Source organism: Burkholderia sp. Ax-1719, assembly GCF_011753055.1.
GTDB lineage: Bacteria > Pseudomonadota > Gammaproteobacteria > Burkholderiales > Burkholderiaceae > Paraburkholderia.
In genome coordinates this window covers 688,050-803,392 of sequence record NZ_VWWJ01000001.1, presented here as the reverse complement: position 1 = coordinate 803,392, position 115,343 = coordinate 688,050, and the positions used below count along the sequence as shown (strand labels likewise).

Annotated in this window: 95 protein-coding genes and 1 pseudogene (2 of these 96 cut by a window edge); 47 read left to right on the top strand and 49 right to left on the bottom strand. The window is 63.3% G+C overall.

Translation table 11 applies throughout. The annotated features are described in order from the left end of the window. Positions 1 to 134, top strand: the 3' portion of a protein-coding gene (locus F3J17_RS03470) for a LuxR C-terminal-related transcriptional regulator (RefSeq protein ID WP_167053772.1). 670 nt of this gene lie to the left of the window's left edge; the window shows 134 of its 804 coding nt (coding positions 671–804); its start codon lies beyond the left edge, outside the window; it ends in the stop codon at positions 132 to 134. Here F3J17_RS03470 and F3J17_RS03465 read toward each other — a convergent pair. From F3J17_RS03465 to F3J17_RS03450, 4 genes are all read right to left on the bottom strand, one after another. Continuing rightward, positions 131 to 712 (bottom strand): DUF3237 domain-containing protein, encoded by a 582-nt coding sequence (locus F3J17_RS03465; RefSeq protein WP_167053770.1) that lies wholly within the window; start codon positions 710 to 712, stop codon positions 131 to 133. The two genes, F3J17_RS03470 and F3J17_RS03465, sit on opposite strands and share 4 nt — an antisense overlap. Positions 713 to 724: 12 nt before the next feature. Then, a complete protein-coding gene (locus F3J17_RS03460) occupies positions 725 to 2,623 on the bottom strand; it encodes a feruloyl-CoA synthase (protein ID WP_167053769.1) in 1,899 nt (632 codons plus the stop codon). A 134-nt stretch (positions 2,624 to 2,757) separates the two neighbouring features. Continuing rightward, positions 2,758 to 3,585, bottom strand: a complete 828-nt coding sequence (locus F3J17_RS03455) for a p-hydroxycinnamoyl CoA hydratase/lyase (protein WP_167053767.1) — start codon at positions 3,583 to 3,585, stop codon at positions 2,758 to 2,760. A 196-nt stretch (positions 3,586 to 3,781) separates the two neighbouring features. Beyond that, a complete protein-coding gene (locus F3J17_RS03450; RefSeq protein WP_167053765.1) occupies positions 3,782 to 5,443 on the bottom strand; it encodes an ABC transporter substrate-binding protein in 1,662 nt (553 codons plus the stop codon). 296 nt (positions 5,444 to 5,739) lie between these two features. Between F3J17_RS03450 and F3J17_RS36430 the strand changes: the two genes are divergently transcribed. The 6 genes from F3J17_RS36430 to F3J17_RS03425 all read left to right on the top strand — a co-directional run bounded on the left by F3J17_RS36430 (position 5,740) and on the right by F3J17_RS03425 (position 9,234). Continuing rightward, positions 5,740 to 5,874 carry a hypothetical protein gene (locus F3J17_RS36430; RefSeq protein ID WP_275692885.1) on the top strand — a complete coding sequence of 45 codons (135 nt, stop codon included), beginning with the start codon at positions 5,740 to 5,742 and terminating at the stop codon, positions 5,872 to 5,874. Positions 5,875 to 6,109: 235 nt separating this feature from the next. Further along, positions 6,110 to 6,970, top strand: coding sequence for a mechanosensitive ion channel family protein (locus F3J17_RS03445; protein WP_167053763.1), 861 nt, complete (start codon positions 6,110 to 6,112; stop codon positions 6,968 to 6,970). Between the two features lie 125 nt (positions 6,971 to 7,095). After that, complete coding sequence (locus F3J17_RS03440; protein WP_167054493.1) at positions 7,096 to 7,470, top strand: phage holin family protein; 375 nt, start codon at positions 7,096 to 7,098, stop codon at positions 7,468 to 7,470. After that, positions 7,467 to 7,775 carry a hypothetical protein gene (locus F3J17_RS03435; RefSeq protein ID WP_167053761.1) on the top strand — a complete coding sequence of 103 codons (309 nt, stop codon included), beginning with the start codon at positions 7,467 to 7,469 and terminating at the stop codon, positions 7,773 to 7,775. The genes F3J17_RS03440 and F3J17_RS03435 overlap by 4 nt, the downstream gene beginning before the upstream one ends. A 464-nt stretch (positions 7,776 to 8,239) precedes the next feature. Beyond that, positions 8,240 to 8,626, top strand: coding sequence for a hypothetical protein (locus tag F3J17_RS03430; RefSeq protein ID WP_345891121.1), 387 nt, complete (start codon positions 8,240 to 8,242; stop codon positions 8,624 to 8,626). 212 nt (positions 8,627 to 8,838) lie between these two features. After that, positions 8,839 to 9,234, top strand: a complete 396-nt coding sequence (locus tag F3J17_RS03425; protein WP_167053757.1) for a hypothetical protein — start codon at positions 8,839 to 8,841, stop codon at positions 9,232 to 9,234. Here F3J17_RS03425 and F3J17_RS03420 read toward each other — a convergent pair. From F3J17_RS03420 to F3J17_RS03405, 4 genes are all read right to left on the bottom strand, one after another. Next, a complete protein-coding gene (locus F3J17_RS03420; RefSeq protein WP_167053755.1) occupies positions 9,231 to 10,229 on the bottom strand; it encodes a 2-hydroxyacid dehydrogenase in 999 nt (332 codons plus the stop codon). The two genes, F3J17_RS03425 and F3J17_RS03420, sit on opposite strands and share 4 nt — an antisense overlap. Positions 10,230 to 10,266: 37 nt before the next feature. Further along, a complete protein-coding gene (locus F3J17_RS03415) occupies positions 10,267 to 11,859 on the bottom strand; it encodes a TrkA C-terminal domain-containing protein (RefSeq protein WP_167053753.1) in 1,593 nt (530 codons plus the stop codon). 208 nt (positions 11,860 to 12,067) lie between these two features. After that, positions 12,068 to 12,724: a glutathione S-transferase family protein gene (locus tag F3J17_RS03410; RefSeq protein ID WP_167054491.1), complete on the bottom strand. Its 657-nt coding sequence runs from the start codon at positions 12,722 to 12,724 to the stop codon at positions 12,068 to 12,070. A gap of 75 nt (positions 12,725 to 12,799) precedes the next feature. Then, positions 12,800 to 13,834: an acyltransferase gene (locus tag F3J17_RS03405; RefSeq protein ID WP_167053751.1), complete on the bottom strand. Its 1,035-nt coding sequence runs from the start codon at positions 13,832 to 13,834 to the stop codon at positions 12,800 to 12,802. 283 nt (positions 13,835 to 14,117) lie between these two features. On the opposite strand from F3J17_RS03405, the gene F3J17_RS03400 reads away from it, so the two are divergent. Together F3J17_RS03400 and F3J17_RS03395 are read left to right on the top strand one after the other, a co-directional pair. Continuing rightward, on the top strand, positions 14,118 to 15,050 hold the full coding sequence (locus F3J17_RS03400) for a hypothetical protein (RefSeq protein ID WP_167053749.1): 933 nt from the start codon (positions 14,118 to 14,120) through the stop codon (positions 15,048 to 15,050). Between the two features lie 291 nt (positions 15,051 to 15,341). Further along, the gene (locus F3J17_RS03395) at positions 15,342 to 16,313 is read left to right on the top strand and encodes a LysR family transcriptional regulator (RefSeq protein ID WP_167053747.1); all 972 of its coding nucleotides are present in this window, start codon (positions 15,342 to 15,344) and stop codon (positions 16,311 to 16,313) included. Between the two features lie 87 nt (positions 16,314 to 16,400). On the opposite strand, the gene F3J17_RS03390 is transcribed toward F3J17_RS03395, so the two are convergent. After that, on the bottom strand, positions 16,401 to 17,693 hold the full coding sequence (locus tag F3J17_RS03390; protein WP_167053745.1) for an NAD(P)/FAD-dependent oxidoreductase: 1,293 nt from the start codon (positions 17,691 to 17,693) through the stop codon (positions 16,401 to 16,403). 168 nt (positions 17,694 to 17,861) lie between these two features. Between F3J17_RS03390 and F3J17_RS03385 the strand changes: the two genes are divergently transcribed. From F3J17_RS03385 to F3J17_RS03375, 3 genes are all read left to right on the top strand, one after another. After that, positions 17,862 to 18,521 (top strand): TetR/AcrR family transcriptional regulator, encoded by a 660-nt coding sequence (locus F3J17_RS03385; protein ID WP_167053743.1) that lies wholly within the window; start codon positions 17,862 to 17,864, stop codon positions 18,519 to 18,521. 360 nt (positions 18,522 to 18,881) lie between these two features. Next, positions 18,882 to 21,314, top strand: a complete 2,433-nt coding sequence (locus tag F3J17_RS03380) for a membrane-bound PQQ-dependent dehydrogenase, glucose/quinate/shikimate family (protein WP_167053741.1) — start codon at positions 18,882 to 18,884, stop codon at positions 21,312 to 21,314. 180 nt (positions 21,315 to 21,494) lie between these two features. Continuing rightward, entirely contained in the window at positions 21,495 to 22,673 is a 1,179-nt protein-coding gene (locus F3J17_RS03375) for a porin (protein WP_167053739.1), read from the top strand. A gap of 130 nt (positions 22,674 to 22,803) precedes the next feature. Here F3J17_RS03375 and F3J17_RS03370 read toward each other — a convergent pair whose 3' ends face one another. Beyond that, on the bottom strand, positions 22,804 to 23,094 hold the full coding sequence (locus F3J17_RS03370; RefSeq protein ID WP_240160742.1) for a DUF4148 domain-containing protein: 291 nt from the start codon (positions 23,092 to 23,094) through the stop codon (positions 22,804 to 22,806). Between the two features lie 192 nt (positions 23,095 to 23,286). Between F3J17_RS03370 and F3J17_RS03365 the strand changes: the two genes are divergently transcribed. The 9 genes from F3J17_RS03365 to F3J17_RS03325 all read left to right on the top strand — a co-directional run bounded on the left by F3J17_RS03365 (position 23,287) and on the right by F3J17_RS03325 (position 31,413). After that, positions 23,287 to 24,576 carry a citrate synthase family protein gene (locus F3J17_RS03365; RefSeq protein WP_167054489.1) on the top strand — a complete coding sequence of 430 codons (1,290 nt, stop codon included), beginning with the start codon at positions 23,287 to 23,289 and terminating at the stop codon, positions 24,574 to 24,576. A gap of 65 nt (positions 24,577 to 24,641) precedes the next feature. Further along, positions 24,642 to 24,887: a hypothetical protein gene (locus tag F3J17_RS03360; protein WP_167053735.1), complete on the top strand. Its 246-nt coding sequence runs from the start codon at positions 24,642 to 24,644 to the stop codon at positions 24,885 to 24,887. Between the two features lie 11 nt (positions 24,888 to 24,898). Then, on the top strand, positions 24,899 to 24,970 hold the full coding sequence (gene pqqA / locus F3J17_RS03355; protein WP_084162062.1) for a pyrroloquinoline quinone precursor peptide PqqA: 72 nt from the start codon (positions 24,899 to 24,901) through the stop codon (positions 24,968 to 24,970). Between the two features lie 94 nt (positions 24,971 to 25,064). Continuing rightward, positions 25,065 to 25,976, top strand: coding sequence for a pyrroloquinoline quinone biosynthesis protein PqqB (pqqB, locus tag F3J17_RS03350; protein ID WP_167053733.1), 912 nt, complete (start codon positions 25,065 to 25,067; stop codon positions 25,974 to 25,976). A gap of 94 nt (positions 25,977 to 26,070) precedes the next feature. Continuing rightward, positions 26,071 to 26,823, top strand: a complete 753-nt coding sequence (pqqC, locus tag F3J17_RS03345; RefSeq protein WP_167053731.1) for a pyrroloquinoline-quinone synthase PqqC — start codon at positions 26,071 to 26,073, stop codon at positions 26,821 to 26,823. A 23-nt stretch (positions 26,824 to 26,846) separates the two neighbouring features. Beyond that, complete coding sequence (pqqD, locus tag F3J17_RS03340; RefSeq protein WP_167054487.1) at positions 26,847 to 27,128, top strand: pyrroloquinoline quinone biosynthesis peptide chaperone PqqD; 282 nt, start codon at positions 26,847 to 26,849, stop codon at positions 27,126 to 27,128. Beyond that, positions 27,121 to 28,302 (top strand): pyrroloquinoline quinone biosynthesis protein PqqE, encoded by a 1,182-nt coding sequence (gene pqqE, locus F3J17_RS03335; protein WP_205194598.1) that lies wholly within the window; start codon positions 27,121 to 27,123, stop codon positions 28,300 to 28,302. Before pqqD ends, pqqE begins: the two co-directional genes overlap by 8 nt. Then, positions 28,268 to 30,112 (top strand): prolyl oligopeptidase family serine peptidase, encoded by a 1,845-nt coding sequence (locus F3J17_RS03330; RefSeq protein WP_167053729.1) that lies wholly within the window; start codon positions 28,268 to 28,270, stop codon positions 30,110 to 30,112. Before pqqE ends, F3J17_RS03330 begins: the two co-directional genes overlap by 35 nt. A 245-nt stretch (positions 30,113 to 30,357) precedes the next feature. Further along, positions 30,358 to 31,413 (top strand): methyl-accepting chemotaxis protein, encoded by a 1,056-nt coding sequence (locus F3J17_RS03325; protein ID WP_167053727.1) that lies wholly within the window; start codon positions 30,358 to 30,360, stop codon positions 31,411 to 31,413. A gap of 14 nt (positions 31,414 to 31,427) precedes the next feature. Here F3J17_RS03325 and F3J17_RS03320 read toward each other — a convergent pair whose 3' ends face one another. From F3J17_RS03320 to F3J17_RS03310, 3 genes are all read right to left on the bottom strand, one after another. After that, positions 31,428 to 31,853 carry a lysozyme inhibitor LprI family protein gene (locus tag F3J17_RS03320; RefSeq protein ID WP_167053725.1) on the bottom strand — a complete coding sequence of 142 codons (426 nt, stop codon included), beginning with the start codon at positions 31,851 to 31,853 and terminating at the stop codon, positions 31,428 to 31,430. Positions 31,854 to 31,987: 134 nt separating this feature from the next. Continuing rightward, positions 31,988 to 32,257: a hypothetical protein gene (locus F3J17_RS03315; RefSeq protein WP_167053722.1), complete on the bottom strand. Its 270-nt coding sequence runs from the start codon at positions 32,255 to 32,257 to the stop codon at positions 31,988 to 31,990. A 126-nt stretch (positions 32,258 to 32,383) separates the two neighbouring features. Further along, the gene (locus tag F3J17_RS03310; RefSeq protein WP_167053720.1) at positions 32,384 to 32,692 is read right to left on the bottom strand and encodes a chemotaxis protein; all 309 of its coding nucleotides are present in this window, start codon (positions 32,690 to 32,692) and stop codon (positions 32,384 to 32,386) included. 245 nt (positions 32,693 to 32,937) lie between these two features. On the opposite strand from F3J17_RS03310, the gene F3J17_RS03305 reads away from it, so the two are divergent. The 3 genes from F3J17_RS03305 to F3J17_RS03295 are packed head-to-tail and all read left to right on the top strand — an operon-like array spanning position 32,938 to position 37,287. After that, the gene (locus F3J17_RS03305; RefSeq protein WP_167053719.1) at positions 32,938 to 34,098 is read left to right on the top strand and encodes an HlyD family secretion protein; all 1,161 of its coding nucleotides are present in this window, start codon (positions 32,938 to 32,940) and stop codon (positions 34,096 to 34,098) included. Positions 34,099 to 34,100: 2 nt separating this feature from the next. Beyond that, positions 34,101 to 35,684, top strand: a complete 1,584-nt coding sequence (locus F3J17_RS03300) for a DHA2 family efflux MFS transporter permease subunit (RefSeq protein WP_240160741.1) — start codon at positions 34,101 to 34,103, stop codon at positions 35,682 to 35,684. Position 35,685: 1 nt separating this feature from the next. Further along, positions 35,686 to 37,287, top strand: coding sequence for an efflux transporter outer membrane subunit (locus F3J17_RS03295; protein WP_167053715.1), 1,602 nt, complete (start codon positions 35,686 to 35,688; stop codon positions 37,285 to 37,287). Positions 37,288 to 37,326: 39 nt separating this feature from the next. Here F3J17_RS03295 and F3J17_RS03290 read toward each other — a convergent pair whose 3' ends face one another. Together F3J17_RS03290 and F3J17_RS03285 are read right to left on the bottom strand one after the other, a co-directional pair. Next, a complete protein-coding gene (locus F3J17_RS03290) occupies positions 37,327 to 38,163 on the bottom strand; it encodes a CHAD domain-containing protein (RefSeq protein ID WP_167053713.1) in 837 nt (278 codons plus the stop codon). A 60-nt stretch (positions 38,164 to 38,223) separates the two neighbouring features. Further along, positions 38,224 to 40,200 carry a KUP/HAK/KT family potassium transporter gene (locus F3J17_RS03285; RefSeq protein WP_167053711.1) on the bottom strand — a complete coding sequence of 659 codons (1,977 nt, stop codon included), beginning with the start codon at positions 40,198 to 40,200 and terminating at the stop codon, positions 38,224 to 38,226. A 213-nt stretch (positions 40,201 to 40,413) separates the two neighbouring features. Between F3J17_RS03285 and F3J17_RS03280 the strand changes: the two genes are divergently transcribed. The 7 genes from F3J17_RS03280 (at position 40,414) to purU (ending at position 52,772) form a co-directional block, all read left to right on the top strand. After that, positions 40,414 to 43,989 carry a response regulator gene (locus F3J17_RS03280; protein ID WP_167053709.1) on the top strand — a complete coding sequence of 1,192 codons (3,576 nt, stop codon included), beginning with the start codon at positions 40,414 to 40,416 and terminating at the stop codon, positions 43,987 to 43,989. 14 nt (positions 43,990 to 44,003) lie between these two features. Then, positions 44,004 to 44,879, top strand: a complete 876-nt coding sequence (locus F3J17_RS03275) for a CheR family methyltransferase (RefSeq protein ID WP_167053707.1) — start codon at positions 44,004 to 44,006, stop codon at positions 44,877 to 44,879. A 4-nt stretch (positions 44,880 to 44,883) separates the two neighbouring features. Beyond that, positions 44,884 to 45,561, top strand: a complete 678-nt coding sequence (locus F3J17_RS03270; RefSeq protein ID WP_167053705.1) for a chemotaxis protein CheB — start codon at positions 44,884 to 44,886, stop codon at positions 45,559 to 45,561. Positions 45,562 to 45,575: 14 nt separating this feature from the next. Further along, the gene (locus F3J17_RS03265) at positions 45,576 to 46,718 is read left to right on the top strand and encodes a hybrid sensor histidine kinase/response regulator (RefSeq protein WP_167053703.1); all 1,143 of its coding nucleotides are present in this window, start codon (positions 45,576 to 45,578) and stop codon (positions 46,716 to 46,718) included. 529 nt (positions 46,719 to 47,247) lie between these two features. Then, the gene (locus tag F3J17_RS03260; RefSeq protein WP_240160740.1) at positions 47,248 to 47,748 is read left to right on the top strand and encodes a hypothetical protein; all 501 of its coding nucleotides are present in this window, start codon (positions 47,248 to 47,250) and stop codon (positions 47,746 to 47,748) included. A gap of 79 nt (positions 47,749 to 47,827) precedes the next feature. After that, positions 47,828 to 51,706, top strand: a complete 3,879-nt coding sequence (locus tag F3J17_RS03255; RefSeq protein ID WP_240160739.1) for an ATP-binding protein — start codon at positions 47,828 to 47,830, stop codon at positions 51,704 to 51,706. A 148-nt stretch (positions 51,707 to 51,854) separates the two neighbouring features. After that, on the top strand, positions 51,855 to 52,772 hold the full coding sequence (gene purU, locus F3J17_RS03250) for a formyltetrahydrofolate deformylase (RefSeq protein WP_167053698.1): 918 nt from the start codon (positions 51,855 to 51,857) through the stop codon (positions 52,770 to 52,772). 18 nt (positions 52,773 to 52,790) lie between these two features. Here purU and F3J17_RS03245 read toward each other — a convergent pair whose 3' ends face one another. Continuing rightward, positions 52,791 to 53,066, bottom strand: a complete 276-nt coding sequence (locus tag F3J17_RS03245) for a hypothetical protein (RefSeq protein WP_240160738.1) — start codon at positions 53,064 to 53,066, stop codon at positions 52,791 to 52,793. A 217-nt stretch (positions 53,067 to 53,283) separates the two neighbouring features. Here F3J17_RS03245 and F3J17_RS03240 point away from each other — a divergent pair, with 217 nt between their 5' ends. Further along, positions 53,284 to 54,393, top strand: a complete 1,110-nt coding sequence (locus F3J17_RS03240; protein ID WP_167053696.1) for a GlxA family transcriptional regulator — start codon at positions 53,284 to 53,286, stop codon at positions 54,391 to 54,393. 12 nt (positions 54,394 to 54,405) lie between these two features. Here the strand turns inward: F3J17_RS03240 and F3J17_RS03235 are convergent, their stop codons facing one another. The 13 genes and pseudogenes from F3J17_RS03235 to F3J17_RS03175 all read right to left on the bottom strand — a co-directional run bounded on the left by F3J17_RS03235 (position 54,406) and on the right by F3J17_RS03175 (position 70,179). Next, complete coding sequence (locus tag F3J17_RS03235; RefSeq protein WP_167054479.1) at positions 54,406 to 55,311, bottom strand: GlxA family transcriptional regulator; 906 nt, start codon at positions 55,309 to 55,311, stop codon at positions 54,406 to 54,408. A 231-nt stretch (positions 55,312 to 55,542) separates the two neighbouring features. Next, positions 55,543 to 56,439: a choline ABC transporter permease subunit gene (gene choW / locus F3J17_RS03230; RefSeq protein WP_167053694.1), complete on the bottom strand. Its 897-nt coding sequence runs from the start codon at positions 56,437 to 56,439 to the stop codon at positions 55,543 to 55,545. After that, positions 56,432 to 57,653 (bottom strand): annotated as a pseudogene (locus F3J17_RS03225) (glycine betaine/L-proline ABC transporter ATP-binding protein); the annotation flags it as partial. The pseudogene F3J17_RS03225 and the gene choW, both read right to left, overlap by 8 nt. Before the next feature lie 92 nt (positions 57,654 to 57,745). Then, positions 57,746 to 58,603, bottom strand: coding sequence for a glycine betaine ABC transporter substrate-binding protein (locus F3J17_RS03220; RefSeq protein ID WP_345891120.1), 858 nt, complete (start codon positions 58,601 to 58,603; stop codon positions 57,746 to 57,748). Positions 58,604 to 58,726: 123 nt separating this feature from the next. Then, positions 58,727 to 59,866 (bottom strand): hybrid-cluster NAD(P)-dependent oxidoreductase, encoded by a 1,140-nt coding sequence (locus tag F3J17_RS03215; RefSeq protein ID WP_167053690.1) that lies wholly within the window; start codon positions 59,864 to 59,866, stop codon positions 58,727 to 58,729. A 1-nt stretch (position 59,867) separates the two neighbouring features. Beyond that, entirely contained in the window at positions 59,868 to 61,157 is a 1,290-nt protein-coding gene (locus F3J17_RS03210) for an aromatic ring-hydroxylating dioxygenase subunit alpha (RefSeq protein WP_167053688.1), read from the bottom strand. Between the two features lie 93 nt (positions 61,158 to 61,250). Next, positions 61,251 to 62,045 carry an electron transfer flavoprotein subunit beta/FixA family protein gene (locus F3J17_RS03205; RefSeq protein WP_167053686.1) on the bottom strand — a complete coding sequence of 265 codons (795 nt, stop codon included), beginning with the start codon at positions 62,043 to 62,045 and terminating at the stop codon, positions 61,251 to 61,253. Next, positions 62,042 to 63,211, bottom strand: coding sequence for an electron transfer flavoprotein subunit alpha/FixB family protein (locus F3J17_RS03200; RefSeq protein ID WP_167053684.1), 1,170 nt, complete (start codon positions 63,209 to 63,211; stop codon positions 62,042 to 62,044). Before F3J17_RS03200 ends, F3J17_RS03205 begins: the two co-directional genes overlap by 4 nt. 4 nt (positions 63,212 to 63,215) lie before the next feature. After that, a complete protein-coding gene (locus tag F3J17_RS03195; RefSeq protein WP_167053682.1) occupies positions 63,216 to 65,150 on the bottom strand; it encodes a (Fe-S)-binding protein in 1,935 nt (644 codons plus the stop codon). 3 nt (positions 65,151 to 65,153) lie between these two features. Next, complete coding sequence (locus tag F3J17_RS03190; RefSeq protein WP_167053680.1) at positions 65,154 to 67,217, bottom strand: NADH:flavin oxidoreductase; 2,064 nt, start codon at positions 67,215 to 67,217, stop codon at positions 65,154 to 65,156. Positions 67,218 to 67,320: 103 nt separating this feature from the next. Further along, a complete protein-coding gene (locus F3J17_RS03185) occupies positions 67,321 to 67,863 on the bottom strand; it encodes a DUF5943 domain-containing protein (RefSeq protein WP_167053678.1) in 543 nt (180 codons plus the stop codon). 48 nt (positions 67,864 to 67,911) lie between these two features. After that, positions 67,912 to 68,883: a dipeptidase gene (locus tag F3J17_RS03180; protein WP_167053676.1), complete on the bottom strand. Its 972-nt coding sequence runs from the start codon at positions 68,881 to 68,883 to the stop codon at positions 67,912 to 67,914. Between the two features lie 21 nt (positions 68,884 to 68,904). Continuing rightward, positions 68,905 to 70,179, bottom strand: a complete 1,275-nt coding sequence (locus F3J17_RS03175) for a serine hydroxymethyltransferase (RefSeq protein WP_167053674.1) — start codon at positions 70,177 to 70,179, stop codon at positions 68,905 to 68,907. A 509-nt stretch (positions 70,180 to 70,688) separates the two neighbouring features. Between F3J17_RS03175 and F3J17_RS03170 the strand changes: the two genes are divergently transcribed. After that, on the top strand, positions 70,689 to 71,711 hold the full coding sequence (locus tag F3J17_RS03170) for a GlxA family transcriptional regulator (RefSeq protein ID WP_167053672.1): 1,023 nt from the start codon (positions 70,689 to 70,691) through the stop codon (positions 71,709 to 71,711). Between the two features lie 99 nt (positions 71,712 to 71,810). Here the strand turns inward: F3J17_RS03170 and fdhA are convergent, their stop codons facing one another. From fdhA to F3J17_RS03130, 8 genes are all read right to left on the bottom strand, one after another. Next, entirely contained in the window at positions 71,811 to 73,007 is a 1,197-nt protein-coding gene (fdhA, locus tag F3J17_RS03165) for a formaldehyde dehydrogenase, glutathione-independent (RefSeq protein ID WP_167053670.1), read from the bottom strand. A gap of 92 nt (positions 73,008 to 73,099) precedes the next feature. Continuing rightward, complete coding sequence (locus F3J17_RS03160; protein WP_167053668.1) at positions 73,100 to 73,543, bottom strand: dihydroneopterin aldolase; 444 nt, start codon at positions 73,541 to 73,543, stop codon at positions 73,100 to 73,102. Then, the gene (locus F3J17_RS03155; protein WP_167053666.1) at positions 73,540 to 74,184 is read right to left on the bottom strand and encodes a sarcosine oxidase subunit gamma; all 645 of its coding nucleotides are present in this window, start codon (positions 74,182 to 74,184) and stop codon (positions 73,540 to 73,542) included. The genes F3J17_RS03160 and F3J17_RS03155 overlap by 4 nt, the downstream gene beginning before the upstream one ends. Further along, positions 74,174 to 77,182 carry a sarcosine oxidase subunit alpha family protein gene (locus F3J17_RS03150; RefSeq protein WP_167053664.1) on the bottom strand — a complete coding sequence of 1,003 codons (3,009 nt, stop codon included), beginning with the start codon at positions 77,180 to 77,182 and terminating at the stop codon, positions 74,174 to 74,176. Before F3J17_RS03150 ends, F3J17_RS03155 begins: the two co-directional genes overlap by 11 nt. Then, on the bottom strand, positions 77,179 to 77,493 hold the full coding sequence (locus F3J17_RS03145; RefSeq protein WP_167053662.1) for a sarcosine oxidase subunit delta: 315 nt from the start codon (positions 77,491 to 77,493) through the stop codon (positions 77,179 to 77,181). The genes F3J17_RS03150 and F3J17_RS03145 overlap by 4 nt, the downstream gene beginning before the upstream one ends. A 30-nt stretch (positions 77,494 to 77,523) precedes the next feature. After that, entirely contained in the window at positions 77,524 to 78,768 is a 1,245-nt protein-coding gene (locus tag F3J17_RS03140) for a sarcosine oxidase subunit beta family protein (protein ID WP_167053660.1), read from the bottom strand. Positions 78,769 to 78,799: 31 nt separating this feature from the next. After that, a complete protein-coding gene (locus F3J17_RS03135; protein ID WP_167053658.1) occupies positions 78,800 to 80,185 on the bottom strand; it encodes an L-serine ammonia-lyase in 1,386 nt (461 codons plus the stop codon). A 678-nt stretch (positions 80,186 to 80,863) separates the two neighbouring features. Beyond that, positions 80,864 to 82,006 carry a porin gene (locus F3J17_RS03130; RefSeq protein WP_167053656.1) on the bottom strand — a complete coding sequence of 381 codons (1,143 nt, stop codon included), beginning with the start codon at positions 82,004 to 82,006 and terminating at the stop codon, positions 80,864 to 80,866. Positions 82,007 to 82,278: 272 nt separating this feature from the next. Between F3J17_RS03130 and betI the strand changes: the two genes are divergently transcribed. Genes betI through betA form a run of 3 tightly spaced genes read left to right on the top strand, consistent with a single transcriptional unit; the run spans position 82,279 to position 86,123 of the window. Continuing rightward, entirely contained in the window at positions 82,279 to 82,890 is a 612-nt protein-coding gene (betI, locus tag F3J17_RS03125; protein ID WP_167053654.1) for a transcriptional regulator BetI, read from the top strand. Positions 82,891 to 82,906: 16 nt separating this feature from the next. Beyond that, positions 82,907 to 84,376, top strand: coding sequence for a betaine-aldehyde dehydrogenase (gene betB, locus F3J17_RS03120; protein WP_167053652.1), 1,470 nt, complete (start codon positions 82,907 to 82,909; stop codon positions 84,374 to 84,376). 25 nt (positions 84,377 to 84,401) lie between these two features. Next, a complete protein-coding gene (betA, locus tag F3J17_RS03115; protein WP_167053650.1) occupies positions 84,402 to 86,123 on the top strand; it encodes a choline dehydrogenase in 1,722 nt (573 codons plus the stop codon). A 150-nt stretch (positions 86,124 to 86,273) separates the two neighbouring features. On the opposite strand, the gene F3J17_RS03110 is transcribed toward betA, so the two are convergent. The 9 genes from F3J17_RS03110 to F3J17_RS03070 all read right to left on the bottom strand — a co-directional run bounded on the left by F3J17_RS03110 (position 86,274) and on the right by F3J17_RS03070 (position 97,240). After that, entirely contained in the window at positions 86,274 to 87,920 is a 1,647-nt protein-coding gene (locus F3J17_RS03110) for an APC family permease (protein WP_167053648.1), read from the bottom strand. 208 nt (positions 87,921 to 88,128) lie between these two features. After that, positions 88,129 to 89,079: a choline ABC transporter substrate-binding protein gene (locus tag F3J17_RS03105; RefSeq protein ID WP_167053646.1), complete on the bottom strand. Its 951-nt coding sequence runs from the start codon at positions 89,077 to 89,079 to the stop codon at positions 88,129 to 88,131. A 351-nt stretch (positions 89,080 to 89,430) separates the two neighbouring features. Continuing rightward, positions 89,431 to 89,865, bottom strand: coding sequence for a phosphate-starvation-inducible PsiE family protein (locus F3J17_RS03100; RefSeq protein ID WP_027816232.1), 435 nt, complete (start codon positions 89,863 to 89,865; stop codon positions 89,431 to 89,433). Between the two features lie 122 nt (positions 89,866 to 89,987). Further along, positions 89,988 to 90,824: a helix-turn-helix domain-containing protein gene (locus F3J17_RS03095; RefSeq protein ID WP_167053644.1), complete on the bottom strand. Its 837-nt coding sequence runs from the start codon at positions 90,822 to 90,824 to the stop codon at positions 89,988 to 89,990. Between the two features lie 2 nt (positions 90,825 to 90,826). After that, complete coding sequence (locus F3J17_RS03090; protein WP_240160737.1) at positions 90,827 to 91,090, bottom strand: helix-turn-helix domain-containing protein; 264 nt, start codon at positions 91,088 to 91,090, stop codon at positions 90,827 to 90,829. 414 nt (positions 91,091 to 91,504) lie between these two features. Then, complete coding sequence (locus tag F3J17_RS03085; protein ID WP_240160736.1) at positions 91,505 to 92,800, bottom strand: cytochrome c; 1,296 nt, start codon at positions 92,798 to 92,800, stop codon at positions 91,505 to 91,507. Beyond that, positions 92,797 to 94,566 carry a GMC family oxidoreductase gene (locus tag F3J17_RS03080; RefSeq protein ID WP_167053640.1) on the bottom strand — a complete coding sequence of 590 codons (1,770 nt, stop codon included), beginning with the start codon at positions 94,564 to 94,566 and terminating at the stop codon, positions 92,797 to 92,799. The genes F3J17_RS03085 and F3J17_RS03080 overlap by 4 nt, the downstream gene beginning before the upstream one ends. A 43-nt stretch (positions 94,567 to 94,609) precedes the next feature. Next, positions 94,610 to 95,326: a gluconate 2-dehydrogenase subunit 3 family protein gene (locus tag F3J17_RS03075; RefSeq protein ID WP_167053638.1), complete on the bottom strand. Its 717-nt coding sequence runs from the start codon at positions 95,324 to 95,326 to the stop codon at positions 94,610 to 94,612. Between the two features lie 117 nt (positions 95,327 to 95,443). Continuing rightward, a complete protein-coding gene (locus F3J17_RS03070) occupies positions 95,444 to 97,240 on the bottom strand; it encodes a methyl-accepting chemotaxis protein (protein ID WP_167053636.1) in 1,797 nt (598 codons plus the stop codon). Positions 97,241 to 97,697: 457 nt separating this feature from the next. On the opposite strand from F3J17_RS03070, the gene F3J17_RS03065 reads away from it, so the two are divergent. After that, positions 97,698 to 98,459, top strand: a complete 762-nt coding sequence (locus F3J17_RS03065) for a YkgJ family cysteine cluster protein (RefSeq protein ID WP_167053634.1) — start codon at positions 97,698 to 97,700, stop codon at positions 98,457 to 98,459. Between the two features lie 14 nt (positions 98,460 to 98,473). Here F3J17_RS03065 and F3J17_RS03060 read toward each other — a convergent pair whose 3' ends face one another. Further along, positions 98,474 to 99,589, bottom strand: a complete 1,116-nt coding sequence (locus F3J17_RS03060) for a sensor domain-containing diguanylate cyclase (RefSeq protein WP_167053632.1) — start codon at positions 99,587 to 99,589, stop codon at positions 98,474 to 98,476. 115 nt (positions 99,590 to 99,704) lie between these two features. After that, positions 99,705 to 101,075 carry a polyhydroxyalkanoate depolymerase gene (gene phaZ / locus F3J17_RS03055; protein WP_167053630.1) on the bottom strand — a complete coding sequence of 457 codons (1,371 nt, stop codon included), beginning with the start codon at positions 101,073 to 101,075 and terminating at the stop codon, positions 99,705 to 99,707. Between the two features lie 213 nt (positions 101,076 to 101,288). On the opposite strand from phaZ, the gene F3J17_RS03050 reads away from it, so the two are divergent. Further along, the gene (locus F3J17_RS03050) at positions 101,289 to 101,948 is read left to right on the top strand and encodes a glutathione S-transferase family protein (protein ID WP_167053628.1); all 660 of its coding nucleotides are present in this window, start codon (positions 101,289 to 101,291) and stop codon (positions 101,946 to 101,948) included. Positions 101,949 to 101,977: 29 nt separating this feature from the next. On the opposite strand, the gene F3J17_RS03045 is transcribed toward F3J17_RS03050, so the two are convergent. After that, positions 101,978 to 102,847: a LysR substrate-binding domain-containing protein gene (locus F3J17_RS03045; protein ID WP_167053626.1), complete on the bottom strand. Its 870-nt coding sequence runs from the start codon at positions 102,845 to 102,847 to the stop codon at positions 101,978 to 101,980. A gap of 203 nt (positions 102,848 to 103,050) precedes the next feature. On the opposite strand from F3J17_RS03045, the gene phnX reads away from it, so the two are divergent. From phnX to F3J17_RS03000, 9 genes are all read left to right on the top strand, one after another. Next, complete coding sequence (gene phnX, locus F3J17_RS03040) at positions 103,051 to 103,941, top strand: phosphonoacetaldehyde hydrolase (RefSeq protein ID WP_167053624.1); 891 nt, start codon at positions 103,051 to 103,053, stop codon at positions 103,939 to 103,941. Next, positions 103,938 to 105,086 (top strand): iron-containing alcohol dehydrogenase PsrA, encoded by a 1,149-nt coding sequence (psrA, locus tag F3J17_RS03035; RefSeq protein ID WP_240160735.1) that lies wholly within the window; start codon positions 103,938 to 103,940, stop codon positions 105,084 to 105,086. Before phnX ends, psrA begins: the two co-directional genes overlap by 4 nt. Positions 105,087 to 105,207: 121 nt before the next feature. Continuing rightward, a complete protein-coding gene (locus tag F3J17_RS03030) occupies positions 105,208 to 106,602 on the top strand; it encodes an MFS transporter (RefSeq protein ID WP_167054474.1) in 1,395 nt (464 codons plus the stop codon). A gap of 191 nt (positions 106,603 to 106,793) precedes the next feature. Then, positions 106,794 to 107,147: a hypothetical protein gene (locus F3J17_RS03025; protein ID WP_167053622.1), complete on the top strand. Its 354-nt coding sequence runs from the start codon at positions 106,794 to 106,796 to the stop codon at positions 107,145 to 107,147. A 284-nt stretch (positions 107,148 to 107,431) separates the two neighbouring features. Continuing rightward, a complete protein-coding gene (locus F3J17_RS03020; RefSeq protein WP_240160734.1) occupies positions 107,432 to 109,762 on the top strand; it encodes a cellulose biosynthesis cyclic di-GMP-binding regulatory protein BcsB in 2,331 nt (776 codons plus the stop codon). Beyond that, positions 109,759 to 111,942: a glycosyl transferase family protein gene (locus F3J17_RS03015; RefSeq protein ID WP_167053618.1), complete on the top strand. Its 2,184-nt coding sequence runs from the start codon at positions 109,759 to 109,761 to the stop codon at positions 111,940 to 111,942. The genes F3J17_RS03020 and F3J17_RS03015 overlap by 4 nt, the downstream gene beginning before the upstream one ends. Further along, positions 111,939 to 114,422 carry a bacteriophage N4 adsorption protein A gene (locus F3J17_RS03010; RefSeq protein WP_167053616.1) on the top strand — a complete coding sequence of 828 codons (2,484 nt, stop codon included), beginning with the start codon at positions 111,939 to 111,941 and terminating at the stop codon, positions 114,420 to 114,422. The genes F3J17_RS03015 and F3J17_RS03010 overlap by 4 nt, the downstream gene beginning before the upstream one ends. A 93-nt stretch (positions 114,423 to 114,515) precedes the next feature. Beyond that, positions 114,516 to 115,073 (top strand): carboxymuconolactone decarboxylase family protein, encoded by a 558-nt coding sequence (locus tag F3J17_RS03005; protein WP_167053614.1) that lies wholly within the window; start codon positions 114,516 to 114,518, stop codon positions 115,071 to 115,073. Between the two features lie 37 nt (positions 115,074 to 115,110). Beyond that, positions 115,111 to 115,343, top strand: the beginning of a protein-coding gene (locus F3J17_RS03000; RefSeq protein WP_167054472.1) for a helix-turn-helix transcriptional regulator. 589 nt of this gene lie beyond the right edge of the window; the window shows 233 of its 822 coding nt (coding positions 1–233); its start codon is at positions 115,111 to 115,113; its stop codon lies beyond the right edge, outside the window.

Genomic DNA, 115,343 nt, shown 5'->3' with positions numbered 1-115,343 from the left:
CCGAACGGCTCGCCATTTCGCCGGAGACGGTCAAGGTACACCGCCGCCATCTCTACACCAAACTCGGGATTTCTACGCAGCCCGAGCTGTTTTCACGCTTTATCGAAGCGCTGGGCGACGATGCCGCGCCCTAGCGCTTAGGCGCGGCGTCCAGCAGATACGCGTCGTAGACCACCGCGTTGCCCAGCCGCATCGCATAGCCCACCGCCATCGCGCGATTGAGCCACGCGTACTTCTTCGACGAAGTTTCGAAGTTCATATACAGCCGGAAATAATACTTCGAAGGATCGACCGGCTTGCCCTGCGCGACGTCGGCCATCACCCCGGCGGGACCGTAGCGCATGCCGCGCGTCTGCAGATAGACATACTCGCCATCGTCCATCTTCAAGAGATAGCGCGTGTCGATCATCGCCACGCCGTCCTTCGTCACGACCTGCCAGTCCGCACCGTTGTTCAGGATCTCGCCGTTGACGAGCGGGCCGTCGACGCGCCCGCCCGTGATCGGAATGATGCGGCGTTTGCCCGCGTCGCTGCTCGCGCCGAGTTCCCAGATCGGCGCGGTCAGATCGACGCTGAAGCGGCCCATATACGTCAGTTGTGGCCTGGGCGGATCGAAGGCCGCAGGTGGACTGTCCGCTTCGGCGGCCATCGACTGCCCCACGCAGAACGTCATGAAGGCAGAGGCGAACAGGCATCGGAATATCATTGTCATTCGCTATCCTCTCTAATTTTTCACGGCAACGCTGCGTGCGCGGGAAAGCAGCACATCGGGATCTTCCGTATCCGGCGCGTGCATCGCTTCGACCAGCGCATCGCGATGCTGGAGCACCGCGCGCTGATTGATCGAGCCTTTATCGGTGATCTCGCCCAGGTCGAGCGACGGCGGCACCGCCAGCAGGCGCAGACGCGCAATATAGGTTGCGCTGCCCGTGGCGCTCGTATTCAGACGCGCCGCCAGATCCGCGAAGAAGCTACGCACGGGCGGCGCGGCGAGCACGTCGGCCGCGCTCGCGTGGCCTTCGAGCTTTGCCAGCGCGCGGCAGGCATCGAGACGCGGGAAGATCATCACGCCCACGTCGTCGCGATTCATGCCGGTGATCACGGCGTCCTGCACATACGGCGCGCCTTCGCTGATGATGCGCGCTCGCATCGGCCCGACGCTCACGAAGGTGCCCGACGCGAGCTTGAAATCCTCCGCAATGCGTCCGTCGAAGGCGAGACCGAGTTCGGGCCGCGCCGGGTCGACGAAGCGCACGGCGTCGCCGCTGCGGTAATAGCCTTCATCGTCGAACACATCCTGCCGGTTTTCCGGCGCTGCGCGCCAATAGCCTCCCATCACGTTCGGGCCGCGAAACCGCACTTCCAGCTTGCCGTCCACCGGCGCGACCTTGACGAGACAACCCGGCGCGGGCAGGCCGATATAACCGGCACGCGCCACTGGCCCAGTCGTGAACAGACACGAAGGCGCAGTCTCGGTCATGCCCAGGCCCGCCATGATGCGGATACGCTCGCCGCAGTGCGCAAGCGTCACGCGTTCGAGCCTTTCCCACGCGGCCTGCGAAAGCCCCGCGCCCGCGAAAAAGTACATTTTCACGCGCGAAAAGAAACGCTCGCGCAGCGCGGCATCGGATTCGAGCGCGGCGGTCAGTTCTTCCCAACCTTTCGGCACGTTGAAAAAGACGGTCGGCGCAATCTCGCGCAGATTGCGCAGCGTCTCCTCGAACTTGCCCGCCACCGGCTTGCCGTCGTCGATATACAGCGTGCCGCCGTTGTAGAGCGCGATGCCCACGTTATGACTACCGCCGAAGGTGTGATTCCAGGGCAGCCAGTCCACCAGCACCGGCGGCTCGATGCCGAACTGCGGAAACGTCTCCAGCAGCATCTGCTGATTGGCGCAGAGCATGCGGTGCGTGGTGGGCACGGCCTTGGGCAGGCGCGTCGAGCCCGAGGTGAAAAGAAACTTGGCGATGGTGTCGCCGTTCACGTTCGCATGAGCGGAATCGGCTTGATCGGGCGGCGTGTCGAGCAAGGCGGCGAAACGCGTGACATTGGCGCCGCTACGTTGCGAGGGCGCCGCGCTCACGCGCTCCACGCCGGCTGGCAGCACCGCATCGAGCGCATGCGCGTAGGCGTCGATATCGTCGGCGAAAACGAGGCCTGGCGTGAGCACGTCCAGCACGTGACGCAGTTTGCCGTAGTCGCCCGAGATCAGCGAATACGCGGGGGAAATGGGCGCATAGGGAATGCCCGCCCACATCGCGCCGAACGCCATCTGCATGTGCTCGATGCCATTGCCCGAAAGGATCGCCACCGGGCGTTGCGCGTTCAAACCGCGCTGCAACAGCGCTGCGCCGATGGCGCGCGCATCCTCCAGCATTTGCGCGTAGCTCACACCGCGCCATGCGCCGCTGGCATCGCGTCGCGCCACCAGCAGGCGCTCGGGATGCTCGCACGCGCCGCGTTCGAGGCGGTCCGTGAAACGCTCGGGATAAGCGCCCAGGGGCTCGCCTGCCTCCAGATACCAGCATTCGCCGCGCCGCTCGATGCGCGGCGAGACGGAACCGATTGCGACGCCCCGATATCGTGCGGGTGCGCCGTCTGCGTGGCTTTGGTCCGATTCCAAAACCTGTCTCCTGGTTGTGCCGCCCCTGGTGCGTTTTGAGCACCTTTCAGCCGGGGCGGCGTGGCGTGTTCTGTCGCGGCGCGTGCTTCGTTGCTCGCGTGCGCCGCGTCGACCGGACAGCGTAGCGCCGCGCTTTAGCGCTTGTAAGCCTGCAGACCGGGCTTGATGCTCTTGTCGTCGAGGAACTGCTTGAGGCCCTTCGCGCGCCCGCCTTCCGGATCGCGATAGTTGGCCTGATCGAGCTTGGCGTACAGATAGTCTTCGTTCTGCTCCCACGTCAGTTCGCGGCTGCGCTTGAAACCATGCTTGGCATTCCGAAGCACAACCGGATTCTTGTCGAGCAGCTTCGCCGCCAGCGCCAGCGTTTCCTCGCGCAGTTGCGCACGCGGCACGCTCTTGTTGACGAGCCCCATCTGCGCGGCCTTTTCGCCCGTGAACGTCTCACCCGTCATGATGTAGTACAGCGCTTCGCGGTGGCCCACCGTATCGGCCATGGCCTTGCTGACGAGATTGCCCGGCGGAATGCCCCAGTTGATTTCCGAAAGCCCGAACACGGCTTCATCGGCGGCGATGGCCAGATCGCAGGCCACCAGCGGCGAAAACCCTCCGCCAAAGCACCAGCCATTGACCATGGCGATGGTCGGCTTCGAATACATGCGCAGAAGTTGCCATTGCCAGCGGCTGGCGTCGCGGCGAATGCGTTCCTGCAGCACGTCCGGGCCCGTATCGACTTCGCGGAAATATTCCTTGAGGTCCATGCCCGCGGTCCAGGCGTCGCCCTCGCCGGTCAGCACCAGCACCTGCGCTTCAGGATCGAGCTCGACGGTTTCGAGCACGTCGATCATCTCCTTGTTGAGCGTCGGGCTCATCGCATTGCGCTTTTCGGGGCGATTGAACGCCACCCACGCAATCCCGCCCTGCACCGTGACATTGACCGTTTTCCAGCGACCTTCGTAACTCATTGTCTCTCTCCGTTAGACCGTGCCGCACTCGCGGCTTGAAGTCAATTTACTATCAGGCTACCTGATATGTAAAGCGGAAAATGAGCGGCTTGGTACAAACCCTGAACGCGCGGAGAGCGAGCGTTTTGCGTGGAGAAATGACCGACGACGCGGCAAGGCGCGTCGTCGGGGGAACAAAGAGGGGGCGTGCTGCGCGCTACTGCACCGACACACCATCGAAGCGGTGACTGCCCAGCGGCGAGAACACAAGCCCCTGGACGCGATTCGAAACGGGCAGCGACACGATCGAATGCGCGATCGGCGTGAACGGCACCTGCTGCTTGAAAATGACCTGCGCCTGCTCGTAGAGCGCGGTGCGCTGCTGCACGTCGGAGTCGGCGCGTGCTTTCTCGATCAGCTTGTTGAAGGCCGGATCGCACCACTTCGACACATTGCTGCCATGCACGGCGTCGCAACCGAGCAGCGCGCCGAGCCAGTTGTCCGGGTCGCCGTTGTCGCCCGACCAGCCGTAGAGCAGCGCGTCGTGCTCGCCGCCCTGCTTGGCGCGGCGGTTGTATTCGCCCCACTCGTAACTCACGATCTTCGCGCGCACGCCGATCTTCGCCCAGTCCTGCTGGATCAGTTGCGCCATCAACTGCGCGTTGGGGTTGTAGGGGCGCTGCACCGGCATCGCCCAGAGCGTGATCTCGAAGCCATCCGGAAACCCGGCCTGCGCGAGTAGCGCGCGGGCTTTGGCGGCATCGTAAGGCGCGTCCTTGAGGCTCGGGTTATACGACCATTGCGAGGGCGGCATCGGATTGGCTGCGATCTTCGCGTTGCCCGCGAACACGGCCTGAATGATCGCAGGCTTGTCGATCGCCATATCGAGCGCGCGGCGCACCTCCACGCGGTCGAGCGGCGGATGCTGCGTGTTGTAGGCGACAAAACCGACATTGAAACCCACGCCCGACACCAGCCGCAGCGACGGATTGCGCTTGACCACGTCGAGATCCGCGGGGCGCGGAAACACCGAGACCTGGCACTCGCCGCTCGCGAGCTTCTGGATACGCACGGCCGGATCGGGATTGATCGAGAAAATCAGATGCGCGAGTTTGACGTCCTGTGGGCGCCAGTAATCGGGATTCGCGTCGTAGCGGATCAGCGCATCCTTCTGGTAAGAGCGGAATACAAACGGGCCCGTGCCCACCGGCAACTGGTTGATATCGGCCTCGCGATGCGCCGCGCTCAGCTGCGCCGCGTATTCGGCGGACAGAATCGACGCGAAGCTCATCGCCAGATTGCGCACGAAGATCACATCGGGCGTCTTGAGCGTGAAGCGCACCGTGTAGTCGTCGAGTTTGTCGATCTGCGCGATGTTCTTGTCGAAGCCCAGATCGCTGAAGTACGGGAAGCTGGTGGGATACGCCTTGCGGAATGGCTGCTGGGCGTCGAGCATGCGGTTGAAGGTGAACAGCACGTCGTCGGCGTTGAAGTCGCGCGTGGGATGAAAGTACGCCGTGGTCTGGAATTTCACGCCATGCCGAAGATGGAACGTGTAAATGCGCTGGTCGGACGAACTGTCCCAACTGGTCGCGAGGCCCGGTTCAAGGTCGAGCGTGCCATTGCGAAACTGCACGAGTTCGTTGTAGATCGTGTCAGTGCTGGCGTCGAAGTCGGTACTGGTGGTGTGCTGGCCGGGGTCGAAACCCGCGGGGCTGCCCTCGCTGCAGAACACCAGGGTGCCGGTGGGTCCTTTAGGCGCGGCGTGGGCCGCAGGCGGCAACGTGACAAATGCCGCGGCGCCCGCGAGCGTACTGAATGCAATAAACGCTCGGCGCGCGCGGGCAAAACGCCGCAGGCCTGATAGTCGAAGTGGCATGGCGAGGTCCGGATAAGATGCGCAAGTTGTGGATTTTTCTGCGGAATCTCTACGATTTTGCGCATCCGCCATCGGCCGAACCACCAATTTATCCGCACAACATTAGCAGCGAAGGTGCTAAAGCAGCGGGCATGTTGCGCGAGCGTTCGCGGCGCACCGTCATTCTGGGGCCACATCTGCCGGCTAGATTGTTGCGCCGCCACAAGTCGTCCTTGCATTCCGCGAAAGGGAGCCTATAATACGAAAAACGCCTAGGGAAAACCCCTAGGTAACTACCCTGGACTCTCGAGGACATCATGGCTGCGCTCATCGCTGCACTTTCGTCTAACGTCAATCAAGCTGTTGAGGCGCTTGGCCGCCTTGGCGTTAAGGCACTCAATCGCCACCTGGAATACTGCGAACTGCTCGCAGAAGCCCAGCGCCGCTACTAAGCGGCACGCGGACCGAGGGCGTCCGCAGCATTGATTCGTAGCCCTCGAAGTCGATATACAGGCTGTATGGAGTTGCATCACCGCACGCCGGAAGCGTTCGCTTCTGGCGTTTGCGTTTGTGGTTGCGTCGATAAAACGCGCACCCATACCGCGCCTGGTCGTTCTGGCCCCGCTCACGGGCACGCCGTCTGCTGTGTCTTTGCCATCGCAACAAGTGGCACAGGTGGCCTGAACCATGGACGACTTCTTCAATCGGCTGTTCCATTTGCAGCCGTCGCTTCTAGCGACGGTGACGCACGACGTTCTCCATCTGATCGTCGCGATTTTGATCGTGGCGGTCGGCTGGTGGATCTCGAATCGCATTGCCCAGCTTTTCGCCAACATGCTCGTGCTCTCGCACGCCGACCCAACGCTTGCGCCGATGCTTGCCGGGATCGCCGCGTGGGCCGTGCGGGTCATCGCGATCGTGGCTTCGCTGAGCGAAGTCGGCATCGCCACGGCCAGTGTGCTGGCCGCACTGGGCGCCGCCGGTCTGGCCATCGGCCTCGCGCTGCAAGGCACGCTGCAGAACATCGCAGCCGGCATCATGTTGCTGCTGCTGCGGCCGTTCCGCGCCGGCGACGTGATCGAGGGCAGCGGCGCGGCGGCCGGTATCGTGCGCGAAGTGGGCCTCTTCACGACGCGCATCGAGCGCGGCGACGGCAACGACGTGTTCGTGCCGAACAGCCAGATCTGGAGCAATCCCGTCATCAATTACAGCAGCGGCGGCACTCAGCGTGTCGACGTGACGATCGACCTCGCCCGCCGCGATCAGGTCGATACCGCCATCGCCGAACTCAAGAAAATGGTCGCCGACGAGCCGCGCGTGCTGGCCGGGACCACGCTCGCGCCAACCGTTGCCGTAGAAAGTTATCCGTCGAAGGGCGGCGCGCGGCTGCGCATCGCCGCCTGGGTGCGCAACGCCGATGCGGCTTACGCCGCCGACGATCTGCGCGCCCACGCGCGCAATGCGCTGGCGAGCGCCGATCTGGCCGTTGCGGGTACGCCCACGCTGCGCGAAGACAGTGAGATGGACGCCGCGCTGTCACACTCGTGACGTGCCGGCGCCGTTGTAGGTAAGGCGGCAATGCCGCCCCGGGGGAAGTTGCGACCGTTTCAAGCGTCGCGTGTCGATGATGCGCGACCCCGCTGCCAGACAGCGCATTTCGCGGGAGGATGGCCATGTCGATGCAAACCAGGCTCGACCGCTGGCGCAATGTGTCGCGGTTTCTCATGACCCGTTTGGCGGATTACGGCGAACTGTTTGCGATCGAACTCGCCGAAACCCGCGCGCGCGTGATGCGGGAAATGCTCGCGCTGGTGGCGCTTGCGGTAACAGTGCTTTTCACGCTGTCGTTCTTCTGTTTCGCGTTGATCGCCTCCGCGTGGAATACGGCGTATTTCCTGACCGTAGTCTGGGGAATCGCCGCGGCCTGGCTGCTGCTCTCCCTGGTGGCTTTCATGATGCTGCGCTCGTATCGCCATGTTCAATCATTCGGCATCCTGAGGGATGAGATTCGCGCCGATGTCGAAACGGTCAAGGAGGCACTCAAATGAACCACCGCACCCGCCTGCGCCGCGAACATGAAGCTGCCGTGCTGACCCGCATGGAACTGGCGCGCACGCAACTGCTCATCGCCAATATTGGCCTGCGGCTGGGCCAGTATCCGGCCGGGCCGCGCAACAATACCCTCTCACTCACTAACCTTCGCCATGCGCTGGCCGCCGCGCCGCGCGTCACGCTGCTTGGTTCGGCGGTACTGGGGACCGTCGTCTTTGGACCCAGGCGCGTGGTGCCAATGCTGGCGCGCACGGGCTTGCTGGGATGGGTTGCGCGCAATTTGCGTCTGCAGGGGCGTTGAAAATCATCAATAGCTCACCGATCCCCAGCGTCTCGCACAAAGTCAATTTCGGGAAATTACGAAGAGCCCCATAATTAATCTCTTTCCGTCAGATTATTCTGACGGTATTAAATTACATTTCATCGATTATTCAATCAAAACTCGATTGAAAGTCGCACCACATCTCGATTCAATTCTTTCAATCAGAATTCTTCGAATATTTATTGCGCATTAGCGAATGTTTTTCGACACTCTCCACCTATCATTTCTGAGAGGTTCTTTTATCGAGATACCTCTCCTATATTCCGCTTGGCGTGACGGACAGCTTGACTACCGGCCACGCGCTTTCCCGCCGCACGCTTTAAAAAGCCTTTCTTGTTGTTTTGATCGGAAATATGCAATGACAACTCCGCCCGGACCGGATGCGGAGATTTGCGTCCATTCATTTTATTAAGAGAAAAACCATGTCAACGATTTATGTGAATGTGCTGGTCAACGTCGCTAAAGCAATTGCCGAAAACAATCTGGCGAAATACGTGTTCATGGTCGATTCGACCGGTTACAGCGGCGATGGGTCGGAGGGAACCAACGAATTGCGCACTCATTGCGAAAACGGCGACACGATCGTCTGGTCGGCCGTTTCGATTAACCCCGGCGAGTCGATTTCGATTCTCGGTTTCAACGGGCAAGCCATTCCCAATATGGTGAACCCGCAGAGCTATCCGCAATATGACGGCACGGTGTGGGGCGGGCGTGTCAACAGCGCGGGAACCAACGTCCAATATACGATCTCGATGCTGCTGGAAAACAACGTGCACATGTCGTTCGACCCGTTCATCACGGCGAGCAACCCGACTCGCAACACGCGCTAAGTAACCGCCAAGCCACATCAGGCAGTGCAGTCTGGTTGGACCGGCCAGGCTGGAATCAGGCGGGGAAGCCGTTCCGGCGTGTCACTCTCAGGCACGCCGGAACCGCAATCGGCAGACAAACCGGCCAATCGCCGCACATGCAATCGTTGTAGGATGCCTCCAGGAAGCTGGCGCATTCCCTCGCCGCCAGGCCCGCTCCCGGAGACCACCCGATGCCCACTGACTGGAAACGCAGGATCCGCCTGTTCGTTCAGCGTTTCTGGCAGCCCACCAGCGCCTGCATGACCTGCATGCCCGGCAGCTGGAGCAACATCATGAGCGCCGCGCACTGGACGCTGGCGTTCAAGACCGGACTCTTCACCGGCCTGCTGGCCGTGCTGCTCACCTTCACGCCACTGGCGAATCTCTATTCGAACCGCTACGGCAACGCGCTCGTCATGGGCGCGCTCACCGCCATCGGCGACGCCTATTCGCACCCCAGCCACTACGCCTTTCCCGAAGCGCTGCTCACGGGCACGGTTTCAGGGCTGATCACGCTGGCCGCCTCGTATCTGTTCGAAGACCGCGCACGACGGCTACGCGCGGTCTGGAAACGGCTGGCCGGTTAAGCATCCACGCTGATCTGGTTGGTCAGCGGCTGACCGGTTTCAAACTCGGTGATGCTGCGCAGCGTGGTTTCGCAGATCGTCGAAACGGCCTCGCGCGTCATGAAGGCCTGATGCCCCGTCACGATCACGTTGGGAAAGGTCATCAATCGTTGCAGCACATCATCGTCGACGATGGTGCCCGAGAGATCGCGGAAGAACACATCGGCCTCCTGCTCGTAGACATCGATGGCAAGACCACCCAGTTGCCCGCTCTTGAGCGCGCCGATCACCGCTTCCGTATCCACCAGGCCGCCGCGGCTGGTGTTGATGAGCAACGCCCCACGCTTGGCGCGCGCGAGCGTATCGGCGTTGATGATGTGGTAGGTCTGCGGCGTCAGCGGGCAATGCAGCGAGACGATATCCGCATTCATGCCGATCGCGCCATCGGTCGCATAGCGGCCGCCCAGCGCCTCGAATTCCGGCGTCGGATAGGCGTCGTAGCCAATCACCTCGCAGCCGAAACCCACCATGATGCGCGTAAAGGCCCGGCCGATCTTGCCCGTGCCGATCACAGCGACGGTCTTGCCGCACAGGTCGAACCCCATCAGCCCGTCGAGCGCGAAATTGAAATCGCGCGTGCGGTTATAGGCCCGATGAACCTTGCGGTTAATCGCCATCAGCAAGGCCACGGCGTGCTCGGCTACCGAGTTGGGCGAGTAATCGACCACCCGCACGACCTTGATTCCCAGCCGCGCGGCGGCCTTCAGATCGACGTTGTTAAAACCGGTGCAGCGCAAAGCGATCAGTTGCGTGCCGCCGCGCGCCAGCGTTTCGAGGATGCCGGCGTCGGCCTTGTCGTTCACGAAGATGCAGATACCGCGATAACCCGCCGCCAATCCTACGGTGTCCTCATCGAGCGGATCGTCCAGATACCGGAGGTGATGACCTTGCTGTGCATTGGCCGCGTCGAGAAACTGGCGATCGTAGGGCTTGGCGCTGAATACGGCTATTTCCATCGGCTTTCTCCGAATACGGGTTCATCGCGCCATAGCGTCAATGTGTCATCAACGCCACGGCGATTTCCACAAAGAGAATCTTCACGATCGTCATCGAAGGGAAAATCATCGCATAACCAACGTCCGGAAGATCCGTCGGCGCCACACGGTTTGCAAACGCCAGGATTGCCGGGTTGCCGGTCGCGCCGCTGATGACGCCCATGGTCGCGTCGAAGGGCAGCCGGAAGATCCAGAGGCAACATACCGCCGTAATGACCAGCAACGCCAGCACGATGACGAGGCCATAGAGCAGGAAGGACACGCCCGTCGCCCCGACCGTGGCGAAGAATTTGGGCCCGGACGCCATGCCCACCTGGGCAAGAAAGATCGTCAGGCCGAAATTGCGCAGCACCAGATTTGCGGTCAGCGGCATGGTCCACACGAACGGCCCGAAGCGCCGCACGCGGCCCAGGCACAGCGCCACCAGCAGCACCGCTGCAAGGCCGAGCGTCAGCCTGCCCACCCCGGGAATCGGCACGGGAATCGCGCCTGCGATCAAACCCAGCGCCGCGCCCACGCCGATCGAAATGAAGCCCAGTTCCGCGGTTCCTTTGATCGAATCGCCAAAGAACGCCCGCATGGTTTTCTGATGGACCTGATTGACCAGCAAGCCCACCCGGTCGCCGGATTCGAGTATCAGTTCCTGGCCCGGCATCATATCCACGTCGCCGCGCCGTACATGCGCAATCGAACAGGCCACGCCATCGGGAAAGCGCAAGTCGCGCAGCGCGTGACCCACCACCAAGCGGCTGGACGCGAATACGCGCATATAGGCCAGATCCTCGCGGTGGTTCGTCATGCGGCCCGGCTGCAATTCTCCGCATAAGGCCGTGGCGTCGCGCAGCAAGGCCGGATCGGTGGCGGTTGCCAGCAGCACGTCGTCGGGTTGCAGAACGAGATCGGCCGACGGCGTGTGATTGTGATGGGCCCGGCGCACGGCGGCGATGAACACGCCTTGCGGCAAACGCTTGATGAGATCGGTGAGGGTGAGTCCAACCAGATCGGGATTTCTCAGGGCGATCTCGGCGGTTTCGATCAGCTTTGGCGCGGGGCGTTCGATTGTGGGCTTCAGCACCGCGCCCAGCGCGTACAGAAAGAGAATCGGCCCCGCTACGCCAAACGGATAAGAAACGCTATAACCCACCGCCGCGCCATCGCTTTTCAATGCGGCCACGGCGGCCTGCAGGCTCGCGGTGCTGGTGCCGGAACCGGCGAACATCCCCAGCGCCTGGTCCAGTTTCACGCCGAACACGGGAATCAACGCGATCGACACGAAGCCCGCGCCGATCACGCCCAGAATAGCGGCCGCGTTGGCCTTGAGTCCATCGGCGCTGGTCAGCCCCTTGAAGAACTGCTCGCCGTACTGGATGCCGATGCCGTACAGAAACAGCAGCAGGCCGAGCGTGCCGAGCAGCGCGGGCGGCGCGGACTTCGGCGCCCAGCCGCCTATCGCCAGTCCAACGAACAGTACCGCGCCGGAGCCAAGCGACACACCCTTGATATTCACTTCGCCCACCACATAACCGAGCGCCACCGTCACGAAGAGCGTCAGCAGAGGCTGAGCTTCGAGCAGCGTCTTGATCGCATCCATGCAGACCACCCTTGTTGCAGAGTTGGAGGGCTACTGCTGCGTTTGCATACTTCGGGCATCGGCGCTCGTACAATTTGCGGCGCTCAGGCCAATCGCGCAATCCGCAGCCTTAAATTGTCTGCCATTATTCCGCGCCCTGCGTTTGGGCCGCGCCAACCTGCCCAGTGGCGATCAAGATACGTCGAAGGTTATCTAACCCCGCAGCGCGTCAATCGCGATCCGGCGCGCCCAGCGGAAAGAGCGGCCGGTAAGGCCGCGCCTCCTCCACCGCACGCGCAAACGACGGCCGCACCAGCAGCCGCGCGCGATATGCATGCAGTGCGGCAAGTTCCGCCGGGATGCGATGCGTCCAGTCCGCATAGAACAACGACGGAGCCGCCGCGCAATCCGCCAGGGTGAAAGCGTCTCCCGCAGCCCAGGTGCGCCCCGCCAGCTGCGCATCGAGCCACGCGTAAGCCAGATCGAGCTTCTGGGCCGCGTGCGCCATACCCTCAGCACGCTTCGCGGCGTCGCCCGATAACGCACCATCGACAGCGCGCTGGACCGGCGTCATCACATGCTGATCGAAGAAGCGATCGAGAAAGCGCACATCGAGCGCTGCCATCGGATCGGCGGGCAAGAGGCGCACGGGCCCCGGATGCATGAGCTGGAGATATTCGATGATGATGCTGGTCTCGGCCACATTGCGCGCGCCGTCCACCAGCAGCGGGAATTTGCGCAGTGGCCAGCGTTGCAGCCAGTCCGCCGCGTGCGGCGAATCCGGTCCGATGACGCGGAATTCGAACGGCGTGTCGTTTTCGTACAGCGCGACGAGCACCTTCTGCGTGTACGAGGAGAAAGGATGACCGTAGAGCGCAAGCGACATCTCGATACCTCCCATGCCGCCTCGGCGGCAAAGCGAATGACGCGGTGACTGGCGATGCCCGCCAGCCTACCGCATTCACGCCGCGACGGGACGGCCTTCAGGCGCGCGGGCACGTTTGAGACGCAGTGCTGGCGATTCCAGCCCGCGCCAGCTCACGAAAGCGATGGGCACGCAGATCGCCGTTACGCACGCGAACAAGGCAAGCGGCGCAATCGACGGCAGCCACAGCGCGAGTAGCTGAGTGACCGGCCAGCCGTACAGGTAAAGACCGTACGAAAGGTCGTCGCGCATGCGCAGCTTCGTGAGCAAGGGCGCTTGACACTGGCCGATGTAGAAGAGGCCGTACGCGCCCAGCGTCACCGTCGCCGCGCGCATGACCGGCGCAGCCGCGAACAGCGCCGCGCCAAAGCCCAACAGCGCGAACACGGCAAAACGCCCGCGCAATGGCAGGCGCTCGCGGAACAGATAAAAGCCCACACCCGCCAGATAAAGCGCGGCAAACCAGAGCATGAAACCCGAGACGCCGAACAGCGCATCGCCCTGCTCGCCGCGCTGCATCGGCGCGCCGGCAATCGCGGCGGCATTGACCGCCAGCGCGAGCAGGAGCATCGCCCAGCGGCGCTTCATCGCGCCGCACAAACCCAGCACGGTCATGAGCAGATAGCAGCGCAGCTCGAAGGTGATCGTCCACATCGAACCGTTCACCGACGGCACGGGCGAATTTGCAAACACGTCGGGCGTGCGCGGCTGACGCAGTCCGATCAGATCGGCCAAAAACTTATGCGCTGACCAGTCGCTGAAGTACTGGGCGGTGCTCGCGCCCAATGGCCCCACCACGAATACCGATAGCACCGACGCCACGATAAAGGCCGGATACAAGCGCAATGCCCGTTTTTTCAGAAACGCGAGCGCGCGTGGCTCATGCGTCCAGCTTTGCGCGGTCAGATAGCCGCTGAGCAGGAAAAAACCGCATACGCCAAGTGTGCCCACCGACATCCCCGCCGACCCGGCTTCAAGCGGGTCCTGATGGCGCAGCAACTCGAACGAATGAGAAAAGATCACCCCGACGGCGAATAGCAGCCGCAATAGATTGAAGTTATTTTTATGCACGCGTTTCGTCTTATGTTTGTCAACGTCCCCGACGTCCGCGCGGACTTTAACAGCGAATTGTTTCAATCAAATCCGCTTGTCGCAGGAAAAGAACAGGCGATAAACAGGTATTGCATCGTTCCGGAATATCGCCTTTAAAGCGCGCCTCAAAACCCTTTTAACGTATCTGCCGCGCAGGCGCGCCCGGCCTCGCGGCACGGTTTCTGCTCAAACGCTCCGCATCGGCCCGGCGCATTTCACACGACACAGCGCACGGCGCCCTCACCACAAGGAGGAGATGTCCATGAATCAGACAGAACTGGGCGTGGGCGTGGCGACACCGCTCGCGGCAACACAGCACGTCATGCCGCGCGAGGCGGTTTCGTGGGGTGCGATACTCGCGGGCGCGGTCGGCATGGCCGCTTTCTCGCTGATCCTGCTGACGCTGGGCACGGGTCTCGGGCTCTCATCGCTTTCCCCGTGGCCGGGCAGCGGCGCTCACGCCAAAACCTTCGGCGCGGCGGTCGTCATCTGGATCTTCGTGTCGCAGATCATGGCTTCGGGGTTGGGCGGCTATCTGGCCGGACGTCTGCGCCGTCATTGGCCGAGCATCAGCGGCGACGAAACCCACTTCCGCGATACCGCGCACGGCTTTCTCGCGTGGGCGCTGGCGACGCTGCTGATGGCCGGCCTGCTCGCCTCCACGGCGGCGGGCATCGGGCGCACCGCCGCGGTGGCCGCCGCCGAAACCGGCATGCACACGGCGGCGGGCCTGGGCGGCGTCGATCGCGGCAACGCCCAGACGGCGTGGCAGACCTGGCCGGTCGGCTATCTGATCGACGGCATGCTGCGCCCCGTCGCCGGCGCGACTGCCCAGACCGAAACGCGCCCCGAACAGGCGCTCGCGAACGTCACGCAGAAGCAGGAAATCGCCCGCATCTTCCTCAACACCCTGCCGTCGGGCGGCGCGCTCTCGCAAGAGGACACGCAGTACGTTTCGCAGGTCGTGGCTCAACAGACCGGGCTCTCGCCCGCCGATGCGCAAGCGCGCGTGACCACGACCTATACGCGCCTGCAGAACAAGATGAATGCGCTCGACACGGCCGCGCGCGCCGCCGCCGACGCAGCGCGCAAGGCCACCATCCACGCCACGCTCTGGCTGTTCGTGTCGTTGCTGATGGGCGCGTTCGCCGCCAGCTATATGGCGACCGTGGGCGGCCGCCTGCGCGAATTCTGACCACCACAGCCCCGACAACTCCAGGAGACTGACATGCGCTCGATCCTTCTCTACATGCTTGGCGTGCCGATTCCGATCATCATCCTGATCGCGCTTTTCTGGCACTGACGGCATCGAAGACGGCGCGCATGACGCGCCGTCGCTTTGACATCGCCCCCTCGTCCGCAGTAGAATTATTTCATCACGCGTTGAATATATAGGGCGCGGCGGCCTGGACCACCCGCGCCACGCCCTTTTCATCGCTGCGCCACCCGCGCCAATCCCGATGGAAACTCATAGAAGCACAATCCAATGGACAAGCTGGGCAGCATGAAGATGTTCGTGGGCGTCGCAGAGGCCGGCGGTTTCGCCAAGGCCGCCGTGCGGGCCTCACTCAGTACCGCCGCCGTCTCGCGCGCGATCATGGATCTCGAAGCCAGTCTGCAGACGCGCCTGTTCAACCGCACCACACGCCAGATCTCGCTGACCGAAGCGGGCCGTCGCTATCTGGAGCATTGCGAACGCATCCTCAATCAGGTCGATCTCGCCGATGCCGAGGCCATGGGCGCAGCCGCCCAGCCCAACGGCCGCCTGCGCGTGCATGCGCCAGCGGGTTTCGGCCAGCACTATCTGACGCCGCTACTCGCGCGCTACACGCAGCAATTCGAAGGCGTCTCCGTCGATCTGGTGCTGTCGCAACGCACGCCCGATCTGCTTGAAGAGCGTTTCGACGTGGGCATCGTGGTGGCGCAGAGCCTGAAGGATTCGTCGCTGGTCTCGCAGCGTCTGGGTATGACGCGCGCGGTGCTGTGCGCGTCGCCGGCATATCTGTCGCGACGCGGCACGCCCACCTCGCTCGACGAACTGGAAACGCACACCAGTGTGCAGTTATCGCTGCAGGATCAGCCCTCGCTGCCGTGGCTTTTCGAAGACGCAGAAGGCAACGAACACGCCATGCGTCCGATGCGCGAAGCGCCCTTCACCGTGAATATCGCCGAAGCGCTGGGCGAAGCGATCCGCGCGGGCATGGGCATCGGCATGTTGCCGATACCAACCGCGCTGCAAGGTCTGCGCGATGGCACGCTGGTGCAGGTGCTCCCGCATGCGCGCCTCAAACCGATCAACGTCCATGCGCTGTACGCCTCACGCCAATATCTGGACGCCAAAATCAGAACGCTGGTGGAATTCCTGCGCGATGCCGTGCCGCAACGCGTGGCCGAACACGAACAGGAACTGGGCCTATGGCATGCACGCTATGGCCGCACGGCGATGTGCACGGCGTAATTCACAATCATTAGTCACGCTAACGATTTCAAATAAAACGCCGCGCGCCATGACCTGACATGGCGCGCGGCGTTTTTTACAGGCCGGTCAGGCGAGACGGATCTTCGGCTGCACCCAGCCGTTGATGCGCTCGGCGGTCCAGAGCAGCGTCGCCTTGCGCAAACCGTGCAATGCCTGCTGATGGCGGCGGTACAGCATCGCATGGCTCAACTGCGCGAGCCTGCCGCGAATGAAGCCGCCCCGGAAGAAGCCAAAGCGCCCGAGCGTGCCGAACGCATCGTAATCGCTCAGCGAGACCAGCGAACCAAAATCATGAAACGCAAACGCGGGCAGCGACTGGCCCGCGAGCCAGCCCGGCAGGTGGCGCGCGAGAAATTCGGCCTGCTGCGTGGCAACCTGCGCAGTCGGCGCCAGCGCCCTTTCGGCCCCCGCGGGCGTGAAGCTGGCACAGTCGCCGAGCGCAAAGACATGGTCGTCCTCCGTGGATTGCAAAGTCGGGCCCACCACGATCTGATTCGCGCGGTTGGTCGTCAGACCGCCCAACCCGCTCAGAAAATCGGCCGCCTTCACGCCTGCGGCCCAGACCATCAGATCGGCCTGCGCCACCGCGCCGCCGTCGTAGACAAAGCCTTGCGCAGTCGCCTCGGTCACGCGCGTGCCGGTCTTGACGCTAAAGCCGATCTTTTCGAGCTGATGCTGGCTGGACGCAGAGATATTGGGCGGGAACGCGCCCAGAATGCGCGGACCGCTTTCCAGCAGCGTCAATTGCAGACGCTCGCGCACCGTGGCGTCGCCATAGGCGCTCGCCACTTCCAGCAGACGGCTCAATTCCGCGGCCAGTTCCACGCCGGTCGCGCCGCCGCCGACAATCGCCACACGCAACGCCTCGTCGCGCGCCACGCTGCGGAATGCGCGCGCCCGCAGCGCTTCGTTGAAGGTTTCGGCCTGCTTCTGACTGTCGATGAAGTAGCTGTGCTGCGCCACGCCTGGCACGCCGAAATCGTTCGCATGACTGCCCAAAGCCAGCACCAGCACGTCGTAACTCACTTCGCGCGGCTCCAGCACCACGCCGCCATCGGTCGTGGTGAGCGCACCCAGTTGCACGCAACGGCGCGCGCGATCGAGCCCCAGCATCTCGCCGGGCTCATAGGTGTAACCGTGCTCCGCCGCGTGCGCAAGGAAGATAACCTGCTGTTGCTGGACATCGCGCGTGCCGGCCGCGATCGTGTGCAACATCGGTTTCCAGATGTGCGTAGGGCTTTTATCGATCAGCCTGATACGGGCCTTGCCCGCGCGGCCGAGCGTATCGCCCAGCTTCGTTGCCAACAGGATGCCGGCGATGCCGCCGCCCACGATTACGATGCGTACCGGATTCGTCATCTTTAATTCAACACGCAATGAATAAAAGCCGATGGTAAACCCTTGGCGCGGCCTGTGTCAAACGACCTCGTCCCTGCGCTGCTGCAAACCTCATGCAGACCCCAGGCGGCAACGCCTGGGCGCTCGGTTACACTCACGTCCATCGAAAAAACGGGAACGTATAAGCGCATGAAAGAGAAGGCCACTGCATCTCCAACGCCCACGCCGGTCAGGCGCGGCCGCGGGCGACCGGCGCAGCAAGCCTCGGTGGGCCGGGATGTGCTGTTGCGCAATGCGCGCAAGACCTTCGGCACGCGTGGCTACGACGCCACCAGCGTGCGCGAGATCGCGCGCGATTCGGGCGTCGATCCGGCCTTGCTCGCGCATCATTTCGGCTCGAAGGATTCGCTGTGGGAAGCGGTCGTCGAGCAGATCGTCGAGCACGCGCGGCCGATGATTGCGGCCACGGCGGCGCTGCGCCAATCGGAACTGGATGCCAAGGCGCGCGTGGACCGCGCGATCGAGATCTATATCGACAAGGTGTTCGAGGAACCCGACGTGGGCCTGTTTTTCTCGACGGCGACAACCGAAGAAGGCGCGCGGCTCGATCTGCTGGTCGAACGGCTCATGCGGCCCTACTACGACGTGATGGTGCCGCTACTGGAAGACGCCGCTCAACAAGGCGTGCTGAAGGTGAAGGATGCTGACGTGCTGTTTTTCGTGCTGCTCAACGGTGTGAGCAAGACCGTGGGCTACGGCCACGTGATGTTGACGGTTTCCTCGCTGCCCCGTAATCCGAAGAAGTTCAAACGCGCCGTCCTGGAAACCACGCTCGCGCTGCTTTCCTGAGCGCATTCGCGCCTCTGCCCCGCGCGGGCGTCTCGCGTCCGCCGCCCCACGCCTTACCCCGTCTTCCTCTGTCTTCCCCCGCATAGCGCAGGCCGCCAGGTGCGCTAACACCCGTGCGCACACGGCATTCGCAGCGCTCAGGCTGCCCTCGCGCTTACCTCAAAACCCGCATTCTGCCCACCCGCGCACGCCTTTCTGAACCACAGGCTTGCGATTTTGCAGGCAGGATTTCAATTTTCTTAATAAAATGTACCAACTGGTTAATCTAGCACAAGGCTTGACGTTGGCGCCCTATTACAAAAGGTCGCACGTCGGGCCGACTGCGAGGCGAGCCTTTAGCCTCCATTCGAGAACAAAACGATGTCGAAGCAACCAACAGATTCAGATAAACAGATTCCTAAGGCCGTCCGTATCGGCCTACCCCTGATTGGGGTCGTCGGCCTGCTGCTCGGGCTGTATTTCCTTATTGGCGGCGGCATGCTGATCGCCCGCGGCGGTAGCTGGTACTACCTGCTCGCCGGCCTCGCACTGTGCGCCACCGGCGTGCAACTCGCGCGCCGCCGCTCGGCCAGCGTCGCGATCTACCTCGTGTTCCTGATCGCCACCGCGCTGTGGGCCATCTGGGAAGTCGGCTTCGACTTCTGGCAGCTCAATACGCGCATTTTCATGTTCTCGATGATCGGCATGCTGCTCGCGCTGGTCATCCCCGTGCTGCGTAAGGGCGAAGGCAAGACGCCCGCGTGCGGCAAGGCCTTCGGCATCGCGGCCGTGCTGGCCGTCGTCAACGCGGGTTTCGTGTATGGCATGTTCGTGCCGCACGGCAAGTTCGGCGCCGAATCCACGCCGCCGATCGCCGGTACGGCGGGCATGGGCGACTGGACGGCCTACGGCCACTCGGCCGGTGGCGACCGCTTCGCAGGCGCTGCGCAGATCAACCGCGATAACGTGAAGAACCTCCAGGTTGCCTGGACGTTCCACACCGGCGACACGCCGCTCAGCCCGGACGGCGGCGGCTCGGAAGACCAGGAAACGCCGCTCCAGGTGGGCAAGACGCTGTTCCTGTGCTCGCCGCACAACACCGTGATTGCCGTCGACGCCGCCAGCGGCGCCGAAAAATGGCGTCACGCGTTCCCGACCAAAACCACGGTCTGGGTGCGTTGCCGCGGCCTCGCCTATTTCGACGCCACGCAGCCGCTCGTCCAGCCCACCGTGGCCGGATCGACGCCGGTGTCGGCGATCGCAGCGTCGGGTGACCCCGCCGCCTGCCGCCGCCGCATCTACATGAACACGATCGATGCCAAGCTGGTCGCGCTCGACGCCGACAACGGCAAGCTCTGCGACGACTTCGGCGATCACGGCATCATCGACCTGAAGGCAGGCCTCGGCAAAGCCAAGAGCCCGCTGTACCAGCTGACTTCGGCGCCGACCGTCGCGGGCACGACCGTGGTGGTGGGCGGCCGCGTCGCCGACAACGTCTCGCTCGACATGCCTGGCGGCGTGATCCGCGGCTTCGACGTGATGACCGGCAAGATGAAGTGGGCGTTCGATCCGGGCCAGCCGGAAGACCACGCCGCACCGGCCACCGGCAAGACCTTCACGCGTTCGACCCCGAACGTGTGGGCGCCGATGACCTATGACGCGACCTCGAACACCGTCTACATGCCGGTCGGCAACGCCGCGATCGACCTGTGGGGCGTCAAGCGCACCGCGCTCGACGAGAAGTACGGCGGCTCGATCCTCGCGCTCGACGCCACCACCGGCGCCGAAAAGTGGCACTTCCAGACCGTCCACCACGACCTCTGGGACTACGACGTGCCGATGCAGCCGACGCTGATCGACTTCCCGATGGACGATGGCAAGAAGGTGCCGGCGCTCATCATCGGTACGAAGATGGGCCAGCTGTTCGTGCTCGACCGCCTGACCGGCAAGCCGCTCACCAAGGTGATCGAGCAGCCCGTCAAGCCCGCGACGATTCCGAACGAGCCGTACGCGAAGACGCAGCCGCTGTCCGTGGGCATGCCGCAGATCGGCGCTGAAGTGCTCAAGGACGCCGACATGTGGGGCGTCACGCCGATCGACCAGCTGATGTGCCGCATCTCGTTCCGCGGCATGCGCTACGACGGCCTGTTCACCGCACCGGACACGGATTACGCACTGAGCTTCCCGGGTTCGCTCGGCGGCATGAACTGGGGCGGTCTGTCGTACGACCCGAACGCCGGCATGATCTATGTGAACGACATGCGCCTGGGACTGTGGGTCCATCTGGTGAAGGAAAAGCAGCGCGGCGGCCCCTCGGACGGTAACGAAGCCGTCAACGCCGGTATGGGCGCGGTGCCGCTCGGCGGCACGCCGTACTCGGTCACCAAGGACCGCTTCTTCTCGCCGCTGGGTATTCCGTGCCAGAAGCCGCCGTTCGGCAGCCTCACGGCCATCGACCTGAAGACGCGCAGCATCGCCTGGCAAGTGCCGCTCGGCACCGTCAAGGACACGCGTCTGTATGGCGTGCAGATGCACATGCCCACGCCGATCGGCATGCCGACCATCGGCGGCTCGCTGACCACGGGCGGCGGTCTGGTGTTCTTCGCGGCTACGCAGGATTACTACCTGCGCGCGTTCGACAGCTCGACCGGCAAGGAAGTCTGGAAGGCTCGCCTGCCGGTGGGTAGCCAGGGCACGCCGATGAGCTATACCATCGACGGCAAGCAGTACATCGTGATCTCGGCCGGTGGCGCACGCCAGTCGCCGGATCGCGGCGACTACGTGATCGCGTACGCATTGCCGCAGACGCACTAAGCAGCAACGCCGGAAGCGATTGATTTCCGGCCCGCAGGGGCGCGTTCGGGGCACAGTCCCTCCGCGCCCCTGCTGCCTTATCGGCAGCTGTTTTTTAACTACTCAGTTCAAATAATTCTTCAGAATCCGGAATCGCCAGTCGCGCGGCCGGCATCATCCGGATCGATATCAGGGTTGACGATGAAATCAGAACACTTTTTCTGGGGCGGTTCGCTGCTCCTGTGCGCCGCCGCCATCTCGCAGCCGGCCATGGCTCAGAACAGCCTGACGCTTTACGGCAACGTGGACGAAGCCATTTCGTACGCGAACAACCAGGGCGGCCATTCGAACGTGTACATGCGCAACGGCAATCTGCTGGCATCGAAGTTCGGCTTCAAGGGCACCGAGCAACTGAGCTCCACCACCAGCGCGATTTTCGATCTGCAGGAAGGTTTCGATCCGGGCACGGGCGCGCAGCAGTCGGCCGGTCTCGCGTTCAATCGCTACGCCTTCGTCGGCTTGCAGGACAGCCGCCTGGGCACGCTGACGATGGGCCGCCAGTACACGCCGTACTATCTGCTCGCGGGCACGCTGGGCCCGGTCACTTACCTGACCGGCGCAACGGGCGCGCACCCGGGCGACATCGACGGTTTCGATACGGACATCCGCGCGAATAGTTCGGTTACCTACACATCGCCTTCGATCCACGGCGTGCGCGGCAGCGTGCAATATGGCTTTGGCGGCGTGGCGGGCAGCATGAAGAGCGGCAGCATGTTCAGCGCGGCGCTACGCTACGACGGCGGCCCGCTCTCCGTAGGTCTGGGCTATCTGCGCATGAACAATACGGAATACACGGGCGGCTTCGATCCCAGCGCCAGCGCCACGTTTCCGCATTCGACCATCAATACCGGCTATCTGTCGGCGAGCAACGTGCAGCACGCAGCGGCGCTGGCAACGTATACGTTCGGCAATCTGCTGTTTGGCGTGAACTATTCCAACGTGGTCTATCGTCCGGGCAGCCACTCGCTGTTCACCGATACCGCCGTGTTCAACACCTACGGCGCGCTGGTGAGCTACCGCGTGAGCACGCCGATCGAAGTCTCCGGCGGCTACAGCTATACGCGTGCTTCGAGCGCGAACGGCATTCACGACGCGGCGCGCTACCAGCAGGTTTCGCTGCGCGAGATGTATCACCTCTCGAAGCGCACGACGCTGTACACGATTCAGGCCTATCAGCACGCTTCGGGTCACACGCTGGGCGCGAACGGCAGCGGCGATATCGTCGATGCCGTGGCGCTGGTGGGCGACTCGCAGAACACCTCGGCATCGTCGACGGGCAATCAGTTCGTCGCCATGTTTGGCATCGCGATTGCGTTCTAACGGGCGTTTCAGCTTGCGAATTTAACGGTTTTAAGCAACGCGCAACCTACCGCGCAATTTCAGGCAGCGACATGGGGCATCACCCCGTCTCGCTGCTTTTTTTATGGCCGCGCGGCCAGGCGTGCGATGTTCAGGTCTTGTGATGCAGCTTGAGGCAATCCGCGCTGTAATCGGCGGTCAAGGCTTTTTGCGCGGCTTGCAGATCGGCGGGATAGGTGCTGTCGTCGTCGCCGGGGTGATAGCCGCGCGCTTCGAGTTCGCCCAGTTCGTTCATCAGTTGCGCATGCGTTACCTTGCCGGCCGCCACGTGCTTGAACGGATAGCCGAGGCATTGCGCCGGCGTTAGAGGAGGCCCGGCGTGAGCAGCCAGGCTAACGGTCGCTGCGGCAAGCGCAGCAAGATATCGCAGGTTTGCTCCCATATGGGCCATCCGTAAAGGTTTGTCGGTAATGAATCGAGAGCTTAGGCGAGCGCGGGTATGGGAACGTCATCGGTCAGATGTAAGTTTTTTTAAGTGGCGTCATGCTGGACGAAGACGCGCCATAGCGGCAATTCAGGCAGCGGGCGAGCGCGCAATGGGCACAAATCGTCAATGTTGATTATTCTGATCGCTATGCCCACCTACCTGAGTTCCGCCGAAGCCGCCGCGCGCCTGAGCGTGTCGCGCCAGACGCTCTACGCCTACGTGAGCCGTGGCCTGCTGCGCGCGGAAACCGACCCGGTTTCGCGCGAGAGCCGCTACCTGGCCGCCGAAGTCGAACGCCTGGCGGCCAATCGTGCGCGTGGACGCAAGCCGAAGGAAGTGGCGCGCGCGGCGCTCGACTGGGGTGCACCGGTGCTCGAATCGGCCATTACGCTGATCGAAGACGGCCGGCTCTCGTATCGCGGGATGGATGCGCTCGATCTGGCGGCCAGCGCGAGCCTCGAAGAAGTGGCCGCGCTGCTCTGGCAATGCGAAGAAAGCGCTGCGTTCACCGCGCATCCGCTGCAAACGCCCGAGGTCTTTCAAGCACTGCTCCATCACTACCGCAACCAGCGCGCGGAAGCCGCCATGCTGCCGCTTTTCTCGGTGGCAAGCGAAGACGCACCCACGGCAATCTGGCAGCGCAACGCCGAACGCCAGGCGCAAGGTTGCGGCGATCTCGTGCGCCTGCTGGCGGCGTCCTTGCTGGGCACCGTACCCGGCACTGCGCCCATCCACGAGCAATGCGCCCGCGCCTGGGGTGTGGGTAAAACGGGCGCGGATCTGATCCGCATGGCGCTGGTGCTGTGCGCCGATCACGAACTCAACGCGTCGAGTTTCACCGCGCGCTGCATCGCATCAACCGACGCGAGCCTTCGCTCAGTCGTCATTGGCGGTCTGGCGGGCCTTTCAGGAGGCCGTCATGGCGCAACCACGGCGCGCGGCGAAGCGCTTCTGGACGAACTCGGCGATATCGATCCTGAACGCAAGCTGCGCGAGCGACTTGCGCGCGGTGACGATCTGCCGGGCTTTGGCCACCCGCTCTATCCCGATGGCGACGTGCGCGCCGCGTGGCTGCTCGCGCGCGTGCTGCCGCGTCATCCGAAGTGGAAAAAACTGATCGATCTGGCCTGCGAACTGATCGGCCAGCGGCCCTCGCTCGACCTCGCACTGGTGGCGCTCCGGCGTCATCTGAATCTGCCGATGGGTGCCGCGTTCGGACTATTCGCGCTGGGACGCTCGGTGGGCTGGATCGCACATGGGCTGGAGCAACGTCAGAATCCACATCTGATCCGCCCGCGCGCCGTGTACACAGGCGCCAGACCGCCCGCAAGCGCTGCTGAAGCCACCAGCAGAAACGCGCGCAAACGCACGTCCCATGCGCCACGCGAATCTCCACCCGGCCCGGACATGTTCACGACCTTGTTCAAGATTACGTAGCTTTCGCCCGCTTATGACTGATTCTTATGGCGGTCCCGCGCGAATATTGCCGCATACGAAATAAAGTGTTTCGCGCAGTCGGTTTCAGCGCATTTTCGCAGTTTGATCCGGTATTTCAGGGCTTTCCGCTGCGCGCGAGCCGTCGCAATATGCACAAATTTGATACGATACGCGTGAGGAGAATTGCGGCGCATCAGGTGTCAGGCGTGCAGTTCATTCCGCCTGTCGCACCAACCATGCATCAGCCGCGCTTTCCCACATTGTCCGGTGTGTCCGCTTTGCCGGACGTCCGCCTGCCCATCCATTTTTAAGGAGTTCCGCCATGTGGACCAAGCCCGCTTACACCGACCTGCGTTTCGGTTTTGAAATCACGATGTACATTTCGAACCGTTAATTCGCAGCGTCAGTATCCTCTCGCAGGATCCTCATAGCCCCGGCCCGCCGGGGCTATTTATCTGGCGCGTTCTACCCGCAGCCTTTTAGCAAGCATGCACATTCACATTCTCGGCTCCGCAGCCGGCGGCGGCTTTCCTCAGTGGAACTGCAACTGCGCGAACTGCGCGGGCTTTCGTAACGGCCGCCTCAACGCAAAGGCGCGCACGCAATCGTCGATTGCCGTTTCCGACGACGGCGAATCCTGGATTCTCTGCAACGCCTCACCCGATATCCGCGCCCAGTTGCAGGCCTTCGCGCCCATGCAGCCGGGCCGCGCGCTGCGCGACACGGGCATCGCCGCAATCGTGCTGATGGACAGCCAGATCGACCACACCACCGGCCTGCTGATGTTGCGCGAAGGCTGCCCGCACGAAGTCTGGTGCACCGACATGGTCCACGAAGACCTGAGCACCGGCTTTCCGATCTTCCCGATGCTCACGCACTGGAACGGCGGCCTGCGCTGGAACCCCATTGTTTCGGGCGAACCGTTCACGATTGCCGCGTGCCCGAATCTGCGCTTCACGCCGTTTGCGCTGCGCAGCGCCGCGCCGCCCTATTCGCCGCATCGGCACGATCCGCATCCGGGCGACAACATCGGCCTCGTGATCGAGGACACGCGCACCGGCGGCAAGCTGTTTTACGCACCGGGCCTGGGTGAGGTGGACGAAGCGCTGCTCGCGCGCATGCACGAAGCCGATTGCCTGCTGGTGGACGGCACGCTCTGGCACGACGACGAAATGCAACGTCGCGGCGTGGGCACGCGCACGGGTCGCCAGATGGGCCACCTGGCGCAGAGCGGCCCTGGCGGCATGCTCGAAGTGCTTGAGCAGTTCCCGAACGCGCGCAAGATTCTCACGCACATCAACAACACGAATCCGATCCTCGACGAAGACTCGGCCGAACGCGCCGAACTCGCCCTGCGTCACGTCGAAGTCGCCTTCGACGGCATGAGCATCGACCTGTAACACGCTTTCGGCGCGCGTGCGAATACGCCGCGCCACCCTGCATCAGGCTGCTGCCGTTTTCGCGCAGCAGCCCTCATTGGAATTGGACCGAATCATGAGCCAGGCCGCCCTCACTCCCGAGCAATTCGAACAGGCCCTGCGCGCCAAAGGCGCGTTCTATCACATTCACCACCCGTATCACGTGGCGATGTACGAAGGCCGCGCGACCCGCGAACAGATACAGGGCTGGGTGGCGAACCGCTTCTACTACCAGGTCAATATCCCGATGAAGGACGCGGCGATTCTCGCCAATTGTCCGGATCGCGAAGTGCGCCGCCAGTGGATCCAGCGTTTGCTCGATCACGACGGCGCGCCGGGCGAAGATGGCGGCATCGAGGCCTGGTTGCGCCTGGGCGAATCAGTCGGCCTCGATCCCGAGCAACTGCGCTCGCAGGAACTGGTGCTGCCGGGCGTGCGCTTCGCCGTGGATGCGTATGTGAATTTCGCACGTCGCGCGAGCTGGCAGGAAGCCGCCAGCAGTTCGCTCACCGAATTATTCGCACCGCAGATTCACCAGTCGCGCCTCGACACGTGGCCGACGCATTATCCGTGGATCGATCCGCGCGGCTACGAGTATTTCCGCTCGCGTCTGGGCCAGGCGCGCCGCGATGTGGAACACGGACTGCAGATCACGCTGCAGCACTACACGACTTTTGAAAGCCAGCAGCGTATGCTGGAAATCCTGCAATTCAAGCTCGACATTCTCTGGACCATGCTCGACGCGATGTCGATGGCGTATGAACTGGGGCGACCGCCCTACCATACGGTCACGAACGAACGCGTCTGGCACAAGGGAATCGCACTGTGAACACCGGGACCACGATGAATACGATGAACACGCCCTTCGACCGCAATCTCAAGCCCGTCTGGCGACGCGGTTATCGCTTCCAGTTCGAGCCGGCGCAGAACGCGCACGTCCTGCTCTATCCTGAAGGCATGATCAAGCTGAACGAGAGCGCCGCCGCCATTGGCGGCCTGATCGACGGCGAGCGCAACGTCGCGGCCATCGTCGCGCATCTGGACACGCAGTTTCCGGGCGTGCCCGAACTGGGCGAAGACGTCGAGCAGTTCATGCTGGTCGCCCGCGAAAAGCACTGGATCGATCTTGTCTGACGAACACCTCACGCCCGCTGCTACCGCCGTTGCAGCAGCGCCGGCCAGCACCCAGCCCGCCGTGGGCCTGCCCTTGTGGCTGCTCGCGGAGGTGACGTACCGTTGCCCGCTGCAATGCCCCTACTGCTCGAACCCGCTCGATTTCGCGCGACAGGGCGAGGAATTGACCACGGAGCAATGGATTCGCGTGATGACCGAAGCGCGTCAGATGGGCGCCGCGCAAATCGGCTTTTCCGGCGGCGAGCCGCTGGTGCGCAAGGATCTCGCGGACTTGATCGCCGAGGCCCGCAAGCTCGGTTATTACACCAATCTCATCACCTCGGGCATCGGACTGAACGAGCAGAAACTCGCCGATTTCCAGCGCGCCGGGCTCGATCATATCCAGATCAGCTTCCAGTCGAGCGACGAGGAAGTGAACAACATGCTGGCCGGCTCGCACAAGGCGTTCGCGCAGAAGCTTGCGATGGCGCGCGCGGTAAAGGCGCATGGCTATCCGATGGTGCTGAACTTCGTCACGCACCGCTACAACATCGACGATATCGACCGCATTATCGAGCTGTGCATCGCCCTCGAAGCGGATTTCGTCGAACTGGCCACCTGCCAGTTCTACGGCTGGGCCAAACTCAACCGCGCGATGCTGCTGCCCACGCGCGAGCAGCTCGAACGCGCGGAGCGCATCACCAACGAATATCGCGAGAAACTGGAAGCGAGCGGCAACCCCTGCAAGCTGATCTTCGTGACTCCTGATTATTACGAGGAACGTCCGAAGGCCTGCATGGGCGGCTGGGGCAGCATCTTCCTGACGGTCACGCCGGACGGCACTGCGCTGCCCTGCCACGGCGCGCGCATGCTGCCGATCGATTTTCCCAACGTGCGCGATCACGATCTGCGCCATATCTGGTACGAATCGTCCGGTTTCAACCGGTTCCGCGGCAATGGGTGGATGCCCGAGCCGTGCCGCTCGTGCGACGAGAAAGAAAAGGACTTTGGCGGCTGCCGCTGCCAGGCCTTCATGCTGACCGGCGACGCCGCGAATACCGACCCCGTGTGCGGAAAATCGGCGGAACATCCCATCATTCTGCAAGCCCGTCGAGAAGCCGAACAACCCGTTCAACCGATTCAGCAACTCATCTTCCGCAATGACAGGAATTCCCGCGAACTCGGCAAACCCTGAGCGCGTCAGCGCCGAACAGGCGGTCGCCGCCGGCAAGGATTTTGGCGAACTGGCCGCGTCGGTCCGCGGCGTGTTCTGGACCACTTACGATCCGGCCGATGCCGCCACGCGCATCTGGCGATGGCGCAATGGCGCGGCGCGCTGTCTCACGCCCGAAGGCTTCAGCGTACGCGGGCGCGTCTACGAATACGGCGGCGGTTCGTTCTGCATCACTGACGATGCCGTCGTATTTGCCAACGAAAAAGATCAACGGCTCTATCGCCAAGCGATCGATGACGATACTGTGCCCGTTGCGCTCACCGAGCCAGGTTGCCGTTATGGCGATCTGCGCTTTAGCCAGGGCGCAGTGCTCGCGGTGGAAGAAGATGGCGGCACTCATCGCATCGTGTCGATTGCGCTGGGCGATGGTGCGCGAACCGTGCTCACCGAAGGCGCGGATTTTTACGCAGCGCCCTGCCTGCGCGCCGATGGCAAGCGGCTCGCGTGGATCGAATGGTCGCGCCCGCATCAGCCGTGGACCGCTACGCGGCTGCGCAGCAGCGAGCGCGACGCGAATGGCACATGGCTGCCGCCGCGCACACTCGCAGGGGACGATATCGAAGATGCGCTGCAACAGCCGCAATTCGATGCACACGGCGCGCTCTATGTCTTGAGCGATCGCGGCGGCTTCTGGCAGCCGTGGCGGGAGCATGGCGACGCACTGCACGCGCTGCCCGCTGCGCAGGCGGACCACGCAGCGGCGCCCTGGCAACTGGGTGGCCGTAGCTGGATCGCACTCGACGATGGAGCGAGCCTGGGCGCATGGACGGACGAAGGCTGGGGCGTGCTCGGCTATCGCGCGGCCGACGGCGCGCTGCACACGCTCGCGGCGCAATACAGCCGCTTTCGCAATCTGGCAGCGGATGACACGCATTTCTACTGCCTCGCCGCATCGCCGGTCTGCCCCGCCGCTGTACTTGCCATCCGCCGCGACGACTTCAGCGTGCAAGTGCTCGCCGAAGTCTCGCCGATGATGCCCGTCGAGCGCATTCCCCAGCCCGAACGCCTGCGTTTCGCAAGCGGCGGCAGCGAATCGCACGCCTATTTCTACGCGCCGGAAAGTGCGCAACATGCCGACGCCCCGCCCGTCGTGATCTTCATCCACGGCGGCCCGACCTCGGCCTGTTACCCGGTTTTCGATCCGCGCATCCCCTACTGGACGCAACGCGGCTTCGCCGTGGTCAACCTCAACTATCGCGGCAGCACCGGCTATGGGCGCGCCTATCGTCAGGCGCTGCACGAAAGCTGGGGCGTGGTGGATGTGGACGACGCCTGCAATGTCGTCGCGCATCTGGCCGCGCAACGGCGCATCGACCGCGCCCGCGCCTTTATTCGCGGCAGCAGCGCAGGCGGCTATACAACGCTCTGCGCGCTCGCGTTTCGCGACGTATTCCGCGGCGGCGCGAGCCTCTATGGCGTGAGCGATCCGCTGACGTTGGGTCAGCACACGCACAAGTTCGAAGCCGACTATCTGGACTGGCTGATCGGCGACGCCGTGGCCGATGCCGCGCGTTACTGCGAGCGCACGCCGCTCCTGCACGCCGACAAGATTCGCGTGCCCGTCGCCTTCTTCCAGGGCGAACTGGACGCCGTGGTCACTCCCGACCAGACGCGCAGCATGGTGAGCGCGCTACAGGCCAACGGCATCGCCACCGAGGCTCATTATTACGACGACGAGCGCCACGGCTTTCGCAAGGCCGTCAACCAGGCGCACGCGCTTCAGGCCGAATACGCGTTCTATTGCGGCATTCTCGGGCAGACAGCGCGCTAGATGCGCCCGCAAACGTGCATGCCGATGAGCCAATCTGGTGCGCATCGGCATGCGCTTTGACACATTGCTTCGCGTCGCGACATACATCGAGCGCGCAAAACGTTTGCTATCTTTTCAGATAGCTTGCGCACGCAACAATCCAGCGACAATCCAGCGATAATCCAGCGACAAGCGGCCTGCTACCAACAGGCCCGAACCTTGCATGCAAGCACCGTGATATTCACACCCCTGTCACGGAACCCTGCATGTCGAATCCGCAAGCCATCGTCGATCTCACGCATGAAGTCAAACGCCTTGCCACCAGCAAGATCAGCGACATCAACGACATCAATCGCGAAACCACCTTTCTCGCCCTGAATGCGCTTATCGAAGCGGCGCGCGCCGGCGATGCGGGAAAAGGCTTTGCCGTCGTCGCGAATCAGGTCAAGCATGTGTCGCGCCGTATCTCCGAGATCACGACAGCCCTGAACAAGGATCTCGCGGGTTCGCTATCGACGCTCACGCAACTGGGCGACAGCATGATCGACCGGTTGCGCTCGCACGACGGCCAGCGTTGCGCGGACCTCGCCCTCAATATGATCGATGTGATCGACCGCAATCTCTACGAGCGATCCTGCGACGTGCGCTGGTGGGCCACCGATTCGGCCGTGGTCGAATGCCTCGCGGCGCGCGACGATGCCGACGCATCGGCGAGGGCCGCCCACGCGGCAGATCGCCTCGCCGTGATCCTCGACAGTTACACGGTCTATCGCGACCTCTGGGTGGTCGACGAACACGGCGTCGTGGTCGCCACTGGTCGTCATGCGCAATATCCGGTGCGTGGCCAGAACGTCGGCGAAACCGAATGGTTCAAGTCGGCGATGAAAACGAAGTCCGGTGCGGACTACGTGGCCGCCGACATCGAAACGCTCGCGCCGCTGCGCCAGGCGCAGGTGGCAACCTATGCGACGGCGATCCGTGAAGGCGGCCGCGCGAACGGCCGCGTGCTGGGCGTGCTGGCCATCTTCTTCGACTGGGCCCCGCAGGCGGGCGCGGTCGTGAAGGGCGTGCGCCTGAGCGAGGAAGAATGGACCCGCACGCGCTGCATGATTGTCGATTCGTCGTTTCGCGTGATTGCCGCGTCGGACGACAAAGGCATTCTCAACGAGCGCTTCCGGCTACAGGCCGAAGGCCGCCAGACGGGTTACTATCGCGCGCACGACGGCACCGTTGTTTCGTTCGCCGCCACGCCGGGATACGAGACATATCGCGGCCTGGGCTGGTATGGCGTGATCTGCCAGAAGCCTGCACAACAGGACTAGGTCTGCTGCCAGATCTATTGCGCGCCGCAGGACAGGTCGCCTTCCTTGCAGCGAATCTGCGCGTCCAGACGGCGGGTCTGCTCCTGCGTCAGTTCGTCGATACACAGGCCGTACATCGACGAATTGATGCTGCCGCCACGCGTACCCATCGTATTGAACTCACACTGCGCGTCGCGCCAGGCCAGCCATGCGCGCTGCGCCTTTCGCAGTTGATCCGCGCCGCTCTTGCTCACCTTCGCAAGCAGCGCGTGATAAGTCTCGTTGAGCTTCTGGTCCGAGGCCTTCATGCTGCGCCCGACGCATTCATCCATCGCCAGTTGCGTGGGCGCACTGTTCAGGCATTCGGGCTGGGCGGCGAAGCAGGACGAAGCGCTGACGAGCGCGCCTGCTAGCACGCCGGATACCAACAAGGCGCGCACATAAAGGCGGGAAAATCGCATGACACGGCACTCCGGATCGGTGAAGGTGCCAGACTATGCCATAGATGCGGTAAAAATCGATGCAGGACGAGCGGCCCGATGCTCACCGCTTCGCCCTGCGTTTTCCCCGTGTTTTCCTGCGGAGCGATCGTCCGTTACTGCCCCTTCGTATCGCTGCTGGCGTCCGCACCCGGCGTGTTGGTCGTATCGTTCATCGGCTTTTTCGCCGTGTGCTTCTTCGTATGCGACTTGTGGGTGGACTTGTGCGCGGTGCTGCTCGCACCCATCGCAGCAGTTGCCGCATTCTGGTCCCCGCCTTGGGCCGGCGTCGTGGTATCGGTGCCGGAGGCCTGAGCGAATGCCGCGCCGGAAACGGCCAGCATGGCGCTCAGAATGGTCGGGGCGATCAATTGACGTGATTTCATGATGGACTTTCCTCGTCGAAGGTGAAGGTGAAGGTGGGCATCGTGCGAGCCGAACGCCTGCTCGCGTCCTTGTTCACGCACTTCGCGTGCCGCGCTTCGCTTCGACGAAGGCCTTCGGAAATACAGTTAGTAGTCCGGTTCATGCTTGATGGTGTCGGGCAGGATATCGCCGTCCGGGCGCAATGTTTCGTCGCCATCGGCCGAGGCGCGCTCGCCGGTGCCGTGACTGTCGCTATCGCTTTGCGCCTCATCCTCCCCTGCCTCCAGCGCGTGATTGTCAAGCTCCGAATCGCGGTCGAAGTCGTGGCGTTTCGCGCCCACCGTATCGCTGCCCGAATCGGATGAATCGCCGGGACCAAGCGATTCGGTGTCGTGCCCCGGCGGCAGCGGTTGGGCCATCTCGTCGTCGTTGTCGGGATCGAGCGTACTGGTCATGATCTGAACTCCTGCAAAGGTGCTGCGATGCAAAACCGCGCGCTTGCGGCGCGCAGCGCCACCTTCCACTGCGCAGTCCCCGTGCCCTGCTCCCCGGCTCAGAGAAAGCCGCACGGCCACCTTCGGGGCACGGCGTTTGCTACAGCGGTTGAGCTTTTGCTCATCGTCGAGATCCGTCCTCCATCGAGCGCCCATGAAACCCCTGACTTTTACGACTGCCTTGCAGCACGCTGCCGGAGCCGCGCATGGCTGAGCGCGACGCGACGGGCGGCATCCGCGCATGGACGCGCGCGCACCGGGGCAAACCGCGTCGTGGTGCGGGCGCGCAGGACGGCAAAGACGCAAAAGACGACAAAGCGCGCCGCAAGCGCCCCGGCAAGAAGCCACTCATCATCCTCGGCCTGATCGTGCTGGTGATTGCGCTGGGCGCATTCGTCTGGTGGTTTGCGACGCGCAACGAAGTCAGCACCGACGATGCCTACACCGACGGCAACGCCATCACCATCGCGCCCAAGGTCTCAGGCTACGTCACGCAGCTCAACATCAACGACAACGTATTCGTCCACAAAGGCGACCTGATGGTCGAGATCGACCGCCGCGACTATCAGGCTCAGGTCGACCAGGCCAATGCGCAACTGGGCCTCGCCAAGGCGCAATTGCTGGCCGCGCAGGCGCAACTGGATATCGCGCGCGTGCAATATCCGGCGCAATACGAACAGGCCCGCGCGCAGATCGAAACGGCCAATGCCAATTTCGCGCGCGCGCAGGCCGACTACGCGCGCCAACATGGCGTCGATCCACGCGCCACCACGCAACAGAATATCGACACCGCGACGGCCCAGCAGCGCAGCTCCCACGCCGATGTCATGAGCGCGCAGGCGCAACTGAAAACGGCGAGCCTCGTGCCGCAGCAGATCCGCCAGGCCGTGGCCGCCGTCGAGCAGCGCCGCCAGCAGGTCGCGCAGGCCCAGGCACAACTCGACTCCGCGCAGCTGAACCTCGCGTGGTGCGATCTGCGCGCGCCCTCCGACGGCTATATCACCCGGCGCAATGTGCAGTTCGGCAGCTTCCTGCAGGCAGGCACGTCGCTGTTTTCGATCGTCACGCCGCAAGTGTGGATCACGGCGAATTTCAAGGAATCGCAGCTCACTCACATGCGCCCCGGCGACAAGGTGAAGATCAGCATCGACGCCTACCCGAGCCTCGATCTGCGCGGCCACGTGGACAGCATCCAGCTCGGCAGCGGTTCGCGCTTCTCCGCCTTTCCCGCCGAAAACGCCACCGGCAACTTCGTGAAAATCGTTCAGCGCGTGCCCGTGAAGATCGTGATCGATGACGGCTTGCCAGCCAACCGGCCCTTGCCGCTGGGCATTTCGGTGGTGCCAACCGTCTATCTGAGCCATTGATGATGAGCGACGCGCACCCCACCTGGCGTCCGGCCGGCAACCCGTGGCTGATCGCGATTGCGGTCACGCTCGCGGCGTTTATGGAGGTGCTCGACACCACCATCGTCAACGTCGCGCTGCCGCATATCGCGGGCACCATGTCGGCGAGCTACGACGAAGCCACCTGGGTGCTCACGTCCTATCTCGTCGCCAATGGCATCGTGCTGCCGATTTCGGCGTTCTTCGGCCGCGTACTCGGACGCAAGCGCTATTTCCTTGTGTGCATCGTGGCGTTCACGATCTGCTCGTTTCTCTGCGGCGTGGCCACGAGCCTCGGGCAACTGGTGATTTTCCGCCTGTTGCAAGGCTTCTTTGGCGGCGGCCTGCAGCCCAACCAGCAATCGATCATCCTGGACACCTTCGATCCCAGCCAGCGTGGCCGCGCGTTTTCGATTTCCGCCATCGCCATCGTGGTCGCGCCGATCATGGGCCCAACGCTAGGCGGCTGGATTACCGATCATTTCTCGTGGCGCTGGGTGTTCCTGCTCAATGTCCCCGTAGGCGTGCTGACGACCTTCTCCGTCATGCAACTCGTGGAAGATCCGCCCTGGATCGTGCGCGAAACGAAGCAGCGCATGAACTGGCGCAACGTCGATTTTCCGGGCATTGCGCTCATCGCCATCGGACTGGGCTGTCTTCAGGTGATGCTCGATCGCGGCGAGGACGACGACTGGTTCTCCTCGCCCTTCATCGTCACTTTTGCCGTTTTGGCGGTGCTGGGCATGGTTGGCGCGGTGGTTCGCCTGCTCTATGCGAAGCATCCTGTGGTGGATCTGCGCTGTCTGCGCGACCGCAATTTCGCACTGGGCTGCGTGATGATCGGTGCATTCGCCACCGTGCTCTATGGCAGCGCCGTGATCGTGCCGCAACTCGCGCAACAACAGCTTGGCTACACCGCCACGCTCGCGGGTCTGGTGCTCTCGCCGGGTGCGCTGCTCGTCACGATGGAAATTCCCATCATCAGCAAATTGATGCCCTATGTGCAGACTCGCCTGATCATCATGACCGGCTTTATTCTGCTGAGCATCGCGCTGATCTACGCGCGTATCCTCACGCCGAATGTCGATTACATGACGCTGGTGAAGCTGCGCAGCGCGCAGTCGATGGCGATCGGCTTCCTGTTCGTGCCCGTTACGACGCTGGCCTATCTCACCGTGCCGCGCGCGCTCAATAACGACGCCTCCGCGCTCTTCACCATGTTTCGCAACGTGGCCGGATCGATTGGTATTTCCGTCTCCACGGCGCTGATCCGCGAACGCTCGCAGGCGTGGATGGCCCATCTTTCCGGGCACATGTCGCCGTTCTCGCAGAACTATCAGGACACACTCGCGCGCAACGCGCGCAGCGTCATGGACAGCACGGGCGCGCCGCTCGTGGACGCCCTGCAGACTGCAACCGGTCATCTCTACGAGACCTTCGTCTCGCAGGCCACGATCCTCGCTTACATCGACGTGTTCGGCATCCTGGCAGTGTATTGCGCGATCTTCGCGCCGCTCGCGCTGCTCTTCTCGCCCGTGAAAGCCGCAGGCGGAGCGGGAGGACACTGACATGCGCCACGCCACTTTCCTGGCAGTCCGTATCGCTCCGATGATTACGCTGGCAGCAGCCATCACCGCCTGTACCGTTGGCCCCAACTTCAAGCCGCCGGAGGCGAATATGCCGGCGGACTGGAACGCGATGCAAGCGCCCGCTTCATCGGCGCAGGTGGGCTCGAATCCCACCGTCGAATCGGACCCCGACCCGCACTGGTGGCAGAGTTTTCACGACCCGGTGCTCGACGCGCTGATCGCGCGCGCCGTGCAGGGCAATCCCGATCTGCACATCGCCGTCGTACGCATCGCCGAAGCGCGCGAGCAGACCCAGCAGGCCGCCTCGCAAGGCCTGCCCAACGTGCGCGCAAGCGCGAGTTACGAGCGCGAGCAACTGGGTGCGAAGGGGTTTCTCGAATCCGCGGGCATCTACAACAAGGTCGATTCGCTGGGCGCACCGAACTCGCCGATCAACACGATTGCACCAGGCGCGGGCGCCGCCGTCGAGCGCGGCGCGCAAAACGCACTCGATCAGCTCACTGCGCCCATCAATCTGTGGCAGGCGGGCTTCGACGCCTCGTGGGAACTCGATCTGTTCGGTCGCGTGCGCCGCTCGGTCGAAGCCGCGAACGCGCAGACCGACGAAGCAATCGAATCGCAACACGATGCACAAGTCTCGCTGGAAGCCGAAATCGCCGAAACCTACCTGCAATTGCGCGGCGCACAGATGCTGCGCGCGACCGCCGTGGCGCTGATCGACCAGCAGCGCGAGGTCGCCGAACTCACGCAAAACGCCGCAAAACACGGGCTCGAAAGCCAGCTCGACGTCGAACGCGCACAGGCCCAGCGCGCACAAACCGAAGCGCTGCTGCCGCAATACGATCAGCAGATTGCCCAGGCGCTCAACGCGCTCGCGGTGCTCACGGGTGAAGCGACCGGCGCGCTGGATGCGCAGCTTGCGCCCGCTGCCGCGCTGCCCGATACGCCACCCGGCGTGCCCGTTGGGCTGCCCGCCACACTGGCGCGCCGCCGCCCCGATATCCGTCGCGCGGAGGCGTCCCTGCATGCGGCAACGGCCAATGTTGGCGTGGCCGTCGCGCAGTTTTACCCGGACATCTCACTGTCCGCGCAAGCCGGCACGCGCGCAACCACGCCGCGCGATCTCTCGCACTGGGCGAGCCTGTTCTGGTCGTGGGGGCCCAGCGTGTCGTTGCCGATATTCCAGGGCGGCGCGCTGGTGTCGAATCTGCGCCTCTCCAGACTCCAGCAACAGGAAGCCGCACTCGACTATCGCAAGACCGTGCTGACCGCGCTGCGTGACGTCAACAACGCGCTCGTGGTCTATCGCACCGATCAAGCGCGCCTGAGCTCGCTCGACGAAAGCGTCGCGGACCAGCAGCGCGCCTATCTGCTCGCACGCGACAGCTATCGAAAGGGGATCGTTTCGTTCATCAATGTGCTGGACGCCGAGCGCCAACTGAGCACCGCCCAGCAGGGCGCCCAGCAGCAGAAGCTTCAGGTATGCACCGATCTGGTTTCGCTCTACAAGGCGCTAGGCGGCGGTTGGGGCGACGCGGGCGCGCTGGCTTCAGCGCCTCAACCGGCGCAGGCCTCGCACTGATATGCGACTGGTATGCGACTAATTGCGCGCCAACCGCCCTCAAGCGCCGATCAGTTTCGCTGCGCGCCGCTGCAGACGCTTGCGATCTTGCCGCAACGCCGCGAGCGTGCTATCAGCGCTTGCGTCGTCCGCGAATATCTCGCGATGTTCGTTCAGCAAGCGCTCGCTGGCAACGGCATCGTTCAGATATCCGAATCGTTTCTGGAGCCTTTTCAAAGGCTTCAAACGCTTTGCGTCCCGGCGCGGCAAGATCGGTGCAAAGAACTCCAGCGTATAGCGCAGTTTCTTCGCGGCCTTGCGCACGTCGTGCCACGCGGCGTAATCGCTTTTTGCGGCCTTGCCCGCACGACGCACGCACTTTTTCAGATCACGCCTTGCGGCGCGCACGCTGTTCTGCGCGAGATCTTCGATGGACGCACGGCGCGGAGCCGTATTGAGCGCCTGATTGACCTTGTGCAGCATTTCGCGCAGCGCGTGGCGCAGATCGGCGGCGGTCAAGGTCGCGCAGGCGCTATCGCGCGCGGCGAGGCGAGCCGCGTTCAGCCGCTCGGCCGCCACGGTGGCTCCGTCACTATCGAGTTCATCCAGCATTTGCGCCGCGATATCCCAATCGCGCGCCGAACCGGCCGCCGCGCCCACGCGCTTGAGATAGCCGCGTTCGAGTTCCGCCATGTCGCGCTTGAGCAGTGGCCGCCAGACCCACAGCAATGTGCGCAGCCTGCGCAAGGCCACGCGCAGTTTGTGGAAATCGTCGGCGCTCGGGTCGAGATGCGCGCTATGCCGCAACGCCTCGTCCACGAGCGGCTTCGCGTAGCCGGAAAAGCGCGCCTGGGCGTCGTGGCGCGGTTTCACGGGCTTGCGCTTGCCTGGCTTCATGATCGTCTCCGAGCGGGCTACCTTGTCGCATTCCGCAGCATGCCGCGTGCCCTGCCGCGCTCACAGGGCAACCTGAACACCCAGTTCGACCACATGGCCCGACTGCAAGCCGTAGTACTCCGCACTCGACGAAGCGTGCAGCGACATAAACGCAAACAGACGCGCGCGCCACGCGCTGATGCCGTGCACCGCATGGCCATGCAGCACCTCGTCGCGCGGCAGATAGAAGGTGGTGCGCTCGGGGTCGAATCGCCAGTTGCCCAGCCGACCGCCCAGCGCCGCCAGCAAATCCGGCAGATTGGGACGCTCGACAAAGCCATGATGCGCGATCACCTCATAGCATCCGCCGCCCAGATCGCGCACTTCGATACGCGTCTTTTCGTCGGCTTGCGGCGCGGATTCGGAGACGTTCGCGAACACGATCGTCGTCGCGTGCAGCACGTGGTTGTGGCGCACGTTGCTCGACAACGCGGCGGGCACGCGCCCCGGCACGTTGCCGGGATAGACCGCCGTGCCAGGCACGCGCGCGGGCGCGACTTCACCATGCGCGTCATGCGGGCCATTGCAGACGTCGTGCAGGAACGCGTCGAGCGATTCGCCTTGCTGCGCGTGGCGCGCGGCCAGTTCCCGGCCACGGTTCCAGGTCGTCATCGTCACGCACAACAGCACGCCGATCAGCACCGGGAACCAGCCGCCTGTCGGAATCTTGGGAAGATTCGCCGCCAGCAGCAGGCCGTCGATCAACAGCAGCGGCACGCAAACGAGCGCCGTCACTGCGCGCGGCCAGCCCCACACCTTGCGGCACACTGCCAGCATCTGCATGGACGTGGTCATCATCGTGAGCGCGACGGCCAGACCATACGCGGAAGTCAGCTTTTCGGAGCTGCGGAAGAACAGCACGAGAAACAGCACCGCGATCAGCAGTGCGATATTCACGGCAGGCACATACACCTGGCCGCGCCGCGCGCGCGAGGTCTCGATGGTGCGCATGCGCGGCAGGAAGCCCAGTTCGATGGCCTGGCTCGTCATCGAGAATGCGCCGGAAATCACGGCCTGGGATGCGATCACCGTGGCGAGCATGGCGATGCCCACGGCAGGCACGAGCGCCCAGTGCGGCACCGAGCGGAAGAACGGCTGATCCGCGCCTTGCGGATCGCTGAGGATGGTCGCGGCCTGGCCGAAGTAGCCCAGCACGATGGCGGGCAGCACGACCGCGAAAAACGCCACGCGAATCGCGCGCGTGCCGAAATGGCCAATATCGGCGTAAAGCGCTTCCGCGCCCGTCAAAGCGAGGATCACGGCTGCCAGCACCGCGAAGGCAAGGCCCGGATGCGCCACGGCCAGTTGCAGCGCCCACAGCGGCGACACGGCGGCAAGCACATGCGGATACAGCGTGATGCGATACGCGCCCACTGCCGCGAGGCTCAAAAACCAGAGCAGCATCACCGGGCCGAAAGTCCGCCCGACCACATCGGTGCCGCGGCGCTGGAACAGAAACAACGCCACGAGTATCACCAGCGAAACGGGCAGCACGGCTTCGCCAAAGCGCGGATCGATTTCATGCAGCCCTTCTACAGCGGACAGCACGGATATCGCTGGCGTTATCATCGAATCGCCGTAGAACATCGCCGCGCCCACGAGCCCCGCCAGCAGCAAGGCGCGCGGCGCAGGCTGGCCCGCACGCGCAAAACCGGCGCGCACCAGCGCAGTGAGCGCGACGATGCCGCCCTCGCCTTCGTTATCGGCGCGCATCACGAAGCAGGCGTATTTGAGCACGACGACGATCGCCACGGCCCACAGGATCATCGACAGCACGCCCATCACCACGGGCTCGGCACGCGTGTGAGCGGTCAGCACCGCCTCGCGCAGCGCGTAGATCGGGCTTGTGCCGATATCGCCGAACACCACGCCAAGCGCGCCGAGCGCACCCAGCGCCAGACCATCGCGGCTCGAACCGGCGGGGGATCGTCGCGGTTGCTGCGGTTGCCGCGTTTCCTGAGTAGTCGCAGCACGTTCTACATCGCGTTCGCGAAGCATGGTGACGGGTCGCTCATCGGTGGGCCAGGCCTCTTTGACCAGCAAGTCGCGTGCGCGCGATGCGCGGGCTTTTTGTATGATTGCATCTGCATCGATTTCACCCTTTTTGCCCCGTAGAGGGCCCGCCATTTTGCGCAAATGGCGTGAAAAACCGGTCGATATTCCCGCCTGACCTGCATCGACCCACGAACCATCGGAAAGAATCGGAAAATAATGCCTGCACTGAATGCGATCGACCCGCTGCGTTTCAAACGCATCATTCAAAGAAACGTCGCGCTGCCGCTTATCGCGGGTATTGCGACCGCCGTCGCCTTCGTTGCGCTGATCGCCTATCTCGTCTCGACGATGAACTGGGCCGAGCACTCCGAACGCGTGATCGGCGACACCTACGAACTGCTGCGCGTGCAGGCCGACCGCGAATCGAGCCTGCGCGGTTTTCTGCTCAACGGCGACGAGCGCGTGCTCGCGCCCTTTGAAGTGGGCCGCCCGCGCTTCGCGGCGCAGGTTGGCAGCCTGTCCGATCTGGTGGCCGATAATCCGCCGCAGGTCGAGCGCCTCAAGCGCATCCTCGCGCTCGCGCAGCAATGGGACAAATCGGCCAGCGAAGCCGTGCAGTTGCGTCGCGGCCACGACACGGTGCTCGCCGCCGTGCAGAGCGACAACGGCCAGGCCAACGCCGACTCCATGCGCCGCGAGTTCGCCGATTTTCTGTCCGAGGAATTCCGCCTGCGCCAGGAGCGCACCTCGGCGGCACGCAACCTGACCTTCATCACGGTCGCGGTATTTCTGGCGCTGACCGTGCTGCTCAACAGTCTGCTCGCCTTCCTGGGCCGCCGCGAACTGACCGCGCTTTCCGCCACCTACGACGGCGCGCTGCGCGGCCAGGCCGAGCAGGCCGAAGCGCTCGCCGAACAGGTCTGGCTGCGCTCCGGCCAGCGTCTGCTGGCCGAAAGCGGCATGGGCAAGGAGGCGCTCGCGGACGTGGGCGGCGCCATGCTCGACTGCCTCGCGGGTTATCTGAGCGCGAGCGTCGCCACGCTCTACGTGCGCGACGGCCACGACGCCTCGTTGCGCCGCGTGGCCACCTTCGGCTTTGGCGAGGAAAGCGGCTACAACGTGCCGATGCTGCAAAGCGGCCAGACGCTGGTGGGCCAGGCGGCCGCTTCGCGCCGCGTGATCGAACTGCGCGAAGCGCCTGCCGGTTATCTGAAGGTCGAATCGGGGCTGGGATCGGCCGCGCCCACTTCGCTGCTGATTGCGCCGATCGACGCCAGCGGCCAGATCAACGGCGTGGTGGAACTGGCCTTCATGCGCGCGCTGCTGCCGCGCGACACCGAATTCCTCACGCGCGTGGCGGGCACCATGGGCGATCTGGTGGAAGCCGCGATTTCGCGCGAGCGTCTTCAGGTGGCGTACGCGGACGCGCAGCAACTCAATCACGAACTCCAGGTCCAGCAGGAAGAACTGCGCGTGGCCAACGAAGGCCTGGAAGAACGCGGCCGCGCGTTGATGGATTCGCAGTCGCGTCTGGAAGCCCAGCAGGTCGAGCTTGAACAGACCAATGTGCAGTTGGAGGAGTACGCGCGCCGTCTGGAGACGCAGAAGAGCGAACTCGAACGCGCCCAGGGCGAACTCACGCGCAACGCGGAACGCCTCGCGCAATCGAGCCGCTACAAGTCCGAATTCCTCGCCAACATGTCGCACGAGCTGCGCACGCCGCTCAATAGCTCGCTGATTCTCGCCAAGCTGCTGCAGCAGAACCGCACCGGCAATCTCAGCGAGGAACAGGTGCGTTACGCGGCCACGATTCACGCCTCGAACACCGACCTGCTCGCGCTCATCAACGACATTCTCGATCTCTCCAAGGTCGAAGCGGGTCAGGTCCAGCTGATGCTGGAAGCCGTCAAGCTCGACGATGTGACCTCGTCGCTGCGCGAAACTTTTGCGCCGCTCGCGCGCGAGAAAGGCGTGACGCTCGCCATCGACCGTCTGCCCGGTGTCGCCGATACGCTCACCACCGACGGCCAGCGCGTGCTGCAAATCCTGCGCAACCTGCTCTCGAATGCGCTCAAGTTCACGGCGCAGGGCGAGGTCTCGCTCACGGTCTCGCCGGTCGATGCGAACGTGCTGCGCTTCGACGTGCGCGACACCGGCATCGGCATTCCCGAAGACAAGCTGGAGATGATCTTCGAGGCCTTCCAGCAGGCCGATGGCTCGACGAGCCGCGAGTACGGCGGCAGCGGTCTCGGCCTGTCGATTTCGCGCGAACTGTCGCGTCTGCTCGGCGGGCGCATCGGCGTGGCGAGCGAGCCGGGCGTGGGCAGCGTGTTTACGCTGTGGCTGCCGCTCGACAGCACGGCAGCCGCAAAGCTCGCGCAGGCAGAAGACGCCGCGCAGGCGGTGGTGGCAAGACCGCGCGCCGCCTCGGCCAATGCACACAATACGGCGACCGTTTCCGCCGAAATCATCTCCGATGCCGCCATCGCGGAGGCCACGACGACGCTCAACGCCGCCGCGCGCGCGGGCCAGGCCATCGTGGCCGCCAGCGCGCCCACTGCCCACGCGGTCGTGCCGCTCGCCGACGACCGCGCGCGCCGCAGCCACGGCAACCGCGCGATCCTCGTGATCGAAGACGATCTGACCTTCGCCGAGATCCTGCGCGACCTCGTGCACGAGCTGCAATTCGATTTCCTGCACGCCGCCGACGCCGCCACCGGCTTCGCGATGGTGAAGGACGAAGCGCCCGTGGCCGTGCTGCTCGACGTGGGCCTGCCCGACCGCTCGGGTCTTTCGGTGCTCGAATGGCTCAAGAGCGACCCGCTCACGCGTCATATTCCGGTGCACATCGTCTCCGCCACCGACCATGCCGACAAGGCGCTGCATCTGGGCGCAATCGGCTACACGCTCAAACCGACCGCGCGCAGTACGCTGGAAGCGGCGATCCGGCGGCTCGAATCGCGCCTTGAGCAGCGCGTCAAACGCGTGCTGGTGATCGAGGACGACTACGCGATGCGCGAAAGCATCCGCGCGCTGCTGGTGGGCGACGGCGTGGAGATCGTCGCCGTGGGCACGCTCGCTGACGCCCACGCGCAGATCGCGCAAGGCGCGTTCGACTGCGTCGTCACCGACCTCACGCTACCCGACGGCACCGGCTACGACCTGCTGGAAACGCTCGCGGGCGATGCGGGCGTCGCCCCGCTGCCAGTGATCGTCTACACCGGCCGCATGCTTTCCGACGACGACGAACAACGCCTGCGCCGCTATTCGAAGTCGATCATCATCAAGGGCGCGCGCTCTCCCGAACGTCTGCTCGACGAAGTCACGCTGTTCCTGCACAGCGTGGAATCGCAGCTTGCGCCCGAGCAGCAGCGCATGTTGCGCGCAGTGCGTCAGCGCGACGATACCTTCGAAGGCAAGACCATCCTGCTGGCCGAAGACGACGTGCGCAATATCTTCGCGCTCTCGCACGTGATCGAGCCGCTGGGCGCGAAGCTGCTGATCGCGCGCAACGGCCGCGAGGCGCTCGACATCCTGGGCGGCCAGGAGCCGGTGGACCTCGTGCTGATGGACGTGATGATGCCGGAGATGGACGGCCTTGCCGCCATGCGCGCGCTGCGCAGCGACGCGCGCTACACGCACGCCGCGCGTCTGCCCGTGATCGCGCTCACCGCCAAGGCGATGGCCGACGACCGCCAGCGCTGCCTGGAAGCGGGCGCGGACGATTACGTTTCCAAACCCATCGACGTGGACAAGCTGGTGTCGCTGTGCCGCGTCTGGCTGCGCAAGTAAGACCCTGTCAGACCATGACCGAACCAACCAACACCACCCCAACGCACGACAGCCCGCAGCAGGCAGGCAGGCCCGCGCTCAGTGTCTTCGACATCGAATTGCGCCTGCTGCTCGAAGCGATCTACCTGCGCTATCAGCACGACTTCCGGCACTACTCGCTGCCCTCGCTGCGCCGACGCCTGGAAGAAGCGCGACGCGACTTCGGCGTGGCGTCGCTGAGCCAGTTGCAGGACCGCGTGTTGCGCAGCCCCGAGGACTTCTCGCGCCTGTTCGGCTACATGACGATCCAGGTGAGCGACATGTTCCGCGACCCGGAATATTTTCTCGCGCTGCGCCAGCATGTGCTGCCGGTACTGCAGACCTATCCGTCGCTCAAGGTGTGGGTGGCGGGTTGCAGTTCGGGCGAGGAACTGTGGTCGCTGAAAATCCTGTTCGAAGAAGAAGGACTAGCCGATCGCACCATCTTCTACGCCACCGATATCAGCCCGCAGGCGCTTGAGCGCGCGGAATCGGGCATCTATCCCGTCGACCGCTTCGCGGGCTTCAGCCAGAACTACCTGGCGGCGGGCGGCCGGCGCACGCTCTCCGACTACTATCACGCGGCCTATGGCGGCGCACGGCTGTCGAGCACGCTCAAGGAGCGCGTGGTGTTCGCCGACCACAGCCTCGCCACCGACGAAGTGTTCCTGGAAGCGCATCTGGTGTCGTGCCGCAATGTGCTGATCTATTTCGACCGCCCGTTGCAGGATCGCGCCATCGGCCTGTTCGAACGCGCGCTGGTGCGGCGGGGTTTTCTGGGCCTGGGCAGCAAGGAGAATCTGCGGTTCTCCCGGCGCCATGAAGCCTTCGACGAGTTCCGCGCTGCCGAACGCATTTATCAAAAGCGCTGAAGCCATGTCCGCCGATCCACCCAAACGCGAACCCAAACGCGAACCCCAACGCGCCACCGCCAGCAACGATGCGCCCGCACCAACGCGCGCCGTCGCGGGTCCGTTCGACGCCGTCGTGATCGGCGCGTCGGCGGGCGGCGTGGACGTGCTGGGCCAGATCCTGCCGATGCTGCCCGCGAACTTCGGCGCGGCCGTGCTGATCGTGCTGCATCTGCCGCCCGCCTCGCCCAGCTTCATGGTGAGCGCGCTGTCCGCGCGCTGCGCGCTGCCGGTGGCCGAACCCGACGCGGGCGAACCAATCCGCGGCGGGCGCGTGTACGTTGCGCCGCCCGACTATCACATGCTCGTGGAGCGCGCGGAGAAGGACGCCTGCGTGGCGCTGTCGATCGGCGGCCCGGTGCGTTATTCGCGCCCCTCGATCGACGTGCTGATGGAGTCGGCCGCCGACGTCTTCGGCCCGCGCCTGCTGGGCGTGCTGCTCTCGGGCGCCAACGACGACGGCGCGCGCGGACTCGCCGCGATTCGCGCCGCGGGCGGCACCACCTGGGCGCAGACGCCCGCCACGGCCGCCGCGCCGCAGATGCCGGAAGCGGCGATCGCGCTCGGCGCCGTCACTGCAACCCTGACACCCGCCATACTCGGCGCGCGGCTTGCCGCGTGGCCGGAGATGAAACTGGATTGACCCGGATAAACCGCATGAACCTGCCCACCGTCAATGTGCTGATCGTCGACGACATCGAGCACAATCTCACCGCGCTGTCGGCGCTGCTCGCGCGGCCAGAAGTGCGGCTGCTCGTGGCCCGCTCGGGTGTCGAAGCGCTTGAGCATCTGCTCGAACACGATGTCGCCGTTGCGATCCTCGACGTCAACATGCCAGGCATGAGCGGCTTCGAGCTGGCCTCGCTGATCCGCGGCAGCCCGCGTACCGCGCACGTGCCGATCATCTTTCTCACCGCCACCTCGCAGGACGCGCTGCGGACCTTCCAGGGCTACGAGGCGGGCGCGGTCGACTTCCTCTACAAGCCGATCGAGCCGCGCATCGTACAGTCGAAGGTGGGCATTTTCGTGCAGCTCGAACTGCAGAAGCGCCAGCTCGCCGAACAGCTCGCGGCCACACGCCAGATGCTCGAAGCCAACGAGATGCTCATGGCGGTGCTCAGCCACGATCTGCGCACGCCGCTCTCGGCGGTGATGAGTTCGGCGGAATATCTGATGCGCGCATCCACCGACGAAAAGACCATCGCCGTGGGACGACGCATCGAACATTGCGGACGGCGCATGTCGCGCATGGTCGAGCAATTGCTCAATCTGGCGCGTCTGCAGGGCGGTCGCTTGCCGCTGCGGCGCTCGGACGTGCAACTCGATGCACTGTGTCAGGCCGTGATCGAGGAATTCGCGCCGAACACGGCCGCTGTTGCCGATGGCCGCGTGAGGTTCGAAGCGCAAGGCGATCTGGCGGGGCAGTGGGATTCGGACCTGATCGCCCAGGCAGTGTCCAATCTCGTCTTCAACGCGCTCACGCATGGCGAAGCCGATGCGCCCGTGCGCGTGCTGGCGAGCGGCGAATCGCCCGCCGAAGTGCTCGTGACGGTTGCCAATCGCGGCGCGATTCCCGCCGATGTCATGCCGCTGCTGTTCGGCGCATTCAGCACGGCGACGCGCGCCGAACGCCAGGGCTCGGGCCTTGGCCTCGGGCTGCATATCGTGCGGCTGATCGCGCGCACGCATGGCGGCGATGTGAACGTGCTGTCGAGCGAGGCAGAAGGCACCGTATTCACTATCCGGTTACCCCGCACGCCGCAACAAGGCACGCAGCCGGGTGAGCTTGCGGTGATCTGATTGGCGGAGGAAAGGAAAAGTAAGGGCGCGCAAGGCGCGTGCCCTCTTTCTCGTATCAAAACCTTATCTGTGGGCCAGGCCACATTGACTGATTCAAACCCATCGAAACAAGCAGGGATTTAATTTCGAGTCCGTAGTGTTTTCCCTGTGATCTTTCCTGGCGCCCGGCAACGCCTGCTACTTGTTTGTGAATGGATCGCAGAATGCATCGCGTCTGCATCCGTCAGGTTGCTTCGTCATCGATTTCATCTGGCCTTCGCGCAGCTTAACCACACCGCCCCCATCATCGCCTGGCATCCTTCGTCATCCCGATCATGCCGGGCAGCGCACACATTCCGGTAGCGCGATGCAAATCACTGACTACAATGTGTGGGTGCATCCAACGCGCGCATCGCAGCCATCACTAGAACGCCTTGCACGGTAGGTCTGTTCAGACGTAATCATCGGTCGTGTGACGTTTCGATTCCTTCTTCATGGAGGCATGCCAATGACGTGCCTGAACGAAAGGATGGTCGGCGCCGTCTTGCTCATGCTAGGCGGTTCTGCGTTTGCGGGCAGTCCCGCGACCGATGTGCCAGGGGCGCCTGAGGCGATCACCGTCGCCAACATCGCGCCGTTGCCGGTGGAAATCGTGGCGCCGCCGCCCGAACCGCAGGCGTATCTGTTCCACTACGAGATGGAACAGCAGGCCAGCCAGCCCAAAACCTTCTTCGCGCAGATGGACCAGTTCTATAGCGCCCAGCTTGGTCACACTTACACCTTCGTCAAACAGCCTGCACCAGGCTCGGGCACGCGCGCGGCGGCAGCCGCGGGCGCGTCCCCTTCCGCGCAATTCCTCGATACCGGCCCGTCAACCGCGCCGCAAATCTCTATCGTCCAGTTGCCCTCGTCGAACACGGCGTTGGGCGCTGCGCCGCAGCGCCGGCTCTCTTTGACCGTCGACGACTGGGTCTTCTCCGGCACCGCGCGCGTGGCCGTGCTGCACTCGCACGATTCCGGCGCGACGCTGACGGTGCGACACGGCTTCTGATGCAGCCCGCAAGGCTGATCCGTCATATCTAGCGGGAGCGTGCTTTGCTTGAGGGTTCCTGAAAAAGCGAGAACCCTCGATGGAAGAAGTCAAGACAACGCTCACCGCAGAGCCGGACAACCCGTTCGGCTTTCTGCCGGTCCACGGCGAGATGGCCCGGCGGGTACGCTCGTTCGACTGGGCGGGGACTTCGCTGGGCGGCCCCGCCGACTGGTCGCCGAGTCTGCGCGCGGCCTTGAGCCTGTGCCTCAGTTCGCGCTTTCCCATCGTGATCTGGTGGGGCAGCGACTACAGCATTCTTTACAACGACGCTTACATTCCCTTCCTCGGCGCCGCCAAGCATCCGCTCGCCCTCGGTCAGCCCGGCCGCGATTGCTGGAGCGAGATCTGGCCCACTATCGGTCCGATGCTCGAAGGCGTCACGCGCAAAGGCAAAGCGGTCTGGTCCGATGACGGCCAGTACTTCTTCGATCGCGACCTGCCGCGCGAAGAGGTGTACGTCACGTTCACCTACGGGCCGATTCTGGCGGCGGACGGGCGAACCGTCGAAGGCGTGTTCTGTCCGTGCACCGAGACCACCGAGCGCGTGGTGAGCGCGCGGCGGCTGGAGACGCTGCGCATGCTCGGCGTGCGCGCGCCCGAAACGACGGGCGTCGTCGCGGCCTGCGAGCATGTGACCGGCGTGCTGGCGCAGAACCGCCACGACGTGCCGTTTGCCATCGTTTATCGCTGCCATACCGGCTCGGACGCGGGCGAGACGCGTTTCGAACGGCTCGCCTACACCGGGCTCGATAAAGCCCGATCCGCCCACGATCCCGCCGCGTGGCCACTCGACGAAGTGTTACGCACGGGCCGCGCCGTCGATGTCGATCTGGCCGCGCGCGGGCTTGAAACACCGGGAGGAGCGTGGCCCGAAGTCTGCGCCGCCGCGCGCGTGCTGCCGCTGCGTTGGGGCGGCGACGCCAGCATCTGCGGGCTGATCGTGCTGGGCGTGAGCCCGCGCCGCCCGCTCGAACGCGCCTACGGCACCTTCCTCGATCTGGTCGCCGGGCAGACCGGCTCGGCCGTCGCCAACGCGCTCGCCTACGAGCAGGAGCGCCACCGCGCCGAAGCGCTCGCGGAAATCGACCTCGCCAAGACCGCCTTTTTCTCCAACGTCAGCCACGAATTCCGCACGCCGCTCACGTTGCTGCTCGGCCCGCTCGAAGACGCGCTGGCGCAACCCGAAGCGCCCTGGCCGCGTGAGCGCGTCGAGATGCTTCACCGCAACACGCTGCGCCTGCAAAAACTCGTCAACTCGCTGCTCGATTTTTCGCGCATCGAGGCGGGCCGCGAACGCGCGAGCTATGCGCCGACCGACCTCGCGCGGCTCACCACCGACCTCGCGAGCGTATTCCGCTCGGCGATCGAGCGCGCCGACATGCGCCTGAGCGTCGATTGCCCGGCACTGACCGAGCCGATCTACGTCGACCGCGACATGTACGAGAAGATCGTGCTCAATCTCGTCTCGAACGCCTTCAAGTTCACGCTCGACGGCGAGATCGAGGTGAAGCTGCGGGATGCGGGCCAGACCGTCGAGCTTTCGGTGCGCGATACGGGCACCGGCATCGTCGAGGAACAATTGCCGCATATTTTTGAGCGTTTTCATCGGATCGAAGGGGCGCGCGCTCGCACCCACGAGGGCACCGGGATTGGTCTCGCGCTGGTGCTGGAACTGGTCAAACTGCACGCCGGCACCGTGAGCGTGGAGAGCACGCCCGGTCAGGGCAGCACCTTTACGGTGGCAATTCCGAAAGGCCACGATCATCTCGCGGCCGAGCACATCGAAACGGCCTGCGACGAAGACGCGCCGCTGTTGCCCGCTTCGCCGCCCGCCGCGCGCCACTATGTCGAGGAAGCGATTAGCTGGCTGCCCGTTGAAGAGCGCGCCGATGGGAGAGATGGGGCGCTCCCCACGCCGCCCTTGCTGCCGGGCGCGGCGGACGCCATCGAGCTGCGCGCCGCGGCACCTCCGGCAGCCTCGCGTACGGCCCAGCGTCCGCGCATCGTCTGGGTCGACGACAACGCCGATATGAGCCGCTACGTTGCGCGCCTGCTCGCCCCGCTGTACGACGTGGAAACGGTCAACGACGGCGAGAGCGCGCTGGCGAGCGTGCGCCGCGCGCCGCCCGCGCTGCTGCTCGCCGACGTGATGATGCCGGGCCTCGACGGCTTTGCGCTGCTGCGGGCGCTGCGCCACGACGCCAGCACGCGGGCGATTCCCGTGATCCTGCTGTCGGCGCGCGCCGGTGAGGAAGCGCAGATCGAAGGCATGCAGGCAGGCGCCGACGATTACCTGGTCAAGCCGTTTTCGGCGCGCGAACTGCTCGCGCGTGTCGACGCACATGTCAGGCTTGCCCGCCAGCGGGAGCAGACCAACGCCACCCTGCGCGCCAGCGAAAAACGTCTGCTGACCATCATCGAACAATTGCCGGCAGGCGTCGGCGTGATGGATCTGTCTGGCAAATGGACCCTGAGCAACGCCGTGATGAAGCGCTGGCTGCCGGGCGGCATCCCCTCGATGCACCCTGACCAGATTCCGAGCTGGCGCGCCTGGGACCCGCAGGGCAACCCGGTTGCGCCCGAAGACTGGCCCGGCAAGCGCGCGTTGCGCGGCGAAACGGTGATGCCCGGCCTGGAAATGCGCTACACCGACGATCACGCCGAACCGCACTGGATGCGCTCAAGCGCCGCGCCGCTGCGCGACGGCGCGGGGCGCGTGATCGGCGCATGCGTGGTGGTGCAGGACGTCACGCAGCTCAAGTCGGCGGAACAGGCGCTGCAGGAAGCCGACCGCCGCAAGGACGAATTCCTCGCCACGCTCGCCCACGAACTGCGCAACCCGCTCGCACCGATCCGCAACGGCCTGCACATCCTGCGCCTCGCGGGCACGGGCAGCGCCGCCGCCCAGCGCACTCACGACATGCTGGAGCGCCAGCTCGACCACATGGTCCGCCTGGTGGACGACCTCATGGAAGTGTCGCGAATCACGGGAGGCAAGATCGGGCTGCGCAAAGAAGCCGTCGAACTGGGCTCCGTGCTGCGCCAGGCGGTGGAAACCACTCGCGCGCTGATCGACGCCGCCGGGCATCGTCTCACCGTGAGCCTGCCGCCCGAGCCGCTCATGCTCGACGCCGATCCGGTGCGGTTATCGCAGGTGGTAGCCAACCTGCTCAACAACGCCGCCAAATACACCGATCCGGGCGGCCAGATCTGGCTCACGGCTCATGTCGAACGCGATGGCGACGACAACCGCGCGGTGGTGTCGATCCGCGACAACGGCATGGGCATTTCCGCGGCGATGCTGCCCAAGGTGTTCGATCTGTTCATCCAGGGCGAGCGCACTTACAGCCGCGCCCAGGGCGGGCTGGGCATCGGCCTCACGCTGGTGCGCAGCCTGGTGGAACTGCACGGCGGCAGCGTCGAGGCGATCAGCGAAGGCCTGGGACGGGGCAGCGAATTCGTTCTGCGCCTGCCGATGGCGGCCGCCGCCCGCGCCGATGAAACCGACGAGCGCCCCGCCCTGCCTGCTCACACGCTGATCGGCCGCAATATTCTGATCGTCGACGACAACCGCGACGCCGCGGATAGTCTGGGCGTGCTGCTGGAACTGCTCGGCGCCCAGGTTCGCATCGTACGCGACGGCCCGGCAGCGCTTGCCATGTTCGATAGCTGGCAGCCCGATGTGGTGCTGCTCGATATCGGCATGCCGGGCATGGACGGCTATGAAGTCGCACGGCGCGCCCGCGCGCATCCGGCCAGCGCCGGCGTGGTGCTGATCGCGCTGACCGGATGGGGCCAGGATGAAGACCGTCGGCGCTCGAAGGAAGCGGGCATCGACTTCCATCTGGTCAAACCGGTGGATATGCGCGCGCTGCATCAATTGCTGCTTACGCAGGTGGGCAAGCGGCGGGGCTAACCCTGCGACGTGGCGCACCCATACCGGCAAGTTAGCGCGATCGTTCTATGCGCCGCCACGGCGTGTGCCGTACCGTGCAAGTCATCCCCGCGCGCGCAGTCAGGGTTCCCCCAGCGCCGCGCGGCCCCGATGACACTTGGAGACTTGCATGTCCGCGTCTGCGTCTGTTTCTGCGTCCGCTTCTGCTGCTACGCCCGTTCGTCCGCACGGCTATGCACTCACCCTCTCCTGCCCGAGCGCGGCCGGTCAGGTGGCCGCGGTGGCGGCCTTCCTCGACCGTCACCACTGCTATATCGACGAACTGACCGTGTTCGACGACGCCGAAGGCACGCGCTTCTTCCTGCGCTGCGTCTTTCACGAAGTCACGCAGGACGGCGCTCAAGCCTCCTTGAATCTCGCCGCGCTGCGCGACGACTTCGCGCCCACTGGCCGCGCTCACGGCATGGATTGGGCGATCCACGATCTGCGTCGTCGGCCCAAGGTGCTGATCCTCGTTTCGAAGCTCGAACATTGCCTGAACGATCTGTTGTTCCGGTGGCGCGTGGGTGAGCTGAAGATGGAGATTGCGGGTATCGCCTCGAATCATCCGGACTTCGAATCAATTGCGCAGCAGCACCGGCTGCCGTTTCATCATTTGCCCGTGAATGCGCAGACGCGCGAGCACCAGGAAGCGCAGTTGCTCGATCTCGTCGAAAGCAGCGGCGCGGAACTGGTCGTGCTTGCCCGCTATATGCAGATTTTGTCGGACGCCACCAGCGCGAAGCTCTCGGGCCGTGCGATCAATATTCACCACTCGTTCCTGCCCGGCTTCAAGGGCGCGCGGCCTTATCACCAGGCGCATGCTCGTGGCGTCAAGCTGATTGGCGCTACGGCGCATTTCGTCACCGCCGATCTCGACGAAGGCCCGATCATCGAGCAGGAAGTGCAGCGCGTCGATCACTCGTATGGACCGGAGCGGCTGCTCGCAGTCGGGCGCGATCTGGAATGCGTAACGCTCGCGCGGGCGCTCAAGGCCGTGCTGGAGCATCGCGTGTTCATCAACGGAGCGAGAACGGTGGTGCTGTGAGGCGAGGTCGGGCGGGTTTCAAACCCCTCGCCGCCGCCGGGCCTCGGCGGCGAGGCCGGCAAGCGCGTCCGCGCTCAGGCGCTGCGCGATGCGTTGCACATAGTCGTGATGGTGCGCCTGCAAGGGCGCGCTTAAATATTCGGCCTGCAGATAGCGCAGCAACGCGATACGCCGATGCCCGCGCGCCATGCTGAGTTCCAGCAAGTCCAGCGCGGCCTGCGCGTCGCCTGCGGTGGCGCGCTCTGAGAGTTCGACGGTCTGTGGGCGCATACTGGCGGTCGTGACAGTGTCCATGCCCCCAGCATCGCCCACCCGCCCCGCCGCCGATAGAACGCGTGCGGCATGGCAATGGAATCGTGCCGCCGCAGCGCGCATTCGCGATGATAGATGGCGCAAAATGACAAGTGCGCGCGCGCCGGATCGGCGACGCTAGCCTGGCGGGCTTTGTCCCTTTGTTCCAGAACGTTCATTTCGATCGCCCCGTTGCCCCATTACGCCGCACCGACACGCCATGCACGCCGAACCCGTCGCCTCGCCCGCAGGAACACCATTGCCCCACACCGAGGGCCGCATCCGCTTCGGCATTGTGCTGCTGCCCAACTTCACGCTCACCGCCTTCTCGGGCTTCGTCGATATGCTGCGCCTGTCCGCCGACGACGGCGACTACAGCAAGCCGGTGCGCTGCTCGTGGCGCATCGTCGGTGAAACGCTCACGCCCGTGCGCGCGAGTTGCGGCATCCAGATCGCGCCGTGGGAGACGTTCCCGGACGCCAGTGAGTTCGACTATGTGGTGGTGGTGGGCGGCCTGCTGCACTCCGGCCCGCAGGCGAGCGAAGAAACGCTGCGCTTCATCCGCGCGGCGGCCCAGGGCGGCGCGACGCTGGTGGGCATCTGCACGGGCGCCTTCACGCTGATGCGCGCGGGCGTGCTGGACGGCCATCGCGTGTGCGTGAGCTGGTTTCACTACTGGGATTTCATCGAGCGCTTTCCCGCCGTCAATGCCGACGCGCTGGTAGCCGACCGCCTGTTCGTGATCGACCGCCGCCGCATTACCTGTTCGGGCGGGCGCGCTTCGATCGACGTCGCCGCCGCGATCCTGCTGCGCCACTTCGATCACGCGACGGTACAAAAGGCGCTGCGCATCCTGCTGGTCGGCGAACTGCAGAAAGGCAACGCGCCGCAACCGCATCCGCCCGGGCTCGATCCCGCCACGCATCCCAAGGTCAAGCGCGCGATCCTGCTGATGGAACAACACGTGGGGCGCAACGTTCCGCTGGAAGAACTGGCGGGCAAGCTCAATCTTTCACCGCGTCAACTGGAGCGGCTATTCAAGGCCGAAACCGGCAAGAGCCCGCGCACCTTCGCCAATGGCCTGCGTCTGCGCACGGCCGCGTGGCTGCTAACGAGTTCCGACCGCACGGTGGCCGATATCGCGTCGAGCTGCGGCTTTTCCGATGCCTCGCACCTTGGCCGCGAATTCCGCAAACAGTTTGGCGTGCCGCCGATGATGTTCCGCGAGCAGCGCAGCGGCCAGGAGGACACGCGCATCGAAAGTTTCGACGACTTCATGCGCAACGGCGTTCCCGCCGGGGAAACGCCGCTCGAAGTCGATCCGGACTAATCAATCGATTGTTCAGCCGCGTCCCGCGCGCCGCTCGAAGCTCGGCGCGTGCCCGAACTGCACGCGATACGCCTTGCTGAAATGGCAAGGCGAATTGAAACCACAATTCGACGTGATATGCGCCACCGACATATCGGTCGTGCGCAGCAGTTCGCGCGCGCGTTTCAATCGCAGCGTGAGGTAATAATGTGCGGGCGAGATGTTCAGATAAGCCTTGAACATGCGCTGCAGATGGCGCTGCGATAGCCGCACGAGGCGCGCGAGTTCTTCTAGCGAGAGCGGTTCACGCAGGTTCGCTTCCATCAGGCGCACGACTTCCACCAGTTCGGCGCGGGAAAAACCTACGCGCGCATCGACGGGGATCGGCTGCAGATCGCTCGCGCTGCGAATCCGTTCGAGGATGAATTGTTCTGAGACCTTCGCCGCCAGCGCCTGACCAAAGCGCGCGCTGACGATATCGAGCATCAGATCGAGCGGCGCGGTGCCGCCCGTGCAGGTCAATCGATCGCGATCGACCACGAACAGTTCGTCGGCGAAACGCACGCGCGGAAACTCTTCGTGCAGCGCCGAAAGACTCTCCCAGTGCACCGCACAGCGATAGCCGTCGAGCAGACCGCTCGACATCAGCGCATAGGCGCCCGTGCAGATGCCGCCCAGCGGTTTGCCGCTCTGCGCGATCCGTTCGAGCGCCGCGCGCACGCCATCGTCGACCACGTCACGAATGCGGATGCCACCGCACACGATCATCACATCGGGAAGATTGTCGGGATCGAGCGCCTGAGTCGGTCGCACGGTAATGCCGTTACTCGCGCGCGCGGGTTGCCCATCCAGCGAATAAATTGACCAGCAATAATGCTCGCCGTTGCCGACGTAATTGGCCATGCGCAGCACTTCGACCGCGCTGGAAAACGCGATCATCGAAAAGTGCGGCAAAGTCAGGAAGCCGAAATGTTTGAACGTCGACGCCTGCGAGCTTGCCTGCGAAGTTGCCTGAGACGATGCCGGGCCCGCCTGTGGGGCGGCTTCGGCGATGTCCGCGTCGATATCCGTACTGATGTCCGCAATCACATGACGCCCCTTCTGTGGAGACGATTCAGGCGAGCCACCCTTGGCTCGCCGCTTTACGCGTGGACGAACAACAACTGACGATCAGGCTTCGGCGGGCACGGCGCGCACGCGGAACACCTGCTTGAGGCCGGCAAACAGCGGGGCTTTCGCGGCGCCAGGCGCACGCCCGAAGCTTTCGGTGATGCGGTCGAGAATGATCGCCAGCAGCACCACGGAAAGACCGCTTTCGAAGCCCAGGCCGATATCCAGCCGCTGGATACTCGCCAGCACATCGTTGCCCAGACCGCCCGCGCCCACCATCGACGCGATAATGACCATCGACAGCGCCATCATGATGGTCTGGTTCACCCCTTGCATGATCGAAGGCAGCGCGTTGGGAAACTGCACCTTGTAGAGCAGTTGCCACGGCGTGCAGCCAAAAGCCTGCCCTGCTTCGACGATCTCGCGATTGACGTGACGAATGCCCAGACTCGTGAGACGCACGGCGGGCGGCATCGCGAAGATCACGGTCGAGAGAATGCCCGGCACGCGGCCCAGACCGAACAGCATGGCGGCCGGAATCAGATAGACGAAGGCGGGCATCGTCTGCATCAGGTCGAGAATGGGCCGCACGATGGTCTGCACCAGCTTGCTTTTGGCGGTCCAGATGCCCAGCGGCACGCCCAGCACCAGGCTGATAAGCGTGGATGAAAGCGTGAGCGCGAGCGTCACGACGGTCTGATCCCAGAAGCCGGTGGCGTAGATCAGCAACAGCGACGCCAGCGCGAACACCGCGAAGCGCCAGCCCACGCGCCACAAACCACCCACCACGAAAATCGCCATCAACAGCGGCATGGGAATGCCTTGCAAGCCTTGCTCGATCAGCTTCGCGAAGCTCTCGATCGCGCGGCCGATGGTGTCGAAGGTATTGGCATCGTGATCGAGCAGATAGTGAACCGACTGATCCACCCAGTGGCCAAGCGGAATGATCTCAGACATGGCGCTGACTCCCGTTGATACTGCCGTTATGACTTCCGCTGCGCATCATGACCTTGAGCACCGCCGCCTGATCGATCGACCCACAGAAACGGCCTTCTTCATCGACCACGGGCAGCGCCACCGGGTTCGCGCACACGCGCGACACCACCTGTTCGAGCGGCGCGCCGCGCGAAATGCATTCGATTTTCTTGACCTGCGGTTTGGCCACGCCAATCGCGTCGCGCGTGACGAATCCGCTGATGCGGCGTTCGGCGTCCAGCACGAAGGCGTAATCGGCGCTGCCATTGAGCGAGGCGGCCACGCTGGTGGCGTCGAGCGAGCGCACCAGCGGCACGCGCTCAGACTGCATCAGATCGCCTGCGGTAAGGTAACGGCTCGTATCCACGCCATCGAAGAAGGCACGCACGTATTCATCCGCAGGATTGCTGATGATTTCGCGCGGCGTGCCGATCTGCACGATGCGCCCGCCTTCCATGATGGCGATGCGGCTGCCGATACGCAGCGCCTCTTCCAGATCGTGCGAAACGAACATGATGGTGCGGCGCTGCTCCTTCTGCAGTTGCAGCAGCACGTTCTGCATTTCCTTGCGCTTGAGCGGATCGAGCGCGGAAAACGCCTCGTCCATGATCATCAGCGAGGGGTTGACCGCCAGCGCGCGCGCCAGACCCACGCGCTGCTGCATGCCGCCCGAAAGCTCGGCGGGCAGTTTGTGCGCGAAAGCGGCCAGCCCCACCTGCTCCAGCACGTCCAGTGCGCGCTGCTCGCGGGCCTTGCGGCCCATGCCCGCCACTTCCAGGCCGAACGCCGCGTTGGACAGCACGGTACGCTGTGGCATCAGCGCGAAGGACTGGAACACCATGCTCATGTCGGTGCGGCGCAGCGAGACGAGTTCCGATTTACGCACCGCCGCGATATCGCGGCCATCGATCACCACGCGGCCCGCCGTCGGCTCCACCAGCCGGTTGATGAGGCGGATCAGCGTGGATTTGCCGGAGCCGGACAGCCCCATCAGCACGAAGATCTCGCCTTCCTGGACTTCGAAGCTCGCGTTGTTGACGCCCAGCACGTAGCCGGTCTGCTTGAAGAGTTCGTCCTTGGTGGCGCCGCGCGCCAACATCTCGCGCGCCAACTTGGGGTTGGGTCCGAACACCTTGCAGAGTCCGTCGACCACGATCTTGGGGGATTTCATCGAGTCCATCTCCTCGTGATGCAGGCGCCGGCCCGCACTGTGTCTGAACACGCATGCCGGCGCGGCGCGCGGCGACACGTTTCGGATGCCTAAATTGATTGCGCGGCTAATGCGCGATTACTGCGCGGACGCCACCCAGTCCTGCACGCGTTCGCCATGCGCGGCGATCCAGCTGTCGGCGGCGGCGTCGGGCTTGGTGCCGTTCTGGATCGCCAGCATCACGCTGTCGATTTCGCCCGGCTTCCACTGGAACTTCTTGAGGAACGCGACCACGGGCGGAGCCTTGTTTTCCAGCCCCGGATTCACGACGCTATCCACATGTTCAGCCGCGCCGAACACATTCTTCGGATCTTCAAGGAAGCGCAATTTGTATTTGGCGAACATCCAATGCGGCGTCCAGCCCGTGACGATCACCGGCTTGTTCGCGTTGACCGAGCGCGCCAGTTCCGCCGTCATGCCGCTGCCCGAACTAGGCATGACCGTATAGTTCAGACCATATTGCTTGATCGCCTGATCGGTCTTGCTCATCACGCCCGCACCCGCATCGATGCCGACGATGCGCCCTGCAAAGGCCGACTTCTGCGCATTGAGATCGTCGATACTTTTAGCCGTCACGTATTGCGGCACCACCAGACCAATCTTCGCGCCGGGGAAATTGGTGCCCAGATCGACCACCTTGCCCTTGAACTGGTCCCAGTAAGCGCCCTGGGTAACCGGCAGCCAGGCGGACAGCGTGGCGTCGAGATCGCCGCGCGCCACGCCCTGCCACATGATGCCAGCCGCCACCGGCACGAGTTCGACCTGATAACCCAGACGCTTTTCGATGATACGCGCCGCCACGTTCGAGGTCGCCACGCTGTCGTCCCACCCTTCCACGTAGCCGATTTTCAGCGTCGGCTTGCTGTCCGCGAGCGCGCTCGCGCCCAGCGCCACCGACATCACACCCATGCCCAACCATTTTGCAAGCAGCTTCACGGCAATCTCCTGTGATTCGGGCACAAGCGCCCTACACCTCCAGATTCCCCCGTCACAAATGGCCGATACCGTTGTTTTCCGACGCGATATTGTTCAACCGCGACGCGGTACGCATTGGCGGATTTATTTATCGACGACGAGATCCGAGCGCGGCGTGCTGCAGCACAGCAGCACCATGCCCTGATCGATTTCGCGCTGGCGAATGCCGCCGTTGTGCTTCATTTCCACCTGCCCCGAGACGAGCTTCACCTTGCAGGTGCCGCACATACCCTGGGCGCACGACGAAGGCAGACGCACGCCCGCCTCGCGCGCCGCCGCCAGCACGTGCTGATGCTCGCCGCAAACGATCTCGCGGTGGCTCTTTGCAAACGTCACCTTGAAGGTGGTGGCTTCCGTCGAAACTGGCGCTGAGTCTGGAGCGGCGGTTAATGGCGCGTCGTCGGCCGCCAGCGTCTCGAACGAGAAACTCTCTTCGTGATAACGCTCGCGTGCGAAACCCGCTTCATCGAGCAGATCGCGCACGGCCTTCATATACGGTGCGGGGCCGCAGGTGAAAATCTCGCGCTCCATAAAATCCGGCGCAATCAGTTTCAGCAGCGGCAGTGTGAGAAAACCCGTGACGCCCGACCAATGCGTACGCGCACCCACACGCTCGCACACAAACGAGGTACGAAAACTCGAATGGCTCGCGGCAATCAATTCGAGTTCGCGCGCGAAGATGACGTCATCGGGCGTGCGCGCGCTGTGCACGAATACGATGTCGCGATCTTCAGCCAGGTCGTGATACGCGCGGCTCATCGACATCAGCGGCGTAATGCCCGATCCCGCCGAAAGAAACAGATACTTTGGCGCGGCGTGACGCGCGCAGGTGAATTCGCCCGCAGGCCCCAGCACGCGTATCATCGCGCCCGGCATGAGGTTGTCGTGCAGCCAGTTCGACACCTTGCCGCCCGGCACGCGTTTGACCGTGATGGACAGCGTGTGGGGCCGCGCAGGCGAAGACGATATCGTGTAGCAACGGTTGATCGTTTCGCCGTCGATCTCCAGTTCGAGCGTGACGAACTGGCCCGGCTCGAACGAGAACGTGCGGCCTTGCGGCGAGCGCAGGAAAAAGCTCTTTACGTCATGCGTTTCCTGACGCACATGACAGCATTCCAGCGTTTCCTCGGCGTCGCTCGTCCACTTCTCCGGCAGCGCGCCCCAGAACGCTGGGCGCGTTACGCGGCTGTGGGCCGGATCGAATTGGGCCGCATCTCGCATCATGTCAGACTCCGCTTTCCACGCGCATGGGAATGGTCCGCTTGCGCCCAAGCGCAGCGGCGATACGACCCACATACCAGGCCGAGAATTTTTCCACCAGCCCTTCGGTATAGGGCGAATATGGACCCGGCTCGTAGGCGCTGCTCGCCGCGCCACGCTGCGAATACTCCACCAGCGTGCGGTCCTGATTGTTGGTGGCGTTCCAGACCGCCGTGAGATTCGCCACGTCGTAATCGATGCCTTCGCGCGCGTCCTTGTGCACCAGCCAGCGCGTGCGCACCAGCGTCTCGCCCGCCGAAAGCGGAATCACCGAGAACGTCACGATGTGATCGCTCATGAAGTGATGCCAGGAATTCGGCTGCGTCCAGAACGAGAGGCCACCCAGATCGGCACTGCGGAATTCGCCGAGCAGTTTCTTGCAGGCCACCTTGGCGTCGAGCGTCTGCGATTCGCCGCTGCGATCGAGCGGCAGACGCTGCGTGCGAAAGCCCGTCACATCCAGCAGCTTTTCGATTTCGACCGATGGCAGATCCAGTTGCTCCCACTGGCGCGCACGCTCCACGCAGGTGCGCTCGAAGGCATCCATGCCCTCCGCGTTGGCGTCCGAACGCTGATAGCCGAAGCCATACTCATAAAGCGAAATCGTCAGCTCGGGATGGTTCGCGACACAGTGATAGCACTCGCGATTGTTCTCCATCACCAGCTTCCAGTTGCCCTTTTCGATGATGTCGACCTGCGCCGCCACCTTGCAGTTGGCCAGATCGTGCGGCAGCAGATACGGCTCCATCGCCGCGCGCATGAGGTCGAAATCGGCGGGCGGCTCATCAGCCAGGCACACGAAGATCAGGCCTGCCAGGTTTTGTACATGGACGCTCTTCAGGCTGTGCTTGCAACGGTCGAACTGCTCGCCCATGTGCTCGGCGAACATCAGATCGCCGTTCAGGTTATACGTCCAGCTGTGGTACGGGCAGACGATATTGCCAACCGTGCCCTTTTCCTCATTACACAGGCGCGCGCCGCGATGGCGACACACGTTATGAAACGCGCGCACCTGCATGTCGTCGTCGCGCACGATCAGGATCGAATCGCTGCCGAGTTCGACCGTCACATAGTCGCCGGGCTCCGGAAGTTCCGGCTCCACGGCGACCTGAATCCAGTGCTCCCTGAAAATCGCCTGCATATCGAGCGCGAAAATCTCCTCGCTCAGATAGAAAGGCGCTTCGAGGCTGTAACCTGCTTTGCGCCGCTCCACCAGCGCGCGCATGCGTGCATATTCGTCTGCCGATACGTTCATCGTGTGCTCCGGATTCTGCGTCCTTGATGCGTCTGTTTAGTGCATGCGTCGTGACCGACCTTATTCGCCGTGGCCTTTCGCCCCACCGCGAAATCAGTCGTCGATGAGTTGATGCTCGCGTAAATACGCCAGAATCACTTGTGCTTTTTCGACCGAAGTCCCCGCATTTACGACGTTGCCGCCCCGGCTTTCGGTCGTGGTCGCGCCCAGCATCCGGGCGTGGCCCGAGCGGCGCTCGGCGGCGACGAGCTTGACCGGCTTGCGTTCGACGGGGCCGGATTGCCAGGCGGCGGCTTCGGTATTGGGCACACGCGCAATGGCAGCCGACGGCCAGACCGTTCCGGCGCGCAGCCGCGCATAGGCATAAGCGGGCTTCGCCTCGGCAAGCGGATGCACCGCCACCACGGCGGGCAACGCCGCTTCCACGCGGCGGCGCAAACCTTTCGGCAGGAACTGGCGCACGCGCGCCTGTCCGCCCTCCATGTCGAGATCGACCGCCGCGCCCACCAGCGCATAGCCCAGCAGCGCCGCCACGCGATATGGCAGCATGCCGCTGTCGTGCGCGCCCTCGGCGCGCGTGCCGGTGAGCACGAGATCGTGTTCGCGTACACGCGTGGCGAGCGCCTGAGCGGCGTCGTCTTCCGGCGTGCAATTGAGCACTTCCACCTGTTGCGCGCCTAGCGCGAGGTATTCGGGCAGCGCCAGATCGGTGGGATCGCCTGCGTGGATCACGTCGAGTTGCGCGCCGTGTTGCTGCGCGAGCTTGCGGCCCAGTTCCAGCGCTGCCGCGTCGTTGCGGCTGTAGCGCGGCGCACCGCTCACGGGATGCCGTCCCGTCGAAACCAGCACGGCGATACGTTGCAGTTTGACTTTTGCGTTGGTGTTCATGCGGCGACTCCTGCAGGCTTGCGCTCTTCGATTTCCGGCGCGCCGCGTTGACGTGCCGCGCGCGCGGCCTGAACCTGCGCGATCAGCGCGGCAATGGTCGCCTGCGCGTCGCCCACCACGGTCAGATTCGCGCGCTTCGCAATGGGTGCGCTGGCATCCGTATTCACCGCGATCACGTGGCGGCAGTCCTTGATACCCTGCAAATGCTGCACCGCGCCCGAGATGCCGAACGCGATATACACGCTCGCCTCCACGGTCTTGCCGGTCGCACCCACCTGCTTGTCGCGCGTGAAATGGCCGTTGTCGACGGCCACGCGACTCGCACCGATAGCCGCGCCAAACACGCCCGCCAACCGCTCGAACGACGCCACATCGCTCACGCCATTACCTGCCGCGACGATGAAATCGGCCTCTTCCAGCGCGACCTGCGCCGCGTCGATGTCCTCCAGACCCAGATCGCGATACGGCTGCGCCAGCGCACTGGCCGGGCGAATGAAATCGCCCGCGAGCTTTTCGCCCGCGCCCACAAACGGCAGCTTCGTATCGACCGCATTGGGAGCGAGCAGAATCACATCGGGGAGCGTGCGCGTAGCAAAAGCCCGCTTCGCCTGCTCATAAACGCCCACATGGTTCGCGTCGATTTCGACCACTTGCGTGGCCACGCTCGCGCCGGCGGCAGCCGCAAAGCGACGGCCCAGATCGCCGTCGCCATAGGCGTTATCGGACAGAAAAATATGCTTCGGCGCGAGCGCCGCGGCGCACGCTTGCAAGGCCCGCAGTTCGCTTTCTGGCGCAAACGCGCGACGCTCGAAACCCGGCAATTCGATCAGCTTGTCCACACCGCGCGCGGCGACATCTTCTTTCAATTCGCCGAACACCAGCAGCGCCACTTCGGTGTGCGCATCCGCAAGCAAGGCGGCGGCGGCAATCGTCTGGCAGGCGTGATCGTCGAGCGCGCCGCGTTCGCTATGCGCGACCGCCAGCAGCACATGCCTGCGCTCGCGCACTTCGCGGCGCGGCTTCGCCGCCGTCGTGCCGTGACCGTGCGCCGCGCGTTGCACGGCAGCGAGATCGGCGCTGCCTTGTTCGCCCAGCGTGATGCGCCTCAGCCCGTCAGCGGTGATGACGAAAGGCCGGCGCGGGTCGATTCGTTTGATGACGTTCATCGGCTCACTCCAGCGCGGCGGCGACGAGTTCGGCCACGTCGAGGACTTCGGGGCGCGGGCCCACGACGCCTTCGAGCATCGCCGTACAGTTAGGACACCCGACCGCTACGACGTCGGCGCCCACGGCGCGCGCATCGGCGATGCGGATATCGGGAATGCGCTGCTTGCCGGGGATATCGGTCAGCGGCGCGCCGCCTCCGCCGCCGCAGCAGCGGCCGCGCATGCCGCTGCGCTCCATCTCCACTACGCGAATGCCGATGGTCTTGAGCAGTTTTCGCGGCGCCTCGGTTTCGCCGTTGTAGCGGCCCAGATAGCAGGGATCGTGATAAGTGGTGCGCTTGTCGCGCAGCGCTTCGAGCGCCTTCGGTTCAATGCGGCGCTTATCAGCCAGTTCGGCGAGCAGTGTGGTGTGATGCAGCACCTCGTAGCGCGCGCCCAGTGCGCGATATTCGTTGCGCAAGCTGTGCATGACGTGCGGATCGGCGGTGACGATACGGCCAAATTGCAGCGTGCCGAGCGTGACCATCATCTGCCGCGCCATCTGGCGGAAAGTGGCTTCATCGCCCAGACGGCGCGCCACGTCGCCAGTATCGGATTCGCTCGCGCCCAGCACCGCATAATCGACGCCCGCTTTGTTGAGCACCTTCACCAGCGCGCGCAGCGTGCGCTGATAGCGCATGTCGAAAGCGCCTTCACCGGCCACCAGCAGGATATCGACGCGCTTGCCGGGCTGCGCCACCGGCGCATCCAGATCGACAGACCAGTCGTAGCGCGCGGCCTTGTCGTAGCCGCCCATCGTGCCGGTTTCGCGCAGATTGGCCAGCACTTCCGGGCCTTTGCCCGGCACCGTGCCATGCACGAGCGTCTGGTTGCGCCGCATATCGACGATGGCATCCACATGCTCGATCAGCATCGGGCACTCCTGCACGCAGGCGCGGCAGGTGGTGCAGGACCAGAGCGTCTGCGTCTCGATCAGGCCCGAGACAATCGGGCCATTGGGCTGACCGCCATGCTTGCCAATTTCGATCCCCGGCGTGGGGCTGCCGGCGTAGGCCGCGTCCGTGCCACCCGCCATGCCGGTCACGAGATCCTGAATCAGCTTCTTGGGATTGAGCGGCTGGCCTGCTGCGAAAGCGGGGCAAGCCGCCTCGCATTTACCGCACTGCACGCAGGCGTCGAAACTCAGCAGCTGGTTCCAGCGGAATTCGACCGGTTTGGCAACGCCATATTCCTTCTGCTCGATATCGGGCAGCTTGAGCGCGGTGGGCGGCGTGGCCTCGCCTTCGCCGGTCCACGCCGTGCGATCGGCCGCAAAGCGCTCCTGGCGCGGGTGAAACGCCAGATGCAGCAGCCCCGCCACCGCGTGCTTCATCGGGCCGCCCTGCGCCGCGCCGAACGTCATCGTATAAGCGCCGATCACGATCAGCAGCGCGCAGATCAGCGCAAACGCGCCCGACATCGCGCCCGCAGGCACCGCCGTGTACAGCGCGATACCCAGCGCAAACGCCCCCAGCATCCACGGCAGCGTATTCCACGGCCCGCGCGAAAGACGCGCAGGCACCTGCTTCGCATGACGGCGACGCCACACGAACACCGCGCCCACCAGCATCGCCAGCGCAGCCAGCAGGATCAGCTTGTCGAGCCACGGCGAGTAGATTGCCAGCCCGTAGTTGATGAACACCAGCACCAGCGCGCCAATCGCGCCGCCCGCCGTGGCAACGTGAGTCTTCGCGATATACGGGTCGCGCGCCACTACATGATGCAAATCGACGAAATATCGCTTCGGGATACTGAACAGATTGCCAACGCCGAATTTGCCGTAAGCTCCCGGCACGGCTGCGCGCCCGAGCCGCCAATAGGCGGCCCGCTTCGCGACCGCGAACGCGAGCCCCGCCATCGAAAGCCACAGCAGCGCGGTGATGAGGTAGGCAGGCTTCATGGCTCAGAAGTCCTTGACGAGACGCAGCGCGTCGTAGATTGCGCCGTGGATGTTGTGCAGCGAGATGCAGTCGCCCACGCGGAACAGCAGGAAGCGGCCGTTGCCCAGCTCTTCGGAAAGACACGGCTGCGGTTCCGCCGCAAAGAGCTTGTGCACATCTACCTGGCCGCGATTGAGCGACTCAGGCTTGAGCTTCCAGTAGAGTAAGTCGTTGGGCGTGCTGCCGTTTTCAATCACCACCTGATCGACGGCCCGCTCTTCCTGCTCCTCGGTGTACTCGTTGCGCAGCACGGCGATCTTCTTGCCGTTTTCCTCGTAGACGCGGTCGAGCCAGTAGTTCGGCGTATGAATCACGCCCTGCGCATAGAGGCGGCGATAGAAGATCGGGAAAGTGGTGCCGCCCACGTCGTCGGCCACTTTCACGTCGGGCGTGACGATTTCCACGTTCGAGCCGCGGCTGGAGATGAAATCGGCCACGCCCGCGCCTGCATGCGTGCTCACGCCGTCATAGATCAGCACGTTCTGCTTCGGCTCCACGCGGCCCGAGAGGATGTCCCACGAACTCACGGCCAGCCCTTGTTCGACGCCCCACGCCGGCACCTGCTGCGTGAAGCTCGAACCGCCCGTTGCTAGCACAACGATATCGGGATGCTCCGCGAAGATGGTGGCCTCGTCGGCCTCTACGCCCATGCGGCGATCCACGCCCAGACGCTTCGTTTCCATATCGAACCAGCGCACGATGCCGGCCATCTGCTCGCGCTGCGGTGCTTTCGCGGCCAGCAGGATCTGGCCGCCCACGGCGTCGCCCTTTTCGAACAGCACCACGTCATGACCACGCAGACGCGCCACGCGCGCCGCTTCCAGCCCGGCCGGACCCGCGCCCACCACCACGACCTTGCGCTTCGGCCCCTTCGTGCGCGCAATCACGTGCGGCATGGTGGCTTCACGCGACGTCGCGGCATTCTGCACGCAAAGCACGTCAAGGCCGTTGTACTGGCGGTCGATGCAGTAATTCGCGCCTACACACTGCTTGATTTCGTCTTCGCGGCCATCGCGGATCTTGATGACCATATGCGGATCGGCAATCTGCGCGCGTGTCATGCCGACCAGATCGACCATGCCGCTGGCCAGCAGGCGTTCGGCCTGGCCTGCGTCGCGAATGCTTTGCGCGTGCATGACCGGCAGCTTGACCACCGACTTGATGCCTGCAGCCAGATGCACGAACGGCTCGGGCGGCAGCGCCATCGGCGGCATGCAGTTGGCGAGCGTGTTGTGCGTATCCGCACCCGAACCGATCACGCCCAGGTAATCGATCAGGCCGGTTTCCGCCATCGCCTGGGCGATTTCCTTCAATTGCTCGTGGTCGAGACCATCTTCATGGAACTCGTCGCCGCACATGCGCAGGCCCACGCAGAAGTCCTTGCCGACCGCTTCGCGCACGGCCTGCAAAACTTCGACGCCAAAGCGCAGACGGTTTTCCAGCGAGCCGCCCCATTCGTCGGTGCGGAAGTTGGTGCGCGGACTCCAGAACTGGTCGATCAAATGCTGGTGCGCCGCAGAAATCTCGATCCCGTCCATCCCCGCGTCCTGCACGCGCTTCGCGGCGGTGGCGAAGTCGCCGATAATGCGGCGGATTTCTTCGACTTCGATGATCTTGGCGTTGCCGCGATGCACCGGTTCGCGGATACCCGAAGGCGACATCAGATGCGGCCAGTGTTCGCCATGAAACGCCGAACGGCGGCCCATGTGGGTGGCCTGAATCATGATCTTCGCGCCATGGCGATGCATGGCTTCCGCCAGGCGCGCGAGCGGATCGATGATGCGATCGGTCGAAAGATTCACCGATTTCCACCAGCCTTGCGGGCTGTCCACCGACACGGGGCTGGAACCACCGCAGACGGCCAGACCCACGCCGCCCTTGGCCTTTTCCTCGTAATAGCGGATATAGCGGTCGCCCGGCAGGCCGCCCGGTTCCGCGTAGACCTCGGCATGGGCGGTGCTGACGATGCGGTTGCGCAGCGTAAGCTGGTTGAGCGTGAGAGGCTTGAAGAGATTGGGATAACGCATCGCGGACGACCTCAGGCGTTCAGGGTGTATTGCGGTCTGACTGTTTTGTTCGGCATCCTGATTGATATCGATGCCGCGTCATTCTCAGGTTCTACGTGGCGCCTCAGTGCGTGAGCGGCGATACCTCGAACACGCAATGTGCGTGGCCTTCGGCGGCGCAGCGCACTTCGCGCGATTGGGCGCGCGGCGCTTTCTTGCCGTCGGGCGTAGTGTCGTTGACCCAGTCCATCGCGCCCGCGAACCAGCCCGCGAACATGTAGCAGAGTTTTTCGTCCGTGCCGTGCTTGTCCGGTTGGGCGAGCACGAAAGACGAGTTGTGCAGTTCGATACGCGCGCGGGCGCTGGCCGGATCGGCTTCGACGATCGTGAAGAGACCCCAGCCGCGTTGCGACAGACGCTTCAGATAGTGCTCGAATACAGCCATGCCTTCGATGCCGTGTTTTTCGGCTTCTTTCGCGCACCAGTGGTACGCGGATTTATAGCCGGCCTTGTAGAGAATCTCCGCGTAGGCGTCGCGGCCCAGCGCTTCTTCCACGGCAGTGTGGTTGTTGGTGAAGAAGTGGCGCGGCACGTAAAGCATCGGCAGCGCGTCGGTGGTCCAGACGCCGGTTTCCGGGTTCACGTCGATGGGCAGTTGCGGTTGCATCGTTTTTTCCTGATCGTGGGGTTTTTAAGGGCGAAAATGCAATGCGCTTCAACCGTTCCAGACTTCGCCGAACACGCGCAGCCAGTTCTCGCCCATCACCTTCTTGATGCGCGTTTCGCTCCAGCCCGCGCGCTCCATCGCGGCAGTCAGATTCGGAAACTCGCCGATAGTGCGAATGCCTTCCGGATTCACCACCTTGCCGAAATTCGTCAGACGGCGATAACGGCCTTTGTCGTGCGTGATCCAGTCGAAGAACTCCGTGGTATAGCCCTGGGTGAAGTCCGTGCCGATCCCCACGCGATCCTCGCCGATCAGATCGACCACATATTCGATCGCTTCCAGATAATCCTCGACGGTGGCGTCCGGGCCACGCTTGAGGAACGGCGCGAACATCGTCACGCCCACGAAACCGTTCGCATCGGCAATTTCCTTCAACTGCTCGTCGCTCTTGTTGCGCGGATGCTCCTTCAAACCCGACGGGCAGCAGTGCGAATACGTCACCGGCTTCTTCGATACCGCAATCGCATCGGACGAAGTCTTGCCGCCCACATGCGAGAGATCCACCATGATGCCCACGCGGTTCATTTCCTGAATGACTTCGCGCCCATAGCCGGACAGCCCGCCATCGGCCTCATAACAACCGGTGCCCACCAGATTCTGCGTGTTGTAGCAAAGCTGCACTACATTCACGCCCAGTTCCTTGAACACCTCGATATAGCCAAGGTTGTCCTCGAACGCATACGAATTCTGGAAGCCGAAAATAATCCCCGTTTTGTTTTCCTTCTTGGCGCGCACAATGTCGTCGGTGGTGCGCACGAGCGTGAGAATCTCGCTGTATTCGCGGATCTGCTGCTTCATTTCCGCGATGTTATCGACCGTCTTCTGGAAATCTTCCCAGACCGAAACCGTGCAATTGACGGCGGTGACGCCGCCCTTGCGCATGTCCTCGAACACGGAGCGCTCGAACTTCGAAATGTTCAGGCCGTCGATGATGATGCTGTTGTCGTGCAGGGTGCTCATCGTGATGGTGCTCCGTGGGTTTCAATAGATGGGAAAGCGTTCGCACAGCGCGAAGATTTCGCGGCGCACGCGTTGTTCGGTAGCGGCGTCGCCTTCCGGATGCGCGCGCAGAGCATCGAAAACCTGCAGGATCAACGCGCCGATCTGGCGAAATTCCGCCACGCCGAAGCCGCGGGTCGTCCCTGCGGGCGTGCCCAGCCGAATGCCGGAAGTCACAGTGGGCTTTTCCGTATCGAAGGGAATGCCGTTCTTGTTGCAGGTAATGCCGGCGCGTTCGAGCGCCTGCTCGACCTGGGTGCCCTTGAGACCCTTGGGGCGCAGATCGACCAGCAGCAGATGGTTGTCGGTGCCGCCCGTGACGAGATCGACCCCGCCGTCCTTGAGCACTTCGCCCAACGCTTGTGCATTGGCCAGCACGTTGTCGATATAGGTTTTGAAACTTGCGTCGAGCGCTTCGCCGAAGGCGACCGCCTTGCCCGCAATCACGTGCATCAGCGGGCCGCCTTGCAGGCCAGGGAAAACCGCCGAATTGATCTTCTTCGCGATGTCTTCGTCGTTGGTCAGTACTACGCCGCCGCGCGGGCCGCGCAGCGTCTTGTGCGTAGTCGAGGTCACCACGTGCGCATGCTCGACCGGGTTGGCGTGGCGACCCGCCGCGATGATCCCGGCGATATGCGCCATATCCACCATCAGCTTTGCGCCCACGCTATCGGCGATGGCGCGAAAACGTGCGAAGTCCAGTTCGCGCGGGTAAGCGGAAAAGCCCGCGATCAGCAAACTCGGCTTGTGCTGCTGCGCCAGTTCTTCGACCTGGTCGTAATCGATGCGCATCGTGTCGCGATTCACGCCGTACTGCACCGCGTTGAACCACTTGCCCGACAACGCCGGCTTCGCGCCGTGCGTAAGGTGACCGCCCGCATCCAGCGACATGCCCAGCACCGTGTCGCCGGGTTTGGCGAGCGCCAGCATGACCGCGCCGTTGGCCTGAGCGCCGGAATGGGGCTGCACATTGGCGAAGCCTGCACCAAAAAGCTGCTTGAGTCGTTCGATCGCCAGCGTTTCAATTTCGTCGGCGAATTCGCAGCCGCCGTAATAGCGCTTGCCGGGATAGCCTTCCGCATACTTATTGGTCAACACCGAACCCTGCGCTTCCAGCACGGCACGCGAGACGATGTTTTCCGAGGCGATCATTTCCACCTGCGACTGCTGCCGCTCCAGTTCTTTGAGGAGGCTGTTGCGCACCGCGGCATCGCGCTGAGCGAGCGGTTGCGAGAAGAAAGCTTGCGAGTTCGACATAGGGCATCCATGACGAGAGATGGGGGTGGCAGCCTTGCTTCGGCGGGCTTTGCGCCTGAGTGGCTACCGACGGCTCTATTCTTGTCGTTCGGCTTTTTGATCGATATCCGATTTCAGACGCGTTCTTTTCCTTTTCCGCCATCGGCGTCCGTTTTTCACAAGTCGTGTTGAATCGCCCCCCTCCCGGACGCCCCTACCCGCATGGCTTCAAATTCTTTCTGATCCGAATAAATTTCTCGTACACTCAAAACGGCCATTCCCCGATACGTCGAGTCGCCGTTAAGGCTGCTGAGCCACGCGCTTGATGCGCCGCGAATAGCACGCCCGTTTCCTCTGGGGAAAAGAACCAAAGCAGACCAGTACAAGATCAGCAGCAGATTCGAAGCTCGTTGTAAGGAGTCAGGCGCATCAGGGTTTTGCCGCATGGCACAGCCATAGCGCCCGACTCCAGAATGCCGTAGCCTGGTCGCGCCCCGAGCGCCGCCATCGAATAAAAGGAATGGTTCCCCATGTCACCCGAGCGCACCGCGTCGCTAGCGCATTTCGCGTTCATGCCGCTGCCGAACTTCACGATGATCGCCTTCACCAACGCGATCGAAGTGCTTCGCATGGCTAATTACCTGAGCGGGCAACCGCTCTATCGCTGGTCCATCATCAGCCCCGACGGCGGCACCGTTACTTCCAGCAGCGGCATCGGTTTCGACACAGGCCCGGCGGAATGTGCCGGACAACCCGATATCGTGTTCGTATGCGGCGGTATCGACGTGCAGCACGTCACCAGCGCGGCGCATCTGAATACGCTGCGCCGTTTCGCGCGCATGGGCGTGGCGTTGGGGAGTCTGTGTACCGGCACGTATGCGCTGGCGAAATCGGGCCTATTGGCGGGCTATGCCTGCGCGATCCATTGGGAAAATATGTCGGCGCTGAAGGAAGAATTTCCTTCCACGCGCTTTCTCAAAGAGCTGTTTGTGATCGACCGCGATCGCGTGACCTGCACGGGTGGCGTCGCGCCGCTCGACATGATGCTGCACCTCATCACGCCGCGTGTGGGCACGGCGCGCGTCACACAGATCGCCGAGCAATTCGTGGTCGAGCATATCCGCGATACCAGCGCGCAGCAGCGCATGCCGTTGGTCGCGCGGCTGGGTTCGGCCAACAAGTCGCTTTTCGAAGTCATTTCGCTCATGGAGAGTAATATCGAAGAGCCGCTTTCGCGCGAGGAGCTGGCGCGTCTTGCGAATATGTCGCAACGGCAATTGCAGCGGCTTTTCCATGAGCACCTGGGCATGACGCCCACGCACTATTACCTCACGCTGCGTTTGCGCCGCGCGCGCGAACTGCTGCTGCAAACCGATATGTCGATCATGCAGATCACCATGGCGTGCGGCTTCCAGTCGGCCTGCCATTTCAGCAAGAGTTATCGCGATGCTTTCGGCATTGCGCCCACAGGCGAACGGCGCAAGCGCGTCGCGCCAATGGCGGGCGTGGATGCGCCGCTGCGGCATTTACCGGCTTTGCCCGTGCACGCCTGAGAGCCACAAAAAATAGAAACACCTTTTTAGAAACACCGAAAGGCAGCCCAAAACTCCGGGCTGCCTTTTTTATTCACGCAAATTAAGGCGAAATAACCCTTAGGCGGCCAGCATCCGATGCGGGTCGATCACGAATTTGCGTGGCGCACCGCCGTCGAACTTCTTATAGCCCTCCGGCGCTTCCTCCAGCGAAATCACCGTCACATTGACGATCTTCGCAATGGGCAAACGGTCGAACAGAATCGCCTGCATCAGATTGCGGTTGTACTTGAGCACGGGCGTCTGGCCGGTATGGAACGTATGCGATTTCGCCCAACCCAGGCCAAAGCGGATGCTCAGGCTACCGTGCTTTGCGGCGACGTCGGTGGCGCCCGGATCGTCGGTGACATAAAGCCCCGGAATGCCGATCATGCCCGCAGGCCGCGTGATTTCCATCAGCGAATTGAGCACGGTGGCCGGCGCTTCTTCAGAGTGGCCTGAAGCGCCATGACCATGCGCCTCGAAACCCACGCAATCCACCGCACAATCGATTTCCGGCTTGCCCAGAATCTGCTCGATCTGCTCGCCGAGCGAGGCGTCTTTCGAAAGATCGACGACTTCGAAGCCCATCGCCTTGGCGTGCGCTAGTCGCTCCGCATTCATATCGCCGACGATCGTGCAGGCCGCGCCCAGCAGACGCGCGGAGGCCGCGGCCGCCATGCCCACCGGCCCCGCGCCCGCGATATAAACGGTCGAACCGGGCTTCACGCCGGCCGTGACCGCGCCGTGATAGCCCGTCGGCAGAATGTCCGAAAGGCAGGTGAGATCGCGGATCTTCGACATCGCCTGATCGCGATCGGGGAATTTCAGCAGGTTGAAATCGGCGTAAGGCACGAGCACATATTCTGCCTGCCCGCCGATCCAGCCGCCCATATCGACATAGCCGTACGCGCCGCCCGCGCGCGAAGGATTCACGTTGAGGCACACGCCCGTGTGCTGCTCACGGCACATCGCGCAGCGGCCGCACGCCACGTTGAACGGCACCGACACCAGATCGCCGATCTTGAGCGTCTCCACGTCGCGGCCCACTTCCACCACTTCGCCCGTGATCTCGTGACCGAGCACGAGACCCACGGGCGCAGTCGTGCGACCACGGACCATATGCTGATCCGAGCCGCAGATATTCGTGCTAACCACCTTGAGCACCACGCCATGGCCGATCGAACGCCCGGACGGATCGACCATTTTCGGGTAGTCGATATTCTGCACTTCGACTTTGCCCGCTCCCAGATACACCACGCCTCGATTGCTGCTCATCGTTGCTGTCTCCTTTGTGATGGGTCTTGCTGCTGCTTCTCCCTATTTCTCCCTGTTTTTGCAGATGCTTCCTGATGTGAATCCTTGAATCCTTACTTCGCACCACTCCACACGAGGTAATCCCCGCGCGTCCAGTCGAGCGCCACGCCCACGCGTTTGGTGCCGGGGCGAATCTTCGGCTTGTGCGCAGCAAGCGAAAGCGTGTGCAGCGCAGGCCATTCGCGGAACGAAAACGCCGCGAGATCGGCAACCAGCGTTTCAAGCAGCCGCGTATGCGGCCGATGCGCGAGCCAATCCGCGACGCGCGTGCACCAGCGGTCGTAATCGATCCACTCCGCCGCCTCGTTTGGCTCGCAGCGGTAGCCAAGTTGCGCGTCGATCACCACGGGCTGCGGCGCTTCATGCTCGTAGCCGTGAATGCCCACGCGCACGGGCACGCTCAGGCCTTCGACGAACACGCTCCAGCCACGCCCGCCTGGCGCGCGTGGTGCATGCGGAGAAAGCGCCTGCACCAGCCCTTCATCGACGATCTTCATGACAACAACGGCGCGGCGGCGTCGAGCAGAATGCGGCAGAAGTAATCGGCGAAGCTGCGCCGCACGACGACTTCATAGCGGTCGACACCGGTGGGAATCAGCACGATCGACGCCTTGAAAAAGAAGCTCTGCGCACACTGTCCTTCCTTGAACAGACGCGGATGCAGATCGAGAGGACAACCGCGCGACAGCACTTCGCGCACGCGCGTGCCGCTCAGTTCGACCACGGTATAACCGCTGCCGACGTCGACTGCCGTGGCCCACGACCCTTCGTTGCCATTCAATGCAGCGGTCAGTTTTTCTTCGAGCAGACCCGCTTCCACAGGCCCCGCCGAACGCACCAGCCATTCATCCGGGCCAAGCCAGAGCGCGTCGTAGTCTGCACCCAGCGAGCGCGTATTCGGCTGCACCGGCAGGGCGCAGCCCACGGCCTGCGCGAAAGCGCCTGTAAATGCGGTGTCGCCCGGCTCGCCGCGCACCATCACCAGATCGCGGAACGGCAGCTCGCGCATCGCAAAGGCTTTGGATGGCCGCGCGGCGTGCGCGCCCAGCACATCCGTCGCGCCGATAAAAGGCGATTCCAGTTTCACAGCCGCCACACGCTCCGCGAGGGGCATCGGTTCTCTCGTTTCATTCCACATGCTGACGCACCCCTTCCGTGTCGTAGAAAATCGGGCTGGCGATCGTGGCACTCACGCGCCGCCCATCGGCCATCGGCACCACAATCTTTTCGCCCATCTTGCCCAGACCGCCCTTCACCACCGCAAGCGCAATCGAGCGCCTGAGAATCGGGCTGAAGTAACTCGACGTCACATGGCCGATCATCGGCATCGTGCCGTCCGCGGCGGCGCGCGCATCGGACGCAACAATCTGGCCGCCTTCGGGCAGCACGTATTGCGCATCGTCCGTGAGCAGACCGACGAACTGCTTGCGCCCCTCCTTCGCCGTATCCGAGCGCGACAAGGACCGCTTGCCCAGAAAATCCTTGGTCTGAGAAACCAGCCCGCCCATGCCCAGATCGAATGGCGTGACCGATCCATCGGTGTCCTGACCGACGATGATGTAACCCTTCTCCGCGCGCAGCACGTGCATCGTTTCCGTGCCGTAAGGCGTGATGTCGAATTCCGCACCTGCTGCCATCAAGGCTTCCCACACGGCGCGGCCCGCATTGGCCGGTACATTCACTTCATAGGCGAGTTCGCCCGAGAAGCTGATGCGCATCACGCGCGCCTTTGCGCCCGCCACCGTGCCGTTGCGGTACGACATGAACGGAAACGCCGCATTGGCAAAGTCGATATCGGCGCATACCTTCTGCAGCACCTTACGGCTCTTCGGCCCGACCACCGCAAACGTGGCCCAGTGATCCGTCACGGACGCCAGGCGCACCTTCATATCCGGCCATTCGGTCTGCAGCCAGCGTTCGAGCCACGTGAGTACACGCGCCGCGCCGCCCGTCGTGGTGGTCATCATGTAGTGCTGCTGGCCGAGGCGCACGGTCACGCCGTCGTCGAACACCATGCCGTTTTCGTCGAGCATCAGGCCATAGCGGCACTTGCCCACTTCCAGCTTGCTCCACGGATTTGTATAGACCCAGTTGAGCAGCTTCGCAGCGTCCGGGCCTTGAATATCGATCTTCCCGAGCGTCGAGGCATCGAGAATGCCAACGCTATTTCGCACCGCCAGGCATTCGCGCGCGACCGCCGCGTGCAGGTCTTCGCCTTTCTTCGGGAAATACCAGGGACGCTTCCAGTTGCCCACGTCCTCGAACAGCGCGCCATGCTCCACATGCCATTCGTGCACACAGGTCTTGCGGATCGGGTCGAGCATATCGCCCAGTTCGCGGCCCGCAAAAGTACCGAACGTCACTGGCGTGTAATTAGGGCGGAACGTCGTGGTGCCCGTTTCCGGAATCGACTTGCCCAGCGCATTGGCCAGAATTGCCATGCCGTTGATATTGCCGAGCTTGCCCTGATCGGTGCCGAAGCCCATCGCCGTATAGCGCTTGACGTGTTCGATCGATTCGAAACCTTCACGGGCGGCCAGCAGGATATCGGCGGCGGCCACGTCGTTCTGGAAGTCGACGAACTGCTTCGGCCCGCGTGCTGCTGCCGCGTGGCTGCCGACGAGCCACAGCGGTTGCAGCGGCGCTTCAGCCGGATCGGCGACCTTCGGCACAGCCGGGCGCGTGACCGCAAAGCCTAGCGATTGCGCCGCGTCCACGCCTGCGTCCACAGCCTGCGTGAGACCGCGCGCCAGGCTGAATTCGCCCACTGCCGCGCCCGCGCTCACTTCGGGCTGCACGCGCTTGCCGGGAATGAAGCACGATTTCGCCTCGCTCCACGTGGCCTTGCCGCCCGACTGCGCGAACAGGTGCAGCACCGGATTGAAGCCGCCCGACATCGCCACCAGATCGCAGGGCAGATCGGCCTGTTTCGCGCCGGTCTGGCCTTTGTTCCAGGCCACCACTTCGACGGCGTTCACACGCGTCTTGCCGCGTGCGCTCATGATCGCCGCGTTATTCATGATCTTCACGCCCTGGCGGCGCGCGGCAGTCTGCCACTCGCTCGTGCTCTGGCCGCGCGGATCGACAATCGTCACCGCTGCGCCGCCAGCCTTGAGATCGAGCGCACAGCGATAGCCCGCGTCGTTGTTCGTGAACACCACGGCATTGCGGCCCGGCAGCACACCATAGCGATGGATATAGGTCGACACCGCGCCGGCCAGCATCACGCCCGGCAGATCGTTATTGCCGAATACGATGGGACGTTCGTGTGCGCCCGTGGCGAGAATCACGCGCTTCGCGCGGATCTTCCACAGCAGTTCGCGCGAGCCCTGGCGCGTCGAGACCGGCAGATGCTCGGTCAAACGCTGCGCAACGGTGACGAGATTGTGATCCTGATAACCAAATGCCGTGCTGCGCGAGAGAATCTGCACATCGGGCAGCGCGGCGAGTTCGGCTTCGACCTTTTCGACCCAGTGAATTGCGGGGCGTCCGTCGATTTCGGTCTTGCCTGCGAGCAGGCTGCCGCCCAGCTCGCGCTGATCGTCGACGAGAATCACGCGTGCGCCGCTGCGCCCCGCCGTCAATGCAGCGAGCAGACCGACCGGACCGCCGCCCACTACGAGCACGTCGCAATGCGCAAAGGTCTTGTCGTAGCGGTCAGCGTCGAGCGCTTCGGGCGCTTTGCCCAGACCCGCCGCTTCCCGAATCTTTTCCTCGTATTTCGGCCAGAACTTACGCGGCCACATAAAGGTCTTGTAGTAGAACCCCGCCGGCATGAAGCGCGAGAACTTCTGGTTCACGGCCATGCGGTCGTTTTCCAGATCCGGCACCGCGTTCACGCTGTTCGCCACGAGCCCCTGATACAGCTCGATTTCCGTGGCGCGTGCATTCGGCACCGTATACGCGCCGGTTTCCAGTTGCACGACGGCATTCGGCTCCGCCACATCGGCCGTGACGATGCCACGCGGGCGGTGATACTTGAAGCTGCGCGCAACGAAATGCACATCGTTGGCGAGCAGCGCCGATGCCAGCGTGTCGCCCTGATAGCCCTGATACGTGCGGCCATTGAACGTGAAGGTCAGGGGAATCGCGCGATTGACGCGACCGCCGCCGCCCAGACGATTTTTCTGGCTCATGCCTTGCTCCCTTGCGTGCCTTTATCCTGTGCGTTCGCGGCAGCCGTGCCGCCCGTGCGGAATGTTTCGTAGCCGTGAATCTCGTAGCTCACGGTATCGCGCGTCACCATGAACCAGCGGCGGCAGCCCTGCGCGTGCAGCCATTGCTCCTTGTGCACGCCGCGCGGGTTATGGCGCATGAACAGGTAATCGCCCCATTCCTTATCAGTGAGTTTTTCGGTTTCGAGCGGGCGGGCGATTTCCGCCTCGCCGCCACAGGTAAATTCCGCTTCGGCACGCGGGCCGCACCACGGACATTCGATCAGCAACATATGATGGTCTCCTTTCAGGTCCGTGAGGGATCAGTGCGCAACGGCGGCTGCGCCGTGCTCGTCGATCAGATGGCCGGTGTAGAAACGGTCCAGCGAGAACGCCGCGTTCAGCGGATGCGGTTCATCGTTGGCGATGGTGTGCGCGAAAGTCCAGCCCGACCCCGGCGTGGCCTTGAAGCCGCCCGTGCCCCAACCGCAGTTGAAATAGAGGCCTTTCACGTCGGTCTTGCTGATGATCGGGCAGGCGTCCGGCGAGACATCGACGATGCCGCCCCACTGACGGTTCATGCGCACGCGCGAGAACACCGGGAACATCTCGACGATGGCCTGCAGGGTGCCTTCGATAATATTGAAACTGCCGCGCTGGCCAAACCCCGTGTATTGATCGACGCCCGCGCCAATCACCAGATCGCCCTTGTCGGACTGGCTGATATAGGCGTGCACGGCGTTCGACATGATGACCGTATTGACGACCGGCTTGATCGGCTCGGATACCAGCGCCTGCAGCGGATGGCTTTCGAGCGGCAGACGCACGCCGGCCATATCGGCGAGCGTGGTGGTGTTGCCCGCGGCCACCACGGCCACCTTTTTAGCCTTGATAAAGCCCTTGACCGTATCCACGCCCGTCACGCGCGCGCCATCACGGCGAATGCCCGTCACCTGGCAGTTCTGAATGATATCCACACCCAGGCGATCCGCGCCGCGTGCGAAGCCCCACGCCACCGCATCGTGACGCGCCACGCCCGCGCGGCGCTGGATCGATGCGCCCAGCACGGGATAGCGGCTGTTGAGATTGATGGTGGGCTCGATTTCCTTGATCTGCGCAGGCGTGAGGAATTCGGCATCGACGCCATTGAGGCGGTTCGCATTCACGCGACGTTCGGTATCGCGCACATCCTGTAGCGTATGCGCGAGATTCAGCACGCCGCGCTGGCTGAACATCACGTTGTAGTTGAGGTCCTGCGCGAGCCCTTCCCAGAGTTTCATCGCCTTCTCATACAGTGCAGCCGATTCGTCCCAGAGATAGTTCGAACGCACGATGGTGGTGTTACGCGCCGTATTGCCGCCGCCAATCCAGCCTTTTTCGAGGATCGCGATGTTCTTTACACCGTGCTCCTTCGCCAGATAATAGGCCGTCGCCAGACCATGCCCGCCGCCGCCGACGATCACCACGTCGTATTCCTTTTTAGGCTCCGGACTCTTCCATTGTCGCTCCCAGTTCTCGTGATACGACAACCCGTTGCGGAACAGACTGAATATCGAATAGCGGCTCATTTCACGGTTCCTTCGTTGCGCGTTTTTGCAATTAGCATTCGATGACGTTCACGGCCAGACCGCCCCGCGACGTTTCCTTGTATTTGGTTTTCATATCCGCGCCCGTTTCGCGCATGGTCTTGATGACGTTATCGAGCGTGACGTAGTGCTCGCCATTGCCCTTGAGCGCCATGCGCGAAGCGTTGAGCGCCTTGATCGCGCCCATCGCATTACGTTCGATGCAGGGAATCTGCACGAGACCGCCTACCGGATCGCAGGTCATGCCCAGGTTGTGCTCCATGCCGATTTCGGCGGCGTTTTCTACCTGAAGCGGCGTGCCGCCCATCACAGCCGCGAGAGCCGCCGCCGCCATCGAGCAGGCCACGCCTACCTCACCCTGACAGCCCACTTCGGCCCCTGAAATCGAGGCCGTTTCCTTGTAGATGATGCCGATGGCTGCCGCCGTAAGCAGGAAATCGACGATGCCTTTATCGTTCGCGCCCGGCGTGAACTTGACGTAGTAATGAAGCACAGCGGGAATCACGCCGGCCGCGCCATTGGTGGGGGCCGTCACAACGCGCCCGCCAGCGGCGTTTTCCTCGTTCACGGCCATCGCGTAGAGATTGACCCAGTCGAGCATCGAAAGCGGATCGCGCAGCGACTCTTCCGAACGCGCCCGCAGATTCGAGCAAAGATCGGCCGCACGACGACGCACCTGCATCGGGCCCGGCAGCTCGCCACGCATGCGGCAACCGCGCTCCACGCAAGCAGCCATGGTCTGCCAGATTTCCATCAGACCTTCGCGTACGGCTTCGGGCGAACGCGACGCGCATTCATTGGCGAACACCACCTCGGCGATCGAGAGGCCGCTTTCGCGGCACACGCGCAGCAGATCGTCGCCAGTGCGGAACGGCCAGGGCACTTCCTGTGCACCGCGCACGCCATTCACGCGATCGCCCTCGCGATTGACGACAAACCCGCCGCCGACTGAGTAATACTCCTTCTCGACCAGCAATTGCCCCTGCTCATCGAAGGCTTGAAAGCGCATGCCATTCGAGTGGAGGGTGTTGGCGCCGCCCATCGTCTTGCGATAGAAGCCGATGCACTCGCGCTCATCGAAACGGATTGGCTGCTTGCCGAGCAGCACCAGTTCGCGATCGCGGCGGATGGCGGCCAGACGCGGCTCGATGCTGTCCGGGTCGATGGCATGCGGCAGATTGCCTTCGAGACCGAGCAGGACCGCCTTGTCGGTGCCGTGGCCCTTGCCGGTGGCGCCCAGCGAACCGTACAGCTCCACCTTCACGCGACGCACGAAACCGAGCAGATTGGCGTCCTCGATATGCGATGCGAAGCGGCAAGCGGCGATCATTGGACCCACCGTGTGCGAACTCGACGGACCGATGCCGATCTTGAACAGGTCGAAGACGCTGACGTTCATCTGGTTATCCCTGGTTTGGCCGCTTGCGCGGCGATTGGTGTCAGTAGACCAAATTTGCTGGGTTTGCCGATAGAACAAAAGCGGCATGGGGTTATGATGGGGACGCCAGTTTGTGTGGCTTTTTTGGTTTGGTTTTATTTTGGTGTGGGCATTTCCTTGGTTTGTTGTCGGTATGCCAGGGTTGCCCCTGTGCGGGGCGGCACCCCCTTTTCTTTGCAGCGGCAAAGAAAAGGGGGGAAAAGAAAGCCGCTCACACCGCCAGTGCTTCGCCGTACACCCACTGCCTATAAAACAAAGTGGCGCCCGGGCAGCGCCCGCATCACTGGCCTGATAACAGAGTGGTGCCACCCACACATCCGGGGGCGCAAGCGCCCCGTGGGGCATAACGCAAACCGAAGGTTTGCGCTTTCCCTCGCATACCCAACCGTTGCGAGCGCAGCGAGCAACGGGATGAATGACTGCCTTGTCACTCCGATTTTAGGCGCGTGGGGCGAGCAATGCCCAGTCACCACTCCGTTGATAGGCTAGTGGTGGACGGCGTCAAATTAGCGGTGTGAGCGGCTTTCTTTTGCCTACTTTTCTTTGCCGCGGCAAAGAAAAGTAGGTGCCGCCCCGCACAGGGGCAACGCTAATAGACCGACACGAACACAAAGAAATGCCCACATCAAAAAAGAAACATCAGAAAGAATGCCGCATCCCAATCCGTACATCAGCCTGAGTAGTCGTAGAAGAAGGCGTAAAGCTATACCCAATAACAGCATCCACCCCTTGCGAAGCCTTAAGCCAATCACCAGAAACATAAACATCAGTATTCTTGGAAAGCAGATAATGCAACCCAGCAGAAATCTGATTCCAGTGATGCCCATCGAAGTGCGTGTACTGATACCCGCCGATAGCACTAAAAGCCGGCGTAACCTGCCAGTTCACACCGCCTTCAGCCACGAGCATATGCTCACTCTCCCCAAACGCCTTGATCTGCGTATAAGTAAAATCACCAGAAAGCGTAACAGCGTTAATCACATAGCTAGCGCCAATCCCAAACGTCCCCTGCTTATCAACAGGAAACGAATCACTGGAATAGAGATCAGTAACCGCCCCCGTAGCAGCATCGACACTCACGGTAGGCCGCCCAAAAAACGACCGCACACCAATCATTGCGTAAGGATCAAACGCATAAATTCCGGAAGGATTATTCAGCTGCGTATACGCCGTCCCCATCGCGAAGTCGCCATGCTGATACTGCGCCCCCACACTCCACGCGCTACCCGTATGAAAATCCCCTGGCGTATTGCTGAACGAATACATGCCGCCAAACTGGAACCCGCCATACGTATTCGACATGAACTTGATCGCATTAGGCAGATGGTCTCCGTTCATCCGGTCGAAGTCGCCCTGGTTGATCGCATATCCGCTCGCCCACGCCGTCACGTTGAACAGATAGACCATCTCCTGCGTCATATCGATCTGATTACCAAACGTGAGCGTGCCCCAATCGCTCTGCAGTCCCACATAAGCCGCACGCCCAAACAATGAGCCACCGTTGGCGATCTGCCCATTGCCGAGGTGGAATCCGCTCTCCAGTTCGAACACCGCTTTCAGTCCCCCGCCCAGATCTTCCGTACCCTTGAGCCCGAAGCGGTTCGCATAGGAAATTCCATCGTCGAACTTGACCTGATGCGAGCCGCCAGCGTTGTTCACCCAGGTCACACCGCCGTCGATGATGCCGTAGAGGGTCACGCTGCTTTGCGCATAAGAGGCGCTGGACATCAGCATCGTCGCCAGCGCAATGGCGCTGAGTGCCGCCGTATTCGTTCTTTTCATGGTGTCGGTCTCTCCGGACTCGCACTACGGTTGAAGGGCCGCGTGCTGCATGCAGCGCACGGACCTGCAAAACGTATAAAGCCAAATCTCACCAGACTTGCGCTCAAACGACGTGCGCCAGGCGTGGGACGACATGCGGGACCATGACCATCGCAAACCCGACGCGCATCTGTCCCGATGCGTCACGAACAACGCGCCCAGGTTTTTTATTGATTGATCGTTCAATAAAAAATAATTACAGTAGAGGCCTTCAAGATGCACCAGGAGTGGTCATGCCCAAAGTCGGAATGCGCGAAATCCGCCGCGCCCAGCTCATCGATGCGACCCTCGAAAGCATCGATCAGGCCGGTATGTCCGGTACGACGCTTGCTACCGTCGCGCAGCGCGCGCGCATTTCCACGGGCATCGTCAGCCACTATTTCGGCGGCAAGGATGCGTTGCTCGAAGCCACCATGCGCCACGTGCTGCGCGATCTCGGCGCGGCCGCCCAGCGGCGGCTCAAGTCCGCGCGGCCGCAGCCTCGTGCGCGTTTGCGCGCCATCGTGGCGGCGAATTTCGACGTCTCGCAGGTCAGCGGGCCGGTGATGAAGACGTGGCTCGCGTTCTGGGCCGAGAGCATGCACGTCCCCGCCTTGCGGCGGCTTCAGCACGTCAATACGCGCCGGCTCTATTCGAATCTCTGCGCGGAATTCGGCAAGACCATGCCGCGCCCGGCCGCGCGACGCGCCGCCACTGGCCTCGCCGCAATGATCGACGGTCTGTGGCTGCGCGGTGCGACCACGGGCGAGCCGTTCGATACCAAAGCCGCGCTGCGCCTTGCCAACGACTACATCGACCTTTTGCTGGACACGCACGCTGCCACGCGTGCGCGCCAGCACGCCTGAACCGGAGCGACACCGCATGACTTCGATCCACATCGAACGCCTCTTCATCGACGGCGCCTATACCGACGCCACCAGCGGCGAAACCTTCGAAACCCGCAATCCCGCCACGGGCGAAACGCTCGCGACCGTTCAACAGGCCAGCGCCGCCGATATCGACCGCGCGGTGCAATCGGCGCGCAACGGCCAGCGCGCGTGGGCCGCCATGACGGCGATGCAGCGCTCGCGCATCCTGCGCCGCGCGGTGGAACTGCTGCGCGAGCGCAACGACGAGCTCGCGGAACTGGAAATGCTCGACACCGGCAAGCCAATCGCCGAAACCCGCAGCGTGGATATCGTCACGGGTGCGGACGTGATCGAGTACTACGCGGGCCTCGCGCCCGCACTCGAAGGCCAGCAGATTCCGCTGCGCGAGAGCTCCTTCGTCTACACGCGGCGCGAGCCGCTGGGCGTGACGGCGGGCATCGGCGCGTGGAATTACCCCTTGCAGATTGCCTGCTGGAAGTCGGCGCCCGCGCTGGCAGCCGGTAACGCCATGATCTTCAAACCCAGCGAGGTCACGCCGCTTTCCGCATCGCATCTTGCACAGATCTATATCGAAGCGGGTGTGCCGCCTGGCGTGTTCAACGTCGTGCAAGGCGATGCGCGCGTGGGCGCGCTGCTCAGCACGCATCCCGGCATCGAAAAAATTTCCTTTACCGGCGGTGTGGAAACGGGCAAGAAAGTGATGGCCGCAGCGGGCGGATCGTCGCTCAAGGAAGTGACGATGGAACTGGGCGGCAAGTCGCCGCTCATCGTGTTCGAAGACGCCGATCTCGACCGCGCCGCCGATATCGCCGTGACCGCCAACTTCTTCAGCGCGGGTCAGGTGTGCACGAATGGCACGCGCGTGTTCGTGCATCGTGCCGTGCGCGACGCTTTCGAAGCGCGCGTGATCGAGCGCGTCGCGCGCATTCGCGTAGGCCAGCCAGACGACCCCGCCACCAACTTCGGCCCGCTCGCCAGCGCCGCGCAGCTCGACAAGGTGCTGGGCTATATCGAGAGCGGCAAGCGCGAAGGAGCGCGGCTGCTTGCGGGCGGCGCACGTCTTGTCGATGACGAGTTCGCACGCGGTCAGTTTGTGCAGCCGACGGTATTCTCCGATTGCCGCGACGATATGCAGATCGTGCGCGAAGAGATTTTCGGCCCGGTGATGAGCATCCTCGTTTTCGATGAGGAAACCGAAGTAATCGAACGCGCGAACGATACGCTCTATGGTCTCGCCGCTGGCGTCGTCACCGAAAGCCTTTCGCGCGCGCATCGCGTGATTCATCGGCTTGAAGCCGGTATCTGCTGGATCAATACCTGGGGCGAGTCGCCCGCCGAAATGCCCGTGGGTGGCTACAAGCAGTCGGGCGTGGGCCGAGAAAACGGCCTCACGACGCTGGAGCATTACACGCGCATCAAGTCCGTGCAGGTTGAACTGGGACCGTATCAGCCTGTCTTCTAAACGCGCCGCAGAGGAGGAACCGCAGATGGCCGCGCAGGAGTACGACTACATCATCATCGGCGCGGGATCGGCGGGCAATGTGCTCGCCACGCGCCTCACCGAAGATCGCGACGTCACGGTGCTGCTGCTGGAAGCCGGCGGCCCCGACTATCGCTTCGACTTTCGCACGCAGATGCCGGCGGCGCTCGCCTACCCCTTGCAGGGACGCCGCTACAACTGGGCTTACGAAACCGATCCCGAACCGCATATGGACAATCGCCGCATGGAATGCGGTCGCGGCAAGGGACTAGGCGGATCATCGCTCATTAACGGCATGTGCTACATCCGCGGCAATGCGCTTGACTACGATGGCTGGAGCGCGATAAAAGGCCTCGAAAACTGGAGCTATCTGGACTGTCTGCCGTATTTTCGCAAGGCGGAAACGCGTGATGTCGGCGCGAACGACTATCACGGCGGTGATGGCCCCGTGCACGTCACAACCAGCAAGCCCGGCGTGAACCCGCTGTTCGAAGCGATGGTCGAGGCTGGCGTGCAGGCCGGCTACCCGCGCACGGACGATCTCAACGGTTACCGTCAGGAAGGCTTCGGCCCGATGGATCGCACCGTCACAGCCAAAGGGCGGCGCGCGAGCACGGCTCGCGGCTATCTCGACCAGGCGCGTCATCGGCCCAATCTCGACATCGTGACGCATGCCGTCACCGACCGCATTCTTTTTAGTGGCAAGCGCGCACGCGGCGTGGTCTTCATGGACGGCCCGGCGCGCGTGACGCGCCATGCGCGCCGTGAAGTGCTGCTTTGCGCCGGCGCGATTGCTTCGCCGCAGATTCTGCAACGCTCAGGCGTCGGCCCGGGCGAATGGCTGAAAGAACTCGATATTCCCGTTGTGCTGGATTTGCCAGGCGTGGGCCGCAATCTTCAGGATCACCTGGAAATGTACATGCAATACGAGTGCAAGGAACCGGTCTCGCTTTACCCTGCACTGAAGCTGCGCAATCAACCTGCGATTGGCCTTGAATGGATGCTGCGCGGCACCGGCATCGGCGCGAGCAATCATTTCGAGGCAGGCGGCTTTATCCGCACGCGCGATGACGATCCCTGGCCCAATATCCAGTATCACTTTCTGCCGGTTGCGATCAATTACAACGGCAGCAACGCCATCGAGATGCATGGCTTTCAGGCGCACGTGGGATCGATGCGCTCGCCTAGCCGTGGCCGCGTGAAACTGCGCTCGCGCGATCCGCGCCAGCATCCGTCGATTCTCTTCAACTATATGGCCGAGGCACTCGACTGGCGCGAGTTCCGCGACGCTATCCGCATCACGCGCGAGATCATCGCGCAACCCGCGCTCGATCGCTTCCGTGGCCGTGAGCTGAATCCTGGCGCGGAGATGCAAACCGACGCGCAGATCGATGCGTTCGTGCGCAATCGCGCGGAAACGGCTTACCACCCGTCCTGTTCGTGCCCAATGGGCTACGACAATATGGCCGTGGTGGATGCGGAAGGCCGCGTGCACGGCATCGACGGTCTGCGCGTCGTGGATGCGTCGATCATGCCGCTGATTACCACGGGCAATCTCAACGCGCCAACCATCATGATGGCCGAGAAGATCGCCGACCGCATTCGCGGGCGCGCAGCGCTCGAACGTGTGAATACCCCGTATTACGTGGCGAATGGCGCGCCCGCGCGTGGCGGTGTGGTCGCGCCCAATCCCACGACGAAGCGTAGCGGACAGGCTGTGACGGTCTAACAGAAGTACGCATCGCCGAAGTACGAAGCCCCGAATCTGCTTGCGGATTCGGGGCTTTTTCACATCCTCGAAAAACATAAGCGGCGTGACCCGCAACTGGATTTCCAGTCACACGTCACGCCGCCATCCAATGCGTGCTTTAAAGCGCCTTTAAACCCGCGCTGCGAAGTAATGCGAAACGGCCACCGTCAATGCCGCCAGCACCAGCGCGCCATAAGGCGCCAGCGACTTCCACGCGCTCCGTGTAGTCGCTTCCAGTTCCATGTCATGCGCGCTGCCAGCCGGAAAGCGGCCACGATCCTGCCAGTAATGGCGATACGCGAATACCGGCACGATCAGCAGCACCGCAAAGAGCCCATCGCGCAGGGTGTTTTCGCCTTGCAGATTCGCGCCCGCCCCCACGAACACGAGGTTCGCGTAACCGCATACCGCCCCCGCAGCCAGCAGCCACGCCGGGCAACGGAACGGCCGATGCCACGTGGGCCGGTCCATGCGATGAATCCAGCCTGACTGAAGATTCAGGAATACGAACAACATGTAGCAGACGTTCGAGATCGACAGCACCGTCATGTAATCGGACATCGCCAGCAGAATCAGATTGAAGCCGAGGTCGGTCCACATCGCCGCCGTCGGCGCGCCGTGCTCATTCACGCGCGAAAGATAGCGCGGCAGCCAGCCATCGACGGATGCCTGATAGAGCGTGCGCGACGAACCCATCATCGACGTCATCACGATCAGCAGGATCGAGAGCATCAGCATCACGACCACCACATTGCCGACCCACGCGCCGCCGCCAACAATCGAAGCCATGGCCGTGCCGACGCCGGTGCCATCGCCGATACTCGGATCGAGCATCGCCTGGGTGCCCAGCGCGCCTTGAAACGCGAGCGGCACGAGCGTCATCACGACGAGGCACAGCGCGCCCGACCAGAAGATCGCGCGCGCCGTATCGCGGCGCGGATCGCGGAATTCGCGCGTGTAGCAGACCGCTGTTTCGAAACCGTACGATGCCCAGCCCGCCATGAACATTGCGCCGAGCGCCATCACCACGCCCTGCCCGTTCCACGCACCGAATAACGATGCCGTAAGATTGCCATGCGCGTCATGACCGAGCGGCAGCAGCGGGAACAGATGTTTGCTGGGGATGTCGCCCGTCACGAACGGCACGATGCCGACGATCAGGAGCGGTGTGAGCGATGCAATGCCCAGAATCTTCTGCGTGCGCGCTGCCTTCGATGCGCCGCTATGTTGCAAACGGAAGGTGATGAGCAGAAACGCCGCCGCAATCAGAAACGTAGCGTTAATGCGCAACGTGAGACCGTGCTGGATAAAGCCCAGATTCGCAATGGTCCAGTGCCATTGACGCACGGCCGCTTCGGGTGGGAACAGCGTGGCGAGCGCGTAATTCGCGGCCAGTCCGCAACCCAGCGCAAGCATGGGCGACCACGCGAGCCAGTTGCACCATACGGAAACGGGCGCGACCAGTTTGCTGTAGCGCACCCAGCCAATCGCGCCATAAACCGATGCACCGCCCGACTTGTGGGGAAAAAGGCCCGAAATTTCTGCATAGGTTGCACTCTGGATCAGGCCCATCGTGATTGATGCGATCCAGATCGCCCATGCGGGCTGACCGATGGTGGCGCACACGCCGCCCAGTGTGAACAGCACGCCCGCAGGCACGCCGCTCGTTACCCAGAATGCGTCTTTCCAGGTGAGACCGCGCCGCAGTCCCGAGCCCTGGCTCTCGCTTGCGCGGCCTTGTTCCGCGCTGCCTGTGCTGATTCCTGCTTGCTCCATCTATCTCCTCCTTTGTTCAACGCTAATCGAACAAAATTACCGGGCCTATCGGTGCCTGCTCTGATTTCCGGTGCCGCGTAGCGCGCTGCCTGGCTCACTACGCGCACATAACCGTCACCGGAAATCCGCAGACAAAATGGCCAGAGTGCGCACACTCCATGCCTGCGGCCCTGCTCGACTGCTTGTATTCGCTACCTCTTTCACTACGTCACTGCGCGCCCACATAAGCACGCACGGCTGGCAGACCGGGCTTGCCGTCAAGCGTCGTCACACCCGCGAGCCATTTGTCCAGCATCTGCGGATTGCCCTTGAGCCACGCGGCGGCGGCTTTCTCCGGGTCTTCCTTGTTCATGATCGGCACCATCAGATGGTTTTCGATCGAGGTCGTGAATTGCAGGTTGGAAACGAACTTCGCGACGTTCGGGCAACGCGCGCTATAGTCGGGCGGCACGGCGGTCAGCACGCGCGCTTCACCATAGTTGGGGCCGAAGACCGCATCGCCGCCGGTGAGGTAATCGATCTTCATCTGCACGTTCATCGGATGCGGTTCCCAACCAAGGAACACAATCCACTGCTTGTCGCGGATCGCGCGATTGACCTGCACCAGCATGCCCGCCTCGCTCGATTCCACCAGCTTGAACTTGCCCAGATCGAACTGATTGGCGCTGATCATCTTCTGGATCAGTGCATTGCCGTCGTTGCCCGGCTCGATGCCGTAGATGCGGCCTTGCAGTTTGTCCGCATATTTGGCGATGTCCTGGAACGAATGCAGACCGCCCTGATAAACATAATCGGGCACGGCCAGCGTGTATTTCGCGCCCGTGAGATTGGGCGTATTGAGCACCTTGATCGTGCCGGCCTTCACGAACGGATCGATGATCGGGTCCATGGTGGGCGACCAGTAACCGAGGAACACGTCGATCTGCTTCGACTTCAGGCCCGCAAACGTGATGGGCACCGACGCGAGCGTCGTCGTGGGCGCGTAGCCCAGGCCCGCGAGAATGGTCGAGGCAAGCCCTGTAGTCGCGGCGATATCGGTCCAGCCGACATCGGCGAAGCGCACGCTCTTGCACGCGGCCGGGTCGGCGGCGAAGGCGCTGGAGCACGCGAACACCATTAGTGCGGCGGCGCAAACCGGGACTGTCCTGAATCGGGCCATCTCATTCTCCTTGGTAGTCGTCGTATCGATCGCTAACGTGTGGCGGAGCGGCGCTGCGGGCCATGCGGCAAGCGAGGCCGTCCGATGCTCAATCCTCGCGCGGCAAAATGCGCGCGAACGTAGCAAACGCGACGACGACTTGCGCGGAAACGACAAGGGAGAAAAAGGCGGCTTTCAGGCAGCACGCAAGCGCCGAAAGCCTGCGTCGGGGTTACGAAAACCTGACGCTTTTGCAGAGAATTTGAAGAGAGTCGGGAAGCCGCGTGCGAGGCGCACGCGGCTTTTTAAGCGGAGAGAGAAACGACTTTAAATCCAGCGGCTTGAAATCGCGCCGCTTTCATTCATGCGGAATTACTTGGTTTCTTCGGTCTTCTGTTCGACCGTATCACTGGGGTATTTGTACTGGCCATAACGGATCATCAGTACACCCAGCGCGATCAGCACGATGGCGCCCGCCGACGCGAGCAGATGCAGTTCGGTATTCATGCCCGCGCGCAGGATCAGATCCCGCGCGATCGACACCATCGCAATGTAGAGCGGAAAGCGCACGGGCAGTTGACCCGCCTTGAGATACTGGCCGACCATCGCGAACACTTCGAGGTAGAGGAACATCAGCAGCAGATCGGTCAGCGAAACGCCATCCGAATTCACCATGCGCCAGATCAGATGCACCATCGCGGCAACCGTGCCGATACCGATGATGAAAAGGCCAAACAGTTCCGCCATTTCCATCGCGCGCTCAAGCCGCCCCTTGATCGCTTTTTGCAACGCGTGTTCGTATTTCATATGCCCTGAGTTCCTTCGAATCAATCCAGTCAAACGGAACGGGCAATCGTATCGCGAGAATATGAACGCAAGAAAATATGAATGAAATCGTGTTGTAAGCTAACGACGACATCGGAAACGCTTCAATGCCCCGGTGGCCCCACGCGAATATCGGCGAGCAACACGGTGAGTTCGCGCGCCGCCTGGCTCAGATCGGGTAATACACCGGTACGTAAGTTCGCGAGATCGGACGAAAAATCGGTGGTGGTCACGCCAAGCGCCATCGGCATGCGCCATTGCCCGGCGCGCAGTGGCAGCGCGATTGAGCCGTATACGACGTGCTCGAATGTCTCCTGCACGGCGCACCCACCCCATTCGCGCAATGCCTCGAAAGATAATTCAATAGCTTTCCTTAGCGATGCGGCTTGCGTATTGGCCACCTCCAGGAGGCGCAGGAAATAGCGTCGGCGCTCGTATTCGGGCAGGCCCCACAGCCACGCGTGCCCTATAGCGGTGCGCGCCATAGACGCGAGGCTGCCTACGCCCATGCGCGGCGATTCGACGCACGCCGCCGCTCGCATTGAATCCACCGATTCCACCGATTTCACCGATTCCGGCGCGCCATACGCGATCGTGAGCATATCGAGCTGGTCCGGTACGGCAAGCGCGACCGCCATGCCCAATTTGTCGGCCAGCGCCTGAATGACCGGCGTGGCGGCGCGCGCAATCGGATCCGCGTCGAGCCACGCCTGACCGATGCCTGCCACGCCCGAGGCCAGTTCGAATTGCGTGCCGCCCGCCGCGTGGCGCAGATAGCCAAGATGGAGCAGCGTCGCTGCCAGCCGCACCACGGCCGTGCGTGGCAATCCCGTACGCTGCGCCAGTTCGCTATCGGTGAGTGGCGCGCTGTTGGCGCGGAAGGCCCGCAGCACTTGCAGGCCGCGATCGAGTGTCAAAGTGACGGGCGCGTCATGCGACATGGTCACTCCTGGGGAGCGTCGGGCGAACGCTGCGGCGGAGCGGCAACGGCGGCGTAACCGAGTGCGAGCGCGGCTGGCGCAAGCGCATACAGGCGCGTGGTCTCGTCCTGCTGCACGTAGCCCAGCACGAGCAATGAATGGAGCAGACGCGAAACCGTAGGCGCGGGGATGCCCGTTTCCTGCGCGATGTCGAGATTGCCGAGCCAGGCGCGCCCCCGCCCGAATGCACAGAGAATGGCCAGCCCACGCGCGAGCGGTGCAACCATGGGGTCGCTCTCTGCGCGTTTTCCCTGGGGCGTGGCGGCCCGAATATCGTTTGCGCTTTGCGTGCTGTCGTGACGCCTTGCGCGAGGCGTCGGCGATTGGAGCCTGTCGGGAGCCATGGGCGTCTCCGTCTGAGCGACTCGAAGCGATGGTGCGTGGCTTATGGGGGTTAAGCGAGTTAAGCGGGTTAAGCCGCTTAAGCGCCAGACACCTTACCTTTTGAAATCCTACTACGATCGCGCGAGCGCCTGGGAGTGCTTTAAGGTGGGCTGTGTGAAGTTTTTGTGGCTGTCCTTAGTAGCGCTATGCATGCCTGTGCTGCTGGCCCGGTTTCAATGAAAACGGCCGGTGGTTCAAAGAACGATCGTCCTTTAAATCACCGGCCTCGCGCTTGCAGGTTAATTTCAGCTACGGCATTACTTCCCTGCCAGCGTCGCCCTCACCTTGCGCACATCGCCCGCATCCACCGCCGCCGCGCGATTCGTCCAGCCGCCGCGCACGAAGGTTGCCAGCGCAGCCACTTCGTCATCGTTCAGACGCGCCGCAAAGCCGGGCATCGGCAGCACCGAAGGCGCCTTCTCCGTAGAAGGCGTTTTCGCGCCCGCAAGGATGATATGCAGCAGCGCATCGGGACTCGACGCATTGACCACGCTCGCACCGTCCAGGCGCGGGAACACGCGCGGCGCGCCGCCGCCATTCACGAAGTGACACGCGCTGCAATTGTCGAGATAAAGACGCTCGCCGAGCGTGAGGTTTTTCGCCGCCGTGAGATGCGCCGCCGTATCGCTCGACGCCGCTGGAACCGCCGCCAGTGCCGCATCGCCGCCAAGGCTTTGCAGATAGGCCGCAATCGCATTCAAATCGGCATCGCTCAAATGCGAGGTGCCGTTATAGACCACCGAAGTCATCTCACCCGCGACCGACGCCTTGCTGTTACGCCCCATCTGCAGATAATCAACGATATCCGCGCGCGACCACTTCGCGATGCCGCGCAACGGCGGCACGCTCCAGCCATTGAGACTGCCGCCCGAGAGATACCGCGCGTCGCTGCCGTCGAAAGCCTTTTCGTTCATCGCCACGCCGCGCGGCGTATGGCAACTGCCGCAATGGCCCAACCCTTCGACCAGATACGCGCCGCGCTGCACTTCGGCGTTCGCGTTTGCCGGCGCGATAAAAGGCTTATCCGATGAAAACGCCCAGTTCCACAGCGCCATGCCCCAGCGCTGGTTGAACGGGAAGCTCAGCTTCGTGGCCGGTGCGGGATCGTCGACCGGTGCGACGCCCTTCATGAAATACACGTAAAGCGCGTGTACATCGGCATCGGTCAGTTTTGCGTACGACGGATAGGGCATCGCCGGATAGAGATGCGTGCCGTCTGCACGGATGCCCTTGCGCAACGCATTCGAGAATTGCGCTTCCGTGTAATGACCGATGCCGTCGCGCGTACTCGGCGTGATGTTGGTCGAGTAGATCGTACCCAGGCCGCTTTCGATTGCGAGGCCTCCGGCGTAGGGTTTTCTGCCGCTCGCACTATGGCAGGCCATGCAGTCGCCTGCGCGTGCGAGATACGCGCCTTGATGGATCAACGCGTCCTGATTGGGGTCCTGGGTTTGCCCTTGAGCCTGTTGCTGAGCCTGCGCTGCGCTTATGCTCAGCCCCACCGCAACCGTCATGATTGCAGCCGTCAAAGTCTTGAATAGTGTCATGGTCATGCTTGCACGAGCGGGCCGGGGTTCTTGAGGTACTGCTCCTTGATCGCGCGCGCGGCGAACAGCGTGATCGCGCCAATCGTGGCAGTGGGATTCGCCTGGAAGTTCTGCGGGAACGCATTGCCGCCGGGCACGAACACGTTGTGCACATCCCAACTCTGCAAATAGCGGTTCAATGCGCTGGTCTCAGGCGAATCGCCCATCACCGCGCCGCCCACGTTGTGCGTAGACACGTATTTGGTGATGTCCCAGTGCGAGTCGAGCGACAGGAAGCTCTCGCTATAGCTATCCGGATTGAGTTCCTTCGTCACGTCCAGCACGATCTTGCGCAGATACTGCTGAAGTTTCAGCTCGTTCTGCTTCCAGTCGAACGTAATGCGCAGCAGCGGCTGGCCCCACGGGTCCTTGTAATTGGGATCGAGGTCGACGTAGTGATCGCGATACGACATGCAGCTCGTCGTGATGCTGATCTTCATCGAATGGCCGTACCAGTCCTGCATGCCCTCCTTCCAGCCCTTGCCCCAGGCCGGTGTGCCCTTCGGCAGCGCCGTGCCGATGGGTGCGCCCGAGGACTGCGAGCTATGGATCTTCGCGCCGCCGAGAATGCCCAGCGACGGCCCATCGAAATTACCAGGCGACACATCGTTGAACATCTGGCCCGTTGCGCCTGCGGTGGCGAACGGATTGAAGTTCTTGTCCTTGAAGAACAGCGTCGCGCCGCCATTGCTCAGGAATGCGTAGTTACGACCGATCACGCCCTTGCCGCTGACCGGGTCATAAGGCTTGCCGATGCCCGAGAGCAGCATCAGCCGCACATTGACGAACTGGAACGCCGCCAGCACGACGATTTTCGCAGGCTGGAATACTTCGTTGCCGTGCTCGTCGGCGTAGGTCACGCCTTTGGCCGTCTTGCCGTCTTCGTGCATATCCACTCGCAACACGTTGGCGTTGGTACGGTACGAGAAGTTGTCCATGCGCTTGAGCGCGTCGAGCACGGCCGTCTGCGGCGATGCCTTCGAAAAGTTCAGGCACGGGTACTTGCTGCAAAAGCCGCAGTAATTGCAGGGCGCGATCTGGCAGCCGTACGGGTTGGTCCACGCACGCGATACATTCGCCGAAGGATTCGGAAACGGGTGATAGCCCAGCTTGCGCGCGGCGTCCGCGAACATGGAGGTATTGAGCGTGTCTTCGAGCGCGGGCAACGGCGCGGGATTCGAGCGCGGCCCTTCGAAAGGATCGCCGCCTTCCATGATCTTGCCGCGCAGGTTGCCGGTATTCGCCGAAAGACCGCAGACCTTGTCGAAGAAGTCGTAATACGGCTCGATCTCGTCCCATGTGAACGGGAAGTCCTGCACCTGCATGCCTTCTTCGAGTTGGCCTTTTTTATAGGCCTGATCGGCGTAAGTCTTGAGCTTGAGGTCGGTCGGCGTTGGGCGGATCAGCACGCCGGTCCAGTGCAGGCCGGAGCCGCCTACGCCCGTGCCGGGCACAAAGGCGCCCCACTTGCGCGTCGGCAGCGCGGTGTCGCTGGCCGAGTGACGCACGGTCAGCGCGCCGTCGCGCGGCGTGACCATGACCTTGTTGCGCACCGCGTAAGCGTATTGATCAGCAGGCTTCGGATAGGCGAAGTCGCTATTGCTGCGGTCTTCGCCACGCTCGATCGCGCGCACTTTGAGACCGGCCTGGGCGAGTTCCATGCTCATGAGCGAGCCGGCCCAGCCGAGTCCTACGACGACGACGTCCACCGCGTCATTGGTGATATTTGCCACGATATTCCCTGGATCTATGCTGTCTTGGTCGTTAGCCGGCGCATCAAGCGCGCATGCCGGTGAGGCTCACCGGGCCAAGCGGATATTTCACGTTGTGCTGCGTCACCCATTCGAGAAAGCTCGCACGCGCCCCTGGAAAGCCGATGGCGATCCACGCTTTCATGCCTTTATTGCCGCCGTAAATGGGATCGGACAAATAGCCGTTCTTCGAATCCGAAAGCATTTCGCCAAACAACTGGCTGCCTTTGAGCGCCGCTTCGCCAAATTGCGCGAAATCGATTTCGTTGCCTTGCAAGGCCTTGAGCGCGCCATCCTGCTGCGCGGCGTCGAGTTCGCTAAAGCGCTTCTGATGCTGCTGCTGGCACCAGCTATCGACGATCTTGATGCCGCGCTGGTAAATCTCCTGCGGCGTATAAGGCAATTGATAGCCGAGCGTGGGCGGCGCCTTTACATCAAACGGTCCTTGCAAATAGATCTCGTGGCCGAATTCGCCGTGCAATTGCTGGTCGATAAAGATCGGCACATTGGTTTCGAGTGCGCTAGGACCGCGACCATCGGCGGGAATCAGGCGGTCGCATGCGGCCAGCAGGAAGCGCCACTCGTCGGCGGAAAAGAACACCGGGTGATAGGCGGCCAGATCAGGCGCGGCGATTTCCGCGACCTGTGCAGCGCTCATGCCGTGGACCGCGATGCCCAGCGCAGGCAACGCGAGCAGCGAAGAAACAAGAAACTTTCGTCGTGAGAATTGGGGGGACGACATCGTGAAGCCGCTCCGTTTTTTATGAATCAAACCGGTAAGCGCACGTCATGCTGCGACGGCGCTTCGAGTAGAAATGGCCACATCCGCGCAGGGTGTTTAAACCCCGCGCATGCAGCTTTAAAAGGTTTCCCAATCCTGATTGGGATCGAGCGCCGTGGCGGCAGTTTCACGCACCGGTGCAACGGGCATGGCTGCCTGCGGTGCTTTCGATGTGCGCGCAACTTTCTGCGCGTGCGGAGCAGGCGCTTTAGGCTCACGCATGACGGGTGCACGGCGGGCAACGGCACTTTGAGCAACCACGGTCTTCGGCGCAACCGAAGCAACCGGAGCAGCCATTTCGCGCGTATGAGCCGAGAGACGGAACACGGACACCGCCGTACGCAAACGCTCGGCCTGATCTTCCAGCGACTTGGAAGCCGCCGCCGCTTCTTCCACCAGCGCCGCGTTTTGCTGCGTGACCATGTCCATCTGGCCAACCGCCTGATTCACTTCTGCGATACCCGTGCTCTGCTCTTCTGCTGCCGCAGAGATTTCGCTGACGATATCGGAGACGTGACGGATCGACTGCTTGATCTGCGCCATTGCTGCGCTCACTTCGGAAGCCAGTCGCGCGCCGCCTTCAATCGTCGTGGCCGACGCGCCAATCACATCCTTGATCTCCTTGGCCGCCGCTGCCGAGCGCTGCGCGAGGCTGCGCACTTCGCTGGCCACTACGGCGAAGCCGCGCCCCTGCTCGCCTGCTCGTGCGGCTTCCACCGCAGCATTGAGCGCAAGAATATTGGTCTGGAACGCGATGCCTTCGATCAGCGTCGTGATATCCGAAACCTTGCTGGAGTTCTCGCTGATATGCGACATGGTGCTCACCATGCCTTCGACGGTCGTTGCGCCCGCATCGACCACTTCGATTGCCGTGGTCGTGAGGCCCGCAGCTTCGCGCGCGTTTTCCGCACTCTGGCGTACGACCGTCGTAATCTGCGTCATGCTTGACGCGGTTTCTTCCAGCGATGCCGCCTGCTGCTCGGTGCGTGCGGAGAGATCGGTATTGCCAGCGGCAATTTCGACGGACGCGGTGCGCACGCTTTCCGTCGCATCGCGAATGCCACGTACGGTGTCCCCGAGTTGATCGCGCATCTGGCGCAGCGAGTGCAGCAAACTGGTGCGGTCGCGGGCGTCGATATCGATGGGCATATCCAGACGGCCTTCAGCGATATGACGCGCGATTTCCTGCGCATAATCCGGTTCGGCGCCAAGCTGGCTGAGAATGCTGCGCGTGATCAGCACGGCAAAACCCACGGAGATAATCAGCCCTAGCAGCGACGCGCCAATCAGACCATTGCGGCCCGTGCTGTACATTGCATCGGCATTGGCGGCGGCATCGGACGCACGGCTCACTTCGTAATCGCGGAATTTGCCGAGCACATCGGTCCATGTGGTCAGCGCTGGACCGGTCTGCTTCGAGAGCATGTCCGGCGCGCCCGGGTCGCCCTGCATGCCCAGTTCGGCATTCTTCTTGACGAGCGGCTCTGCAACTTCGCCCAACTGGACGATCTGCGCGATGTAATCGCGCTCCTTGGCGTCCGTGGTGTCGCTCTGCGCAAACAGGTTCTGCATGCGCGTCATGGCTTCGTGATAGTCGCCCAGCTTTTCTTCGACGTTGCGCTTTTGCACCTGCATATCGGCCGGATCGTGCGCAACGATCAGACGCTGCATCGCGAGCGACGCACCTTGCGCCTTGCCCAGCGCGCGGCCAAGCAAACCGATCTGGGCGGTGCCGATATCGAGGCCCGAATAGATGACCGTATTTAGCGAATGCAGGACGAACAGCGCAGATCCGACGACAACGGCGAACAGCACGAGCAGCGCGCCGAAACCCACAGTGAGACGCGTCCCCACTCTAAGTCGCGAAAGTTGCATAAGAGACAAACCCTTAGAATTAAAAAATTGTCTCTTCCATTTGCTGTCGCCACCTGGACCAGGCGTAGTCGTTCTTTTTTCGATCGATGCGCGGCCGGTTTTCTGAAACCCGTGTGCTTTATTGGTTGCGCGCGCAATCGACCATCACGGTGCGACGTTTATATTCGCTCGTCACCGTGACAGCCGGAGTATCGGCACTTGAAAGTAAAACTTTAGTTAAAAATTCGATGACTTGCGCTTAACGGCGAAATAACGCGCACGAACGTGCGTTTATTGAATCAATGTGACAGATATAGACGCGCGCGGCGCAATCGCAAGAAAGCTGACAAAGTTGTAATGCGAAATCGCCAAACTGGCCCAAAAGCTCCCCGCAGATCCTTACATCGCCTTTCCCGTAACCGCGCTATTGTTTAGTCTGACGCGGCGTGTTGGCGCGCGAATACAAGGATCCCCGCAGTTGGACAGTACCTATTTCAGTTGCACCGGTTGTGGCAAATGCTGCACCGACTTGCGCCTGCCGCTCGCCTTTCCCGAAGCCGTACGCTGGATCGGGCGCGGCGGGCAGGTGGATGTGCTGTGCGAAGCCCTGCCGTGGCCGGTCGAGCCTGATGCCGACAATGCCTATGCGGCCTATAAACGCAAACGCACGTTCGCTGCGAGCAGCGGTGAATTGCCGATTCGCGTGGGCATCACGCTGGCCGCGACTTTCTCCGGGCCGTGCCCGAATCTCGGCGCGGACCTGCGCTGCGGCATTTACGAAGAGCGTCCGCTGGTTTGCCGTGTCTATCCCGCGGAAATCAATCCGTTCTTCACGTTAAAGCCGGAATTCAAGCTCTGCCCGCAAGAAGCGTGGCAAGCGCCCACACCGTTTGCCATCGATGGCGTGCTGGTCGATGCGGTCACGCGCGATGCGATCGACGCGAGCCGCCGCGCCGATGAAGGGTCGGTCGAGATGAAGCGGGCGTTGTGCGAGCGTCTGGGGCTCGACAAGGCTTCGGTGACGAACGAAGGTTTTGTGATCGTGACGCCAGAACGTGAGCATCTGCTCGAAGCGCTGATCGAAGTGCAGAATGATGCGAACGCGCCTCGCGCGACTGAGCGGGATTGGACGTTCGTTTCGAACCGGCGCGCGACCGTGGATACGCTGATTCAGGTGGGCGCACTCGGTGTAATGGAGGTCGAGGCAAGCCAGCAAGGCTGCCAATACATCGCGCTTTAAACGCGGGCTTTAAATTACGTCCGCGGCGGTGTCTCATCGGACGACGCAACCGCAACGGCTTCATCCTGCTCCGCGAACACGATCCGGTTGCGACCCGCGCGTTTCGCACAATAAAGCGCGCCATCCGCCGCCTCGATCAGTGCGCGCGCCGCTGCGCCTTTATCCGCCGTCGTGCCTGGCGTCACGGCCACGCCGATCGACAACGTGACCGGCACTTCGCCGCCCTCGTTGTCGCGCACGACGAGCGCCTCCACGGCGCGGCGTACGCGTTCCGCCACCACGTTCGCATTGGCGCGATCGCCCTGCAGCACGGCCACGAATTCTTCGCCGCCGAAACGTGCCACCGTTTCCCCCAGCCGCACCGCCGAGCGGATGCACGCACCCACGGCCGCCAGCGCGCGGTCGCCCACCGCGTGGCCATGCGTGTCGTTCACCTGCTTGAAGTGGTCGAGGTCCATGAAGAGACACGCGACCGAAACCGCGTGACGCGCGGCGCGCTGCAATTCCTCTTCGAGCCGCATTTCGAAATATCGGCGATTGGGCAAGCCTGTGAGCGAATCGGTCATGCCCAGATGCTTCAATTGCTCACGTTGCGCCACGTTCACCAGCCCCGCGCTGACGAAACCCGCGAAACGCGCCAACAGGTCCGTCGCCATGCCTTCGGCAAAGCGCTCGCTGCTCTCGCTCACGAGGCTCAAATAGCCGAGCAGCCCCGAGCGATGACGCAACGGCAGGATCGCGGCGCTTGCACTGTCCGGCGTCGCGCCGAGCAGTGCCGCACGCGCTTGTTCACTGAACAGCGCCACCGACCCAAGTTGCGGCGCGGCCTCGGACAAATCGAGCCCCACGGTGCGCCCCCAACGCAGGCGTCCATTCGCCGGAGCGGACTGCGCGACTGCCGCGTGCAGCTCGGCGGCCAGGCGCGCGCCATCGTCGAGCCAGAGCGTCGCCGCGCACAGATCGAACACCTGCACGAGTTCGCCCGTCAGGATGTCGAGAAACGCCGCGAAATCCTCGGCCTCGATCAGGCGCAGTTCGATCTGCTGAAAGCGCTGGAGCGCGCGCTCGTTGCGCTGGACGGTGTTCACGAGCGAACGCAGACGCTCGCCGATAGGGGTGGATTCGGTCACAGGAACACCGGGTGTGGATATCCCGTGCTTATCGGCAATTCCGCCATGCGGCTTTAGTGCGGTTTTGCGCAATGAGTCATTGGCGACTTCGAAAACGCGCAGTACGCCGATGGCGTTATTTCGGCTGGACTTCAGCGGCCCTGGCAATGGCGGCCGCCGTATGCGCTTCGGCGTCGAGCAATCCACGCAAGGTCACCTGGCTGGTTTCCAGCGCCCCGGAAGTCGAGGAGGCTGCGCCGATGCGCCGCGCGCGCGGCTCGTGCGCATGAATTGTCGAGCGTACCAGCGGATAAATCTGCGTATCCCAGCGCCGCCCGTTGAAAACACCGTAATGGCCCGCACCCGTTTGCACATGATGGGTTTTCATGTAAGGCCGCAGCCCCGAACACAATTCCTGCGCGGCCACGGTCTGTCCCACCGCGCAGATATCGTCCTTTTCGCCCTCCACGGTCAATAGCGCCGTGCGGCGGATCGCATGTGGCTCAACCAGACGTTCGCCAACCTTGAGCTTGCCAAGCGGCAGCGCGTATTCCTGAAACACGGTGCGCACCGTCTCCAGATAAAACTCCGCCGTGAGATCGCTGGTCGCAAAGTATTCGTCGTAAAACACGCGGATCGCCTGCGCTTTCGCGGCGTCGCCCAGGGCGCGTTCGCGCCGCATTTCGGCAAACGAGGCGAGATGCCGTTCGAGATTCATCGACATGAACGCGCCCAGTTGCACGAAGCCGGGATAAACATGCCGACGCGCGCCCGCAAAGCCACCCGGCACCGCGCCGATCAGATTGCGCTCGAACCATTCGATTGGCTTGCTATTGGCGAGATCGTTGACCGCAGTAGGATTCACGCGGCAATCGATCGGGCCCGCCATCAGCGTCATGCTTGCGGGCTGTGCGGGATCGTTATCGGCGGCCATCAGCGCGACCGCTGCGAGCGCAGCCACGGTGGGCTGGCAGATCGCCACCAGATGCGCATCGGGGCCAATGCGGCGAATGAAAGCCATCACGTGCTCAACGTATTCGTCGAAACCAAACCGTCCTGCCGCCAGCGGCACGTCGCGCGGATTGTGCCAGTCGGTGATATAGACATCATGATCGGCCAGCATGGTGCGCACGGTGCCGCGCAGCAGCGTGGCAAAGTGCCCCGACATTGGCGCGACCAGCAGCACGCGCGGTTGCGGCGCGCCCGCGTCCTGCCGTTCCTTGCGAAAGCGCAGCAGCGTCGCAAACGGTGTGCGCTTGACCACTTCTTCCGTCACCGTCACGCGCTCGCCCTCCACCAACACCGAATCGATGCCGAAAGGCGGCCGTGCGTGCGTGAGTCCGGCCAGTTCGATCAATTCGCACCAGGCGTCGATCTCGCGCGTCACGATTGTCGGCCACACGTCGGGCCACGCAGCCAAAGAAGCGCGCGTAAGCGACGCAGCGGCGCGCCACGGCAGCGTGAGATCCGCGAACGCCTGATACGCAGGATAAGCCAGCAGATTCATAGCGCGCCCATGCAGGAAAAGTCACTGTATGGCAGGCAATAGCTATGCCAACGCGGCGCCCATTGGCACGGGCCTTGCACCCGCATTTGCACGCACAATCATGCGCGGTAGCGCATGCACTCGGTCGAGTCTGCATGCTTCAAGCTAGTGCATGACGGCGACCTTCGCGGTGCGCCGCGCCCGTGCCGTGTGCGCAGTGCTCAGGAGACCTGCATGAATCAGACGAATACGAGCCTCACGATCAGCAGCCGCAATTACTCGTCGTGGTCAATGCGCGGCTGGCTGCTCGCGAAGCTCGCGGGCCTTGAGTTCGATACGGTGACGGTGCCCGTCGACGATGCCGCCGCGCGCGCCGAACTCCTGCTGCTATCGCCTTCGATCCTCGTGCCGTGCCTGCGGCACGATGGCATCGAGATCTGGGACACGCTGGCCATTTGCGAATATCTCAACGAAATCTGTCCGGACGCGAAACTGCTGCCCGTCGAGCGCAAGGCACGCTCACACTGCCGCTCGGTCTGCGGCGAAATGCACTCGGGTTTCAGCGCGTTGCGCTCGGCATTGCCGATGAATCTGCGCGGTCATTTTCCGAACTTTCGCATCTGGTCGCGCGCCCAGGACGATATCGAACGCATCGTTGCGATCTGGCGCGAGTGTTTTGCGCAATATGGCGGACCGTGGCTATTCGGCGAAATCGGCGCGGCCGACGCGATGTATGCGCCCGTCGTCACGCGCCTGCTCACCTACGAAGTGCCGATCGATCCCGATATCGGCGAATATTGTCTGCGCGTGCTCAAGCAGCCCTATGTAGCCGAGTGGATTGCAGCGGCACAGACCGAAACCGTGGATATCGACGAACTCGACATGGAGTTCTAGTCACCCGTTATTTCGTCATACCGATTATTTTAAGGCGAACTCAGCGCCTGCACCGCTGAAAAGAACGACGCAACCAGCCTGCTCTCACGGCGCTCCTTGAGACAGCACACGTGAATATGCGTCGAAATTGGGTCGCCTTCGATACGCACTTTGCGCAATCGCTCGTCCGGCACATATTCCGACTCCGACACCGTTCCCACGCCCAGCCCACGCGCCACCGCTTCGCGCAACGCCTCGCGGCTGCCGATCTCCATCGCCACGCGCGGCGTCGCGCCAATACCGGCCAGCGCCTCTTCCAATGCAAGCCGCGTAGTCGAACCGGCCTCGCGCATCAGCAGGCGCTCGCCCGCCAGTTCCGCTAGTTCGATCGACCCGCGCCGCGCGAAGGGATGCGCGGCGTGCACGAACACCACCACGGGATATCGCGCGTAAAGCTGCATGTGATAGCGCTCGTCGTCGGACGCACGCGCCACTACGCCCACATCGCACGTATACGCATCCAGCTCGCGCATCACATGTTCTGAATTGCCGAGCGTGACTGAGAGATGCAAATGCGGATGACGCGCGTGATACGCCTCGATCATTTCCGTCACATGAAACGGCCCCACCGCGCCGATCTTGAGCGAACCATGCGTAAGCGCGCCGCTATCGCGCAGCAGTGAAATGGCGTCGTTCTCCAGCCCGCCGATCTGGCGCGCAATCGGCAACAGATCGAGGCCCACCTCCGAAAGCTCCACACGACGTCCGCGCCGGTGAAATAACTGCACCCCGTGCTCCTGTTCGAGCGCCTGAATCTGCGAGGTCACGGTGGTCTGGCTCATGTTGAGCGCGCGCGCGGCCGCGGTGAAACCGCCGTGATGCACGACCGCAATAAATGCGCGGATCTGGGTCAATGTCATAGAGACGTCATCTTGATGATCGATTTTGTAACTCACCGAAAAATTCGGTGGGAGCACCGAATTTCAACGGGTATTTCGATCATAGCGGCGTCATGTGTCAAAACTATTCTGCTGCTCACACCCGGACTGAATGCATCGCGAATCTCCGGATTCGTCTGATGTGAAGTTCCTACCCCGACCTTTTTGGCTTTTTCGGTGCGAGCATGACGACGACCCCTGCCCTCAACGTTCACTCCCTTAACGAAGCACTGGATTCCCGCGCACGCAATCCACGCCGCGCGACGCCGTACCGTGGCCCCATCACCACCGCGATCTTCGACTGGGCCGGCACGGTGCTGGATTTCGGTTGCATCGCGCCTGTCGAGGCCTTCTGCGAAGCGTTCGCGCTCGCCCAGTTGCCGATCAGCGTGGAAGAAGCGCGTGCGCCGATGGGCGCCGCCAAGCGCGAACATATCGCCATGATCCTGCGCGACGCCAAGGTACAGGCGCGCTGGCTCGCACAATTTGGCCGTGCCTCGAATGAAGACGATATCGACGCGCTCTACGCGTCGTTCCTGCGCATCGATGAAATCAACGTCGCCAAATACAGCGCGCTGATTCCGGGCGCGCTGGAAACCATCGCGGCATTGCGCGCACGCGGCATCGCCATCGGCAGCACCACGGGCTATCCGCGCGAAGTGATGAAGAACCTTCAGCCGATTGCCGCCGCGCACGGTTATGCGCCCGACTTCTGCTGCACGGTGAGCGACGTGGCGCGCGGCCGTCCGTGGCCCGATATGTGCCTCGCCAATGCGCTCGCGCTGGGCGCCGCGCACGTGCAAAGCTGCGTCGTGGTGGACGACAGCCCCACGGGTCTGGAAGCGGGCCTTGCCGCCGGCATGTGGACCGTGGGTATCGTGGCGACGGGCAACGAAGTGGGCCTTTCGCTCGCGCAATGGCAGGCGCTGGACGCCGATGCACGCGAAGCCCTGCTCACTCCCGCGCGCGACAAACTTGCCCGCACCGGCGCGCATTTCCTGATCGACAGCATCGCCGAACTGCCCGGCGTGATCGACGCCATCGAACGTGCACTGGCCGCGGGAGTGGCAGCATGAGCGGCAACCTGCATACATGGAATTTCCACAACCCCGTGCGCGTGCGCTTTGGCGCGGGTTCGCTCGATGAAATCGGCGAAGCCATTGCAGGCCGCCGCTATGTGATCGTCACCTATCCCGATGCGCTGTTCGCCGATCTCGCGGACCGCATCGAAGCGCGCAACGGCCCGGCAATGGGACGCATCGATTCCGTCGAAGCCAATCCTTCGGTGCCGATGCTGCGGCGCGCCTGCGAGCAACTCATCGCGCTTGCCAAGACCGATGAAGCCCCCGAAGTGCTGATTGCGCTGGGCGGCGGCTCCGTGATGGACAGCGCCAAAGTGCTGGCCGCGGAGCACGGCGCATTCGAACCCGTGCTCGCCTACCTCGAAGGCGGTGAAGCCACCGGTCGCCGCGCGCTGCCGATCATCGCCATTCCCACCACTGCAGGCACCGGCAGCGAAGTGACCTGCTGGGCCACGGTTTGGGACCCTGAAAACGACCGCAAGCTTTCGCTCTCGCGCGAAGACCTCTACGCCGAAGCCGTGATCGTCGATCCAAGTCTGATGGTCGGCCTGCCGATGCAGCCGACCATCGCCAGCGGTCTGGATGCACTTTCTCATGCGCTCGAAAGCATCTGGAATGTGCATGCGAATCCCGTCACGCGCGGCCTCGCGATTCATGCGGCGCGCGAACTGATTTCCGGTCTGCAGCGCGTGAGCGAGAATCCTCAGGACCTCGAAGCACGTGGCGCGATGGCGCTGGGCGCGCTGCGCGCCGGCCTTGCGTTCTCAAACACGCGCACTGCGCTCGCACACAACATTTCCTACGCCATCACGCTCTCGCGCGGCGTGGCGCACGGCATTGCCTGCTCGTTCTGCCTGCCAGCGGTGATGGAAGCCGCGCTTGGCGTGGACCCGGATTGCGATGCCGCGCTGGCTGAGATTTTCGGCGATATCGAACAGGCGCCGGCGCAATTGGCCGCCCTGCTCGACACGCTAGGCGTATCGAGCCATCCGTCGGCTTATGGCGTGGACGCGGATCAATGGGAAACCATCGTCGATCACGCCTTCGACGGCGCACGCGGGCGCAACTTCATCGGCCAGCGCGCGAATTTCCCGCACATCGACTTCGCTGCACGCGCGCAAAGCATCGCCGTGCACTGACACCTAACCGTTGCTCATCGATATTCATCGCTCAGGAGAATCCAGCGTGACTACGCACACCTCTGCGCCAGGCTCCGCCCCGCGCACCGTCGAAACCGATGCGCTAGCGCGCCTCGACAACATGCCGTGGACCCGCTTTCACACGCTGATGCTGGTGGCCCTTGGCGTGGGCTGGGCGCTCGATTCGTTCGAGACCAACATCATCGGCAGTGTCTTCGGTGTCCTGAAGACCCAATGGCATCTGAGTTCCGCACAGGGATCGCTTGCTGTGAGCATCTGGGTGTTCGGCATGCTGGTGGGGGCCATCGGCTTCGGCTATCTTGCCGATCGCTACGGCCGCAAGAAGCTCTTTCTCGCGACGCTGCTGTGGTATGCGTTTTTCAGCGTCGCCACGGTGTTCTCGTGGAACTATGAATCGTTCCTGTTCTTCCGCGCCATGACCGCGCTCGCGGTAGGCGGCGAATATTCCGCCGTGACCGCCACGATGGGCGAGTTCATTCCCCGCCGTCATCGCGGCCGTACCGATTCGCTGATTCTCTCGGGCTTTCCGGTGGGCGCGCTGATTTCGGCGGCAATCTCGTACCTCGTGCTCAACCATCTGCCGGGCGCGATCTCGTGGCGCGTGGGCTTTGGCTTCGGCACCACCATGGCGCTGCTGTTCTTCTGGATTCGCCGCGTGATTCCCGAATCGCCGCGCTGGCTGCTGCAACAAGGCCGCGTAGCGGAAGCTGAAGCGATCGTCGAAAGCATCGCCGCGAGCGCCGCGCATAGCAAGCTCACACAACAGGAGCGCGCCCAGGCTGCACAGCGTTATCCGAAGACCACACTGGTGCCCGTGCATCCCGCCTTCTGGCGCAATCTGCGTGAGTTGTTTGGCGCGTATCGCATGCGCTGCGGCCTGGCCAGCGCGCTGAACTTCTCGCAGGCCGCCGTGGTGTATGGCGTACTGTCGCTGATGGCGCTGGTGATCCTGCCGTACATGAAGGTATCCGCCGCCGACATGCCGATCTACTACGTCTACGGCAATGCTGCCGCACTTGCGGGCGGTCTGACTGCCGCGGTGCTGGTCGAGGCCTGGGGCCGCCGTGCTTCGCTGTTCGTCAGCTACACCTTCACGACGCTCGCCATCGTGGTGATCTACGCGATGCACACGCTGCCTGGCATGGTGATCGGCTATTGCCTGATCCAGTTTGGCGTGACGTGGGCGTATATCTCGGGTTACGTGGTGTCTTCGGAGATCCTCCCGACGCGTATCCGCGCTACCGGCCTGGGGATCTCCGTGGCGGTGGGACGTCTGGGTGCGGTGATTGCACCGCTGATGCTGACCAATGTCTATGCGGCTTCGGGCACGCCCTCGGCGGCGCTGATCGGTCTGCTGCTGCTCGCCTTGCCCGGCCCGATCGCGGCGGCGGCATGGTGGATGATGGGTCGCGAAACACGCAATGTGTCGCTGGAAGAAGGCAGTGTGGACGATGGTTTCAAGCTGCCGGCCGAGGGAGTGCCGCGCGTGGCCTGATCACTCGTTCAATAGCGGTTGATTGTGCTTGATGCCAGACGGCGCCCGGTTCGGAAGAACCGGGCGCCGTTTTCTTTTGACCGGTCTTTTATGTCGGGATCGCTTTTTGCTAAATCCCCCACTTAATGTCCGGACAACAATCTCCGGGTTTATTTGTCGATATAGCAATAAAGAAGCGCAGCACCTGAACGATGAAACGACAGCTTATGTACCCTCTGCAACGCCTCAACCTGTCAACAGTGACAGGTTTAAATCAATGCGCCCGCGAACGGGTACTGACCAATCCGGCGGAAAGCGCGTGCCAGCCGGACTTACAAGCGCTTTCCAACGGACTTTCTTCATATTTTTTGGCGATGCATAGATGCACTTCGCTTACCGCTTTTAAAGGCAGCGGCATCTTTTTCTCGATCTTCGATAGCACGCTAACTGTTGGCCCGATTTTTATCGCAAGATTTTCCGAATTGCTATATCCACCAAATTATTTCGTTCCCGCTGAAAAACTTTTTTACATGTTCGTACCGCTTCGTCCATTCGTCACCGATTAATATCTGACCCAATACGAATAAAAGCGAGGCGGCGCAATGAACTCCACACCGCGGTCGATTTCTGCAAGAAGACGGGGCGTCAAAATCGCTGCCCCTGCGTCGCGCGCCACTTGCGACGCAAGGCCGGCGCATTCCTGCGCGCTCTCCCCACCCGAGCGATCCAGCAGATCGCACTGATCTGACTGACTGATTACCGCAAGCGCAAGGGCAAAAACACCACGCTTCGCTTCATGCGCCGGACTTACCGTCCGTCGCCGGTCCAACTCGTCCCGAGAGAACCGCACTTGATCTCCTGCACGCATCGCGCGCCGCGCGCGCTACTCCTTGCCACCTGTTTCGGCATACTAATCAATACGCCGTCCTTTGCTGCCGATCCCGGCGCCGATACCAACGGCTTCACGCAACTGAACCGCAGCATCCCTGTCACGCGTGTCGTCACGCTGCGCGAACTGGGTCTGCTCAGCGCCGTCACACTGACCGCGCCAGATACGCGGCGCGAGTTCTTCCTGCCCGTTCCCGCCGACGTGCCGATCAGCGACGCCACGCTCCAATTCGACGGCGGCTACGTGCGCGGCGACGGCGGCCGCACTACCATGCTGCTCTCGCTCGACGGCTCGCCGGTCGCCTCGCGCGCGCTCGACAAGTCAGAAGGCGGCGTGAACGTCAATCTGGGCGTGGACGGCGCGCCGCGTTCGGTGGGCTTCGTGCGGCTGGGTCTCGGCTACGCATCGGTCATCAATGACAACGTTTGCACCGATCAGACCGCCATCGGCAACGTGCTGCGCGTCGATCCGTCCACGCGCCTGAGCTACCGTTTCGACCCGGCCGACGTACGCGATCTGCGCACCGCCTGGAGCGCGCTGCCCTATGCGCCGGTGCTCACCGTGGCGGGCGCACAACTGGACGCCGCCTCGCTCGACACAGCCTGGCGCACCGACGCCCTGCTGCAGCGCGACGGCAAGCGGCCCACCATGCAGGCCGTGCCCGCCGTGGGCCAGCCTGCCGATCTGCGCGGCTTCGATCCCACGACCATCCCCGCCGCCTTGCGCGGCATTCCCGCATTCGATGCGCTCGCAACGGCTGCGAATGCGCCGGACGCAGGCCAACACGTCGTCGCCAATGCCGCCGAACTGGGCGCGCTGCTCGCGCTCGCGCCGCGCAATGCATTCGGCCCCGACGTGCTGCTCGCCGACGCGGCGCTACGCACGCGCTTCAATAGCGCGCTCGACGCGTTACGCGCCCAGATCGCCACTAGTGCGCCGGGCGAACTGCCTGGCTTCGACGCCTGGCGCGCGAATAGTGCCGCGCAGATCGTCGCGCCGCTTGCCGCCGGCGAGGCGCGCGTCGCGCACTACGGCGGCCGCGCCGTGATCGTCGTGGGCGACAACGCGGGCGCGAGCGTGCTTGCGCATAGCTGGCGTCCCATCGACGTATCGCAGCGCGTGGTGGTCCATCACATCGATCCGGGCGCGCGTCTGCATGGCGACACCATCCTGCTTTCGGATCTGGGCGGCGAGCCACGCAGCGTGGACGTTCATTCGATCGATTCGTGGGAAGCCAGCTTCGACCTCGCGGCGGCCTCCGGCGAAAAGAAGCTGCCCGATGAAGTCGTGCTGGATCTTGCGGCCTCGCCGACGCTTTCCAACGGCGCCGCCACCGCGACGGTCTATTTCAACGACGTGATGATCGGCGCGAAGCTGCTCGACGTGGACGGTCATCGCCAGCGTCTGCGCCTGAAGATCCCGCGCTATGCGCTCGCGCGCACCAATAACCTGCGCGTGACCTTCCGGCGTCAGCCCGATGCGGGTTGCCAGGCGCGCCAGGCGTATCCGGTCGCGGTGCTGCCCAGCAGCCATCTGACACTCGCGGACGGCACGCCGGGCGCCGACTTCGTCGGCATGGCCGCGCGCTATGCGTCTTCGGCGACAGTGATCGTGCCCCAGGCGTATCTGGACGACGCGCTCCATAGCGTGCCACGCCTCGCCGTACTCACCGGCGCGGCGGGCGTTGCGCCGTTGCCCGCGCACTTCGAGGTGATCGGCAAGGGGCAGTCCGCGCATCCCTCGGGACCCTTCCTCGCCACCGACGTGGCACTCGCCGACGAAAGCGATCCCGTCGCGTTCTCGCCTGACCGACTGCAACTGACCTCGACGCACGGCGACAAACTGATCGACGTCTCCGGTCTCTCGCGCCTCGCGGTGCTGAGCGTGGGCACTTCGGGCGACGCGCATGGCATCGTGTATCGCTCGACGGGCAACGCGCCGGTGCTGACCGACAAGCTCCAGCTTTCACGCGGCAATATCGCCGTGGTGGACGCCACGGGCGTGCTCAAGCGCTTCGACACCATCAATCCCGACGACCTCGCCGCGACCGGCGCGGACAGCACGGCCTGGGTCACGCACCATTGGGCGCGCTGGGGCATCCCTTTCGTGCTGATGTTGTTGCTGCTCGCGCTGATCGTGATTGCACAGATCGCCCGCAAGCGCCGCACCGCACAGACGAGCGAAGAGCGTCGCGCCGCCGCGCAACAGCCGCCCGTGAGTGGTGCGAGTAATGGCATGACCAATGGCACAAACAGCGGCAACAAGAGCGCACCGCCGCGAGACAAGCCATGATGCTCGCCACGCTCGGCTTCTATGGGCGCATTGCGCTCGCGGAGTATTACCAGTGGCTAGAGCATGCGGCCGTGTTCGTCTCGGCCATCATCCTGCTGTCGAGCCTCGATGATCTGTTCATCGACCTCTGGTACTGGATCCGCGAAACCGTGCGCCACTTCACGGTGAAACGGCAATACAAGCCGCTCACCGTCGCGCAATTGCACCAGCGCACGGAACAGCCACTTGCGATCATGGTGCCCGCGTGGCAGGAGCACGACGTGATCGCCGCGATGATCGAGGACCTCGTGCGGGTGCTCGATTACCGCGCCTATCGCGTGTTCGTCGGCACCTATCAGAACGATGCGGCGACCATCGCCGAAGTGGAGCGCATGCGTCATCGCTACAAGCATCTGCATCGCGTGGAAGTGCCACACGACGGGCCGACCTGCAAGGCCGATTGCCTGAACTGGATCGTGCAGGCAGTGTTTCGCTACGAATTCGAGGCGGGCACCGAATTCGCCGGCGTGGTCATGCACGACAGCGAGGACGTGCTGCATCCGCTCGAATTGAAGTTCTTCAACTACCTGCTGCCACGCAAGGACATGATCCAGTTGCCCGTGGCGTCGCTCGAACGCGACTGGTGCGAGCTGGTTGCTGGCACCTATATGGACGAGTTCGCGGAATGGCACGCCAAGGATCTGGTGGTACGCGAGAGCCTCGTGGGCGCGGTGCCGTCGGCGGGTGTGGGCACCTGCTTTTCGCGCCGCGCGATGCTCGCGCTGATCGACGACACCAAAGCGCAGCCCTTCAACACTGAAAGTCTTACGGAGGATTACGACATCGGCGAGCGCATCGGCCGCATGGGATTGCAATCGATCTTCGCGCGCTTTCCGGTGCAATTCGTTACGCACCGCACGACGTGGTTCGGTCTCGGCCCCGAGCGCGAAGTCACCACCACGATGCCGCTGTGCGTGCGCGAGTACTTTCCCGACACGCTTCGAACTGCTTATCGTCAGCGCGCACGCTGGACGCTGGGCATTGGCCTGCAAGGATGGGCGCTCACGGGCTGGACCGGCTCGATCGCCAACCGCTACCTGCTACTGCGCGACCGCAAGGGCATCGTGACGTCGTTCGTCGGCATGGTGGGCTATCTGCTGGTGATCCAGTTCATGCTGTTCGCGCTGGCATCGCTGCTCGGCCTCACGCCCGACCTCTTTCCCTCACCGTTCATCGACTCGCCGTGGATGAATACGCTGCTGACCGCGAACTTCATTGCCTTGCTGTTGCGCGTGGGACAGCGCGTGATCTTCACGACGCGCCTCTATGGCTGGGAGCACGGCGTGCTCGCGGTGCCGCGCCTCATCATCAGCAACTTCATCAATTTTCTGGCTGCGCTGCGTGCGTGGCGGCTGTTCCTGATCCATCTGATTACGGGCAAGCGCCTCACCTGGGACAAGACGATGCACGATTTTCCGAGTGCGGGCGGCCTGCGCAACACACGGCAGACGCTTGGCGAATTGCTGGTGTCCTGGCAGGCAATCGACCCGGCGACGCTCGAACGCGCGCTGCACGAAGAGCATGCGCGCGAAGCGCCGCTCGGGCGTGTGCTGATGGCCAATGGCTGGCTAGACGAAGAAACGCTCGCCGAAGCCGTGGCGTTCCAGACCGACCTGCCGCGCGGCAATTTCGTGCCTGCAAAACTGGACGATCCCGACAATCAGGTGCCCATCGACGTGCTCGTGCGTCTGCGCACGCTGCCGCAAGGCATCGACGAGAGCGGCCATGCCGTGTTCGTCGCCGCGAGTCTGCTGACTGACGAAGCAATCGACGATCTGCATTCGATCACGCAACGCACGGTGGCGCTGCATATCGTGCGCGAGAGCGAGGTGACGGCCGGACTGCGCATTCTGCGCCGTGTGGAAGAGCCGTTGCTGGTGGGAGAAAACGGCGAAGTGGCCGTGATGTCGCCCGCCGACCTGGGCGCGACGCGCGGCGTCCCGCTGCTCGGCGACATGCTGATCGAAATGGGCCTTGTTTCAAGGGCTAGATTCGACGCGGCGTTGCAGGAATACCGCCCCGACCGCGACGGTCGTATTGGCGATTTCATGGTGGCACGCCACATCATTTCGCGCGAGGCGCTGCAAAGCGCCATTGCCGCCCAGCGGCAACTGCGCGACGCGCAAACGGGAGGCCGATGACGCGCGCCGTACACAACAACAAGACCGATCGCCGTGCGCCGCGCACGGCCGCCGCCGCGTGGCTGCTGGCCGCGCTCACCGTGCTCCATGCACCGCAAGCATTCGCCGATCATCCGCTGCCGCTCGAACTGTCGGGCGCGGCCTATCGGGTCGCGCGCGAAGCCTATGCCGCGTACAACGCGCATCGTTACGACGAAAGCGCCACGCTGGCAAGCGAAGCCATCCGCCAGCGGCCCGATGTGATCGAACTGCGCGTGCTGCGTGCGAACGCACTCGCGGCGGGCGGCCATCGCACAGAGGCCGAACGCGAGTTGAGCGACGCGATCCGGGATCTCGGGCCCAACGAAGCGCTGGTCTCACGACGCGCGCAGATCGCCGCTGCGGGCGCGGGCGGCGCGAGCGACCTGCCGGGCCGTGCGGGCGTGGAAGCGCGCGCCGCGTATGACGCCTATGCGCACAAGGACTACGGCGACGCCATCGACCACGCACGTCAGGCGATTGCGATTGCGCCCGAAGTCGAACGCCTGCGCTATCTGTTGATCGATGCGCTTTCCGCTTCGGGCCACGACGATGAAGCGTGGACCGCCGCGCAGGACGCAACGGCACGGTTTGGCGAGACCACCGAATTGCACTCGCGCCGCACGGACATTGGCGCGAAGCTTGCGCCACAGGCTTCGGTTGCCTCTTATGACGCGCGCGAGCGCGGCGACCTGGACACCGCGCGAAAGCTCGCGCAACAGGCTGTCGCGTACGCGCCGGAGCGCAGCGCATTCCGGATGCAATTACTCGACGTGCTATTCGCGCGTGGCGATCTGGCGGGCGCGGAAGCCGCTGCAGGTGCGGCCATCGCGCAGGACAACACGAATCCGCTCGCGTGGACGCTGCGCGGTTACGCTCGCGCTGCGCAGCATGAGCGAAATGCCGACGATGACTTCTCGCACGCCATCGCGCTTTCATCGAATGATTCGGATCGCCAGGTAAAGGACACCGAGCGCGCCGCACGAGACGCCCGCACGGCACGCGCAATCATCGCGGACGTGCGCCTCGCGCAGCATCGGCCGCAGGAAGCGCTGGACGTACTCGCGCCGCTGCAAGCAGCGCACGACGACACCGATGCGGTCATTGCCCTGCGCCGCCAGCGCGCCCATCGCATGCTTGCTGTCCATGACGCAAGCCGCGTCGCGGATATCGACCCGCTCGCGCGCCCCATCTTCGATTGCCACGACGACGCATTCGGCGCCGCCTGCGATCTCTACGCCGCGGACCCCGCTTTCGCAGACGTTCGCACCGCGCGCGAAGCGACGGCGCGCGGCGATCATGCAACGGCTGTCACGGCGCTGCGCTCCGCCGTCGCCGCCGCGCCCGACGACCCGCAGCATCGCCTCGAACTGATCGACGCGCTGGTCGCGAACGGGGACACGCGTGCGGCGCGCAACGCGGCGCGCGATGCGCTCGCCAGCGGCGTCATCGACGGGATGGACCCGCTCCAGGTCGCGTACCTCGCACAACGAGCGGGCGACACACCCCGCGCTTACGCGGCATTCGCGCAGGCCGACGCCGAGGGCGCACTGCCGCCCTCGGCCGCCGGCGACGCGGGCTATGCGGCCTTGCAGACGCATCACAACGCCCAGGGCGCGAAATGGCTCGAACGCGCAATCGACAACGGCACGCAATCTGCGAACGCCAATGACCACTCGACGCCGATGACCCCGCAAGCGCTCGCCGACGCCCGCAGCGCCCACGCGGACGCCACCCGCAACTGGGGCTTCAACGCCACGCTCAACTATCGCGGCGGCGGCATCCAGAACGGCCTTGTCAGCAATCCTACGCCCGGTATCGCCAACAACTGGCAGGCGGGCACGGAAGCCTACTGGCGTCCGTTCGGCAGCCTGGGCGAGCGCGCCTTCGAACTCTACGCACGCGGCTATGAAAACTTCGGCGTCAAAGGCGATTCGCCTTCGGGCGTACAGACCTTGCAGGCAGCGCTGGGCGCACGCGTGAAGCCATTCACCTCGACCAACGCGATCTTCGCCTTCGAACGCATCCTGCCGATTGGCTCCAGCGTGCGCGGCGACTGGCTGGCGCGCGCGGCGTGGTCGGATGGCTTCGGCACGACCTTGCGCCAGGACGTACCAAGCTGGTGGACCGGCGTGGCGTACGGCGAAGTGGGTCACTACATCCAGCATCCTTCGACCTACGCAACCGCCAACGTGCGTGTGGGGCGCACCTTCCGGCTCGACGCGATCGACCCGCGTCTGACCGTGTTCCCGCACCTGGTGGCGGGCGCGGATTACGATTCGGCCATCGACCATAGTGTGCCTGTAGGCATCGGCGCAGGCGTGGCGGCACGTTTCTGGTTTCGCGGCGGCCCCTATGATGCACCGCGCTCATTCGTCGATGTATCGGTGCAATATCGCGTTCGTGTAGCAGGCGACGACCGCGCCAAGGGCGTGTTTTTCGGCGCGACTTTCTCGTATTGATTACATCCGATGTAATTGGCGCGCTGTCGCGACGCGCCTACTCTTTGCCTGTCGCGCTGCCAAACCGGCCGCGCTCCACGGCAAGGAGCCATCATGTCCCGCTTTCCTCTTTACACTCTCGACACCGCGCCCGCTCAATCGCAACCCGTTCTGCAGCAACTCCAGCAGGCATTCGGCATCGTCCCGAATATCGCCGGGAAAATGGCGGCTTCGCCGGTGCTCATCAACGGCTTTATCGGCCTCTTCCAGCGCGTTCACACCAGCAGCCTGAGCGAAGCGCAGATTCAGGTGCTATTGCTCACCAATGCCGTCACCAACGCAAGCGAGTGGGCCGTCGCTTTTCATAGCGCGCTGGCCTTGCAGCAAGGCGTCGAACAAGCCGATGTCGATGCGATCCGCGCGGGCGGCGTGCCGCGCGACGCGCAACTCGCGGCGCTCTCGGCGCTTGCGCGAGCGCTGATCGAGACGCGCGGCCGCATCGGCGACGTGGATCAACAGCGCTTTATCGGCGCGGGCTTCAGCGCCGAGCAGATTCTTGAAGTGATCGCCGTGGTGGCCGCATCGACGATCACGAACTACACGGGCAGCGTGACGCAGCCGGAACTGGAAGCGCCGTTCAGTGCGTTCGCGTGGCGTGCGGGCGCGCGCTGAGTCCGTTATATTCGAAGGCCTCCACCGGGAGCATTCCATGAAAGACACCGAGTTCGGCAAATTGCTGCGTTACTGGCGCGACGTGCGCGGCGTGAGCCAGCTCGACCTCTCGCTGGAGGCCGGCGTCTCGCAACGGCAGATCAGCTTTATCGAAAGCGGCCGCAGCGTGCCTGGCCGCGACACCATTCTCACGCTCGCGCAAACGCTCGACGTGCCGCTGCGCGAGCGCAATGCGCTGCTGCATGCGGCGGGCTATGCGCCGATGTATTC

Bases quoted from the DNA above. Each gene is read 5' to 3' on its own strand.
- F3J17_RS03170 (WP_167053672.1), top strand. From the start codon at position 70,689: ATGTCACCCGAGCGCACCGCGTCGCTAGCGCATTTCGCGTTCATGCCG.
- F3J17_RS03100 (WP_027816232.1), bottom strand. From the start codon at position 89,865: ATGAAATACGAACACGCGTTGCAAAAAGCGATCAAGGGGCGGCTTGAG.
- F3J17_RS03075 (WP_167053638.1), bottom strand. From the start codon at position 95,326: ATGTCGTCCCCCCAATTCTCACGACGAAAGTTTCTTGTTTCTTCGCTG.
- F3J17_RS03155 (WP_167053666.1), bottom strand. From the start codon at position 74,184: ATGTGGAATGAAACGAGAGAACCGATGCCCCTCGCGGAGCGTGTGGCG.
- betB (WP_167053652.1), top strand. From the start codon at position 82,907: ATGACTTCGATCCACATCGAACGCCTCTTCATCGACGGCGCCTATACC.
- F3J17_RS03180 (WP_167053676.1), bottom strand. From the start codon at position 68,883: ATGAGCACCCTGCACGACAACAGCATCATCATCGACGGCCTGAACATT.
- F3J17_RS03295 (WP_167053715.1), top strand. From the start codon at position 35,686: ATGCGCCACGCCACTTTCCTGGCAGTCCGTATCGCTCCGATGATTACG.
- phaZ (WP_167053630.1), bottom strand. From the start codon at position 101,075: ATGAATCTGCTGGCTTATCCTGCGTATCAGGCGTTCGCGGATCTCACG.
- F3J17_RS03320 (WP_167053725.1), bottom strand. From the start codon at position 31,853: ATGCGATTTTCCCGCCTTTATGTGCGCGCCTTGTTGGTATCCGGCGTG.
- F3J17_RS03275 (WP_167053707.1), top strand. From the start codon at position 44,004: ATGACCGAACCAACCAACACCACCCCAACGCACGACAGCCCGCAGCAG.
- F3J17_RS03235 (WP_167054479.1), bottom strand. From the start codon at position 55,311: ATGATCGCGTTTTCCAGCGCGGTCGAAGTGCTGCGCATGGCCAATTAC.
- F3J17_RS03215 (WP_167053690.1), bottom strand. From the start codon at position 59,866: ATGATGCGAGATGCGGCCCAATTCGATCCGGCCCACAGCCGCGTAACG.
- F3J17_RS03070 (WP_167053636.1), bottom strand. From the start codon at position 97,240: ATGCAACTTTCGCGACTTAGAGTGGGGACGCGTCTCACTGTGGGTTTC.
- F3J17_RS03045 (WP_167053626.1), bottom strand. From the start codon at position 102,847: ATGACATTGACCCAGATCCGCGCATTTATTGCGGTCGTGCATCACGGC.
- F3J17_RS03005 (WP_167053614.1), top strand. From the start codon at position 114,516: ATGTCCCGCTTTCCTCTTTACACTCTCGACACCGCGCCCGCTCAATCG.
- F3J17_RS03300 (WP_240160741.1), top strand. From the start codon at position 34,101: ATGAGCGACGCGCACCCCACCTGGCGTCCGGCCGGCAACCCGTGGCTG.
- F3J17_RS03110 (WP_167053648.1), bottom strand. From the start codon at position 87,920: ATGGAGCAAGCAGGAATCAGCACAGGCAGCGCGGAACAAGGCCGCGCA.
- F3J17_RS03290 (WP_167053713.1), bottom strand. From the start codon at position 38,163: ATGAAGCCAGGCAAGCGCAAGCCCGTGAAACCGCGCCACGACGCCCAG.
- F3J17_RS03205 (WP_167053686.1), bottom strand. From the start codon at position 62,045: ATGAACACCAACGCAAAAGTCAAACTGCAACGTATCGCCGTGCTGGTT.
- F3J17_RS03435 (WP_167053761.1), top strand. From the start codon at position 7,467: ATGAACCACCGCACCCGCCTGCGCCGCGAACATGAAGCTGCCGTGCTG.
- F3J17_RS03255 (WP_240160739.1), top strand. From the start codon at position 47,828: ATGGAAGAAGTCAAGACAACGCTCACCGCAGAGCCGGACAACCCGTTC.
- F3J17_RS03260 (WP_240160740.1), top strand. From the start codon at position 47,248: ATGCTAGGCGGTTCTGCGTTTGCGGGCAGTCCCGCGACCGATGTGCCA.
- F3J17_RS03200 (WP_167053684.1), bottom strand. From the start codon at position 63,211: ATGAACGTCATCAAACGAATCGACCCGCGCCGGCCTTTCGTCATCACC.
- F3J17_RS03185 (WP_167053678.1), bottom strand. From the start codon at position 67,863: ATGCAACCGCAACTGCCCATCGACGTGAACCCGGAAACCGGCGTCTGG.
- fdhA (WP_167053670.1), bottom strand. From the start codon at position 73,007: ATGAGCAGCAATCGAGGCGTGGTGTATCTGGGAGCGGGCAAAGTCGAA.
- betI (WP_167053654.1), top strand. From the start codon at position 82,279: ATGCCCAAAGTCGGAATGCGCGAAATCCGCCGCGCCCAGCTCATCGAT.
- choW (WP_167053694.1), bottom strand. From the start codon at position 56,439: ATGTCTGAGATCATTCCGCTTGGCCACTGGGTGGATCAGTCGGTTCAC.
- F3J17_RS03015 (WP_167053618.1), top strand. From the start codon at position 109,759: ATGATGCTCGCCACGCTCGGCTTCTATGGGCGCATTGCGCTCGCGGAG.
- pqqC (WP_167053731.1), top strand. From the start codon at position 26,071: ATGAGCCAGGCCGCCCTCACTCCCGAGCAATTCGAACAGGCCCTGCGC.
- psrA (WP_240160735.1), top strand. From the start codon at position 103,938: ATGAGCGGCAACCTGCATACATGGAATTTCCACAACCCCGTGCGCGTG.
- betA (WP_167053650.1), top strand. From the start codon at position 84,402: ATGGCCGCGCAGGAGTACGACTACATCATCATCGGCGCGGGATCGGCG.
- phnX (WP_167053624.1), top strand. From the start codon at position 103,051: ATGACGACGACCCCTGCCCTCAACGTTCACTCCCTTAACGAAGCACTG.
- F3J17_RS03410 (WP_167054491.1), bottom strand. From the start codon at position 12,724: ATGTCGCTTGCGCTCTACGGTCATCCTTTCTCCTCGTACACGCAGAAG.
- F3J17_RS03310 (WP_167053720.1), bottom strand. From the start codon at position 32,692: ATGACCAGTACGCTCGATCCCGACAACGACGACGAGATGGCCCAACCG.
- F3J17_RS03395 (WP_167053747.1), top strand. From the start codon at position 15,342: ATGGACAAGCTGGGCAGCATGAAGATGTTCGTGGGCGTCGCAGAGGCC.
- F3J17_RS03135 (WP_167053658.1), bottom strand. From the start codon at position 80,185: ATGAACGTCAGCGTCTTCGACCTGTTCAAGATCGGCATCGGTCCGTCG.
- pqqD (WP_167054487.1), top strand. From the start codon at position 26,847: ATGAACACGCCCTTCGACCGCAATCTCAAGCCCGTCTGGCGACGCGGT.
- F3J17_RS03175 (WP_167053674.1), bottom strand. From the start codon at position 70,179: ATGTCGAACTCGCAAGCTTTCTTCTCGCAACCGCTCGCTCAGCGCGAT.
- F3J17_RS03085 (WP_240160736.1), bottom strand. From the start codon at position 92,800: ATGACCATGACACTATTCAAGACTTTGACGGCTGCAATCATGACGGTT.
- F3J17_RS03285 (WP_167053711.1), bottom strand. From the start codon at position 40,200: ATGCTTCGCGAACGCGATGTAGAACGTGCTGCGACTACTCAGGAAACG.
- F3J17_RS03240 (WP_167053696.1), top strand. From the start codon at position 53,284: ATGCACGCCGAACCCGTCGCCTCGCCCGCAGGAACACCATTGCCCCAC.
- F3J17_RS36430 (WP_275692885.1), top strand. From the start codon at position 5,740: ATGGCTGCGCTCATCGCTGCACTTTCGTCTAACGTCAATCAAGCTGTT.
- F3J17_RS03365 (WP_167054489.1), top strand. From the start codon at position 23,287: ATGCCCACCTACCTGAGTTCCGCCGAAGCCGCCGCGCGCCTGAGCGTG.
- F3J17_RS03305 (WP_167053719.1), top strand. From the start codon at position 32,938: ATGGCTGAGCGCGACGCGACGGGCGGCATCCGCGCATGGACGCGCGCG.
- F3J17_RS03325 (WP_167053727.1), top strand. From the start codon at position 30,358: ATGTCGAATCCGCAAGCCATCGTCGATCTCACGCATGAAGTCAAACGC.
- F3J17_RS03390 (WP_167053745.1), bottom strand. From the start codon at position 17,693: ATGACGAATCCGGTACGCATCGTAATCGTGGGCGGCGGCATCGCCGGC.
- purU (WP_167053698.1), top strand. From the start codon at position 51,855: ATGTCCGCGTCTGCGTCTGTTTCTGCGTCCGCTTCTGCTGCTACGCCC.
- F3J17_RS03145 (WP_167053662.1), bottom strand. From the start codon at position 77,493: ATGTTGCTGATCGAATGTCCGTGGTGCGGCCCGCGTGCCGAAGCGGAA.
- F3J17_RS03385 (WP_167053743.1), top strand. From the start codon at position 17,862: ATGAAAGAGAAGGCCACTGCATCTCCAACGCCCACGCCGGTCAGGCGC.
- F3J17_RS03150 (WP_167053664.1), bottom strand. From the start codon at position 77,182: ATGAGCCAGAAAAATCGTCTGGGCGGCGGCGGTCGCGTCAATCGCGCG.
- F3J17_RS03330 (WP_167053729.1), top strand. From the start codon at position 28,268: ATGACAGGAATTCCCGCGAACTCGGCAAACCCTGAGCGCGTCAGCGCC.
- F3J17_RS03450 (WP_167053765.1), bottom strand. From the start codon at position 5,443: ATGCCACTTCGACTATCAGGCCTGCGGCGTTTTGCCCGCGCGCGCCGA.
- F3J17_RS03190 (WP_167053680.1), bottom strand. From the start codon at position 67,217: ATGCGTTATCCCAATCTCTTCAAGCCTCTCACGCTCAACCAGCTTACG.
- F3J17_RS03140 (WP_167053660.1), bottom strand. From the start codon at position 78,768: ATGAGCCGCTATTCGATATTCAGTCTGTTCCGCAACGGGTTGTCGTAT.
- F3J17_RS03425 (WP_167053757.1), top strand. From the start codon at position 8,839: ATGCCCACTGACTGGAAACGCAGGATCCGCCTGTTCGTTCAGCGTTTC.
- F3J17_RS03030 (WP_167054474.1), top strand. From the start codon at position 105,208: ATGCCGTGGACCCGCTTTCACACGCTGATGCTGGTGGCCCTTGGCGTG.
- F3J17_RS03315 (WP_167053722.1), bottom strand. From the start codon at position 32,257: ATGAAATCACGTCAATTGATCGCCCCGACCATTCTGAGCGCCATGCTG.
- F3J17_RS03400 (WP_167053749.1), top strand. From the start codon at position 14,118: ATGAATCAGACAGAACTGGGCGTGGGCGTGGCGACACCGCTCGCGGCA.
- F3J17_RS03420 (WP_167053755.1), bottom strand. From the start codon at position 10,229: ATGGAAATAGCCGTATTCAGCGCCAAGCCCTACGATCGCCAGTTTCTC.
- F3J17_RS03265 (WP_167053703.1), top strand. From the start codon at position 45,576: ATGAACCTGCCCACCGTCAATGTGCTGATCGTCGACGACATCGAGCAC.
- pqqB (WP_167053733.1), top strand. From the start codon at position 25,065: ATGCACATTCACATTCTCGGCTCCGCAGCCGGCGGCGGCTTTCCTCAG.
- F3J17_RS03465 (WP_167053770.1), bottom strand. From the start codon at position 712: ATGACAATGATATTCCGATGCCTGTTCGCCTCTGCCTTCATGACGTTC.
- F3J17_RS03245 (WP_240160738.1), bottom strand. From the start codon at position 53,066: ATGGACACTGTCACGACCGCCAGTATGCGCCCACAGACCGTCGAACTC.
- F3J17_RS03280 (WP_167053709.1), top strand. From the start codon at position 40,414: ATGCCTGCACTGAATGCGATCGACCCGCTGCGTTTCAAACGCATCATT.
- F3J17_RS03370 (WP_240160742.1), bottom strand. From the start codon at position 23,094: ATGGGAGCAAACCTGCGATATCTTGCTGCGCTTGCCGCAGCGACCGTT.
- F3J17_RS03210 (WP_167053688.1), bottom strand. From the start codon at position 61,157: ATGAACGTATCGGCAGACGAATATGCACGCATGCGCGCGCTGGTGGAG.
- F3J17_RS03090 (WP_240160737.1), bottom strand. From the start codon at position 91,090: ATGGTTGCACCGCTCGCGCGTGGGCTGGCCATTCTCTGTGCATTCGGG.
- F3J17_RS03025 (WP_167053622.1), top strand. From the start codon at position 106,794: ATGAAACGACAGCTTATGTACCCTCTGCAACGCCTCAACCTGTCAACA.
- F3J17_RS03415 (WP_167053753.1), bottom strand. From the start codon at position 11,859: ATGGATGCGATCAAGACGCTGCTCGAAGCTCAGCCTCTGCTGACGCTC.
- F3J17_RS03010 (WP_167053616.1), top strand. From the start codon at position 111,939: ATGACGCGCGCCGTACACAACAACAAGACCGATCGCCGTGCGCCGCGC.
- F3J17_RS03105 (WP_167053646.1), bottom strand. From the start codon at position 89,079: ATGGCCCGATTCAGGACAGTCCCGGTTTGCGCCGCCGCACTAATGGTG.
- F3J17_RS03380 (WP_167053741.1), top strand. From the start codon at position 18,882: ATGTCGAAGCAACCAACAGATTCAGATAAACAGATTCCTAAGGCCGTC.
- F3J17_RS03440 (WP_167054493.1), top strand. From the start codon at position 7,096: ATGTCGATGCAAACCAGGCTCGACCGCTGGCGCAATGTGTCGCGGTTT.
- F3J17_RS03270 (WP_167053705.1), top strand. From the start codon at position 44,884: ATGTCCGCCGATCCACCCAAACGCGAACCCAAACGCGAACCCCAACGC.
- F3J17_RS03195 (WP_167053682.1), bottom strand. From the start codon at position 65,150: ATGAAGCCTGCCTACCTCATCACCGCGCTGCTGTGGCTTTCGATGGCG.
- F3J17_RS03130 (WP_167053656.1), bottom strand. From the start codon at position 82,006: ATGAAAAGAACGAATACGGCGGCACTCAGCGCCATTGCGCTGGCGACG.
- F3J17_RS03050 (WP_167053628.1), top strand. From the start codon at position 101,289: ATGAATCAGACGAATACGAGCCTCACGATCAGCAGCCGCAATTACTCG.
- F3J17_RS03095 (WP_167053644.1), bottom strand. From the start codon at position 90,824: ATGTCGCATGACGCGCCCGTCACTTTGACACTCGATCGCGGCCTGCAA.
- F3J17_RS03455 (WP_167053767.1), bottom strand. From the start codon at position 3,585: ATGAGTTACGAAGGTCGCTGGAAAACGGTCAATGTCACGGTGCAGGGC.
- F3J17_RS03445 (WP_167053763.1), top strand. From the start codon at position 6,110: ATGGACGACTTCTTCAATCGGCTGTTCCATTTGCAGCCGTCGCTTCTA.
- F3J17_RS03375 (WP_167053739.1), top strand. From the start codon at position 21,495: ATGAAATCAGAACACTTTTTCTGGGGCGGTTCGCTGCTCCTGTGCGCC.
- F3J17_RS03160 (WP_167053668.1), bottom strand. From the start codon at position 73,543: ATGAAGATCGTCGATGAAGGGCTGGTGCAGGCGCTTTCTCCGCATGCA.